This is a genomic window from Caulobacter sp. SSI4214, assembly GCF_012184455.1.
Taxonomy (GTDB): domain Bacteria; phylum Pseudomonadota; class Alphaproteobacteria; order Caulobacterales; family Caulobacteraceae; genus Caulobacter; species Caulobacter vibrioides_E.
Window position 1 is genome coordinate 1 of record NZ_SZWJ01000004.1, and the last position, 105908, is coordinate 105908.

General features: G+C 67.8%; 102 protein-coding genes and 2 pseudogenes. 44 read left to right on the forward strand and 60 right to left on the reverse strand.

Annotation, left to right across the window (positions count from 1 at the left end; translation table 11 throughout):
- Nucleotides 1–225 (forward strand): annotated as a pseudogene (locus FCU40_RS01935) (hypothetical protein); the annotation flags it as partial.
- Here the strand turns inward: FCU40_RS01935 and FCU40_RS01940 are convergent.
- A complete protein-coding gene (locus FCU40_RS01940) occupies nt 222–1202 on the reverse strand; it encodes a phosphotransferase (RefSeq protein WP_168072528.1) in 981 nt (326 codons plus the stop codon). The pseudogene FCU40_RS01935 and the gene FCU40_RS01940 sit on opposite strands and share 4 nt — an antisense overlap.
- A gap of 170 nt (nt 1203–1372) precedes the next feature.
- On the opposite strand from FCU40_RS01940, the gene FCU40_RS01945 reads away from it, so the two are divergent.
- Complete coding sequence (locus tag FCU40_RS01945) at nt 1373–2872, forward strand: Ppx/GppA phosphatase family protein (protein WP_168072530.1); 1500 nt, start codon at nt 1373–1375, stop codon at nt 2870–2872.
- A gap of 155 nt (nt 2873–3027) precedes the next feature.
- Nucleotides 3028–3306: a hypothetical protein gene (locus FCU40_RS01950; RefSeq protein ID WP_168072532.1), complete on the forward strand. Its 279-nt coding sequence runs from the start codon at nt 3028–3030 to the stop codon at nt 3304–3306.
- Between the two features lie 45 nt (nt 3307–3351).
- Here the strand turns inward: FCU40_RS01950 and FCU40_RS01955 are convergent, their stop codons facing one another.
- A complete protein-coding gene (locus FCU40_RS01955; protein WP_168072534.1) occupies nt 3352–3882 on the reverse strand; it encodes a chromate transporter in 531 nt (176 codons plus the stop codon).
- A complete protein-coding gene (locus FCU40_RS01960) occupies nt 3879–4448 on the reverse strand; it encodes a chromate transporter (RefSeq protein WP_241693529.1) in 570 nt (189 codons plus the stop codon). Before FCU40_RS01960 ends, FCU40_RS01955 begins: the two co-directional genes overlap by 4 nt.
- A gap of 5 nt (nt 4449–4453) precedes the next feature.
- Between FCU40_RS01960 and FCU40_RS01965 the strand changes: the two genes are divergently transcribed.
- The gene (locus tag FCU40_RS01965) at nt 4454–5458 is read left to right on the forward strand and encodes a LysR family transcriptional regulator (protein ID WP_241693530.1); all 1005 of its coding nucleotides are present in this window, start codon (nt 4454–4456) and stop codon (nt 5456–5458) included.
- Between the two features lie 12 nt (nt 5459–5470).
- Here FCU40_RS01965 and FCU40_RS01970 read toward each other — a convergent pair whose 3' ends face one another.
- From FCU40_RS01970 to rnd, 3 genes are all read right to left on the reverse strand, one after another.
- Nucleotides 5471–7231, reverse strand: a complete 1761-nt coding sequence (locus FCU40_RS01970; RefSeq protein ID WP_168072538.1) for an aspartyl protease family protein — start codon at nt 7229–7231, stop codon at nt 5471–5473.
- A 94-nt stretch (nt 7232–7325) separates the two neighbouring features.
- Nucleotides 7326–8993 (reverse strand): ATP-binding protein, encoded by a 1668-nt coding sequence (locus tag FCU40_RS01975; RefSeq protein WP_168072540.1) that lies wholly within the window; start codon nt 8991–8993, stop codon nt 7326–7328.
- A gap of 143 nt (nt 8994–9136) precedes the next feature.
- Nucleotides 9137–10306, reverse strand: a complete 1170-nt coding sequence (gene rnd, locus FCU40_RS01980) for a ribonuclease D (protein WP_004615126.1) — start codon at nt 10304–10306, stop codon at nt 9137–9139.
- 124 nt (nt 10307–10430) lie between these two features.
- On the opposite strand from rnd, the gene purM reads away from it, so the two are divergent.
- A complete protein-coding gene (gene purM / locus FCU40_RS01985) occupies nt 10431–11456 on the forward strand; it encodes a phosphoribosylformylglycinamidine cyclo-ligase (protein ID WP_168072542.1) in 1026 nt (341 codons plus the stop codon).
- Between the two features lie 137 nt (nt 11457–11593).
- Entirely contained in the window at nt 11594–12175 is a 582-nt protein-coding gene (purN, locus tag FCU40_RS01990) for a phosphoribosylglycinamide formyltransferase (RefSeq protein ID WP_168072544.1), read from the forward strand.
- A gap of 276 nt (nt 12176–12451) precedes the next feature.
- Here purN and FCU40_RS01995 read toward each other — a convergent pair whose 3' ends face one another.
- Together FCU40_RS01995 and FCU40_RS02000 are read right to left on the reverse strand one after the other, a co-directional pair.
- On the reverse strand, nt 12452–14026 hold the full coding sequence (locus tag FCU40_RS01995) for a hypothetical protein (RefSeq protein WP_168072546.1): 1575 nt from the start codon (nt 14024–14026) through the stop codon (nt 12452–12454).
- 79 nt (nt 14027–14105) lie between these two features.
- Nucleotides 14106–14696 (reverse strand): YoaK family protein, encoded by a 591-nt coding sequence (locus FCU40_RS02000; protein WP_342672526.1) that lies wholly within the window; start codon nt 14694–14696, stop codon nt 14106–14108.
- Between FCU40_RS02000 and FCU40_RS23200 the strand changes: the two are divergent.
- Nucleotides 14625–14812, forward strand: a pseudogene (locus FCU40_RS23200) (hypothetical protein). The gene FCU40_RS02000 and the pseudogene FCU40_RS23200 sit on opposite strands and share 72 nt — an antisense overlap.
- A gap of 15 nt (nt 14813–14827) precedes the next feature.
- On the opposite strand, the gene ndk reads toward FCU40_RS23200, so the two are convergent.
- On the reverse strand, nt 14828–15247 hold the full coding sequence (gene ndk / locus FCU40_RS02005) for a nucleoside-diphosphate kinase (protein WP_004615119.1): 420 nt from the start codon (nt 15245–15247) through the stop codon (nt 14828–14830).
- 96 nt (nt 15248–15343) lie between these two features.
- On the opposite strand from ndk, the gene FCU40_RS02010 reads away from it, so the two are divergent.
- Both FCU40_RS02010 and FCU40_RS02015 read left to right on the forward strand, forming a co-directional pair.
- Nucleotides 15344–17209, forward strand: a complete 1866-nt coding sequence (locus FCU40_RS02010) for an ABC-F family ATP-binding cassette domain-containing protein (protein WP_168072548.1) — start codon at nt 15344–15346, stop codon at nt 17207–17209.
- 82 nt (nt 17210–17291) lie between these two features.
- Nucleotides 17292–17696, forward strand: coding sequence for a hypothetical protein (locus FCU40_RS02015; RefSeq protein WP_004615117.1), 405 nt, complete (start codon nt 17292–17294; stop codon nt 17694–17696).
- Nucleotides 17697–17773: 77 nt separating this feature from the next.
- Here the strand turns inward: FCU40_RS02015 and FCU40_RS02020 are convergent, their stop codons facing one another.
- Genes FCU40_RS02020 through FCU40_RS02030 form a run of 3 tightly spaced genes read right to left on the reverse strand, consistent with a single transcriptional unit; the run spans nt 17774 to nt 20069 of the window.
- Nucleotides 17774–18127, reverse strand: coding sequence for a peptidase inhibitor I78 (locus tag FCU40_RS02020; protein ID WP_168072549.1), 354 nt, complete (start codon nt 18125–18127; stop codon nt 17774–17776).
- Nucleotides 18124–18585 (reverse strand): DNA polymerase III subunit chi, encoded by a 462-nt coding sequence (locus tag FCU40_RS02025; protein WP_004615115.1) that lies wholly within the window; start codon nt 18583–18585, stop codon nt 18124–18126. The genes FCU40_RS02020 and FCU40_RS02025 overlap by 4 nt, the downstream gene beginning before the upstream one ends.
- A gap of 2 nt (nt 18586–18587) precedes the next feature.
- Nucleotides 18588–20069 (reverse strand): leucyl aminopeptidase, encoded by a 1482-nt coding sequence (locus FCU40_RS02030; RefSeq protein WP_168072551.1) that lies wholly within the window; start codon nt 20067–20069, stop codon nt 18588–18590.
- Between the two features lie 257 nt (nt 20070–20326).
- On the opposite strand from FCU40_RS02030, the gene lptF reads away from it, so the two are divergent.
- From lptF to FCU40_RS02070, 8 genes are all read left to right on the forward strand, one after another.
- Nucleotides 20327–21466: an LPS export ABC transporter permease LptF gene (lptF, locus tag FCU40_RS02035; protein ID WP_168072553.1), complete on the forward strand. Its 1140-nt coding sequence runs from the start codon at nt 20327–20329 to the stop codon at nt 21464–21466.
- Nucleotides 21466–22566 (forward strand): LPS export ABC transporter permease LptG, encoded by a 1101-nt coding sequence (lptG, locus tag FCU40_RS02040; protein ID WP_004615112.1) that lies wholly within the window; start codon nt 21466–21468, stop codon nt 22564–22566. Before lptF ends, lptG begins: the two co-directional genes overlap by 1 nt.
- Nucleotides 22559–24997: an LPS-assembly protein LptD gene (locus FCU40_RS02045; protein ID WP_168072555.1), complete on the forward strand. Its 2439-nt coding sequence runs from the start codon at nt 22559–22561 to the stop codon at nt 24995–24997. The genes lptG and FCU40_RS02045 overlap by 8 nt, the downstream gene beginning before the upstream one ends.
- Nucleotides 24998–25156: 159 nt before the next feature.
- On the forward strand, nt 25157–26536 hold the full coding sequence (locus FCU40_RS02050) for a peptidylprolyl isomerase (protein WP_168072556.1): 1380 nt from the start codon (nt 25157–25159) through the stop codon (nt 26534–26536).
- A gap of 5 nt (nt 26537–26541) precedes the next feature.
- Nucleotides 26542–27543 (forward strand): 4-hydroxythreonine-4-phosphate dehydrogenase PdxA, encoded by a 1002-nt coding sequence (pdxA, locus tag FCU40_RS02055; protein ID WP_168072558.1) that lies wholly within the window; start codon nt 26542–26544, stop codon nt 27541–27543.
- 11 nt (nt 27544–27554) lie between these two features.
- The gene (rsmA, locus tag FCU40_RS02060; RefSeq protein WP_168072560.1) at nt 27555–28373 is read left to right on the forward strand and encodes a 16S rRNA (adenine(1518)-N(6)/adenine(1519)-N(6))-dimethyltransferase RsmA; all 819 of its coding nucleotides are present in this window, start codon (nt 27555–27557) and stop codon (nt 28371–28373) included.
- A gap of 233 nt (nt 28374–28606) precedes the next feature.
- Complete coding sequence (locus tag FCU40_RS02065) at nt 28607–30205, forward strand: HWE histidine kinase domain-containing protein (protein WP_175582054.1); 1599 nt, start codon at nt 28607–28609, stop codon at nt 30203–30205.
- Nucleotides 30206–30493: 288 nt separating this feature from the next.
- Nucleotides 30494–30751, forward strand: a complete 258-nt coding sequence (locus tag FCU40_RS02070) for a GlsB/YeaQ/YmgE family stress response membrane protein (RefSeq protein WP_004615104.1) — start codon at nt 30494–30496, stop codon at nt 30749–30751.
- 47 nt (nt 30752–30798) lie between these two features.
- Here FCU40_RS02070 and gmk read toward each other — a convergent pair whose 3' ends face one another.
- From gmk to fabD, 7 genes are all read right to left on the reverse strand, one after another.
- On the reverse strand, nt 30799–31401 hold the full coding sequence (gene gmk / locus FCU40_RS02075) for a guanylate kinase (protein WP_004615103.1): 603 nt from the start codon (nt 31399–31401) through the stop codon (nt 30799–30801).
- 46 nt (nt 31402–31447) lie between these two features.
- Nucleotides 31448–32329, reverse strand: coding sequence for a YicC/YloC family endoribonuclease (locus FCU40_RS02080; protein ID WP_168072562.1), 882 nt, complete (start codon nt 32327–32329; stop codon nt 31448–31450).
- A 4-nt stretch (nt 32330–32333) separates the two neighbouring features.
- Entirely contained in the window at nt 32334–33446 is a 1113-nt protein-coding gene (mltG, locus tag FCU40_RS02085; protein ID WP_168072564.1) for an endolytic transglycosylase MltG, read from the reverse strand.
- Entirely contained in the window at nt 33443–34723 is a 1281-nt protein-coding gene (gene fabF, locus FCU40_RS02090) for a beta-ketoacyl-ACP synthase II (protein ID WP_168072566.1), read from the reverse strand. The genes mltG and fabF overlap by 4 nt, the downstream gene beginning before the upstream one ends.
- Before the next feature lie 165 nt (nt 34724–34888).
- Entirely contained in the window at nt 34889–35125 is a 237-nt protein-coding gene (locus FCU40_RS02095) for an acyl carrier protein (RefSeq protein ID WP_004615098.1), read from the reverse strand.
- A gap of 138 nt (nt 35126–35263) precedes the next feature.
- A complete protein-coding gene (gene fabG, locus FCU40_RS02100; RefSeq protein WP_168072568.1) occupies nt 35264–36004 on the reverse strand; it encodes a 3-oxoacyl-[acyl-carrier-protein] reductase in 741 nt (246 codons plus the stop codon).
- 131 nt (nt 36005–36135) lie between these two features.
- Nucleotides 36136–37080, reverse strand: a complete 945-nt coding sequence (gene fabD, locus FCU40_RS02105) for an ACP S-malonyltransferase (protein ID WP_168072570.1) — start codon at nt 37078–37080, stop codon at nt 36136–36138.
- A 166-nt stretch (nt 37081–37246) separates the two neighbouring features.
- On the opposite strand from fabD, the gene FCU40_RS02110 reads away from it, so the two are divergent.
- From FCU40_RS02110 to FCU40_RS02120, 3 genes are all read left to right on the forward strand, one after another.
- Nucleotides 37247–37786, forward strand: a complete 540-nt coding sequence (locus tag FCU40_RS02110) for a peroxiredoxin (RefSeq protein ID WP_168072571.1) — start codon at nt 37247–37249, stop codon at nt 37784–37786.
- A gap of 68 nt (nt 37787–37854) precedes the next feature.
- The gene (locus FCU40_RS02115; RefSeq protein WP_168072573.1) at nt 37855–38982 is read left to right on the forward strand and encodes an AraC family transcriptional regulator; all 1128 of its coding nucleotides are present in this window, start codon (nt 37855–37857) and stop codon (nt 38980–38982) included.
- Between the two features lie 72 nt (nt 38983–39054).
- Entirely contained in the window at nt 39055–39864 is an 810-nt protein-coding gene (locus FCU40_RS02120) for a sterol desaturase family protein (RefSeq protein ID WP_168072574.1), read from the forward strand.
- Here FCU40_RS02120 and FCU40_RS02125 read toward each other — a convergent pair.
- Both FCU40_RS02125 and FCU40_RS02130 read right to left on the reverse strand, forming a co-directional pair.
- Nucleotides 39839–40507, reverse strand: a complete 669-nt coding sequence (locus tag FCU40_RS02125) for a hypothetical protein (RefSeq protein ID WP_168072576.1) — start codon at nt 40505–40507, stop codon at nt 39839–39841. The two genes, FCU40_RS02120 and FCU40_RS02125, sit on opposite strands and share 26 nt — an antisense overlap.
- 47 nt (nt 40508–40554) lie before the next feature.
- Entirely contained in the window at nt 40555–41064 is a 510-nt protein-coding gene (locus FCU40_RS02130) for a DUF2059 domain-containing protein (RefSeq protein WP_168072578.1), read from the reverse strand.
- A 236-nt stretch (nt 41065–41300) separates the two neighbouring features.
- On the opposite strand from FCU40_RS02130, the gene rpsF reads away from it, so the two are divergent.
- The 14 genes from rpsF to FCU40_RS02200 all read left to right on the forward strand — a co-directional run bounded on the left by rpsF (nt 41301) and on the right by FCU40_RS02200 (nt 58274).
- Nucleotides 41301–41669, forward strand: coding sequence for a 30S ribosomal protein S6 (gene rpsF / locus FCU40_RS02135; protein WP_004615090.1), 369 nt, complete (start codon nt 41301–41303; stop codon nt 41667–41669).
- A gap of 14 nt (nt 41670–41683) precedes the next feature.
- Nucleotides 41684–41962, forward strand: a complete 279-nt coding sequence (gene rpsR, locus FCU40_RS02140) for a 30S ribosomal protein S18 (protein WP_004615089.1) — start codon at nt 41684–41686, stop codon at nt 41960–41962.
- A 13-nt stretch (nt 41963–41975) separates the two neighbouring features.
- Entirely contained in the window at nt 41976–42557 is a 582-nt protein-coding gene (rplI, locus tag FCU40_RS02145; protein WP_004615087.1) for a 50S ribosomal protein L9, read from the forward strand.
- 197 nt (nt 42558–42754) lie between these two features.
- Entirely contained in the window at nt 42755–45160 is a 2406-nt protein-coding gene (locus tag FCU40_RS02150) for a TonB-dependent receptor (protein ID WP_168072580.1), read from the forward strand.
- Nucleotides 45161–45371: 211 nt separating this feature from the next.
- On the forward strand, nt 45372–46889 hold the full coding sequence (locus FCU40_RS02155) for a replicative DNA helicase (RefSeq protein WP_168072581.1): 1518 nt from the start codon (nt 45372–45374) through the stop codon (nt 46887–46889).
- Nucleotides 46890–47103: 214 nt separating this feature from the next.
- Entirely contained in the window at nt 47104–47790 is a 687-nt protein-coding gene (locus FCU40_RS02160) for a MarC family protein (protein ID WP_168072583.1), read from the forward strand.
- A gap of 40 nt (nt 47791–47830) precedes the next feature.
- Nucleotides 47831–48928, forward strand: a complete 1098-nt coding sequence (gene alr, locus FCU40_RS02165; RefSeq protein WP_168072585.1) for an alanine racemase — start codon at nt 47831–47833, stop codon at nt 48926–48928.
- Between the two features lie 39 nt (nt 48929–48967).
- Complete coding sequence (locus FCU40_RS02170) at nt 48968–51142, forward strand: hypothetical protein (RefSeq protein WP_168072587.1); 2175 nt, start codon at nt 48968–48970, stop codon at nt 51140–51142.
- A 94-nt stretch (nt 51143–51236) separates the two neighbouring features.
- Nucleotides 51237–52619: a DNA repair protein RadA gene (gene radA, locus FCU40_RS02175; protein ID WP_004615080.1), complete on the forward strand. Its 1383-nt coding sequence runs from the start codon at nt 51237–51239 to the stop codon at nt 52617–52619.
- Entirely contained in the window at nt 52616–53236 is a 621-nt protein-coding gene (locus FCU40_RS02180) for a CvpA family protein (protein WP_004615079.1), read from the forward strand. Before radA ends, FCU40_RS02180 begins: the two co-directional genes overlap by 4 nt.
- Nucleotides 53233–54735, forward strand: a complete 1503-nt coding sequence (purF, locus tag FCU40_RS02185) for an amidophosphoribosyltransferase (RefSeq protein ID WP_004615078.1) — start codon at nt 53233–53235, stop codon at nt 54733–54735. Before FCU40_RS02180 ends, purF begins: the two co-directional genes overlap by 4 nt.
- 45 nt (nt 54736–54780) lie before the next feature.
- Nucleotides 54781–55758 carry a bile acid:sodium symporter family protein gene (locus tag FCU40_RS02190; RefSeq protein ID WP_168072589.1) on the forward strand — a complete coding sequence of 326 codons (978 nt, stop codon included), beginning with the start codon at nt 54781–54783 and terminating at the stop codon, nt 55756–55758.
- Between the two features lie 50 nt (nt 55759–55808).
- Nucleotides 55809–56564 carry an SDR family NAD(P)-dependent oxidoreductase gene (locus FCU40_RS02195; protein ID WP_168072591.1) on the forward strand — a complete coding sequence of 252 codons (756 nt, stop codon included), beginning with the start codon at nt 55809–55811 and terminating at the stop codon, nt 56562–56564.
- Between the two features lie 189 nt (nt 56565–56753).
- Nucleotides 56754–58274 (forward strand): PAS domain-containing methyl-accepting chemotaxis protein, encoded by a 1521-nt coding sequence (locus FCU40_RS02200; protein ID WP_168072593.1) that lies wholly within the window; start codon nt 56754–56756, stop codon nt 58272–58274.
- A 106-nt stretch (nt 58275–58380) separates the two neighbouring features.
- Here the strand turns inward: FCU40_RS02200 and FCU40_RS02205 are convergent, their stop codons facing one another.
- The 23 genes from FCU40_RS02205 to FCU40_RS02315 form a co-directional block, all read right to left on the reverse strand.
- Nucleotides 58381–59526 (reverse strand): serine hydrolase domain-containing protein, encoded by a 1146-nt coding sequence (locus tag FCU40_RS02205; protein ID WP_168072595.1) that lies wholly within the window; start codon nt 59524–59526, stop codon nt 58381–58383.
- Between the two features lie 62 nt (nt 59527–59588).
- Nucleotides 59589–61358: a ribosome biogenesis GTPase Der gene (gene der / locus FCU40_RS02210; protein ID WP_168072597.1), complete on the reverse strand. Its 1770-nt coding sequence runs from the start codon at nt 61356–61358 to the stop codon at nt 59589–59591.
- Nucleotides 61359–61490: 132 nt separating this feature from the next.
- Nucleotides 61491–62921, reverse strand: a complete 1431-nt coding sequence (locus FCU40_RS02215; RefSeq protein WP_035016772.1) for a PQQ-like beta-propeller repeat protein — start codon at nt 62919–62921, stop codon at nt 61491–61493.
- Nucleotides 62918–63682 (reverse strand): tetratricopeptide repeat protein, encoded by a 765-nt coding sequence (locus tag FCU40_RS02220; protein ID WP_168072599.1) that lies wholly within the window; start codon nt 63680–63682, stop codon nt 62918–62920. Before FCU40_RS02220 ends, FCU40_RS02215 begins: the two co-directional genes overlap by 4 nt.
- 162 nt (nt 63683–63844) lie before the next feature.
- Nucleotides 63845–64672, reverse strand: a complete 828-nt coding sequence (panB, locus tag FCU40_RS02225) for a 3-methyl-2-oxobutanoate hydroxymethyltransferase (RefSeq protein ID WP_168072658.1) — start codon at nt 64670–64672, stop codon at nt 63845–63847.
- Nucleotides 64673–64747: 75 nt separating this feature from the next.
- Complete coding sequence (locus tag FCU40_RS02230; protein WP_004615068.1) at nt 64748–65128, reverse strand: hypothetical protein; 381 nt, start codon at nt 65126–65128, stop codon at nt 64748–64750.
- Entirely contained in the window at nt 65121–65705 is a 585-nt protein-coding gene (locus tag FCU40_RS02235; protein ID WP_168072601.1) for an RNA polymerase sigma factor, read from the reverse strand. The genes FCU40_RS02230 and FCU40_RS02235 overlap by 8 nt, the downstream gene beginning before the upstream one ends.
- A gap of 24 nt (nt 65706–65729) precedes the next feature.
- The gene (locus FCU40_RS02240; protein ID WP_168072602.1) at nt 65730–66116 is read right to left on the reverse strand and encodes a DUF6249 domain-containing protein; all 387 of its coding nucleotides are present in this window, start codon (nt 66114–66116) and stop codon (nt 65730–65732) included.
- Between the two features lie 116 nt (nt 66117–66232).
- The gene (locus tag FCU40_RS02245) at nt 66233–66535 is read right to left on the reverse strand and encodes a hypothetical protein (RefSeq protein ID WP_168072604.1); all 303 of its coding nucleotides are present in this window, start codon (nt 66533–66535) and stop codon (nt 66233–66235) included.
- Nucleotides 66532–67047, reverse strand: a complete 516-nt coding sequence (locus tag FCU40_RS02250) for an RNA polymerase sigma factor (RefSeq protein WP_168072606.1) — start codon at nt 67045–67047, stop codon at nt 66532–66534. The genes FCU40_RS02245 and FCU40_RS02250 overlap by 4 nt, the downstream gene beginning before the upstream one ends.
- Nucleotides 67047–67460, reverse strand: a complete 414-nt coding sequence (locus FCU40_RS02255; RefSeq protein WP_004615061.1) for a hypothetical protein — start codon at nt 67458–67460, stop codon at nt 67047–67049. Before FCU40_RS02255 ends, FCU40_RS02250 begins: the two co-directional genes overlap by 1 nt.
- Nucleotides 67461–67474: 14 nt before the next feature.
- Complete coding sequence (locus tag FCU40_RS02260; RefSeq protein WP_004615060.1) at nt 67475–67660, reverse strand: hypothetical protein; 186 nt, start codon at nt 67658–67660, stop codon at nt 67475–67477.
- Nucleotides 67661–67668: 8 nt separating this feature from the next.
- Nucleotides 67669–67848, reverse strand: a complete 180-nt coding sequence (locus tag FCU40_RS02265; protein ID WP_004615059.1) for a hypothetical protein — start codon at nt 67846–67848, stop codon at nt 67669–67671.
- A gap of 47 nt (nt 67849–67895) precedes the next feature.
- Nucleotides 67896–68534: an HAD family hydrolase gene (locus FCU40_RS02270; RefSeq protein WP_168072659.1), complete on the reverse strand. Its 639-nt coding sequence runs from the start codon at nt 68532–68534 to the stop codon at nt 67896–67898.
- Between the two features lie 153 nt (nt 68535–68687).
- Complete coding sequence (locus FCU40_RS02275) at nt 68688–69035, reverse strand: ArsC family reductase (RefSeq protein WP_168072608.1); 348 nt, start codon at nt 69033–69035, stop codon at nt 68688–68690.
- Between the two features lie 30 nt (nt 69036–69065).
- Nucleotides 69066–69647: a 2'-5' RNA ligase family protein gene (locus FCU40_RS02280; RefSeq protein WP_168072609.1), complete on the reverse strand. Its 582-nt coding sequence runs from the start codon at nt 69645–69647 to the stop codon at nt 69066–69068.
- Between the two features lie 99 nt (nt 69648–69746).
- Nucleotides 69747–70208: a DUF2147 domain-containing protein gene (locus FCU40_RS02285; protein WP_168072611.1), complete on the reverse strand. Its 462-nt coding sequence runs from the start codon at nt 70206–70208 to the stop codon at nt 69747–69749.
- A 229-nt stretch (nt 70209–70437) separates the two neighbouring features.
- The gene (pstB, locus tag FCU40_RS02290; protein ID WP_342672527.1) at nt 70438–71229 is read right to left on the reverse strand and encodes a phosphate ABC transporter ATP-binding protein PstB; all 792 of its coding nucleotides are present in this window, start codon (nt 71227–71229) and stop codon (nt 70438–70440) included.
- Nucleotides 71230–71234: 5 nt separating this feature from the next.
- A complete protein-coding gene (pstA, locus tag FCU40_RS02295; protein WP_004615050.1) occupies nt 71235–72080 on the reverse strand; it encodes a phosphate ABC transporter permease PstA in 846 nt (281 codons plus the stop codon).
- Between the two features lie 7 nt (nt 72081–72087).
- Nucleotides 72088–73020, reverse strand: coding sequence for a phosphate ABC transporter permease subunit PstC (pstC, locus tag FCU40_RS02300; protein ID WP_206677289.1), 933 nt, complete (start codon nt 73018–73020; stop codon nt 72088–72090).
- Between the two features lie 68 nt (nt 73021–73088).
- Complete coding sequence (gene pstS, locus FCU40_RS02305; protein ID WP_004615048.1) at nt 73089–74126, reverse strand: phosphate ABC transporter substrate-binding protein PstS; 1038 nt, start codon at nt 74124–74126, stop codon at nt 73089–73091.
- Between the two features lie 82 nt (nt 74127–74208).
- Nucleotides 74209–75105 carry a LysR family transcriptional regulator gene (locus FCU40_RS02310; RefSeq protein ID WP_168072615.1) on the reverse strand — a complete coding sequence of 299 codons (897 nt, stop codon included), beginning with the start codon at nt 75103–75105 and terminating at the stop codon, nt 74209–74211.
- A 49-nt stretch (nt 75106–75154) separates the two neighbouring features.
- On the reverse strand, nt 75155–76141 hold the full coding sequence (locus tag FCU40_RS02315; protein WP_168072616.1) for a DUF4118 domain-containing protein: 987 nt from the start codon (nt 76139–76141) through the stop codon (nt 75155–75157).
- Nucleotides 76142–76664: 523 nt separating this feature from the next.
- On the opposite strand from FCU40_RS02315, the gene FCU40_RS02320 reads away from it, so the two are divergent.
- Nucleotides 76665–78011, forward strand: a complete 1347-nt coding sequence (locus FCU40_RS02320; protein WP_004615045.1) for a porin — start codon at nt 76665–76667, stop codon at nt 78009–78011.
- A gap of 157 nt (nt 78012–78168) precedes the next feature.
- Here FCU40_RS02320 and FCU40_RS02325 read toward each other — a convergent pair whose 3' ends face one another.
- A complete protein-coding gene (locus FCU40_RS02325; protein WP_168072618.1) occupies nt 78169–80112 on the reverse strand; it encodes a M1 family metallopeptidase in 1944 nt (647 codons plus the stop codon).
- Nucleotides 80113–80270: 158 nt separating this feature from the next.
- Complete coding sequence (locus tag FCU40_RS02330) at nt 80271–82265, reverse strand: TonB-dependent receptor (protein ID WP_168072619.1); 1995 nt, start codon at nt 82263–82265, stop codon at nt 80271–80273.
- Between the two features lie 232 nt (nt 82266–82497).
- Here FCU40_RS02330 and FCU40_RS02335 point away from each other — a divergent pair, with 232 nt between their 5' ends.
- A complete protein-coding gene (locus FCU40_RS02335; RefSeq protein WP_168072621.1) occupies nt 82498–83706 on the forward strand; it encodes an acetyl-CoA C-acyltransferase in 1209 nt (402 codons plus the stop codon).
- Here FCU40_RS02335 and FCU40_RS02340 read toward each other — a convergent pair.
- A complete protein-coding gene (locus tag FCU40_RS02340) occupies nt 83703–84149 on the reverse strand; it encodes a limonene-1,2-epoxide hydrolase family protein (protein ID WP_175582055.1) in 447 nt (148 codons plus the stop codon). The two genes, FCU40_RS02335 and FCU40_RS02340, sit on opposite strands and share 4 nt — an antisense overlap.
- A gap of 72 nt (nt 84150–84221) precedes the next feature.
- Here FCU40_RS02340 and FCU40_RS02345 point away from each other — a divergent pair, with 72 nt between their 5' ends.
- Together FCU40_RS02345 and FCU40_RS02350 are read left to right on the forward strand one after the other, a co-directional pair.
- Complete coding sequence (locus FCU40_RS02345) at nt 84222–85040, forward strand: SDR family oxidoreductase (RefSeq protein ID WP_168072623.1); 819 nt, start codon at nt 84222–84224, stop codon at nt 85038–85040.
- 9 nt (nt 85041–85049) lie between these two features.
- Nucleotides 85050–85436 carry a nuclear transport factor 2 family protein gene (locus tag FCU40_RS02350; RefSeq protein WP_004615037.1) on the forward strand — a complete coding sequence of 129 codons (387 nt, stop codon included), beginning with the start codon at nt 85050–85052 and terminating at the stop codon, nt 85434–85436.
- 72 nt (nt 85437–85508) lie between these two features.
- On the opposite strand, the gene FCU40_RS02355 is transcribed toward FCU40_RS02350, so the two are convergent.
- Nucleotides 85509–85919, reverse strand: coding sequence for a limonene-1,2-epoxide hydrolase family protein (locus tag FCU40_RS02355; protein WP_004615036.1), 411 nt, complete (start codon nt 85917–85919; stop codon nt 85509–85511).
- A 440-nt stretch (nt 85920–86359) separates the two neighbouring features.
- Between FCU40_RS02355 and FCU40_RS02360 the strand changes: the two genes are divergently transcribed.
- The 3 genes from FCU40_RS02360 to FCU40_RS02370 all read left to right on the forward strand — a co-directional run bounded on the left by FCU40_RS02360 (nt 86360) and on the right by FCU40_RS02370 (nt 89671).
- Nucleotides 86360–88666: a TonB-dependent receptor gene (locus FCU40_RS02360; RefSeq protein ID WP_168072625.1), complete on the forward strand. Its 2307-nt coding sequence runs from the start codon at nt 86360–86362 to the stop codon at nt 88664–88666.
- Between the two features lie 67 nt (nt 88667–88733).
- Complete coding sequence (locus FCU40_RS02365) at nt 88734–89165, forward strand: limonene-1,2-epoxide hydrolase family protein (protein ID WP_168072627.1); 432 nt, start codon at nt 88734–88736, stop codon at nt 89163–89165.
- On the forward strand, nt 89162–89671 hold the full coding sequence (locus tag FCU40_RS02370; RefSeq protein WP_168072629.1) for a limonene-1,2-epoxide hydrolase family protein: 510 nt from the start codon (nt 89162–89164) through the stop codon (nt 89669–89671). The genes FCU40_RS02365 and FCU40_RS02370 overlap by 4 nt, the downstream gene beginning before the upstream one ends.
- Here FCU40_RS02370 and FCU40_RS02375 read toward each other — a convergent pair.
- From FCU40_RS02375 to FCU40_RS02415, 9 genes are all read right to left on the reverse strand, one after another.
- Complete coding sequence (locus tag FCU40_RS02375) at nt 89668–90639, reverse strand: helix-turn-helix domain-containing protein (RefSeq protein ID WP_168072630.1); 972 nt, start codon at nt 90637–90639, stop codon at nt 89668–89670. The genes FCU40_RS02370 and FCU40_RS02375 overlap by 4 nt on opposite strands.
- Nucleotides 90640–90733: 94 nt before the next feature.
- Nucleotides 90734–91651, reverse strand: a complete 918-nt coding sequence (locus FCU40_RS02380; protein ID WP_168072632.1) for a nitronate monooxygenase — start codon at nt 91649–91651, stop codon at nt 90734–90736.
- A 3-nt stretch (nt 91652–91654) separates the two neighbouring features.
- Nucleotides 91655–92464 carry a DUF1295 domain-containing protein gene (locus FCU40_RS02385; RefSeq protein ID WP_004615029.1) on the reverse strand — a complete coding sequence of 270 codons (810 nt, stop codon included), beginning with the start codon at nt 92462–92464 and terminating at the stop codon, nt 91655–91657.
- Nucleotides 92465–92548: 84 nt separating this feature from the next.
- Nucleotides 92549–94339, reverse strand: a complete 1791-nt coding sequence (locus tag FCU40_RS02390) for an AMP-binding protein (RefSeq protein WP_168072634.1) — start codon at nt 94337–94339, stop codon at nt 92549–92551.
- A gap of 2 nt (nt 94340–94341) precedes the next feature.
- Nucleotides 94342–95562 carry an acetyl-CoA acetyltransferase gene (locus FCU40_RS02395; protein ID WP_004615027.1) on the reverse strand — a complete coding sequence of 407 codons (1221 nt, stop codon included), beginning with the start codon at nt 95560–95562 and terminating at the stop codon, nt 94342–94344.
- Nucleotides 95563–95606: 44 nt separating this feature from the next.
- Nucleotides 95607–96512 (reverse strand): SDR family NAD(P)-dependent oxidoreductase, encoded by a 906-nt coding sequence (locus tag FCU40_RS02400; protein ID WP_168072635.1) that lies wholly within the window; start codon nt 96510–96512, stop codon nt 95607–95609.
- A complete protein-coding gene (locus FCU40_RS02405) occupies nt 96509–97579 on the reverse strand; it encodes a hypothetical protein (protein WP_168072637.1) in 1071 nt (356 codons plus the stop codon). Before FCU40_RS02405 ends, FCU40_RS02400 begins: the two co-directional genes overlap by 4 nt.
- Nucleotides 97580–97662: 83 nt before the next feature.
- Nucleotides 97663–98607 carry a helix-turn-helix domain-containing protein gene (locus FCU40_RS02410; RefSeq protein WP_168072639.1) on the reverse strand — a complete coding sequence of 315 codons (945 nt, stop codon included), beginning with the start codon at nt 98605–98607 and terminating at the stop codon, nt 97663–97665.
- 85 nt (nt 98608–98692) lie between these two features.
- Entirely contained in the window at nt 98693–100378 is a 1686-nt protein-coding gene (locus tag FCU40_RS02415) for a class I adenylate-forming enzyme family protein (protein ID WP_168072641.1), read from the reverse strand.
- Between the two features lie 285 nt (nt 100379–100663).
- Here FCU40_RS02415 and FCU40_RS02420 point away from each other — a divergent pair, with 285 nt between their 5' ends.
- The 3 genes from FCU40_RS02420 to FCU40_RS02430 are packed head-to-tail and all read left to right on the forward strand — an operon-like array spanning nt 100664 to nt 103844.
- A complete protein-coding gene (locus FCU40_RS02420; protein WP_168072642.1) occupies nt 100664–101359 on the forward strand; it encodes a TetR/AcrR family transcriptional regulator in 696 nt (231 codons plus the stop codon).
- A gap of 48 nt (nt 101360–101407) precedes the next feature.
- On the forward strand, nt 101408–102682 hold the full coding sequence (locus tag FCU40_RS02425) for a D-arabinono-1,4-lactone oxidase (RefSeq protein WP_168072644.1): 1275 nt from the start codon (nt 101408–101410) through the stop codon (nt 102680–102682).
- Between the two features lie 10 nt (nt 102683–102692).
- Nucleotides 102693–103844: a DSD1 family PLP-dependent enzyme gene (locus FCU40_RS02430; RefSeq protein ID WP_168072646.1), complete on the forward strand. Its 1152-nt coding sequence runs from the start codon at nt 102693–102695 to the stop codon at nt 103842–103844.
- A 125-nt stretch (nt 103845–103969) separates the two neighbouring features.
- Here FCU40_RS02430 and FCU40_RS02435 read toward each other — a convergent pair whose 3' ends face one another.
- From FCU40_RS02435 to FCU40_RS02445, 3 genes are all read right to left on the reverse strand, one after another.
- A complete protein-coding gene (locus tag FCU40_RS02435; RefSeq protein WP_168072647.1) occupies nt 103970–104158 on the reverse strand; it encodes a hypothetical protein in 189 nt (62 codons plus the stop codon).
- A complete protein-coding gene (locus FCU40_RS02440) occupies nt 104155–105717 on the reverse strand; it encodes a carboxylesterase family protein (protein WP_168072649.1) in 1563 nt (520 codons plus the stop codon). Before FCU40_RS02440 ends, FCU40_RS02435 begins: the two co-directional genes overlap by 4 nt.
- A gap of 13 nt (nt 105718–105730) precedes the next feature.
- Nucleotides 105731–105908 (reverse strand): fibronectin type III-like domain-contianing protein (locus FCU40_RS02445; RefSeq protein ID WP_168072651.1); only part of this gene is annotated, 178 nt, incomplete at its 5' end.

The window sequence follows — 105908 nt, forward strand, 5'->3', positions numbered from 1 at the left end:
GGCGAGGTCTACGGCCCCGGCGTGTTCGGCGGCCACAAAATCCGCTGGTGGGGCCTGTGCGGGCGCAAGGCGGACACCACCGACATGCTGCTGATCGGCCCCGCGCCCTGGGCCTTGACCAAGGGCGGCGCGCGGGCGCACGGCCGGCAGGTCAGCTACGGAACCTGCTATCATCGCGACGACGGCGACGGCTGGAAGACCGTCGCGTGCAGGATCAATCCCTAGATCGCGACCGCCGCGGCCCGCGTAAAGGCCGGCGATGCCAGGTTGGCGGTCACGGTTCGCAGCCGCGCCAGTCCGTAGGCCAAACGCCCTTCCGGCGTCTCCAGCAGCGGCTCACCCAGCGCCAGCCCCTGGTGCAGAACGTCGAGGTCCGGTCCGCCCAGGTCCTCCGCCCTCGCCTGCCCGGCGACGCCGGCCACGAACACCGCCGCGTGAAAAACGTGATTGACCTGTCGGAACAGCCACAGCCGCGCCTGCTCGGCTCTTGAAGCCTCGCGGCCGAAATAGGTGCGCAGCAGCGTGGCCTCGTCCTCCGGATCGACGGCATAGGTGTTGGCGATGGCGGCAAGATCGACATAGCGGTCAGCCCGAAACGCCGCCTCCCAGTCGATCAGCCAAATCCGCCGGCCGTCATAGAGGATGTTGCGCGGATTGAGATCGTTGTGACTGGACACCGGCTCGGGCCGCAGTCGCCGGCACGCTTCGTACAGCCGGGCCCAGCCGTCGAAGGCCCCGATCGGAACCACGCCACCGCGCCCTGCCTGATCGACGATCATCGCCAGGCCGTCGAGATAGTCGACCAGTGGCGGAAAGCCCTCGATCCCATGCAGCGCCCGCACCGCCTGGGCCAGCTCGACCACGAGGTGGGCCCGCTTCCCCACATAATCCAAAGTCAGTGATCGGGGCTCGATATAGTCCATGATCGCCACGCCATCGTCCGGATCGGCGTAGAGGACGCGCGGCGCGAGACAGGCGCGCGCAGCGAGACCCATACAGGCATAGCTCCGGCGCGGATCGCGCAGCGCGTCAAAGCGGGCCTCGATCCGCAGAAGATAGGCGACGCCACCCACGCGGACGCGCCAGGTCTCGGCGCCCGACAGCCCGCCGGACAACGCCGCACAGCCATCCAGCGCCTCGGTTCCGAACGCGGCGCGAAGGGCTTTTCGGACGACGGGACGCTGGTCGGGTGGAACGGACATCGACGGAACCTCCTGAGCGGAGCCGCCTTATTTACCCGGATGAAATATAAGTCAATATAACCCGGGTAATATTTTAGCCCCTTTACGAGCAAGCCTTCCTTCGCGGTCGTCCCCATGAAAAAGGGGCCGCCCCCGCTTCCCCTGTTCCTCGAATAGGCTAAACCAGCCCCATGCCCTCCCCGGCGCCGCGCGACGCGGCCGTGATCGATATCGGCTCAAACTCGGTGCGCCTGGTGGTGTACCGGCTGGAAGGCCGCGCCATCTGGACCGTCTTCAACGAGAAGGTGCTGGCCGGCCTTGGCCGCGACCTGGGCGCCAGCGGGCGCCTGTCGTCCGAGGGCGTCGCCCAGACCCTGCAAGCCCTCAAGCGGTTTCGCGCCGTGCTGGAGGCGGTCAATCCGGCCGAGACGTTCGTCGTCGCCACCGCTGCCGCCCGCGAGGCCAAGGACGGCCCCGACTTCGTCCGCCGCGTGCGCGAGGAGGCCGGCTTCACGGTGCGTGTCCTCAGCGGCGAGGAGGAAGCCCACTACGCCGCCGTCGGCGTGCTGGCCGGCGCGCCGGACGCCACCGGCGTGGTCGGCGACCTGGGCGGCGCCAGCCTGGAGCTGATCCGCCTGAACGCCACCGGCGCCGGCCAGGGCGTGACCCTGCCGCTGGGCCCGTTCAGCCTGGCGGGCCCCGCCGGGACGGCGAACGGCTTCGACGCCGAGCGCGTCCGCCGCCTGGCCCGCGAACGCATCGCCCCCGTCGCCGCCGATTACAGCACCGACACCTTCCATGCCGTGGGCGGCGCCTGGCGCAACCTCGCCCTGCTGCACATGCGGCTGTCGGGCTATCCGCTGCACGTCGTCCACCAGTACGAGATCCCCGCCGCCGAGGCCCTGGAGGCCGCGCGTCTGGTGGCCCATCAGTCCAGGAGCTCGCTGGAACGCATCGAGGGCATGAGCAAGAAGCGCTCGGAGACCCTGCCCTACGCCGCCGTGGTTCTGGAAATCCTGATCGAGCAGCTCGGCGTCAAGCGTGTCGAGATCTCGGCCTATGGCGTGCGCGAGGGCCTGCTGTTCGAGGCCATGCCGCCGCGCGTGCGGGGCCTGGACCCGTTGATCGAGGGCTGCGCGGCCCTGGGCGCCCGCCAGGGCGTCGGCGACGAACTGGGCCCGGCGCTGGAGGGCTGGATCGCTCCGGCCTTCCGCGCCCTGCCCGCGCTGTTCGGCGAACGCGATCCGATCCTCGTCGCCGCCGCTTGCCGGCTGGCCGACATGGGCGTGCGCCTGCACCCCGACCACCGCGCCGACCTCGTCTATGAGCAGGTGCTGCGCGCGCCGATCGCCGGCCAGGGCCACGCCGAGCGCTGCTTCCTGGCCGTGGCCGCCCACGCCCGCCACGCCACCACCTTCAATCCGCCCGAGATCGCCACGCTGGAGCGCCTGATGAGCCCCGCCCAGCTGAAGCGGGCCCGCGCCCTGGGCGCCACGATCCGTCTGGCCTGCGACCTCTCCGGCCGCAGCCCCAGCCTCCTGGCCCACTCGCGCCTCACCCTGGACAAGAACCACCTGGTGCTGGCCGCCGAGCCCGGCTTCGCCGACCTGCTGCTCGGCGAACAGACCAGCAAGCGCGCCGGCACGGCCGCCCAACATCTTGGCCTGAAGCCCAAGATCATCACCGCATGATCCAGGCATAGACCCGACGGGGATCTATGCTTAATAGGAAAATAATCCCCCCAATACGGGGTTAAAGCCTCTTCAAACCCGCAAAACGCGGTCTCCGCGAGTATAGTTTGTTATCCTTGCCGGCCTAGCGTGACCTCGAACACATAGGGAGGTCAGTGATGTTACAGCGTAAGGTCGACTATCTGGACGCCATCGCCCCAGCTCCTTCCAAGACCGCCAGCCCGCGGCCCCAACTCCACGTGGCCAACGATCACGACGCGCCGGCCGTCAGCCCCGCGCGCACCCTGCAATCCGAAATCGGCCGGATCTTCGCCCAGGAGAGCAAATGGTCGGTCCGCCGCACCGTGGCGCTGGGCGCGGCCTTCCACCTGGGCGTCTTCTGCGCCCTGGGCCTGGCCGCCGGCGGCGCGCTGGCCCAGTTCCCGCATCACTGAGCTTGGCGTGAGGCGGGGCGGCGGATCAGAGCCTCCGCCCCGCCCTCATACCACTCCCAAGCCGCAGAGCCCCAGCAACGCGCCTCCGACGAGTGCGATCAGGGGATGAAGCTTGGTTCGAGTTGTCACCGCGGCGACGGCCAGCGTGATCGCCGCCAAGCCCCAGGTCGTATCCGAAGCCCGAGCCATGGTGATAGCGCTGGCCGCGATCAACCCGACCGTCACCGGCGCGAGGCCGGCTTGAACGATCCGCCGCCAGGGTCGGTCGCGAAAGCGTTCCCAAGCGCGCAAAGCGAAGGCGGCGAGCAGCGATGACGGTCCAAACGTGGCGATCGATGTGACCGCCACGCCCAGAAATCCGGCGACGCGCCAGCCGACGAGCGGCGCCACCATCATATTTGGTCCCGGCGCGGCCTGCGCCAGCGCGAACAGCGCGCCGAACTGTTCGGCCGTCATCCAGCGCCGCGCATCGACCACCTGCCTCTGCATTTCCGGCAGGATGGCGTTCCCGCCCCCAAACGCCAGCAGCGACAACTCGCCGAAGATCAGGGCCAGGGCAAACAGCGTCGATGTCATGGCCGCGCCGCCTTCCAGGTCATCGCGATGCTGATCGGCGCCAACGCCAACATCGTGGGCGGCAACGGCAGCCGCAACCCGGCGACCGCCAAGACGCACGCGGCCGCGATGATGCAGTTGATCGGACTCACGCGAAGCGGCCAGGCGACCTTGGCGGCCATCGAGAGCAGCAATCCCGCCGCCGCCGCCGCGAGCCCGGCGAAGACGTGGCGGACCTTGGGATCGTCCTGGAAGCGATCGAACAGCGCTCCCAGCGCGATCACGACGACGGTCGGGGCCGCGATCAGGCCAAGGATCGCGGCCAGAGCGCCCGTCGCGCCTCGAAACTTCAGTCCGACGGCGACCGACATGTTGATGATGTTACCGCCGGGCATGAATTGGCAAAGGCCCAGCAGATCGGTGAATTCATCGGCGTCGAGCCAGCGCCGTTTCTCGACCATCATCCGTCGCGCTAGCGGCAGCACGCCCCCGAAGCCGGTCAGCCCCAGAATAAGGAAGCCGTGAAAGAGCTCGACGACGCTGGGCGGGTCGCGCCCGGGACTGGCGGGGAGAGGAGAGATTGGCATGGACATTGAGCGCCTTGGACTTTGAGGCCCAAGAGCTACTCGCCACCCTTACATACTTCAAATATATCTCAGATGCATTTTACATACTTTGGACATATGGAATGATTGAGCTGCGCCATCTTCGATATGCCGTCGCCGTGGCGGACGAAGGCCATATCACCCGCGCCGCTGAACGGCTGGGCCTCCAACAACCCCCGCTCAGTCAGCAGATCCGCGCGCTTGAGGAACGGCTGGGCGTCGCGCTGTTCCGACGCCTGCCGCGCGGCGTCGCGCCAACCGCCGCCGGCGAGGTGTTCATAGAGCGGGCGCGAGCCATCCTGGGCGATGTCGACTTGGCGATCGAGGCCGCGCGGCGGACGGGGCGCGGACAGGCCGGAAGACTGGCGGTAGGCTTTACTGGCTCAGCCGCCTTCCATCCACTGGTCGCGAGCGTTATCCGCGCCATGCGTGACAACTCGCCAGACCTCGGCCTGACCCTACAGGAAGCCAACAGCGACACGCTGATCGCCGCCGTGCGAACCGGTCGGCTCGATGCGGCCTTCGTTCGCGCGCCGCCCGAGGAAGACGCCGGCGTGACCATGCGACAGCTGCTGGACGAGGAAATGGTCGCGATCCTTCCGAATGATCACCCCTTGCTCGCCCAATATGAAGAAGGCCAGGCGATGCCGCTCGAAGCCTTGAGCGCGGCGTGCTTCGTCCTCTATCACCGGCCAGGCGGTCCAGGGCTCTACGACGGCATTATCGCGGCATGTCGCAAGGCGGGCTTCAGCCCGCGCGTCGTCCAGGAGGCGTCGCAGATGACCTCGACACTCAGTCTGGTCGCGGCGGGGCTTGGCGTCTCCCTCGTTCCCGGGTCCATGGGAGGGCTAGGCATGACGGGCTTTTCCCAAAGACGTCTGCGCCCCGGAGACGCGCCGGTCGCGCCGCTCATCCTCACCTGGCGCACCGGAGAGGAAAGCGGTCCGCTCGCTCGTCTCATCGAGGACGTTCGGCGCGCGCTCGCCGTGTAAGGGCAAGCCCCCTCACCCCTCCAGCCCGTATCGCTTGGCCCGCTCCGCCACGCGAGGATTGAGCGACAAAGCCTTGGCCTTGTCGGCGTCGGCCTCGGGGATCTTGCCCAGGCGGCGCTGAACGACGCCGCGGGCGTACAGCGACCAGGCTTCGCGAGGCGAGCTCGCGACGGCGGCGTCGTAGTCGGCCAGGGCCTTGTCCAATTCGCCTCGGCGCAGGCGGACCAGCGCGCGGCTGTCGAGATAGGCCGCGTCGCCCGGACGCAGGCGCAGCGCCGCGTCGCAGTCGCCAAGCGCCTTGTCCAGCTCGCGATTCAGTAGAGCGCGCGCCCAGCAGCGACCGTTGAAGGCCTGGGCGCGGGCGACGTCCTCGGGATGGCTCTTGAGCCAGAGGTCGAAGCTGTTCAGGGCCAGGTCCGGCGCGTCAGCCGACGAATAGAGGCTCCCCAGCCGGATGCGGGCGCCCGAGGACGGCGCCAGGGCCTCGTCGGCGATCTTCAGGTCGGCCAGGGCGCCGGCGGGATCGCGCGCCCCCAGCCGCAGCTGCGCCCGCGTCAGGCGCGCTTCGGCGTTCTTCGGATCCAGGACGATGGATTTGTCGAGATCGGCCACGCCCAGCAGCAGCTGCCGATTGGCCAGGTGCGCCCGGGCGCGCTGCAGCAGGTATTCGGCGTCGTTCGGCGCCATGGCCACGGCCTTGTCGAAGTCGGCGATGGCTTCGTCGTACTTGCCGCGCGAGGCCAGCACCGCGCCGCGCCGGCCATAGCCGGCCGCGTCCGTGGGCTCGGCTGCGGCGTCGGTCAGGTCCAGGGCCTTGCCGGTCTCGTCCACCGCGCCCTTGGGGTTGATGCCAAACAGCGGTCCGCCCTCGTAGGTGAAGAACATCCGGTGGTTCTGGTTGTCGACGAACACCCGATGGGTCTGAAAGAAGTCGATGCCGATCAGCATGTCGGCGTCGTCGAGCGACTGGTCGACGATCGGCAGCATGGGCCCCTTGATCGCCTCGCCGCCGATGTCGATCTTGTCGAAGCGCGCCCGCCAGATGCGCACCCGCTTCTGACCCACGCCGGAGGTGTAGCCCTCGACCGGCGCGCCGGACTTGTCGGGCCGAACGCCCAGCTTGGCGGCCGCCGACAGCGACATCGACGTGAATTGCGCCCCGGTGTCGAACATGGCCTTCAGCTTGACGCCGTTGACCTCGACCGTCGCGATGGTGTGGCGGTCGCCGTTCTCCATCGGCTGGACGCGCAGCAGGACGAAGGGCTTGTCGCCCGCCCAATAGGCCAGGCCCGTATCGCCGCAGTTCTGGGTCTTCATCAGACGCACGGCGCCATGGCCGAGATCGTATTCCGCGCCGGCCAGCCCCAGGAAGTTCTGGCCCAGCAGGCCGGAATAGTGCGTATCGCTGCCGCCGACGGCGAACTGGATGCGCGACAGTTTCTGCCCCGCGATCACGAACTCCTGGGCGGTGGCCACGCCCAGGGACGTCTCGCCGCCCACGCCCTTCAGACGCACGTTGGGACCAAGGTCGCTGACCGGCAGGCCGAACTCCTTGGCGTCGCCCTCCGAGATCGTGCTGTAGAACGCGCCGCTGTCGAGGATGAAGCGCGCCTGGCGTCCGTTGATCTGGGCGGTCACGATCGGCGATCGGCCCTCCATGGTCACGGGCAGCTCGGCGAGCTTGAAGACCTGACACTTCGACGCCGCCAGGGCCGGCGTGGCCAATAAGGCGGCCCCCAGGGCGACACACGACACCCGCGATACGGACAACATCCCCAACGCCTCACCTCTAGGCGGCGCCAATGCCGCCCTACGCGCATGGCGATCCTCCTACGCGGCCTTGCGGGGAGCAAGGCCTCGCCGGCGTTCAGCTGAACAAAGCGGCGTAGAGGTCGCGGGCCTTCACCGGCTTTTCGACCCAGCCGGTCATGCCGGCCTCGCGGCAGGCGGCGATCTCCTCCGGAGAGACGGCTCCGGTGACGGCGATGACCGGCGTGGCGCGGTTGGCGGGGGTGGCGCGCAGACGGCGAGTGGCCTCCAGCCCGTCCAAGCCCGGCATCCGCACGTCCATCAGGATGGCGTCGAACACGTGACGCTCGGCCAGGGCCAGGGCCGACAGCGCGTCCTCGGCCGTCTCGACCCGCGCGCCAAAGGCTTCCAGCAGCTGCCGCAGGGCGCGGCGATTGATGTCGTGGTCGTCGACCACCAGCACCAGCGGCGCGTCGTCGCGCACCGCCAGGGCCTCGTCGCGCGCCTCGGGCGCCGGCGCCCTTCCCTCTGGCGCGGGCAGGCGGAGGGTAAAGCGCGCGCCGCCGCCCTCGGCGTTGGCGGCGCACAAGTCCCCGCCCATCAACCGGGCCAGGTCGCGGCTGATCGCCAGGCCAAGGCCCGTGCCGCCGAACGCCCGCGCCGTCTCGACGCCGGCCTGCTCGTAGGGACTGAACAGCCGCTCGATCTGGTCGTCGGCCAGACCCGGTCCGGTATCGCGCACCTCGATCGACACCACGCGAGGATCGCGCGACTCCACTTGAACCCCGACCGCCACCTCGCCCTCGGCGGTGAACTTGATGGCGTTGGAGAGCAGGTTGTTCAGCACCTGCCGCACTCGCATCGGATCGCCCTTCACCCACTGGGGCATGACCTCGTCGCCCTTCAGCACCAGGCGAACGCCCTTGGCCTCGGCGGCCTTTCGCCAGAAGTCGACCGCGTCGGCGACCACGGCCCGCAAGTCGTGATCGACGACCTCGACGCTCATGCGGCCCGCCTCGATCTTGGAAAGGTCCAGGAGATCGTTCAGCAGGCCGCGCATCATCAGGCCGGCGTCGGCGATCAGGGCCGCGTCTGGGCGATCGCGCTCAAGGGACTCCGCCCCGGTCAGGATGGCGTTGATCGGCGTGCGCAGCTCGTGGCTGACCATGGCGATGAAGGCGGACTTGGCGGCCGTCTGGGCCTCTGCCGCCCGCCGGGCGGCGCGTTCGGCCGCCAGGGTTCTGCGCGACCACAGGAAGACCAGGCCCAGCGTCAGGGAGAGCAGGCCCGCGCCGACCAGGAAGAACGGCATGACCGGGTCTTGGCGATCGCCCGCCGCGAAGGGCGCGATAACCAGATAGGCCACATAGGCGCCGCCCGAAGCAATGAAGGCGGCCACGCAGCCCTCCGCTCCCATCAGCACCGTGATAATGGCCCCCGAGAGCAGCAGCACCGCGGAGGCCGCGCCGAGAGGCGTCCCCGCCGCCCACACCGGCACCGACAGCCAGCCGAACACCGCCGCCAGCGCGCAGTCGGCGACCAGGCTCAAGGAGACATCGAGTCCGGACGGCTCGGCCTTGCGCAGGAAGCGGTTCAGCGCCGCCCACTCGGCGATCTGGACCACCAGATAGACGGCCGCCCAGGGAAAGATGAAGCCCGCCCCGGGCCGGATCATGGCCATCGCGGCCAGCACAAGCACGACGAACAGCCGCAGGGCGATCTGCTTGCGCCGCGAAACCGCGGCCGGCCTGTAGGCGATAGCCAGATCCTGCCAGAACGAACTCAAGACGACCCCCTACGCGACTCCGCCCTCCATAGAGGACAAAAGTGACGGCGAGGTACGCGAGCAAACCTTTGCATGACGTTTACCAAAACGCAGGCAAAGGTAAAAAATTGCGCGGATAGCTTGTCCGTCGTCCGCGCTTTGGATCAATCGGCCTTGGGCCCGCGACGCACCTCGACGACGCGGACCTTGGCGCCGTCCAGCACCAGGGCCAGCTCGCCGCGCTTGATCTTCAGGGCGTCGGTCCCAAAGGCGTCGCGACGCCAGCCGACCAGGGCCGGGGTGGCGGCGTTGTCGTCGGCGGCGATCTTCTCGAGATCCGACACCGTGGCGATCAGCTTGGAGGCGACGCCCGCCTCCTCGGCGCGCGCCTTCAGCAGGACCTTCAGCAGCTCGACGACCGCGCCGGCGTTGGCGGGCGGCGGCGGGCCGGGCTTGTCCATCACCGGAGCATAGCCTTCCGGATCGGCCAGGGCCGCCTTGATCGCGGCCAGCAGGTCGGGACCGAACTTGCTGCCGCCAAAGCCTTTGGGCACGCCGCGCAGGTTGTTCAGGGCGTCCAGGCTGGTCGGGGCCTGGGTGGCCAGCTCGTCGATGGCCTCGTCCTTCAGGATCCGGCCGCGCGGCTGGTCGCGGTTCTGGGCGGTGCGCTCGCGCCAGGCGGCGACGGCCTTGAAGACGGCCAGGTATTTCGGCGCGGTCTTGCGCGGGCGCAGGCGCCGCCAGGCCTTCTCCGGATCGACATCATAGGCGGCCGGGTCGGAGATGGCCTTCATCTCCTCCTCGACCCAGGCCAGGCGCCCCGAGGTCTCCAGGCGCTCGCGCAGGATCGGGAACAGCTTGGCCAGGTGGGTGACATCGGCCAGCGCGTAGCTCAGCTGGGCCTCGGTCAGCGGCCGTCGCGCCCAGTCGGTGAAGCGGCTGGACTTGTCGATCTCGATCCGCAGCATCTGACGAACCAGGGCGTCATAGGCGATCTGCTCGCCGAAGCCCGCCGCCATGCCCGCCACCTGAGTGTCGAAAAGCGGCCTCGGCATGGCCTTCAAGTTGTTGAAGATCTCGACGTCCTGACGGGCGGCGTGGAACACCTTCAAGATGCGTTCGTCGCGCATCACGGCCAGCAGGGGCTCGAGGTCGATGTCGTCGGCCAATGGGTCGATCACCGCCTCGTGCGTCGGCGACGCGACCTGGATCAGGCACAGCTTGGGCCAGTAGGTCGTCTCGCGCATGAACTCGGTGTCCACGGCGACGAAAGGCTCGCCCGTAAGCGCATTACAAAACGCCGCCAGCTCGGCGGTGGTGGTGATCGGCTTCATCCGCTGCTAATAGCCTCGCGCACCCCCGAGTCTGCAAGCGTCAAGACGCGCTCAGCGTACCGGGAAAGCGAATTTTCCGCGTGTTCGGAGGTCGTTGCGGCCTTCGGTAGACGAGAGCGAGCTCATGAGCGACCAGCCCAACGGCCTTACCTACGCCCAGGCGGGCGTCGATATCGACGCGGGCAACGCGCTCGTCGACGCGATCAAGCCGCTGGCCAAGGCCACCCGCCGCCCCGGCGCGGAAGCCAGCCTGGGCGGCTTCGGCGCCCTCTTCGACCTGAAGGCGGCCGGTTATGACGACCCGCTGCTGGTCACGACCACCGACGGCGTCGGCACCAAGCTTCGCATCGCCATCGACACCGGAATGCACGCCACGGTCGGGATCGACCTTGTGGCCATGTGCGTCAACGACCTGCTGGCCCAGGGCGCCGAGCCGCTGATGTTCCTCGACTATTTCGCCACCGGCAAGCTGGACGTCGAGACCGCCAAGAGCGTCGTCGCCGGCATCGCCGACGGCTGCAAGCTGGCCGGCGCGGCCCTGGTCGGCGGCGAGACCGCCGAGATGCCGGGCATGTATGGCGACGGCGAGTACGATCTGGCCGGCTTCTCGGTCGGCGCCGTCGACCGCGACGACGTCCTGCCCAAGCTGGACAAGCAGCGCGCCGGCGACATCATCATCGGCCTGGGTTCGTCGGGGCCGCACTCCAACGGCTATTCGCTGGTGCGCCGCGTGGTCGAGCGCTCGGGCCTGGCCTGGGACGCCCCCTGCCCCTTTGAGGACCGCAAGACCCTGGCCGAGGCCCTGATGGCCCCGACCCGCATCTATGTGAAGTCGCTGCTGCCCCTGCTGCAGTCGGGTCGCGTCAAGGGCGGCGCGCACATCACCGGCGGCGGCCTGATCGAAAACCCGCCCCGCGCCATCGCCGAGGGTCTGGCGGCCGAGTTCGACTGGAACGCCTGGCCCCTGCCGCCGGTGTTCGACTGGCTGGCCAAGACCGGCGGCGTCTCCGAGCACGAGATGCGCCGGACGTTCAACTGCGGCGTCGGCTTCATCATCATCGTCGCCCAGGCCGACGCCGAACCGGTGCTGGCCGCCCTGCTGAACGCTGGCGAGGACGCCTTCATCTGCGGGCAGCTGGTCAAGGCCTAGCGCCCCCTCCGTCACGGCGCTTCGCGCCGCGCCACCTCCCCCGTTTCACGGGTGAGGAGGAAAATCACAATCCAGCTCCCCCGCTTGTGGGGGAGCTGTCGACGGGCGAGACGCCCGTCGACCGAGGGCGCAAATTGATGACCCAACGCACCAAGGTCGCCGTCCTGATCTCCGGCCGAGGCTCCAACATGGAAGCCCTTGTCCGCGCCGCCGAAGCCGCCGACTGCCCGTTCGAGATCGCCCTCGTGCTGGCCAACAAGCCGGACGCCAAGGGCCTGGAGATCGCCGCCCAGGCGGGCGTCGAGGCGCTCTGCATCGACCAGAAGCCCTTCGGCAAGGACCGCGAGGCCCACGAACGGGCCATCGACGCGGCCCTGCGCGAACGCGGGATCGAGGTGATCGCGCTTGCGGGCTACATGCGGATCCTCACCCCCTTCCTGGTCGACGCCTGGGAAGGCCGGATGCTGAACATCCACCCGTCCCTGCTGCCCAAGTACCCGGGCCTGGACACCCACGCCCGCGCGATCGCCGCCGGCGAGGCCGAGGCCGGCTGCACGGTCCACCTGGTCACCGCCGGCGTCGACGAAGGCCCGATCCTCGGCCAGGCCCGCGTGCCGATCCTGCCCGGCGACGACGACCACGCGCTGGCGGTCCGCGTGCTGGAACAGGAACATAAGCTCTACGCGGCGACGCTGGCGACGTTCGTGCGGGGACTTTAGGCGGGTCGAGGGGCTTGGAGGCCGGCGCCGATTTCGGCCCATGTGCACGCGCTCGAACCTCCCCGCCACGCCTTTTTTTGCTCCGCCATTTCCCGGTCCACACTTCCACAAGACCGATTTCCCCGGCGAATGCCGGGGCCCAGATTCATCCGCCGCGATTGGGGATGACGCGACATAGCGCCCCGCTGAACAGATGGATTTCAGCGGGTTCGATCTGGATCCCGGCATTCGCCGGGAAGGTCGGATTTCTGGATAGGGCTAGAGACTCGAGCCCCTCTAAGGCCTCCCCGCCCGCGCCATCAGGTCCAGCAGCTTCTTGGCCTGCTGGGCCTCGGCGCCGCCGTAGGGGTCGGCCGAGACGGGTTTGAGCAGCTGATAGGCCGTGTCGGCGTCGTCGCCCAGCAGGAAGGCGACGGCGGCGACGAGGCGGATCTTGGCGACCTCGGGGGCCAGGCTCACCGCGCGGCGCAGGAGGGCCAGGCGCTGCGGCGACGGCGCATCGTCCGTGGTCATGGTCTGGGCCAGCAGGAACAGGGTCTGGTAGTCGTTGGGCTCCGCCGCGTCGGCCTTCATCAGATAGTCGCGCGCCTGCGCCAAAAGCGCCGGCCTGTCGGCTTTGTTGGCGGCGGCGGCGCGGTAGAGCTTGCTGGTTCCCATCAGGCGCAGGGCCTCGAGGTTGCCCGAGTCTTCCTTCAGCAGCCCCTCCAGCAGCGCCTCGCCCTTGTCGCGGTCGCCCCCGCCCGGCCCGGCCAGCGTGATCTCGGCCCGCGCCAGGGCCTGGCGCGTGTAGCGATCGTCCGGCCGGCGGGCGGCGGCGCGCTGGAAATGCCGCAGAAGGCCCGGCCGATCGGCGACGAAGCCCGTCTTCAGTTGCTGGACTTCCAGGATCAGGTCATCGGCGCCCTTGGGCATCCGTCGGATCTTGATCGTCGGCGGCCGCGAGGCTCGCGGAAGCGTCACGGTCGACGGGCCGCCGGCGGCCTGCTGGGCGGCCAGGAAGGCCTTGATCGCGTCGGGCAGCGCCTCGATCGGCTGGCCGAACACCTCGCCCCAGGTGGCCATCAGATCGCGCTCGCCGCCCTGGATGCGGTCGAGATAGATCGCCAGCCGGGCCTTGCGGTCGGGGTCCGCCCAGAGGTAGCGCACCAGCAGCGCCGACTGGGCGTCGTAGCGCTGGCGTTCGGCATAGCTCCAGTCGTCGCCCGTCTCGGCGATGATGCTGGTGATCTTCTTCAGGTCGCGCAGGCCCTGGGCGTCATCGAACATGGCCGGCGTCTTGCCGACCACCACCCGATCGAGGCCGATGTCGGCGCCGCTGTAATAGATGCCCGCGCCCTTAGTCAGCCAACGCGGCTGGCGGAACGGGAAGTTCTCGCCGAAGAAATGCAGGGCATAGGCGCCCAGCACGCCGTCGTCGCCGGCGGTTCTGTCGACGACGTTGAAGAAGTCGAAATCGTCGCGCACCACGACGGCGAAGATGTCGTCGACCTCGGCCACGTCCATCGACAGGGCGGTGACCGCCGCGCCCGGCATGAAGCGCTGATACTGGGCGTTGACGGTCTCGCCGCGCGCCACGGGGCGGACCAGATAGATCGGAAACTTGCGCGGGGCCGGCGCGTCCGACTTGCCGTAGAGCGCGCGCAGGGCGCCATCCAACGCCTCCAGATCGGCGACGGTCTTGCGGAGCACATCGGCTTTCTCGTCGGAATAGACGATCACGTGCTCGCTCTCGGCCCGCAGCCAATGGCCGCTGGACTGGGGCGAGACCACGACGTCCTCGACCGACTGGGCCCGCGCCGCCGCTGGACTCAGCGCCAGCCAGACCGCCGCGATGAAGCCTCCGAACCGCAAACCCGCGTTCCCCCGTTTTTTCCGCGTCGGAAGATAGGCGCCTCCCCCCGGGATTCGGATGTCAGCGGCGCAAACTTGCTCAGACCGAGCGCCAGCGACGCTCGGCCCAGATCGCGCCGCCCAGCACGACCGCTACGGCCACCCACAGCGCCGTCGCGCCGATCGTCAGATAGGTCAGGGCTCCCATCGCGCCGCCGCAGGCCAGACCCGCCCACAGGAGCACATAGCGCAGCCAGTCGGACGGCTCTCCGCCCACCAGGGCGCCGGCGATCCGCTGCCCGGCCTTGACCAGGGCGCCGGTCATGTAGGTCAGGCCGACCGCGACGTCGCCGTTTCGCTGGAAGACGGCGTTCTCGGCCCCCATCGCCATGGCCACCGCCGTCACGCCCGGCGTGTGGAAGCCCAGGGCCATCAAGATCGCGCCGCTCGCCAGCAGCCCCGCCTCGAGGACCAGCACCGGCGAGCGCCGGGTCTCGCCGAAGCCCCTGGCGGTCAGCGCGCCTAGCACCACGCCGGCCACGAACGAGCTCACCAGGGTCAGGACGGTGGCGACGGCGGTCCAGTTCAGGGTGGCCAAGCCCACGCCCAAGCGCGTGGAATTGCCGCTCATGAACGAGACGAAGAAACCGCCCAGCTTCAAAAAGCCGATCGCGTCGACATAGCCGGCCACGCCCGACAGCGTGACCGCCAGGATCACCTCGCCCCGTTCGTAGTGCTTCACCGCCCCCGACTCCGAAAAAAGAAACGGCCGGATCGTCACCGATCCGGCCGCTTCGCGTCACCTGAAAAGTCGCGCTGAAATCAGCCGACGATCTGGTCTTCGGTGAAGAACTGCTCGATCTCGATCTTGGCGTTCTCCAGGCTGTCCGAGCCGTGGACCGAGTTTTCGCCGATCGACAGGGCGAACTGCTTGCGGATCGTGCCTTCGTCGGCGTTGGCCGGGTTGGTGGCGCCCATGACTTCGCGATACTTGGCCACGGCGTTTTCGCCTTCCAGGACCTGGACGACGACCGGCTCGGCGGTCATCTGGGCGACGAGTTCGCCGTAGAACGGACGCTCGGCGTGGACTTCGTAGAACTTCTTGGCCTGAGCTTCGGTCAGGTGAACCCGGCGCTGGGCGACGATGCGCAGGCCCGCGGCCTCGATCACCGCGTTGATGGCGCCGGTCAGGTTACGACGGGTGGCGTCCGGCTTGATGATCGAGAAGGTGCGTTCGGTCACGGTAGTGATCTCACAGAAAAGTTGTGAATTGGGAGGTTGCGGGCTTATAGCCGTGCGCCTCCTCCCCGCCAACCCCGCCGCGTAACCTTCACAAAAATGCTTCAGATCAACGACCTGACCTTCGACGCCTGGGGTCGACGGTTCTTCGACCATGCCAGCGTCAGCTTGCCGCCGGGCGCGAAGGTCGGACTGATCGGGCGCAACGGCGTGGGCAAGTCGACGCTGTTCAAGCTGATCCTGGGCCATCTGCCGGTCAGCGACGACGAGATCAGCCTGCCCAAGACCGCGCGGATCGGCTCGGTCGATCAGGAGCACCCGGCCACGCCGGTCACCCTGCTGGAAACGGTGCTGGAGGCCGACGAGGAGCGCCACCGCCTGCTGACCCGGCTGGAGATCGCCGATCCCGAGGAGATGGGCGAGATCTGGGGGCGACTGATCGAGATCGACTCCGACGCGGCCCCCTCGCGGGCCTCGGAAATCCTGGTGGGCCTGGGCTTCACCCAGGACGACCTGGCGCGGCCGATGAGCGAGTTTTCGGGCGGCTGGCGGATGCGCGTGGCCCTGGCGGCGGCGCTGTTCGCCGAGCCCGATATGCTGCTGCTGGACGAACCGACCAACTATCTCGACCTGGAAGGCGCGCTGTGGCTGGAGGCGAGGCTGCAGAAATATCCGCACACCGCTTTGATCGTCAGCCACGACCGCGAGCTGTTGAACAACAGCTGCACCCACATGCTGCACCTGGCCAACGGCAAGCTGGAGCTCTATGTCGGCGGCTACGACGACTTCGAGAAGCGCCGCGCCGAGAAGGCCCGGCTGCAGCTATCGGCGAAGGCCAAGCAGGACGCCGAGCGCGCCCACCTGCAGGCCTTTGTCGACCGCTTCAAGGCCAAGGCCTCGAAGGCCGCCCAGGCCCAGTCGCGCATGAAGCGGCTGGCCAAGATGGAGCCGGTCGCCACCACGATCGAGGAGCGCGTCGCGCCCTTCACCCTGCCCTCGCCGCCCAAGCCCCTGCCCCCGCCGCTGATCCGGCTGGAAAAGGCGTCCGTCGGCTACGAGGAAGACCGGGCGATCCTCAAGAACCTGAACCTACGCATGGACCTGGACGACCGCATCGGCCTTCTGGGCGTCAACGGCGCGGGCAAGTCGACCTTCGCCAAGATGATCGCCGGCGCGCTGGGCGTGCAGAAGGGCGAGTTCCACCGCGACAAGAAGATGAAGGTCGGCTGGTTCCACCAGCACCAGATCGAGGCGATGGATCCCAACGACACGCCGCTGGAGATCATCCGCCGGGCCATGCCGGAGGCGTCCGAGAGCTCGCGCCGCTCGAAGCTGGCCCAGTTCGGCCTGGGCTTCGAGAAGCAGGAGACCCGGGTCGACGCCCTGTCCGGCGGCGAGCGCGCGCGCCTGCTGCTGAACCTGGTGGCGATGGACGCGCCGCACATGCTCATTCTCGACGAGCCGACCAACCACCTGGACATCGACTCGCGCCGCGCCCTGCTGGACGCCCTGAACGACTATATGGGCGCGGTGATCCTGATCACTCACGATCGCTCGCTGATGGAGCTGGTGGCCGACCGCCTGTGGCTGGCGGCGGACGGGACGGTCAAGCCGTTCGACGGCGACATGGACGACTACGCCCGGTTCGTGCTGGAGCGCGCCAAGCTGGCCGTCAAGCCGACCCAGGTCGCCCGCGAGCCGGTCGCGCCCGCCGCGCCGGCGCCGAGGAAGACCGCTGTCGAGCCCCTGCGCCGCAAGGTCGAGGCCGCCGAGCAGGTGATGAACCGGCGCACCCGCGACCTGGCCGAGCTGGACGCCCAGCTCGAGGACCCCGATCTCTATGTGAAGAACCCGGCCAAGGTCGCCGAACTGACCAAGCGCCGCGACAACGCTAAGTCCAAGCTGGACGAGGCCGAGGAGGCCTGGATGGCGCTGGCCGAGGAGCTGGCGGAAGCCGAGGCGTGACCATCGCCGAGGTTTAGGGTGAACGCCCGCTAAACCATGTCGCTTAGCGCTTCCGCGACACCTGGTCGCGCATGGTGGCGGCATGAGTAAGCCCGCCCATCCTCGCAACCACGTCGTGGCCAACCCCGAAGGCCTCTCCGCGCACACCGTGCTGGAGGCGTTCGCGGCGTGGGTGAACGCGCGCATCGGCGAGGCCGTGCGGATCGAGATGGACCTGGCCTTCCGCGACCGGCCCTTCGACGTCGAGATCGACCGCCAGCCGGCCCTGGTCGGCTGGGAGCACAGGTTCATCCAGCCCGGCGCGCCGGCGCCCAAGGGCAAGATGTGGACCGTCTATCGCCTGCACGACCAGACCGGCCGTCCGGCCCATCTGCCGCGGTCCGACGATCTGGTCGAGGATCTGACACCGCTGCTGGGCGAGCTGGGCTATCTGGGCGTGTTCGAGGACGGCGTGGCGATGTTCCCCGGCCTTGGCCAGCGGTCCTGACGCGCAAGCGCGGCAGGTCTAAGCGTGAGCGGCTGAGCCGCTCGAACGCGCTCCAAATGTTTGAATCTAGAGTCCGGTCAGCCGCACTTGACCTGCTGCACGACGCCGGTATCGGCGTTGAACAGGATGTTCAGGCGGTCGGGCCGATAGTCCAGCGTCACCGGACAGGTCGTGCACGCCACGCGCCAGCGCGACGGATCGACCGGCGCGGGCAAGCTGGTGCGCGGCTTGCCGACATAGACCAGGGCTTCCTTTAAGCCGCACTGATCCTTCGGCTCCACGGAAGACGGGCTGGTCGGCGGGGTCGGCGGGAGAGCGACAGCGGCGGGCGCGGTGGGCGTCGTGGGCGGCGGCGGCGGAGCCGGCTCGGGCGCGCTGGAACAAGACGCCAGGACAACGCCCAGCACCAGAGCCGACGCGACGCGCTTCATGCCTGCTTCTCCCAACCGCGTTCGGCGCCCTGGCGCCAATACGACACCGGATGCCCCGCCTTCTTGAACACCGACCAGCGACCGCGGGCCAGCGACAGGGCCTGCTCGTCCCTGCCGTCGAACAGCAGGATGCAGCGCGAAACCCCTGAAAGATCTCCAGGTTCGGCCCCGTCGATGAGAAACAGCGCGTCGCCGGCGTTCGGGTTCCCATCCTCGGCGCTGAGCAGCACCGGCTGGCGCTCGGCCATCGGCTCGTTGGCCAGGCCGTGCGGCAGGAAACTGTCCTCGCGATAGGTCCAGAGGTGCTGGTCCAGCGCCTCCAGCCGTCGCGGATCGCCGCCGCGCACCAGCGCCTTCCAGCCCCGGCCGAGCGTCTTTTCCAGAAGCTCGGGCAGCACCTGTTCCAGCGACGAGCGCTCCAGGTGATAGAACCAGACCTCGCAGGGCGCGGCGGACACGATCAGCCTTCGTAGGCGTCGGCGACCAGGCGGTTCAGCAGACGCACGCCAAAGCCCGCCGCGCCGTCCGGCACGGTCGGATCGGTCGAGGGCTTCTTCCAGGCCACCGAGGCGATGTCGAGGTGAGCCCACGGCACGCCGTTGACGAACTTCTGCAGGAACAGACCCGCGGTGATCGAGCCGGCCGGGCGGCCGCCGATGTTTTTCATGTCGGCGATCGGGCTTTCGATCTGCTTCTCGTAGGCGGCCGGCAGGGGCAGGCGCCACAAGGTCTCGCGCTCGGCCTGGCCAGCCGCGAGAAGTTTCTCCGACAAGCCATCGTTATTACTGAACAAACCGGCGTAGTCATGACCCAGAGAAATGATGATCGCGCCGGTCAGGGTGGCAAGGTCGATCATGAACTGGGGCTTGAAGCGCTGCTGGCAGTACCAGAGGGCGTCGGCCAGCACGAGGCGGCCTTCGGCGTCGGTGTTGATGACCTCGATCGTCTGGCCCGACATCGAGGTGACCACGTCGCCGGGGCGCTGGGCGTTGCCGTCGGGCATGTTCTCGACGAGGCCCAGGATGCCGATGGCGTTGACCTTGGCCTTGCGGCCGGCCAGGGCGTGCATGACGCCGGCCACGGCGGCCGCGCCGCCCATGTCCCACTTCATGTCCTCCATGCCGTCGGCCGGCTTGATCGAGATGCCGCCGGTGTCGAAGCAGACGCCCTTGCCCACGAAGGCGATCGGCTGGGCGTTCTTGTCCGCCGCGCCGGTCCACTTCATGATGACCAGCTGGCTCTCGCGGACACTGCCCTGCCCCACGCCCAGCAGGCTGCCCATGCCGAGTTCGGCCATGGCCTTTTCCCCCAGGACCTCGACCTCGAGGCCCAGGCTCTCCAGCGCCTTGGCGCGGGCGGCGAACTCCTCCGGATGCAGGATATTGGCCGGCTCGGAGACCAGATCGCGGCTGAAGACGATGGCGTCGGCCAGGGCCGACAGAGGCTCGTAGGCCTTCTGGGCCTTGACCGGATCGGCGGCGGCGACCTTGACCGCCGTCACCGAGGGCTTCTTCTCGGCCTTTTCGGTGGTGCGGTACTTGTCGAAGCGATAGGCGGCCAGGCGCGCGCCGAAGGCCGCGCGGGCGGCGCTCTCGGCGTCGGCCCCCAGCTTCAGAACCAGCTCGGAAACGCCCGTGGCCTTGACGGCCTGGTAGGCGGCGGCGGCGGCCACCTCGACGGCCTCCGGCTCGACGGCGCCCGATCCGTCGACGCCGATCAGCACGACGCGGGCGGCTTCCAGGCCGCTCGGCGCGACGAGGTCCAGGGTCTGCCCCTTGGCGCCGGTGAAGCGACCGCCGGCGATGGCGCGCGCCAGGGCGCCGCCGGTGGCCTCGTTCGCCGCCTTGGCCTCCGGAGACAAGGCCGCGCCCTCGTGCGCCAAAACGGCCAGCGCGGCCGTGGCGCCGGCCTGGGTGTCGACGGGGACGAACTCGATACGCATGTCGCGCTCCTGCAATGACCTTGCCGGACCCCGCCGATCCGGCGGTCCAGCGACTTGGCGCGGGCGCTCATCCAGCGCGCGTCCGCTCCCTCATAGCCTCGCGGCATAGTCCAATGCCGCGCCTTAGAAAAGGCTCCGTTCACCCCCAGTTCGAACGGCCAAGTCAGGTCCCCGGTTGTGCCGATGCGAACGCCCCGTGTAGAACGACGCATCTTCGGGGGTCGTCCCACGAATCCATCCGCCCCGAACCGTCCTTCATGCGCCTGATCGAACGCTATCTTTTCCGCCAGTTGCTGGGTCCGACGCTTCTGGCGACGCTGGCCTTGGTGGCGCTCGCCCTCTTGGCGCGAAGTCTCGCGGAATTCGACATCCTGGTCGAACAGCGCCAAAGCGCGCTGGTCTTCCTGAAGATGATCGCCCTGGCCCTGCCGATGCTGCTGAGCATCATGATGCCGTTGGCCCTGTTCGTGGCCGCCCTGGTGGCGATGAACCGCCTGCACACCGAACAGGAAATCGTCGTCTGCTTCGCCGGCGGCATGAGCCGCTGGAGCGTGATCTCGCCGGCGATGCGCCTGGCGGCGATGGCCGCCCTGATCTCGCTGGTCATGGGCCTATGGCTGCAGCCCTGGGCCGCCCGGCAGATCCGCGAGACGGCGTTCGACATCAAGACCGACGTGACCTCGACCCTGGTACAGCCGGGCCAGTTCACCGAGCCGGGTCCAGGCCTGACCGTCTACGCCCAGTCGATCGACCGCTCGAACAAGATCCACAACCTGTTCATTCACCAGGAAACGCCGGGCGGCGGCGCCTCCACCTACTCGTCGCGCGAGGCCGAGATCGCCACGCGCAAGGGCCAGCCCGTGCTGATCATGCGCTACGGCTCGAACCAGCACTTCTCCCGCGAAGGCGTGCTGCAGTACACATCGTTCGACGAATACACCTACGACCTATCCAGCCTGTCCCACACCGACGAGCTGCTGCACTACAAGATCTCGGACCGCTATCCGCACGAGCTGTTCTTCCCGGACCTGACCCAGGACTGGGAACAGCACAACAAGAAGAAGCTGCTGGCCGAGGGGCACTCGCGCTTCGCCGCGCCGCTCTACAATATCGCCCTGATGGCGATGGCCCTGGCCGCGGTGATCGGCGGACCTTTCAGCCGTTTGGGCTATGGCAAGCGCATCGCCGCCGTCGGCGCGGCAGCCGCCGTGATCCGAATTCTGGGCTTCGGCGTCCAGGCCGCGTGCGAGGACGCGCCGTCTTTGAACGCGCTGCAGTACCTGGTGCCCCTGGCCGCGACCTGGTGGGGCATGTCGCAGATCTTCCGCCAGAAGCTGTCGCGCCGCGTCCGCCGGCGCCTGGCCAAGACCGCGCCCGTCTGGACGGGAGCGGCCTGATGACCATGGGAATGCTGGAACGCTACGTTCTGCGGCGCACCATGGGCGCGCTGGTCGGCGCCCTGTCGGTGCTGAGCGCGATGGTGATGCTGATCGCCTTCGTCGACATCGCCCGCAATGTCGGCACGCGCGCCGACGCCAGCTTCATCCAGCTTCTGTATCTCACCGTTCTGCAGGCGCCCGCCACGATCCTGGTGCTGGCGCCGTTCGTCTTCCTGTTCGGCACCATGTGGGCGTTTGTCGAGCTGAACCGGCGCAGCGAGTTGATCGCCATGCGCGCGGCCGGCGTCTCGGCCTGGCGCTTCATCATGCCCGCGGCCTCGGCCTCTTTCGTGATCGGCATCCTGAGCATCACCCTGCTCAATCCGCTGACCACGGCCATGACCGCCAAGTTCGAGACCGAGCGCGACGCGCTGATGAACGGCTATCTGAAGACCGCGCCCAAGGGCATCTGGCTGCGCCAAGGCGACGACAAGTCCCAGATCGTCATCCGCGCCGGCGCCCGCGACCTGGTCGACGGCTCGGTGCGGTTGAAGAGCGTCTCGCTGTTCATCTACGCCCTGAACAGCAAGGGCGTGATGGACTTCACCCGGCGCATCGAGGCCAACGAGGCGCGACTGGAACCGGGGTTCTGGCGCCTGACCGGCGTGCGCGAGGCCACGCCCGGCGCCGGCGCGATCCGCTCCGACAGCCTGTCGATCCCGTCCAACCTCGACGACCGCACCGCGTCCGAACGCTTCAACACGCCCCAGGCCGTGGCGCTCTGGCGCCTGCCGGCCACGATCAAGCGGACCGAGGACGCCGGCTTCTCGGCCGCGCCGTTCAAGCTGCGCCTGCAGCAAGACCTGGCCACGCCGCTGCTTTTCGCGGCCATGTCGGTGCTGGCCGCCGCGTTTTCGCTGCGTCTGATGCGCCTTGGCGGGCTGGCCGCGCTCGCCGGGTCTGGCGTCGCGCTGGGTTTCGGGTTCTTTTTCTTCAACGAGCTGTGCAGCACGCTGGGCAAGGCGGACGTTCTGACCCCCATGGTCGCCGCCTGGACGCCGCCGATCGTGGCGATTTTGGCGGGCTTCACTTTGCTTTGCTATACCGAGGATGGGTGAGTCATTGCTTCCAAGGTCGTTCATGACTGAACAGGGTCCCGTCCGGTCCGCCTGTCGCGTCGTCCTCATGGGCGGGGCGGCCTTGATGGCGCTCGCCTCGGCGGGCGCCGCCAGCGCCCAGCAGTCCCTGGCCAGCATCCCGCCGGTCCCGGTGGTCAGCGCGCCCCCGTCCGACGGCCTGGGCCAGGACGGCTATTACCTTGAGTCCGACCTGCTGATCCGGGACGACAAGAACCAGGTGATGACCGCGCGCGGCTCCGTGGAGGCCCGCTATCAGGGCCGCACCCTGCGCGCCGACGAAGTCGTCTATGACAGCAAGACCGGCCAGGTCACGGCCAATGGTCACGTGGCGCTGATCAACGAGGACGGCACGGCCCAATTCGCTGACCACATGGAGGTCGACAAGGACCTGAAGGCCGGCTTCGCGCGCAACTTCTCGGCCCGCCTGGGCAAGGGCGTGAAGATCGCGGCCGGCACGGCGGTGAAGCGCAACGCGACTATCTCGGAGCTGAACCAGGCGATCTACACCCCCTGCGAGGTCTGCGCCGAAAAGCCGACCCCGACCTGGTCGGTCACCTCCGACAAGATGGTGCAGGATAAGCAGCGCCAGCTGATCTACTACAAGCACGCCGTCATCCACCTGTGGGGCGCGCCGATCCTCTATCTGCCGCTGTTCTGGCACCCCGACCCCCAGGCCGACCACAGCTCGGGCTTTCTGACGCCGACGATCGGCTACTCCAAGGGCCGGGGCATCTCGTACCAGCAGCCCTATCTGCAGATTCTGTCGCCGTCGTCGGACGTGGTGCTCACGCCGCAGATCAACACGAACGTTAACCCGTTCCTGAACGTGGACTATCGCAAGCGCTTCTACTCCGGTTACCTGGAAGCGCGCGGGGGCCTGACCTACGATAAGCAGTTCGACGTCCGCGGCGACCGCTTCGGCGAGTCGACCTTCCGCAGCTTCATCCTGGCCACCGGCAAGTTCGACATCGACGACAAGTGGAAGTGGGGCTTCTCGGCCGAGCGCACCTCCGACCCGCTGATCTTCGACAAGTACCACATCAAGCAGGTCTACGAGCAGCGCGGCCTGTTCACGAGCGAAGACCACCGGTTGACGTCGCAGATTTATGCGACGCGCCAGGACCAGCGATCCTGGTTCTCGATCGCGGCGGTCTCGGTGCAGGGTCTGCGGGTCGTCGGGATCAACACCGCCACGGGCGTGGCCAACGCCTTCGAGAACACGGCCGCCTTCCCCCTGATCGGGCCGCTGGTCGAGGGGCGCTGGGAGCCGGACAGCGCGATCCTGGGCGGCCGCCTGCGCCTGCAGGGTTCGGGCGTGATGCTCAATCGCTCGGAGTCGCAGTACGGCGAAGCGCCCTACGCCCTGGCCGCCTATAAGAGCCAGAGCGGCGTCGACTCCGCACGCGGCACGGTGCAGGCCGACTGGCGCACCAGCGCGATCGTCGGCCCTGGCCTGAAGATCTCGCCGTTCGTGCAAGCGCGCGGCGACGCCTATTCGATCAGCACCTATCTGACCCCGGAAGCCAAGGCGGCCGGCGACAGCGCCAAGGAAACCTACACCCGCGCGCTGGGCGTGGGCGGCGTCGATCTGAGCCTGCCCTTCTACAAGGCGCTGAAGAACGGCGGCAGCGTGGTGCTGGAACCGCTGGCCCAGGTGGCCACGGGCTCGGACAGCTCGCGCGTGCCGGTGATCGTCGCCCGCAACGGCGCGACGACCTATCTCTACAACGAAGACAGCGCGACGCTCGAGTTCGACGAGACCAATCTGTTCCAGGCCAACAAGTCGCCGGGTTTCGATCTCTATGAAGGCGGCACGCGACTGAACGTCGGCGGCCGGGCAACCCTCGACCTGGCGCGCGGACGCGGCGCCAGCATCCTGGTCGGCCGCAGCTTCCGCACGGAGTTCGATCCGCTGATGCCGGCCCGCACGGGCCTGCAATCGAAGTCATCCGACTGGATCGTCGCCGCCACCGTGACCCCGGTGGCGGGCGTCACGGCCTTCGTCCGCACCCGCCTCGACTCCGACACCCACGATATCCAGCGGATCGAAACCGGCATCGACGCCTATACCTCGCGAGTCACCGGCTCTTTGCGCTATCTGAAGGACGAGTTGGACGCCAACGGCAATCGCCAGGAAAACTTCGAAGCGCGCGGCCAGTTCAACATCACCAAGAAGTGGGCGCTGACGGCCTTCGGCCAGCGCGACATGGTGCAGAACGTCTGGCGTCGTCGCGACCTGGGCGTGGCCTATATCGACGAATGCATCCGCATCGACGTGATCTACCAACAGGAAGATCGCTACGCTTCGACGGCGACGGGCCTGCGGCTGCAGCCCGACCGAACCGTCGCCGTGAGCCTAACCCTCGCCACATTAGGCAATAGAAGATACGGGGTTGGGGGAAGAAACTAACCGCGCCTGGGGGGCGCGCGGTGATGGCCGCGCGTCCAGCGAGCGTGTCATGGGGCGACAGCCGAGCGGAAAAGCCGGTTTAAGCGATCGTCGCTTCCGAAAACGTGATAATCGACCGCGCGCCCCTCTGGGGCCCGGCCTAGAGGAACGACACTATCCATGCGGTCTGCGCGTAGCGTGACGACTTTCGCGGCCGGCGCCGCCTCCATCCTGGCCCTGACGGTGGCGAGCCTGGGCTTGCCCGCGATCGCGCGCCAGGCCGCTCCCGCCGCGCAACCGCAAGGCGCTTCCCCGGCCCCGGCGGCGGCTCCGCAACCGGCGACGCCGCAGGCTCAGGCCAACCCGCTGGCCGAGAGCGTGGCCGCCGTCGTCAACGACGACATCATCTCCAGCTATGACGTGGTGCAGCGGATGCGCCTGCTGATGGCGACCTCCGGGATGCAGCCCACCCAGGAGAACCTGCCCCAGATCGAGCAGGAGGCCCTGCGCTCGCTGATCGACGAACGCCTGGAGATGCAGGAGCTGAAGCGGGTCGAGAAGCAGCAGAAGATCACGATCATCTCGACCGACAAGGAAGTCGACGAGCAGATCGCCGACATCGCCCAATCCAACAAGATGACCGCCGACCAGCTCAAGCAGAGCCTGACGGCCCAGGGCATCGGCCTGGACACCTGGCGGGCCCAGCTGCGCGCCGATTCGTCGTGGCAGTCGTGGATCCAGGGCCGTTACGGCTCGCGCCTGCGGATCGGCGAGGACCAGATCAAGGCCTACCAGCGCCGCCTCGCGGAATCGGCGGCCAAGCCGCAGTACCAGGTCAGCGAGGTCTTCATCGACGCCACTCGGGTCGGCGGCATGGAGACCGCCGCCAACGGCGCCAGCCAGTTGATCACCCAGATGCAGCAAGGCGCGCCGTTCGCGGCCGTGGCCCGACAGTTCTCGGCCTCCGCCACGGCGGCCAATGGCGGCGACGTGGGCTGGATCAGCCCCGGCGAAATGCCACCTGAAGTCGACGCCGCGCTGGAGCAGCTGCGTCCCGGCCAGCTGTCCAAGCCGATCCCGGTCAAGGACGGCGTCTACATCATCTATCTGCGCGACAAGCGCGCCGGCTCCAAGAGCACGATCGTCGATCTCAAGCAGGTCGCCGCGCCCCTGGCCGCCAACGCCACGCCCGAGCAGGTCGCCGCCGCCACAAAGCTGCTGGTCGACCTCAAGCCCAAGATCGCCAACTGCGCCGCGCTGGAAGCCACGGCCGGCAAGGTCGAGGGTCTGGTCGCCGGCGATCTGGGCGAAGCCGAGATCACCGACCTAGCCCCCGCCTTCCAGGAAGCGGCCAGCAAGCTGGATGTCGGCCAGATCTCGGACCCGATCCGGACCGACGCCGGGATGCACCTGATCGCCGTCTGCGGCAAACGCCAGGGCGGCGCGAACGCGCCCAGCCATGACCAGATCGAGAACCGCCTGAAGGGCCAGCAGCTGGCGCTGATCTCCAAGCGCTACCTGCGCGACCTGCGCAATCAGGCCACCATCGAGACGCGTTGAGGCCGGTGAAGGCGCGCCCCCTCGCCCTCAGCGCCGGCGACCCCGCCGGCATCGGCGCGGAGATCATCGCCAAGGCCTGGCAGGCCCTGCGCGAGCGCGGCCCGTCCTTCGTCGTGATCGGCGACGCCCAGCTGCTGGCCTCGGCCGGCGCCGGGGTGAAGGTTCGCGTGGTCACGGGCCCGGACGCCGCGCCGGAGGTCTTCGGCGAGGCCCTTCCGGTCATCGACATTCCCCTGCTCTCGCCCGTGGTCGCCGGACGCCCCTCGCCCACCTACGCGCCGCAGGTGATCCGCTGGATCGAAACGGGCGTGGGCCTGGCGCTGTCAGGCGCGGTCAGCGGCCTGATAACCGCCCCGATCGCCAAGGCCCCGCTCTATGAAGCCGGCTTCAAGTTCCCCGGCCACACCGAGTTCTTGGCCGAACTGACCGCCGCCGAACGGTTCGAGGGCGCGCGCGGGCCGGTGATGATGCTGGCCGCCGGCGACCTGCGCGCCACGCTGGTGACCATCCACACCAGCCTGGCCAAGGTCCCGGGGGCGCTGACCATCGAGGGCGTCGTCAACAGCGGGCTGGTCACCGCCCAGGCCTTGCGCAAGGATTTCGGCGTCGAGCGACCACGCCTGGCCGTCGCGGCCCTGAATCCGCACGCCGGCGAAGGCGGCGCGCTGGGACGCGAGGAGATCGAGATCATCACGCCGGCCGTCCGCGCGCTGCGCGATCTGGGCGTCGACGCGGTCGGCCCGGCCCCGGCCGACACGCTGTTTCATGCCGAGGCCCGCGAACGTTATGACGGCGTGCTCTGCATGTACCACGACCAGGCCCTGATCCCGGTCAAGATGCTGGACTTCTGGGGCGGGGTGAACGTCACCCTGGGCTTGCCGATCGTGCGCGCGTCGCCCGACCACGGCACCGGCTTCGACATCGCTGGACGCGGGATCGCGCGTCCCGATAGCCTGATCGCCGCCATCAAGCTGGCGGACGAGATCGCCGCCCGTCGCGGCGCTTGAGAGATTTGGACATGAGCCTGGCCGACCTGCCGCCGCTGCGCGAGGCCCTGGAGCGCCACGACCTCATGGCGCGCAAGAGCTTCGGCCAGCACTTCCTGCTGGACCTGAACGTCACCCGCAAAATCGCTCGCCTGGCTCAGGTCGGCGAGGGCGACACGGTGATCGAGGTCGGCCCAGGCCCCGGCGGCCTGACCCGCGCTTTGCTGGAAACCGGCGCCCGCGTCGTGGCGATCGAGAAGGACAGCCGCTTCCTGCCCTTGCTGGCCGAGGTCGCCGAGGTCGCCGAAGGCCGCCTGGAACTGGTCGAGGGCGACGCCCTCAAGGTCGATGGCGCCAAGGCCGCCGGCGGTCCGGCCCATGTGGTCTCGAACCTGCCCTACAATGTCGGCACCCAGTTGTTGATCAACTGGCTGACCGGCCCGTTCCGGCCGCTGTCCATGACCTTGATGTTCCAGAAGGAAGTCGCCGACCGGATCGTCGCCCAGGCCGGCGACGACGCCTACGGACGCCTGGCGGTGATCTCCCAAGTGCTGTGCGAGGCGCGCGTGGTCATGGACCTGCCGGCCAAGGCCTTCACCCCGCCGCCCAAGGTCGCCTCGGCGGTCGCGCGCCTGGTCCCCAAGGCCGATCCCCCGCCCGCCGAGGTCATCGGCGCGCTGGAAAGGGTCACCGCCGCGGCCTTTGGCCAGCGCCGTAAGATGCTGCGCTCCAGCCTCAAGGCGCTGGGCGGCGCGACGCTGTGCGAACGGGCCGGCGTCAATCCCGACGCGCGGGCCGAGGTCATCGACCTGGCCGGATTCCTGTCCCTGGCCAGGGTGAGCCTAGTCTAGCCTCCAGCGCCGAGATCGCAACACCGGAAGTATACCATAAGTATATCGTTAAACAGCTACTTTACCCTGTTCAGTGGTTTCACCCGAATAGGAAAAGCTCTAGCCCTCCGACGCCCCAGGGTTTATTGACGCCGGGCCCCGCGGTCTTCAGCCTGACCGAGGGGACAAGTGGGGCGAATGTGAGGAACCGTGCGGCGAAGGCGCCATCGACGGTCGCGCGGCGACTGTTGTTCATGGCCCTGACCTTGGCGGCGCCGGCCATCCTGTTGATGGCCGCGCTGGTCGCCATGCAGTATTCGGAAGGCGAGCAGCGTTTCGCGACGCAGCTGACCGCCATGACCCGCGCCCTATCCCTGGCCACGGACCGCCAGATCGGCCAGGGCCAGAGCATCCTGCAGGGCCTGTCGGTCTCGCCCGCCCTGGCCCAAGGCGACCTCGTCACCTTCGAGAAGCAGGCCCAGGAAGCCGTGAAGGGCCGTGACGCCTGGATCGTGCTGATGAGTCAGGACCGCCAGTGGATCAACACGCGAATGCCCCCCGGCGCGACGCCGCCGGCGATGCGCCTGCCGGACCGTGATTGGGCCGACATGACCAGCGGCCGCACCACGGTGTCCGACCTGATCGAACGCCCCGCGCCCCTAAGCCCGATCGTCGCCTTCGACCGTCCGGTCCTGGTCCGGGGAAAGCTTCACGTGCTGGGATATATTCAGTCGCCGAGCGCCTTCCACGCCCTGATGACCGCCCAGGGCTTTCCGGACACGTGGACGGCCAGCATCGTCGATCGCAACGGCGTCGTGGTGGCGCGCTCGCGCGACCAGGAGAAGATGCTGGGCCGTCACGCCAGCCACGACCTTCGACAGGCCATGGCGCGCACGAACGAGGGCGTTCTTCACAGCCAGACCCTCGACGGCATCCCCACCTTGACCGGGTTCACCCGCTCACAGCAGTCGCATTGGACGTTCATCATCGGCGTGCCGAGGACCGAGCTGAACCGCACCGTGCTGTACTCTCTGGGGCCAGCCATGGTCGGCGCGGCCTTGATGATCGCCTTGGGCGTCATGGCGGCTCTGGCCTTCGCCCGTCCGATCTCGGACGACGTGCGCGGTCTTGTTCGCGAGGCCGAGGCCCTGGCGGCGGGCGCGCCCCTGGACCCCGCGCCATCCTATCTGCAGGAAATCGCCGAGGTGCGCGGGTCGCTGATGGCGGCGGACGAGGAGCTGCGCGCGCGGGAGAACGAGGCGCGCGAGGCCGCCGAACGCCAGCAGCTGATGATCAACGAACTGAACCACCGGGTGAAGAACACGCTGGCCATCGTCCAGTCCCTGGCGCGCCACAGCCTGCGCGAAGGCGGCGAGACAGGTCTGACCCAGTTCAATGACCGCATCCATGCCCTGGCCAGCGCTCACGATCTGCTGACCCGCCGCAACTGGGAGGGCGCCGATCTCGGCGATCTTCTGAAAGGGGCGCTGCGTCCCTACGAAAGCCAGGTCGACCTTGAAGGGCCGGATGCGCCCCTGGCGCCGAACGCCGCCGTGGCGCTGGCGATGATCTTCCACGAGTTGGCCACCAACGCCTCGAAATATGGCGCTCTATCGGCCGAGACCGGTCGGGTCGGCGTCTCGTGGAGGCTTGAGGGCCGCACCCGCCTTGTCGTCACATGGCGCGAACGGGGCGGCCCGCCGGCAAGCACTCCCACGCGCGGCGGCTTCGGCACGCGCTTGATCGCCGCCAGCCTGCGGGGTGATCTCGCCGGAACGGCCGATTTCGACTACGCGCCCGAAGGCCTGACCTGCGTGCTGACCCTGCTGGCCCCGCCGCGCGGCGCCGCCTGAGCAAGCAGGCCCGGACCGATCGTCGCAGCGCCCCGTTGTCGCCTTGGCTTGGCCACGGAGCGCCTGCAATAGCTGCCCCTCCACAAGGGGATCACCGCGATGACCATGACCTTCCTGATCGGCGCCGCGCTGGGCTCGGGCCTCTTCATCGCGTTCGGCCGCGCCCCGGCGGAGAAGCTGATCGCCTTCGTCCAGAACCAGATCAAGCGCTGATCAGGGAACTAACGGCGCCGTCCAGACCTTGATGCAGCGGGTCGCGCAGGGCGACCGCTCACGGAGGTCTCAACGATGTCCATTCTCGCCTGGCTTCTTCTGGGCCTGATCGCCGGCTTCATCGCCAGCAAGCTCGTCAATCGCACCGGCAGCGGCGTGCTGCTCGATATCGTGCTCGGTATCGTCGGCGCGTTCGTCGGCGGCTGGCTGTTCAACCAGTTCGGCAGCAGCGGCGTATCCGGCCTGAACCTCTACAGCCTGGCCGTGGCGACGGTCGGCGCCGTCGTCATCCTGGCCCTGTATCATCTGATCTTCGGCCGCCGCGCGCTGTAGCGCGGCCCGGGCGACTTGGCCCGAGCCTTGTCGGCGGGGCGAGCGACTCAGATTTCTTCCTTGAGGAGCTCGCCCACCAGCTCGCCGATCCAGGGATTGCGAGCCCGCTTCAGACGCTCGGCGTGATAGATGTGGGCTAGGTCGGCATAGGCGCGGTCGAAGTCGTCATTGAGGATGACGTAGTCGAACCGCTCCCAATCGGCGACCTCGTCCTTGGCGCGCGAGAGACGGCGATGAATCACCTCTTCGCTGTCCTGGCTGCGCGCGTGCAGGCGGCGGCTCATCTCGGCCAGCGACGGCGGCAGGATATAGACCAGCACACTGTCTTCCTTGGCCTGGGCGTGCACCTTCATCGCGCCCTGGAAGTCGATGTCGAACAGCGCGCTCTCGCCCCGCTCCAGCGCGGCCATGATCGGCGGCTTGGGGCTGCCGTAGAAGTTTCCATAGACCTCGGCCCACTCCAGGAAGGCGTCTGCCTCGATCATCGCCTTGAACTTGTCCTGGGTGACGAAGTGATAGTCGCGCCCGTCGTGCTCACCCGGGCGCGGGTCGCGCGTCGTGGCGCTGATCGACAGGTGCAGGTCGTTATGATCGGCCACCAGACGCCGGGTCAGCGACGTCTTGCCGACGCCCGAGGGCGCGACCACCATCAGCAACAGGCCCCGGTGCGCGCCGTGAGAAGGAGTATGGTGGGGCTTATTCAACGTTCTGGACCTGCTCGCGGAACTGCTCGATCACGGCCTTCAGCTCCAGACCGATCCCGGTCAGGCCGGCGAGGGCCGATTTCGAGCAGAGAGTATTGGATTCGCGCATGAATTCCTGGGAGAGGAAGTCGAGCCGGCGGCCCGACGCCCCCTCGCCCGACAACAGGGCTCGCGCCCCGGCCACGTGGCTGGCCAGGCGATCCAGCTCCTCGCGGACATCGGCCTTCACGGCCTGGGCGGCGGCTTCCTGGACGATGCGGTCCTCGCTGGCCGCCTCGCCGATCAACTCGGCCATCCGGCGCGCGAAACGCTCCTTCAGGACGGCGGGCTGGCCGGCGGCCTCGCCCTCGGCGGCCTGGGTCAGGGTCTCGATGCGATCGACCAGGCCGTTCAGCACCGGATCGAGGGCCGCGCCCTCCTCCTGCCGGGCGATCTTCAGCGCGTCCAGAGCTTGGGCGATCGAGGCGGCCATGGCGGCCTCCACGGCGGCGCGCGTCTCGGCGTCGTCCTCGTCCTCGCGCGCCTCGATCACGCCCTTCAGGGCCAACAGGCCGTCGAGCGTGGGCTTGGCGACCATGCCGGTGGCGACATAGGGACCACCCGCGCTCAGATAGCGCTCGAGCACCGCCACATTGACTTGAGCCTCGCCAGCGGCCTCGGCCCGCTTGGCCTGGACATTGACCGTCAACTGGCCGCGCTGAAAGCGAGCCTGGGCGCCGTCCCGCGCGGCGCGCTCCAAGGCGTCGAAGCCGGGAGGTCCACGAAAGCGGGTTTCCAGGTTACGGCCATTGACGCTGCGCGCCTCGACCGCCCAGCTCCAGGCGCCGTGCGCGCCCTCGACGCGGGAGAAGCCGGTCATCCCCGAGATCGGCATGAGTCTATTTCCCCGCCGGCGGGGCCGGTACGACCGGGACACCTTCGCCCGCCCGCTGGCGCTCGATCTGCCGCCACTTGGCGACATTGGCGTTATGCTGCTCCAGGGTCGAGGCGAACACGTGACCGCCCGTGCCGTCGGCGACGAAATAGAGGTCGTTGGTCTTGGCCGGGTTCAGGGCCGCCGCCAGGGCCGCGCGGCCTGGATTGGCGATCGGGGTCGGCGGCAGACCGTCGATCCGGTAAGTGTTGTACGGCGTCGGCGTATCCAGCTCGGACCGGCGCAGGCCACGCCCCAGCGGACGTCCGCGCGAGATACCATAGATCACGGTCGGGTCGGTATCCAGGCGCATCCCGGTGCGCAGCCGGTTGATGAACACCGCCGCCACCTGCGGGCGCTCGCTGGCCTTGCCGGTTTCCTTCTCGACGATCGAGGCCATGGTCACGGCCTCTTCCTTGCTGCGATACGGCAGGCCTTCCTGGCGGTGGGCCCAGAGCTGGTTCAGCAGCTTGTCGCGATCGTCCATCATCCGCTGCAGAACCGCGGCCCGATCCTCGCCGCGCTGAACCTCGTAGGTCTCGGGCAGGATCGCGCCCTCGGGCGGAGTCGCCGCGTCGCCGGTCAGCACGTCGGACTTGTTGAGGATATCCATAACCATGTCCGAGGTCAGGCCCTCGGGGATGGTGATCCAGTGGCGGACGATGCGGCCGTGGCGGATAGCGTCCAGAATCGTTGCCATGGAGGCTCGGCTCGCGAACTCGTACTCGCCCGCCTTGAGCCCGCGCGCCGCGCCGGTGGCCTTGGCCGCCGTCATGAAGATCGAGGACGAGCGGATGACCCCGCCGCGCTCCAGGCTGGAGGCGATCTCGGGCAGGCTGGCGCCCTTGCGCAGGATCACCGTGGTCTTGTCGCCCGCCTTCGCCGCGGGGCCCGGGCCGCTATAGATCCAGGCCGCGCCCAGGAGGATGACGACGCCCACCACCAGCAGGGTGGCGAGGGCGCCGAAGAGGCCGCGCCCCAACCGGCGTCCCAGCGACGCGGTTTCAGGCCGCGAGGCCTTGGCGCGCGGCGCGCGGCCCTTCGAGGGACGCTTGGGGGGCTGCGGCTTCTGGCTCACGGGACCTTCTTGAACACGACCGAGGCGTTGGTGCCGCCGAAGCCGAAGCTGTTGGACACGGCCACGTCGATCTTGTGCGGCACGGCCTTGTTCGGCGCCAGGTTCATGGCGACGTGGACGTCGGGATTGTCGAGATTGATGGTCGGCGGGGCGATCTGGTCGCGGATCGCCAGGATCGAGAAGATCCCCTCGATGGCGCCGGCCGCGCCCAGAAGGTGCCCCGTCATCGACTTGGTCGAGGACATCACGACGTTCTTGGCGTGGTCGCCCAGGAAGCGCTCGACCGCGCCGGCTTCCAGGCCGTCGGCCATGGTCGAGGTGCCGTGGGCGTTGACGTAGTCGATGTCCGAGGGCTGGAGGCCCGCGTCCTTGACCGCCGCCTGCAGGGCGCGGAAACCGCCCTCGCCGTCTTCCGACGGCGCGGTGATGTGGTGGGCGTCGCCCGACAGGCCGTAGCCGACCACCTCGGCGTAGATCTTGGCCCCGCGCGCCTTGGCGTGCTCGTACTCTTCCAGCACCAGGACGCCCGCGCCCTCGCCCATCACGAAGCCGTCGCGATCCTTGTCATAGGGGCGCGAGGCCTTTTCGGGCGTGTCATTGAAGGCCGTGGCCACGGCGCGGCAGGCGATGAAGCCGGCGATGCCCAGCTTGCAGACCGCCGCCTCGGCCCCGCCGGCGACCATCACGTCGGCGTCGCCGTACTTGATCAGGCGCGCGGCGTCGCCGATGGCGTGAGCGCCGGTGGCGCAGGCCGTCACCACCGCGTGGTTGGGTCCCTTGAAGCCGTATTTGATCGAGACCTGACCCGAGATCAGGTTGATCAGGGCCGAGGAAATGAAGAAGGGGCTGACCCGGCGAGGCCCCTTGGCGTCCAGCTCCAGCGCGGTGTCGGCGATGGTCGAGAGACCGCCGATGCCCGAGCCCAGGATGACGCCGGTGCGCCAGCGCTGCTCATCGGTCTCGGGAACCCAGCCCGAATCCTTGATCGCCTCGTCGGCGGCGGCGATGCCGTAGAGGATGAAGTCGTCCACCCGCTTCTGGTCGCGCGGGCTCATGGTCTGGTCGGGATTGAACGAGCCCTCCACGTCCGGCCCGCCGCCGCCGCGTCCGTCGACGCGCGGCACCTCGCAGGCGACCTGACAGGCATAGTCGGTCGGGTCGAAGGCGGTGATGCGGTTCGCGCCCGACTTGCCGGCCAGGATGTTCTTCCAGGTCACATCAACGCCCTGGCCCAGAGGGGTCAGCAGGCCCAGCCCGGTGACGACGACTCTACGCATGGATCACTCCCAAACCTTCGATGCGGACGCCGCATCTGGGGACGCGGCCCCAGCAACGCCAGCCGCGAATCTCGGCCTCAAACGAAAACCGCCGCGCGCACGATGGCAAGAGCCCGTGCGACGCGGCGGAATATGGTCAGGTTCGCCAGGCGAACGAGACGCCTCTTAGGCGGTCTTTTCCGTGATGAACTTCACGGCGTCGCCCACGGTCTGGATGTGCTCGGCGGCGTCGTCCGGGATTTCGATGTCGAACTCTTCTTCGAACGCCATCACCAGCTCAACGTTGTCGAGGCTGTCGGCGCCCAGGTCGTCGATGAAGGAAGCCTTCTCGGTGACCTTCTCGGGATCGGCATCCAGGTGTTCGATGACGATCTTACGCACGCGCTCGAGAATGTCGGACATTCTGTTCAGTCCCTCGTTATGAAATTTCGGCCCATGAACAGCGAGGCGGAAACCGCGCTATTCGCAGGGATTGTCGGGCACCGCCTATCACGTTCCTTTTCGGCTTGCTAGCGGCAGACCGAAAGAGGAACAGCGGTTTTAGATCATGGCCATGCCGCCGTTCACGTGCAAGGTCTGGCCGGTGACATAGCCGGCTTGGTCGCTGGCCAGATAAACGCACGCGGCGGCGATGTCGCTCCCCTCGCCCAGCTTGCCGGCGGGAATGGTCGAAAGGATGCCGGCCTTCTGCTGCTCGTTCAGGGCGTCGGTCATCGGGCTGGCGATGAAGCCCGGGGCGACACAGTTGACGGTCACGCCCCGGCTGGCCAGTTCCTGGGCCAAGGCCTTGGAAAAGCCGATCATTCCGGCCTTCGAGGCCGCGTAGTTGGTCTGGCCGGGATTGCCGGTGACGCCCACCACGGAGGTGATGCCGATGATGCGGCCGGCGCGACGCTTCATCATGCCCTTGGCGGCGGCGCGGGCGAGACGGAAATAGCCCTCCAGGTTGACCTTGATCACGGTCTCCCAGTCCTCGTCCTTCATGCGGACGATGAGGCCGTCGCGCGTGACGCCGGCGTTGGCGATCACGATGTCCAGCGGCGCGCCGGCGGCTTCCTCGGCCTTGGCGACCAGGCCGTCGACCTGCTGGGCGTCGGCGAGGTTGGCCACGACGGTCGAGGCGCGCTCGCCCAGCTCCGCCTTCAGCTCGGCCAGGGCCGATTCGCGCGTTCCGGAGAGCACGACGTGAGCGCCCTGGGCGTGCAGGGCGCGAGCGATGGCCCCGCCAATGCCGCCAGTGGCGCCGGTGACGAGGGCGGTCTTGCCGGTAAGGTCGAACATGGCGGCTTTCCTAGGCTTCTAGAGCATTTTCCGATAAGTGTGAAACGGTTATCGGATCGAAAATGCTCTAAACTTTTGATTTAGAGCCCTTTTTATCCGATCTGATTGGATCAATCAGATCGGAAAGGGCTCTAGAGCGACTTGGCGAACGCTTCGAGGTCCGCCGGGGTGTTCAGGGGAGTCGCCTCGGCGTCCGGGGCGATGCGCTTGGCCATGCCCGACAGCACCTTGCCGGCGCCGGCCTCGGCGAAGCGGGTGACGCCGCCCGGGCCGGCCAGCCACGTCATGCTCTCGCGCCAGCGGACGCGGCCAGTGACCTGTTCGATCAGCAGCTTGCGAATGACGTCCGGGTCATGGACCGGCGCGGCGGTGACGTTGGCGACCAGCGGAGCGCGGGGGGCGATGATCGTGGTCTTGGCCAGGGCTTCCGCCATCTCGTCGGCCGCCGGCTGCATCAGCGGGCAATGGAACGGCGCCGACACGTTCAGCGGAATCGCCCGCGCGCCCAGTTCCTTGGCCTTCTCGATGGCCTTGTCCACGGCGGCCTTGGCCCCGGAGATCACGACGTTGCCTTGGTTGTTGTCGTTGGCCACGACGCAGACGCCGACCTCAGAACCAGCCTTGGCGGCTTCCTCGGCCAGGGCCAGGTCCGTCTTGGGGCCGATCAGCGAGGCCATGGCGCCCTCGCCCACCGGCACGGCGCGTTGCATGGCCTGGCCGCGCAGCTTCAGCAGGCGCGCGGTGTCGGCCAGGCTGATGGCGCCGGCGGCGGCCAGGGCCGAGTACTCACCCAGGCTGTGGCCCGCGACGAAGGCGGCCTTGTCGATCCCAACGCCGAATTCCTTTTCCAGGGTCCGGGTCACGGCCAGGCTGACAGCCATCAGGGCCGGCTGGGCGTTCTCGGTCAGGGTCAGGTCGGTGTCGGGGCCGTCCTTCATCAGCGCGAACAGCTTCTGGCCCAGGGCGTCGTCGACCTCCTGGAACACCTCGCGAGCGCTGGCGAACGCCTCGGAAAGATCGACGCCCATGCCGACCGACTGGCTGCCCTGGCCCGGAAAAATGAAGGCGATGCTCATCGAAGCCCGCTCCGTCTTTTAAGATTCAAGGCCGCGAGGGTTAGGGGAAAGCCCGTTTCCCGGCAAGTGCGCGCGGTTCGGCGACCAAGGCTTGCAATCAGCGTCGCCGCGTCCAAAGTGCTGCCTTCCTCGTATCGGGGCCATTCATTCCTTTCGGAGTCGCGCCATGAAAACCGTTCTCGCCGGCGTCGCCGCGGCCGCCCTCGCCGTATCCTCTCCCGCCCTGGCCGCCCTGAAGGTCGGCGACAAGGCCCCCGATTTCAGCGCCAAGGCCGCCCTGGCCGGCAAGGACTTCGACTTCAGCCTCGCCAAGGCGCTGAAGAAGGGCCCGGTCGTGCTGTACTTCTTCCCGGCCGCCTACACCTCGGGCTGCACCGCCGAGGCTCACGAGTTCGCGGAAGCCACGCCCGAGTTCGAAAAGCTGGGCGCCACGGTGATCGGCGTCACGGCCGGCAATGTCGACCGCATCAAGGACTTCTCCAAGGAGCACTGCCGCGACAAGTTCGCGGTGGCCGCCGCCGACAAGGCCCTGGTCAGCAGCTACGACGTAGCCTTGGCCATCAAGCCCGACTGGACGAACCGCACCTCCTACGTGATCGCGCCGGACGGCAAGATCCTGCTCAGCTACACCGACGGCAACTTCCAGGGTCACGTCACCAAGACCATGGACGCGGTGAAGGCCTACAAGACCGCCAAGACGAAGTAGCCAGGCTTTTTGGCTTTCGGCCAGCCGCGCGGGTTGAGGCTCGCGCGGCGCGAGGCCCATGATCGGCCATGACCGATCTCGCCCACATCGACATCCCCGCGCTCGAACTGGGCCTGAGAGGCGTCGCCGTCGGCGCCTTCGCCGCGACAGGCGTTTCCCTGGCCGCCAGCCGCAAGATGACCCCCACGCGCTGGGTCGGCGTGATCTTGATGGTCTGCGCCGTCGCCCACGTCTTCGAGAGCCACTATTTCTACACCCAGCACCGGCATTTCAGCGCCCTGACCTGGTTGCTGAGCTCGATGGCCGCCGCCGTCTTCTGGCTCTTTTGCTCGGTGCTGTTCGAGGACGAGCCAAAGATCCCGCCCTGGCGCTTCGCGGTTCCCGCTTTTGTCCTGGCGCAGTGGATCCCGGGCGCGTTGCTGCCGCCGGGCGAAACCCGCGCCGTGGCTTGGTGGCTGTTCGCCGCCGTCTCGCTCGCGATCCACGTCCATATTCTCTTGATGGCCTGGCGAGGCTGGCGAACCGACCTGATCGAACGCCGGCGGCATCTGCGCGGCCCGATCGCGGTCGCCGCGACCGCCTATATGCTGATCCAGACCCTTTGCGACTTCGGGCTGGGCAAGGGCCCGGTGCTGTCCAGCATGGTTCAGACCGTGGCGCTGGTCCTGCTGGGGATCGGCTCCGCCCTGGCCCTGCTGCGCGCCGAGCCGGCGTTGGTCCAGGCCTCGCCCGCGCCGGGCGAAGCGCCCGCTCCAAAGCCCGCCGAGCCCCTCGACCTCACCCCCGCCGACCGGCTGGTCCTGGCGCGCCTGGACAAGGCGATGAACCAGAACGAGGTCTGGCGCGGCGAGGACCTGTCGATCGGAACCCTGGCCGCCCTGGTCGGCGCGCCCGAGCATCGGCTGCGCAAGCTGATCAACGGCACGCTGGGCCACCGCAATTTCGCCGACTACGTCAACGGCCGAAGAATCGAGGCGGCCAAGATCGCGCTCGCCGATCCCGAACAGGCGCTGAAATCGGTCTCGACCATCGCCTATGAGCTGGGCTTCGCGTCCCTGGGTCCTTTCAATCGCGCCTTCCGCGCCGCCACCGGCGTCACCCCGACCGCCTGGCGCCAGGAGGCGACGCCCGCCCTGCCCCGCCTGCGCCTGATCGAATCCGACGAGAGCCCGCCAAAAACCGACAAACGCGCCTGATTTCGCGATCGGCGCGACGACCAGGAGCAGGGTCGCTTTCTTGGCGAGGTCCTTTTTCCTCGGGAGCCCTCGATGCTCGACACCCTCCTCGCGTTCGGTCGGCACTGGCTGACAGGCATGCAAATCGACGTCACCCGCTATATCGTCTTCTCGGTCGGCGTCTGGTTCACGTTGTGGATCGTGCTGGCCGCGCCGCTGGCCGGCCGCAAGATCCGCGAGACCCGCCCCGAGGCGCGCCAGCTGCTCATCGAGTTCGGAACCTCGATCCGCTCGATCGCCATCTTCTCGACGATCGGCCTCCTGACCTTCGGTCTGTTCCGCGTCGGCTGGATGCCTGGGCCGCTGATCGCCAAGAGCTGGGGGCCGGTCTGGTTCTGGACCAGCCTCGTCCTGATGATCGTCGCTCACGACGCCTGGTTCTACTGGACGCACCGGCTGATCCACGATCGGCGACTGTTTCGCCGCTTCCACCGGCGGCACCACCGGTCGAACAACCCCTCGCCGTTCACCGCCTACAGCTTCGATCTCGGCGAGGCGGCCATCAACGGGATCTTCGTGCCGCTGTGGATGATCCTGATCCCGACCCAGTGGCCGGTGGTCGGCCTTTTCATGCTGCACCAGATCGTGCGCAACACGATCGGCCATTCGGGCTACGAGCTCTTCCCCGCCCGCAAGGACGGTCGGCCGCTCCTGCCTTGGATCACCACCGTGACCCACCATGACCTGCACCATGCGCAGGCGGGCTGGAACTACGGCCTGTACTTCACCTTCTGGGACAAGGTGATGGGCACCGAGCACCCGGAGTATCTGAAGCGCTTCGCCGAAGTGACGGCCCGCAAGGACCGCAAGCTGGAGGCTACCAGCTCGCCTTCACCAGCTTGACCATCAGGCGGCTGTCCTGCAGCCGCCATTGCTGCTCCCGAGGATTCACCGCGCCGCGCAGGCTGACCGTGAACTCGGCGGGAATGTCGAACGGTCGGGTCAGGCTGAGATCCACGCCCTCGTCCCCGGTCGAGCCGCCCCCCACGGCGATCGAGCCGATCGGCTTGCCGTCCAGGGTCAGGGACGAGCGGAGGTTGGCACGGGCCACGGGGACCTTGCCAGGCACGGCGATCGCCTGGCTGGCGTCCATGTCCATCGACACGCGCACATAGTTGGCGCGCGGCAGGATGCCGAAGCCGAACATCTTTGACACCGACGAGCGCACCCGGGCCTCGCGATCGTTCCAGGACGCGCCGACACCCATCGAGCGCTGGCCGACGCGATCGTCGTCCGGCTTCTGAACCAGGTTCAGGTCGAGCGCGTAGGTCGGGTTCTCCAGCGTGCCGACGGACTTGGCCGTGAGCGTCACCTTCTCGGTGTCGGTCGACAAGTCGAGAGGCACGGCGGCCGAGTAGCCGGTAAAGCGGCCATCCTTGGCCGAAACGGACATGTCGGGCTTCTGGACGATGACCTGGGCGTGCGCGCCACCGGCCGCCAACGCGGCGGCGAGGATCGCGCCGATTGAAACTGCAAGCCCCTTCATCGGACCTTCCCTAGCACAACCTGCCCCAGCGGCAAGTCGCGAGGCGGCTAGTTCCCCGCCGCCTTGATGGCTTCCATCCGCTTGCTCATCTTGGCGACCATCTCAGCCTGAATCTTGGGAAGAAGCTCGGCCACGCTCTTGGATGCAATGCTCCCCAGTTGCGGCATCTTTCGCAGGATCGACTGCCCGACAGGGCTTTCGTAGAAGTCGACCATGGCCTGGAGCTCTTCCTCCGAATAGACCTCGGCATAGGCCGGCGTCAGCCTGTCCATCAGCTGCTGCATGAAGCCGCCGTCGAACACGTCCTCCATGCTGTCGCGAACAGCCTCGCGCAGCATGACCTTCTGCTTGTCGTTGAGACCCTTCTGACTGGCGGCGATCGCGTCGGCCTGCTGTGACATCATGTTGCGCAGCATGGGGACCATGGTTTCCTGCATGTGCATGGCCGCCACCATCCGTCGGGTCAGCGCCAAGGCCTTGGCCGAGGGCTCGGCCGAAGCGGCTGCGGGCGCGGCGAGCGCGCAGGTCAGGACCAGCAGGGTCAGGAACTTCCGCATCTCGCGCTCTCCGACTAGGACGGGTCGACAGCTAGGCAAGCTCAACCAAGAGCCGCAAGCCCAAAGCTTCCTTGCCTTTCCGCCCCATCTCCTGTAGTAGCGCGCGTTCTCACGGAAGGCGGTCTTGCGCGCACCCATCCGGGACCGGGGTTTCCCCGCTCGGCGCGCCGGATCCATCGTGGTCGACGGACTTCCGTCGTCGTCCGCGCCGCCTTCCATAACGGAAGAAGGAAAACATGGCGTTCTACGAACACGTGGTCATCGCGCGGCAGGACATCTCGCCGCAACAGGCCGAAGCTCTGAACGAGCAACTCAAAGCCCTGATCGAAGAGAATGGCGGTCACATCGCCAAGATCGAGTACTGGGGCCTGCGTAACCTCACCTACCGCATCAAGAAGAACCGCAAGGGCCACTACTCCCTGCTCGCGATCGACGCCCCGGCGCCGGCCGTGAAGGAAATGGAGCGCCAGCTGCTCATCAACGAAGATGTGCTGCGCTTCATGACCATCCGCGTGGAAGAGCTGGACCTCGAGCTGTCGCCCGTGCTGGCCCGTCGCGATCGCGGCGACCGCCCGGAGCGTCCGCGCGAAGAGTTCGCGGCGTAAGGGAGAAATAGATCATGACCGATACGACCGCTCCCGAAGCCGGCGCTCCGGCCGCCGCCGCTGGCGGCGCCCGCCGCCCGTTCTTCCGTCGCCGCAAGGTGTGCCCGTTCTCGGGCGCCAACGCGCCGAAGATCGACTACAAGGACGTGAAGCTGCTGCAGCGCTACGTCTCCGAACGCGGCAAGATCGTGCCGTCGCGCATCACCGCGGTGTCGGCCAAGAAGCAACGCGAACTGGCCAAGGCCATCAAGCGCGCCCGCTTCCTGGCTCTGCTCCCCTACGTCGTGAAGTAAGGGAGACGCCACGATGAAAGTCATTCTGCTCGAACGCGTTGAAGGCACCGGCGTCCTCGGCGACGAAGTCACCGTCAAGGACGGCTTCGCCCGGAACTACCTGCTGCCCCGCGGCAAGGCCCTGCGCGCCACCAAGGCGAACCTGGCCCACTTCGAAGCGCAACGCGCCGAGATTGAAGCCCGCAACGTCAAGAACCGCGAATCGGCCGCCAAGAACGGCGAAGCGCTGGACGGCACGCAGTACATCCTGATCCGTCAGGCCGGCGAAAGCGGCCAACTGTACGGTTCGGTCGCTGGCCGCGACGTCGCCGACGCCATCAAGGCCGAAGGCGGCAAGGTCGACCGCTCGATGGTCGTGCTGGACAAGCCGATCAAGACGCTGGGCGTCCACGAAGTGAAGGTGAAGCTGCACGCCGAAGTGACCATCACGGTCACTTTGAACATCGCGCGCAGCCAGGACGAAGCCGAGCGCCAAGCGCGCGGCGAGAACGTCATCGCCTCGCAATTCGAGGAAGAACGCGCCGCCGAAGCCGAAGCCGCCCAGGACCTCCTGGAAGGCGGCGCCGGCTCGCAAGAAGGCGACTACGAAGCCTAAGTCCTTACGGATCAAAAGCTTTTCCAATGAGACGGCGCGGAGTGATCCGCGCCGTTTTTTTCTGCGCCGCAGCATAGAAATGTTCGACTTGTAGCTTTCGTGACAAGCTCCCATGTTCTCGATTGGGGGCGATCAAGACCCCCGCCTCGGGGCGAGAAGACGCGTGTCTCCGTCCCGGCCACGAGAGGGGATTTCTCATGCGTTACAGAGCTTTGCTGCTGGCGGCCGCCTCGCTGACCGCTTTTTCCGCCACCGCACACGCCCAGACCGCCGCGCCCGCCGCGGATGAGGCCACGGTCGAACAGATCGTCGTCACCGGCACCCGGGTCGCCCGGTCGCGTCTCGACACCGTCTCGCCTGTCGACATCGTCGACAACAAGGCGCTGACCCGTCAGGGCACGCCGGAGCTGGCCCAGGCCTTGGCCAATCTGGCGCCGTCGATCGACTTCCCCCGTCCCGCCGTGACCGACGGCACCGACTCGGTGCGCCCGGCCACCCTGCGCGGCCTGTCGCCGGACCAGACCCTGGTGCTGTTGAACGGCCACCGCGCCCACACCTCGGCCTTGGTCAACATCAACGGCTCGATCGGTCGCGGCTCGGCCCCTTTCGACCTGAACACCATCCCCACCGCCGCCCTGCAGAGCGTCGAAATCCTGCGTGAAGGCGCCGCGGCCCAGTACGGCTCGGACGCCATCGCCGGCGTCATCAACCTGCGCCTGCGCGAGGCGCGCTCCGGCGGCGGCGCGACCGCCACCTATGGGGTCTACAACACCAATATCGAGACCACGCGCAACACCTCGGGTCGCCACGCCAACGACGGCCCGACCTACAGCGCGTCGCTCTGGCAAGGCTTCGCCCTGCCCAACGACGGCTTCCTGACGTTGACGGGCGAGTATTCCTACCGCAACCCGACCAACCGCTCGGACCTCGACCCGCGCGTCACGCCGAACAAGGTCACCGGCATCTATGGCGACCCGCAGGTCGAGACCAAGACGGTCTACGCCAATTTCGGCCTGCCGGTGAACGACAGCTGGAAGCTCTATGGCCTGGCCGGCTACCAGAACCGCAAGGGTCAGAGCGCGGCCTTCCCGCGCCTGGCCGACAACGCCAACAACTATGTGTCGGTCTATCCGAACGGCTACATCCCGAAGATCACCACCGATATCGACGACTACAACGCCGAGTTCGGCGCCAAGGGCGACATCGCCGGCTTCACCGTCGACGCCTCGGTGAACTACGGCAGCAACAAGGTTAAGTACGGCACGATCAACTCGATCAACGCCTCGCTGGGCCCGTCCTCGCCGACCTCGTTCAAGGACGGCTCGATGCAGTACGGTCAGACGGTCGCCGCCATCGACGTCAACCGTCCGCTGGAGCTCTTCCACTTCGCCAAGCCCAGCACCCTGGCCTTCGGCGTCGAGTACCGGGACGAGACCTACAAGATCAAGGCGGGCGAGACGGCCTCTTGGGTCAATGGCGGCAACGGTAAGGGCGCCGGCGCGCAAGGCTTCCCGGGCTTCCGTCCGACCAACGCCGTCGACGTCAGCCGCCACTCGACCAGCCTCTATGCCGACCTCGATAACCAGGTCACCGACAAGTTCGACGTGGACCTGGCCGTCCGCTACGAGGACTATTCGGATTTCGGCTCGACCACGATCGGCAAGATCGCCGCGCGCTATGACCTGACCGACAGCTTCGCGATCCGCGGCGCCTATTCGTCGGGCTTCCGCGCCCCTGCCCTGCAACAGCAGTACTTCACCACCACGTCGATCAACATCATCGGCGGCGCGGCGGTGGACGTCGGCACCTTCCCGGCCACCAGCGCCACGGCCGCCGCGCTCGGCGCCAAGCCGCTGGAACCGGAAAAGTCCAAGAACTATTCGCTCGGCGCCGTCTACCACAAAGGCCCGTTCGAGCTAACGGTCGACGCCTACCAGATCGACATCAACAACCGGATCGTGCTGTCGGAGAACATCCAGGGCTCGGCGACCGGCACCCCGACCCAGCAGGCGATCTACAGCCTGCTGCAGCCGTTCGGCGTCACCACGGCCCGCTTCTTCATCAACGGCGTCGAGACCAAGACCAAGGGCGTCGACATCGTCGGCCGCTATCGCCTGGACGCCGACGAGGCCGGCCGCTTCGACCTGACCCTGGCGGCCAACTTCAACGACACCAAGGTCGACAAGGTGCCCACCACCTCGACCCTGTCGTCCCTGCCCGTACCGCCCTCGCTGTTCGCCCGCGTCAACGTGGCGACCTACGAGCAAGGCACGCCGGACAAGAAGTTCGTCGCCAGCGGCGACTGGTCGAACGGCCCCTGGGGCGCGACCCTGAAGGGCGCCTTCTACGGCTCGGTGCTGATCCCCAACTCCAACCAGGCCCTCGACTACCGTTCGGGAGACCATACGGTGTGGGACTTGGAAGCCCGCTACACCTTCCTGAAGAAGGTCACCTGGGCGGTCGGGGCCAACAACCTGTTCGACGAGTATCCGAACCGGGCCCCGGCGGCGGTCAACACGACCGGCGTCGTCGGCTTCCCCGGCTTCTCGCCGTTCGGCTTCAATGGCCGCTTCCTCTACACCCGCCTCAGCTACAGCTGGTAAGCGGACGGCCTTTCAAGGCCGCGAAGGCTTGGGCCCGGAGAGCGATCTCCGGGCCCTTTTCCTTAGCCGCACGTCAGAAGCGGACGCCCGTTCCAGCCGTCCCCTTGCCGGTTCCGAAGAACCAAAACATACACAGAACATCCCCGTTCATCTGAACCGGCGCGACCATCCGACCCGAGCGCCGGAGCCCCAGTCGCGTTAATTTCTTCCGATGTCTCTCGTACCCGCGCTCGATCTCGTTCTCCCCGGTCTTCCCGAGCCCACGATCAACGTGACGCCGCACAACATGGAAGCCGAGCAAGCGCTGCTGGGCATCCTGCTGTACGACAACGCCGCCTACGAGCGTCTCAGCGACAACCTGCAAGCCCGTTGCTTCTACGAGCCGTTTCACCAGCGGCTGTTCCAGGCCATCGAGACCCACGTTCGCAAGGGTCAGCTGGCCGAGCCGATCCTGCTGGCCGACGAGTTCAAGAACGATCCGGCGTTCCAGGAGCTGGGCGGCCTGCGTTATCTGGCCGACCTCGTCGATCGCGCCCCTCCGGCCGCCAATGTCGGCGACTACGCCCGCGTGATCTTCGACCTGTCGCTGCGCCGGGAGCTGATCCGGATCGGCGGCGACATCGCCACGGCGGCTCAAGGCGGCGGCGAGGAAAAGCGATCGGCCCGCGACCAGATCGAGGCCGCCGAACAGAGCCTCTACAGCCTGGCCGAAAGCGGCGCGGCCTCCTCGGGCTTCGTCTCGTTCGGTGACGCCCTGCGCGGCGCGGTGGAGATGACCGCCGAGGCCTACAGCCGCGATGGCGGCATGTCGGGCATCGCCACCGACCTGATCGACCTCGACCAGAAGATCGGCGGCCTGCACCCGTCGGACCTCGTGGTCCTGGCCGGCCGGCCGTCGATGGGCAAGACCGCGCTGGCGACCAATATCGCCTTCAACATCGCCAAGAAATACGCCTACGAGATCCAGCCCGACGGCACGAAGAAGACCGTGCAGGGCGGCGTCGTGGCCTTCTATTCATTGGAAATGAGCGCCGAGCAGCTGGCGCTGCGTATGCTGGCCGACGCCTCGGGCGTGTCGGGCGACCGCCTCCGCAAGGGCGAGATCGACGCCTCGGAGTTCGGACGAGTCCGCGACGCGGCGATGGAGCTCCAAAACGCGCCGCTCTACATTGACGCCACCGGCGGCATCTCGATCGCCAAGCTGACCGCGCGCGCCCGTCGCCTGAAGCGCCAGGTGGGCCTGGACTTGATCGTCGTCGACTACCTGCAGCTGGTCACCGGATCGGACCTCGGGGCCAACGCCAACCGGGTGCAGGAAGTCTCGCAGATCACCATGGGCCTGAAGGCCCTCGCGAAAGAGCTGGCCTGTCCGGTCATCGCCCTGTCGCAGCTGTCGCGTCAGGTGGAAGCCCGCGACGACAAGCGGCCCCAGCTGTCCGACCTGCGGGAATCGGGCTCGATCGAGCAGGACGCCGACATGGTCTGGTTCGTCTATCGCGAGGCCTACTATGTGGGCCGCGCCGAGCCACGCGAAGGTACGCCCGAGCACCTGACCTGGCAGGAAGAGATGGATCGCCTGCAAGGCCTGGCCGAGGTCATCATCGCCAAACAGCGTCACGGCCCCATCGGCACCGTGCGCCTGTCGTTCAACAGCGACACCACCCGCTTCGGCAACCTGGCCAAGGACCACTACTTCGCCCAGGCGCGGAACATTCCGTCGGACGAGTAGAACACCAACACGCCGATCTCCCCGGCGAATGCCGGGGTCCAGATGGAAGAGCGCTGAAGTGGGTTACATGGGCTCCGTGTTCTTCCAATCATCCCCAGCGCCATGAGATCTGGACCCCGGCATTCGCCGGGGAGTTCGGGTTTTGGATGTGGTTTGACTAAGACCCATCGCCCAAGCCACGGTCGCCATCCCGCCTTCCACCCCGACGAGTCTCATGGATTTCAGCCCCCTGCCCACCTCCAGCCTGGTCGGCGCCTTCCTGCTGGCGTTTCCGGCGCTGTTCTCGATCGTCAATCCGGTCGGAGCCTCGCTGATCTTCGACCAGGCCATGGGCGGCCGGCCCCGGCCGGAACGGCTGAAGCTGGCCCGCCAGATCGGGCTCTACGCCTTCCTGGTGCTGCTGGGCTCGCTGCTGCTGGGCGGCTACATCCTGAACTTCTTCGGCGTCAGCCTGGGCGCCCTGCGGGTGGCCGGCGGCTTGGTCGTCGCCATCCGGGCCTGGGGCCTCTTAATGGACCCGCAGGAGAACGAGGAGCGCAAGACCAGCCAGACCGAGCCGGCCCAGAGGCACGAGGACGTGGCGTTCTTTCCGCTGACCATGCCCTTCACCACGGGTCCAGGTTCGATCTCGGTGGCCATCGCGCTGTCGTCGCAGCGCCCGACCGAAGGCAGCGCCGTCGCGCCCTTCTTCATTGGCGCCGGCCTGGCGGCGGCGCTGGTGGCGATCATGGTCTGGCTGCTCTACAGCGCGTCCGAGCGGGTCATGCGCCTGCTGGGCCCCGGCGGCGCCCGGGTGCTGTCGCGCCTCGTGGCCTTCCTTCTGCTGTGCATCGGCGTCCAGATCATCGCCTCGGGCGCGGAGAGCCTGGTGGCCAAGTTCATGGCCGCTCACCACGGCTAAACCGTTGAACCCGGGGTCCGCCTCGGCTACGCCCTCGCCCGTGACCGACCTCCACGACGCCCGCCTGACCATCGACCTCGACGCGGTCGCCGCCAACTTCGCGGCCCTGAAGGCGCGCGCCGGCGATCAGGAGCTGGCGCCGGCGGTCAAGGCCGACGCCTACGGCCTGGGCGTGGCGCGCGTCGCCGACCGGCTTTGGGCCGAGGGCGCGCGGTCCTTCTACGTCGCGCGGTTGGCCGAGGGCGTGGCCCTGCGCGCGGCGCTCGGCGACCGCGCGGCGGCGATCTATGTCCTGGACGGCGCCACGCCCGGCGCCGGCGACGCCCTGGAAGGCGCGGATCTGATCCCCGTGCTCAACAGCCTGCCGCAGATCGAGGCCTGGAACGCCCAGGCGCGCTCGGGTCGTCTGAAGGCCGCCCTGCATCTCGACACCGGCATGAACCGCCTGGGCCTGCGCCCGGAGGAATTGAAGGTCCTGCTCGGCGCCACCGATCGGCTGAAGCGGCTGGACCTTGATCTAGTCATCAGCCACCTGGCCTGCGCCGATGTTCCGGACCATCCGATGAACGCCCGCCAGCGAGAGCGCTTCGCCGAGGCGGTCGCCCTGCTTCCAGACGCCCGCAAGAGCTTCGCCAACTCCGCCGGCCTGTTCCTGGGCGAGGCCTATCGCTTCGATCAGGCCCGGCCGGGGATCAGCCTCTATGGCGGCGGACCGGAAGGACGGCCCCATCCCGCGATCCGCGCGGTCGCGACCGTGGAAGCCCCGATCCTGCAGGTCCGGGTCGTACCGCGCGGCGAAACCGTCGGCTACGGCGCGACCTGGACGGCGCCCGAGACGACGCGCATCGCCATTGTCGGCGCGGGCTACGCCGACGGCGTGCCGCGCGCCAGCCCGCCGAAGGGCGAGGTCTGGTTCGACGGCGCGCGCCGACCGATGCGCGGGCGCATCTCGATGGACCTCATGGCCATCGACGTCACCGACTGCGACGCGGCGCGCCCGGGCGCGATGGTCGAAATGCTGGGTCCGAACCTGCCGGTCGACGACGCCGCGGCGGCGGCCAACGCCACGGCCTATGAGCTGTTGACGCGATTGACGCTGCGCGCGACGCGCCGCTATGTGGGGCTGAAGGGCGACTAGGTCTCAGCCTGCGATAGAAATTCCGCCCGGGGGCTTTCGATGTCGGATCTTTACGAGAAGGCCAGGCGCGCGGCGCTGACCGTCGCTCGCTTGGAAGCCGGCTGGCGCTGGGTCGCGCTGGCCATGGTTGTCGTCGGGATCGCCCTCTTCAACCACCTGATCGGCCTGAAGCTGGTCAGCGCCCACGCCGGGTTCTGGCGCGCGCCGCACAACGACATGGCCGCCATGCTGGCGGGCCAGGAAGCGGTATTCCGCAGCGCCTGGCGCTTCCCGCTGGTCGCTACCGACCGCCTGCTGGCCCCAACGGTGCTGTCGACCGTCTACACCGACAGCATCCCATGGCTGACGATCGTCCTGAAGGTCACGGGCCTGTGGAAGGCCTTGAACGGCCTGGGACTTTTCTTCCTGATCGCCTACGCGATGCAGCCTCTGGCCATGATCGTGCTGCTGCGCGCCTTGGGCGTGCGGCAGGTCGTGCTGCAGGCGACCGGCGCGCTGCTGGCCCTGCTGCTGCCGGCCTTTCTGATGCGCCACGGCCACGTGGCCCTGACCGGCCACTTCCTGATCATCCTAGGCCTGGCCGCCTCGGTCGACAGCATCCGCAATGGGCTCACCCCGCGCCGCAGCCTGGCTTTCGCGGCCCTGGCCGTCGCGGCCATTGGAACCCACGCCTACCACCTGCCGCCGATCGGCCTGTGCTTCGCGGCCGCCATGGCCTCCGAGATCGCCCAGAAGCGTCAGGACGCCTGGATCAATTCCGCCAAGGCTTCGGCCCTGGTGATCGTCGGCATGGCCCTGGCGGCCGTGGCGCTCGGCTACGGCATCGGCCAAGGGGAAGGCGGCGGCAGGAGCCCGATCGGCTACTACTCGATGAATATCCTCGGCCCGCTGATCCCCCAGGGCTCGTCGCTGTTCGGCCAGACCTTCGAAGGCGGCTGGTTCAAGCAGACCCTGGACCCCAACGGCGGCCAATGGTTCGAGGGCTACAACTATCTTGGCGCGGGCGTCCTGCTGACCATCCTGTCGGGGATCCTGCTGTCGGTGCGCCACGGCTGGCTGCCGACCGCGGCGCGCGAGTGGACCCGCCGCTGGCTGCCGCTGGTCCTGGCCATGGTCGTCCTGACCGTCTGGGCGATCGGTCCCAATCCGTACCTGGCCCTGCGCCTCCTGTTCACCGGCCCCAAGCTGGCCGGCGTGTTCGAGTGGCTGAGCCTTTTCCGCGCCCACGGCCGCTTCTTCTGGAGCGTAGCCTATCTGCTGATCGCCGTGTCGCTGGTCCAGATCGGCCGCTACGCCCGGCCGCTGACCCTGCTGGCCATCGCCGCCGCCGCTGTCGGCCTGCAAATCGCCGACAGCCACGAAATGCGCGCGGGCGTGCGCCACACCTTCAGCGAATCCGCACCCTCGTTCCACCCGGTCGACCTCGAACGGTCGGCGGCGCTGCACAATCGCCCCTGGGTGTTCGCGCCGATCTTCTTCTGCGCCAATAACACGATCGACCAGATGGAAATCGCCCAGCTGACCCTGGCGGCGGTGCGCACCGGCGGCTCTTCCAACGGCGCGTCGACCGCCCGCAGCCAGGGCACGGCCTGCAAGACGCCCGAGGACGCCTTCGCCGTCGCCGGTCCCCATGATCCGCGCATCACCGTGGTGATGGAGGAGAGCGCCGGGGCCGATTATGGCCGCTTCACCCAGCGCAGCGATTGCCGCCGCTTCCTGCGCGGCCTGATCTGCGGTCGCGACCTGGACAAGGTTCCGGGCCTGATGGCCATCGCGCCTTACGTGCCCAGCGGCGGCCGGGTGCTGGCCCGGGCCAATTTCGATCAGGGCGTCAATCCGCCCGAACTGTCCTCGGGCTGGTCGCCGGCCGATCCGAAGGGCGTATGGTCAAACGGCCCCACCGCGGTGATCACGCTGAAGGTTCCTGGCGCAACGGCCGGCGCGCCGCTGATCGTCGAGCTTCACGCGCTGAGCTTCGTCGTCGCCCCAGACGTCAGCCAGGTCATCGGCGTGTCGGTGAAGGGCCGGAAACTGGCGACCTGGAACGTCGAGAAGGCCAACTGGCGTCCCTATCGCGTCAGCGTGCCGGCCGATCTCGTCAAGCCGGGCGAACCGCTGACGCTGGCTTTCTCGATCTCCAAGCCCAAGCCGGCCAGCGCCGAGGATCCCCGCAGCATCGGCCTGGGCGTGCAGAAGCTGATCGTCAGCCAGTAGGCGTCGGGGAGGCTCCCCGCGCCGACTGCGTCCGGCTTTGGCGCACGCCGCCGCCAGCCTGTAGTCTCCACCCATCCGAGAATCAGGAGACCCCATGGCCCGCGACGGCGCCGTCTACGCTTGCCAGTCCTGTGGCGCGGTTCAGACCAAGTGGTCCGGCCAATGCCCCGCCTGCCAGAGCTGGAACACCCTGGTCGAGGAGGTCGGCGCCAAGCCGCCGGGGGCGCTGTCGACAACCAAGGCGACGCGCGTGCGCGGCCTGCAATTCACCGGTCTTGAGAGCGAGACCGCCCCGCCGCCCCGACTGATGACCGGCGTCGACGAGTTCGACCGCGTCTGCGGCGGCGGCGTCGTGCCCGGCTCGGCGATCCTGATCGGCGGCGACCCGGGCGTGGGCAAGTCCACCCTGCTGCTGCAGGTCTGCGCCAGCGCCGCCCAGCGCGGCGTCGCCTGCGCCTATATCTCGGGCGAGGAGGCGGTCGAGCAGATCCGGGGCCGCGCCGATCGGATGGGCTTGGCCAAGGCCAATGTCAGCCTGGCCGCCGAGACCTCGCTACGCGACATTCTGGACGGTCTCAAGCGCGACAGCTTCGACCTGGTGGTCATCGACTCGATCCAGACCCTGTGGAGCGACGCCCACGAGGCTGGCCCCGGCACGGTCACCCAGGTCCGCGCCTGCGCCACCGAACTGGTGCGGCTGGCCAAGAAGAAGGGCGTGGCGATCCTGCTGGTCGGCCACGTCACCAAGGACGGCCAGATCGCCGGCCCGCGCGTGGTCGAGCACTTGGTCGACGCGGTCCTGGCCTTCGAGGGCGAGCGGGGCTATCCGTTCCGCATCCTGCGCGGCGCCAAGAACCGCTTCGGGGCCACCGACGAGATCGGGGTCTTCGAGATGGGCGATGTCGGCCTGCGCGAGGTCAAGAACCCCTCGGCCCTGTTCCTGAACGAAGGCGGCGAGCGCGCGGCCGGCGCGGCGGTGTTCGCCGGCATCGAGGGGTCGCGCCCGGTGCTGGTCGAGTTTCAAGCTCTGGTGGCGCCGTCCGCCTATGGGACGCCGCGCCGAGCGGTCGTCGGTTGGGACTCCGGACGCCTGGCCATGGTGCTCGCCGTCCTGGAGGCCCGATGCGGCCTTGGTTTTGGCGACAAGGACGTCTATCTGAACGTCGCCGGCGGCCTGCGCATCACCGAACCGGCGGCGGATCTCGCGGCGGCGGCGGCCCTGGCCTCCTCGGCCCTGGACGTCGCCCTGCCCCAGGATTGCGTCGTGTTCGGCGAACTGAGCCTGTCGGGCGAGGTCCGCGCCGTCAGTCGGATGGAGACGCGTTTGAAGGAAGCCGCGAAACTGGGATTTGGCCGGGCCCTGGGTCCCTTGGCCGGCCTCCCCGAAGGCGGCGGCTCCCTGCCCGTGGCGGGCGTCGCGCGCCTGACCGACGCCGTCCGCCGCATCGGCGACGAGATCTGGAGCAGCCTGACGTGACGCCGTTCGACATCATCGCCGGACTTCTGCTGCTGGTCTCGGCCGTGATGGGCTGGCTGCGCGGCGCCTCGCGCGAGCTGACCTCGGCCTTGTCCTTCATGCTGGCGGCGGCGATCGCCCTGTTCGGCCTGCGGATCAGCGGTCCGATCTTCCGCAAGCTCATGGACCCCGACTGGGCCGCCACGGGCGCGGCCGTGGTGGTGGTGTTCGTCGTCTTCTACCTAATCTTCCGCCTGGTCGGCGCCAACCTGACCCGGCGCCTGCAGGAAAGCTCGGCCGGCGGCGCGCTGGACCGGGGTGTGGGCGCGACCTTCGGCCTGGTCCGCGCCTGCGTGGTGCTGGGCGTCTTCAACCTGCTGCTGCACCTGGCCACCCCGCCGGATCGGATGCCGCATTGGGTCGAGGATTCCGTGTTCTACCCCGTCTCCGAAGTCAGCGGAAAAGTGCTCAAGGTCTTCGCCCCCAAGGGCAAGGCCCTGGCCGGAAAGCTGGCGCCGGCGATCGAGGACGCCGTCCACGATGGCGGCGACAATCCGTCCGGCGAGACCTCGTCCGGAAAAGGCTATGATCAGAACCAGCGTCGGAAGCTCGACGACCTGGTGGAGAAATCGCGATGACCTTCCTGGGCCAATCGACCGACCGCTATTCCTCGGCGCCCTGGCGCGACCCGGAAGACGACACGCTGCGTCTGGAATGCGGCGTCTTCGGCGTGTTCGGCGCGCGCGAGGCGGCCGCCATCGCGGCGCTGGGCCTGCACGCCCTGCAGCATCGCGGCCAGGAAGCCTGCGGCATCGCCGCCTTCGACGGCAACCGCTTCCACACCGAGCGCCATATGGGCCACGTCGGCGACGCCTTCACCGGTTCGGACCTGGTGCAGCGCCTGCCCGGCAACATGGCCATCGGCCACACCCGCTACTCCACGGCCGGCGGCAGCTTCATCCGCAACGTCCAGCCGATGTTCGCCGACCTAGAGACCGGCGGCGTCGCCCTGGCCCACAACGGCAACCTGACCAACTTCCTGACCCTGCGCGAGCGCCTGGTGCAGGAAGGCGCGATCTTCCAGTCGACCTCGGACTCGGAGGTGATCCTTCATCTGATCGCCCGCTCGCGAAAGGCCAAGATCGTCGACCGTTTCGTCGACGCCATCAGCCAGATCGAAGGCGGCTACGCCCTGGTGGCCATCACCAACAAGAAGATGATCGGCGTGCGCGATCCCCTGGGCATCCGGCCTCTGGTGCTGGGCGACCTGGACGGCCAGCCGGTGCTGGCCTCCGAGACCTGCGCCCTCGACATGATCGGCGCGCGCTTCGTCCGCGACATCGAGCACGGCGAAATGGTGGTGATCGAGGAGACCGGCGTCACCTCGTCCAAGCCGTTTCAGACCCTGCCGGCTCGTCCGTGCGTGTTCGAATATGTCTATTTCGCCCGTCCCGACAGCGTCGTGAACGGCCGTTCGGTCTATGGCGTGCGCAAGCGCATGGGCCAGACCCTCGCCAAGGAAACCGGCGTCGAGGCCGATGTCGTGGTGCCGGTTCCCGATAGCGGCGTGCCGGCGGCGCTGGGCTATGCCCAGGAAAGCGGCCTTCCGTTCGAGATGGGCATCATCCGCAACCACTATGTGGGCCGCACCTTCATCCAGCCCACCCAAGGCGTTCGCGAGCTGGGCGTGCGCATGAAGCACAGCCCCAACCGCGCCATCCTGGCCGGCAAGCGCGTGGTGCTGATCGACGACTCGATCGTGCGCGGCACGACGTCGCTGAAGATCGTCCGCATGGTCCGCGAGGCCGGCGCGACGGAGGTTCACCTCCGCTCGGCCAGCCCGCCGATCAAGTGGCCCGACTTCTACGGCATCGACATGCCCGAGCGCGAGCAGCTGCTGGCGGCCAACAAGTCGCTGGAAGAGATGGCCAAGTTCCTGGAAGTGGACTCGCTGGGCTTCCTGTCGGTCGACGGCCTGTACGAGGCTCTGGAGGCCGGTCCTCGAGATCCGGCCACCCCGCAGTTCACCGACCACTATTTCACCGGCGACTACCCTACCCGCCTGACCGACCGCGAGATCGCGGAAGGGCGCAACGAAACCAATGACAAGCAGCTTTCGCTGCTGGTCAGCGCGTGACATACCCCTCGTCCCGCCGGAACTCGGCGGGACGGGGAATTGGTCATGGGTTTCAAAAGCCTGCTCGATAAGCTGAAGCTCGAGCCCTACGTCATCGCGCTTTTCGGCATGGTGGTGCTGGCCTCGATCCTGCCGGTGCGCGGCGCGGCGGCGCACGAGCTGGCGCTGATCGTCAAGCTGGCCATCGCCCTGCTGTTCTTCCTGCACGGGGCCAAGCTGTCGCGCGAGAACGTGGTGGCCGGCGCCACCCACTGGCGTCTGCACCTAACGATTCTCGGCTTCACCTTCGTGCTGTTCCCGCTGCTGGGGCTGGCGATCAGCAAGGTCGGCGTCCTGCCGCCGACGCTCGCCGCGGGCGTGCTCTTCCTCTCCTGCCTGCCGTCGACCGTGCAGTCCTCGATCGCCTTCACCTCGATCGCGCGCGGCAATGTCGCCGCGGCGGTCGTGGCGGCCAGCGCCTCGAACCTCTTTGGCATCTTCATCACCCCGCTATTGGTGGGTCTGCTGATGCACACCCAAGGCGACGCATCGGGCGGCTGGAAGTCAGTCCAGGACATCATCGTCCAACTCTTGCTGCCGTTCATCGCCGGTCAGCTGGCCCGACCGCTGGTTGGTCCGTGGATCGACAATCACAAGAAGCTGATCGGCTACGTCGACCGGGGATCGATCCTGCTGGTGGTCTATTCGGCGTTCAGCGAGGCCGTGGTCGGCGGCATCTGGCACAAGATCTCGCCGCTGACCCTCCTTATACTGCTGGCGGTCAACGGAACGCTGCTGGCCATCGTCCTGGCCGCCACGACCTTCGGCGCGCGGGCCATGGGCTTCGATCCGGCCGACGAGAAAGCCATCACCTTCTGCGGCTCCAAGAAGAGCCTGGCCACCGGCGTGCCGATGGCCGGCATCCTGTTCCCGGGCCCGGCCGCCGGCGTCATCGTGCTGCCGCTGATGATCTTCCACCAAATTCAGCTGATGGCCTGTTCGGTGATCGCCCAGCACTACGCCAAGAAGGCCCAGGAAGCTTAAGGGACTTCCGATGGTTCCCGTCCGCCCTTCCCTGCTCTAGAACCCGCGCCATGACCTCTAACTCCCCCAAGCCGCTGGCCGGCCGCCTCGCCCTCGTGACCGGCGCCACGCGCGGCATAGGCTGGGCGGTGGCCAAGGGCTTGGCCGAGGCCGGCGCCCATGTGATCGCCGTCGGCCGCACCCAGGGCGCGTTGGAAGCGCTCGACGACGAGATCGTGGCCGCGACCGGCGAGCACGCCACCCTGGTCCCCATGGACCTGCGCGAGGCCGATGGCTTGGACCACCTGGGCGCGGCGATCCACGAGCGTTGGGGCAAGCTGGACATCGTGATCGGCGCGGCCGGCCTGTTGGGCCCCCTGACGCCGGTGAGCCACCTGGAGCCAAAGGGTTGGGACATGATCCTGTCCACCAACCTGACCGCCAACTGGTGCCTGATCCGCGCCATGGATCCGCTGTTGCGCGCGTCCGACGCCGGCCGGGCCGTGTTCTTCTCCAGCAGCGTCGCCAAGAGCCGCCCGGCCTTCTGGGGCGCCTACGCGGCGACCAAGGCGGCGCTTGAGGCCCTGGTCGACGTCTATGCCGACGAGACCGAGAACACCCCGATCCGCGCCCTCTGCGTCGATCCTGGCGCCATGCGCACCCGGATGCGGGCCGGAGCGTTTCCAGGCGAGGCGCCCGAGACCGTGCCCGCGCCCGAAACCATCGTCCCGTTCATCGTGGACCTGGTCCGCCCCGACCGCCAGCCGCCCAAGGGCGTCGCCCGCTTCAAGGATCGCGGCCAGGAATCGCCCAGCATCGACGCGTGAGTCGGGTCCGTTGGATAGGCAACGGAATTGGACGGAAAAGTTGTTTAAATCCGAGCGACGCCACTTCGAATAAGTAAAATCGAACGCTGATCTGTCATGATGGATATCAGTGTTGCGCCTTTAGCGACTCGTTAACCGTGCTGACCGAGAGATTGAGTCCAATTTTCACTCAGCTCTCGGGTATCCTCCATGGCGCTCTTTTCTTTCAGCCGTGAAAACGGCGACGCCCTGGGCAAGATCGCGGACCTCGAAGGCATAGTGGCGGCCATCCAACGGTCGCAGGCTGTCATCGAGTTCGATCTCGACGGCGTGGTCATCACCGCTAACGACAACTTCCTGCGAGCGATGGGCTACAGCCTGTCGGAGATCCAGGGTCGCAAGCATTCTCTGTTCGTGACGCCCGGCGAGGCGGATAGCGCCGCCTACCGCGACTTCTGGCGCACGCTGGCGTCCGGCCAGTTTGTCGCCGAGAAGTTCAAGCGTATCGGCAAGGGCGGACGCGAGGTCTGGCTTCAGGCTTCATACAACCCCGTGCTGGACAAGAACGGCCGTCCGTTCAAGGTCATCAAGTTCGCGACCGACATTACCGCTGTCGAACTCGCGCTTCAGCAGGCCGAAGAGGAGCGTCAGGTCGTCCAGGCCGAGCAGGAGCGTGTCGTCTCGACCCTGGCCCAGAGCCTGGACCGTCTGGCGCGCGGCGACCTGACCGCCAGCATCGATATGGTGTTCGAAGGACGCTACGCCCAGCTCAAGACCGACTTCAACGCCGCCGTCGTCAGCCTGAGAGACGCCATGCGCGCGATCGCCGAGGCGGCCGGCGGCATGGAAAACGGCTCGAACGAAATCGCCAGCGCCTCCAGCGATCTTTCAAGACGCACCGAGCAGCAGGCCGCGAGCCTGGAGGAAACGGCGGCGGCGCTCGACGAGATCACCGCCACGGTCCGTCGCAGCGCCGACGGCGCCAAGCAAGCCGCCTCGGCCGCTTCGGCCGCCACCCAGGACGCCAGCCGCTCGGGCGAAGTCGTTCAGCAGGCCGTCGCGGCCATGGGTGAAATCGAGAAGTCCTCGGGCCAGATCACCCAGATCATCGGCGTGATCGACGAGATCGCTTTCCAGACCAACCTGCTGGCCCTGAACGCCGGCGTCGAGGCCGCCCGCGCCGGCGAGGCTGGTCGCGGTTTCGCGGTCGTCGCTCAGGAAGTCCGCGCCCTGGCACAGCGCTCGGCCGACGCGGCCAAGGAGATCAAGACCCTGATCGCCAACTCGACCGCCCAGGTCGAGCGCGGCGTGAGACTGGTCGGCGACACGGGCCAGGCCTTGACCGGCATCGCCGGCAAGGTCGGCGAGATCGATGTCCTGATCCGCGAGATCGCCGAAAGCTCGCAGGAGCAGGCCACCGGGCTGAACCAGGTCAACGCGGCGGTGAACCAGATGGATCAGGTCACCCAACAGAACGCCGCCATGGTCGAGCAGGCCACCGCGGCCGCCTCGGCCTTGTTGGGCGAGGCCCGGGATCTGGCGCGTCAGCTCGCGCGCTTTCAGGTAGGCGAGACGAGTTCCGCCGTCCGCCGGCCCGAGCCCGCGCAGGCGGGACGCCATGCCCCGGCCCGCAATCCCGTCGCCGAGCAACGTGCGCGTATCGAGCGCATGGCCCGCCCCGGAGCGACCGCCGCTGCAGCCGCGCCGCACCAGGACTGGGAAGAATTCTAGAGCGCGTTAGGTTTAAGTGTGAGCGGTTAAACCGCTCGAACGCGCTCTAAATATCTGAATTTATAGCCTGTCCGCTTCAAATGATTCCATTTGAAGCGGACAGGCTCTAAGGCTTCCCGGCGGGAGGGCGGACCTGCTGGAGCAAAAGGTTCGCCGTCGCCGCGGCCGATCCGTCCCCGGTCAGGGCCGCCGCCACGATCGCGCCGTCATCGACCGAATAGGCCACGATCGCCTGCGCGCCCGGCGTGCCGCCCAGATGTCCCAGCCAAAGGCTCTTGGCGCCGTCGGGACGCGGGACCTCGACGGCCATGACGCCCAGGCCATACCAGCTGCCGGCGTCGAACATCGGATAGAGCCGCTCGAACATCGCGCGCACGGTGTCCCGCGTCAGCAGCTTGCCGCCGAGCAGCGCCGTCCAGACCCGGGCCATGTCGTCGGCCGACCCGACCATGGGCCCAGCCGCGCCGGCCCAGGCGGGCTCGATCGGGGCTTCCCTGGTCGAGACCAGCCTGGCCACGTCCTCGGCCTTGTCGCCCTCGGCCAGCACCCTTGAATGGGTCAGCCCCAAAGGCTTGAGAATCCGCGCCTCGATCGCCAAGCGCCAGGGCTGGCCGTCCACGGTTTCGATGACCCGGCCCAGCAGGTCGTAGCCGGTATTGGAATAGCGCCACCGCTCGCCAGGACAGGCCATGGCCCCGTGGCGAGCGATGATCCTCAGATCCTCGTCCAGGGTGTGGGCTCGGTGCTCGGCGTGGGCCTTCAGGTCCTCGTTGGCGCTGAACAGTCCGCCCGTGTGGGCCAGGAGATCGCGGAGGGTGACGACGTCGCCGTTCGGAACGCCGGCGACATAACGGCCGATCGGATCGTCCAGGCGAAGCTTGCCGGCCTCGACCAGTTGCAGGACGACGACCGCCGTCAGGGTCTTGCCGGCGCTGGCCCAGAACAACATCGGCGGTTGGTCGCCGCTTTCGGTGCGCGCCCAGGCGCCTCGGCCGGGAACCAGCACAGCGGCGGTCATGGCGGGCGCCTTGGTCGCCGACTTGGCCTTATCGAAGGCGGCGTCGAGGCGGGCGACCGTCTCCGGATCCAACGCCGACCTGGGAACCTCGGTCAGCAACGGCGGCGCGACGGGCGCGCGCAAGGGCGGACCGGCATAGGCGACCGCGCGCTCGCAGACGACGGGCTTGTAGTCGTCGGCCAGCGCCGTCGCCGGCAAGGCCGTCAAAAGCGCCGCCATCACCATTCCGCGCATCGCCGCCTCCGCATTCAACCTAGAAGACTGAACGCGTGTGGCGAAGTTTGGACCAGCCGGCGTCAGCGCGCCTTCGGCTTACCGGGACCGGTATTGCCCCGAACCGTGCGCGAGCCGGCCACCGGACGACGCGGCGCGGCGGCCTTACCCCCGGCCGACTTGGCGCCGACCTTGTAGCTGGGCGTCGTCGAGACCTTCTTCTGGACCTTGGGGCCCAGCTTCTTGACCGACTTGACGGCGGCCTTGCCGGGTTCGGCGGCGGCCTCGGCGGTCGGCGGCGCGGCCTTGGCGGCGGCCGGGCCCTTCTTGCGGATCGGCTTGACCGCGCCCTTACCCGGATCGACCGGCAGGCCGGCGGCTTCGGCGGCCTTGGCGGCGGCTTCCTCGGCCAGGCGCTTGGACTTCTTGACCGTGTTGCGCGAGGCGCGGATGCGCTCCTCCTCGCGCTCGCGGCGCTCGAACTCGCGTTTGCCCCGGCCGCTGTGGCCCTTGGCCTCGCCGTCGGCATAGGGGTTGGCGCCGGACTTGATGGTGATGCGCAGCGGCACGCCCGGCAGGTCGAAGCTTTCCCGCAGGGAATTGATCAGATAGCGCCGATAGTGGTCGGGCATCTGATCGGCGCGGCTGGAGAACAGCACGAAGGTCGGCGGACGGGCCTTGGTCTGGGCCATGTACTTGGGCTTCACCCGACGGCCGCTGACGGCGGGCGGCGGATGGCGCTGCATGGCCATCTGCAGCCAGTCGTTCAGGTCTCGCGTCTTGACCTTGGTCGACCAGTCCTTGTGGGTTTTGATCACGGCCGGCATCAGGTGGCCGACGCCCTTGCCGGTCTCGCCCGACAGCGCCACGACCGGGGCGCCGCGTAGCTGGGGCAGCATCCGTTCGGCGTGCTCGCGGAAGGCGGTCAGGTGCGCGGCCTGGTCCTCGATCAGGTCCCACTTGGCCAGGACGAACACCACGGCCCGCCCTTCCCGCTCGGCCAGGTCGGCGATCTGCAGATCCTGGATCTCGAACGGATGGGTGGCGTCCATGACCAGCAACACCACCTCGGCGAAGGTGATGGCGCGGATGGTGTCGGCGGTCGACAGCTTTTCCAGCTTGTCCTGGACCTTGGCCTTGCGGCGCAGGCCGGCGGTGTCGACAAGCCGGATCTTGCGGCCGTCCCACTCCCAGTCGACCGAGATGGAGTCGCGCGTGATGCCGGCCTCCGGCCCCGTCAGCAGGCGATCCTCGCCTAGCAGACGGTTGACCAGGGTCGACTTGCCGGCGTTCGGACGGCCGATAATGGCGATCCGGATCGGCTTGCTATCGTCGTCCTCGCCTTCGATCTCGGACGCCTCGGGTTCGAAGGCCAGCAGGGCGGCGTAGAGCTCGGCCATGCCCTCGCCGTGCTCGCCCGAGATCGGGATCGGCTCGCCCAGGCCCAGGCGGAACGCCTCGCCGGCGCCGGCCTCGCCCGCCTTGCCCTCGGCCTTGTTGGCCGCGACGATCACCGGCTTGTCGCGCTTGCGTAGGATGGCGGCGAACACCTCGTCCAGCGGGGTTACCCCCTCGCGGCTGTCGAACACGAACAGCGAGACGTCGGCCTCCTCGATGGCGGCCTCGGTCTGGGCGCGCATCCGGGCTTCCAGGCTCGAGTCATCGACGTCCTCGAAGCCGGCGGTGTCGATCAGCTCCAGCTCGAGATCGCCGATATGGCCCGAGGCGTAGCGGCGGTCGCGCGTGACCCCCGGCTGGTCGTCGACGATGGCCAGCTTCTTGCCGGCCAGACGATTGAACAGCGTGGACTTGCCCACATTGGGCCGGCCGACGATGGCGAGTTTCAAAGGCATAGGCGTCCAGTAGTCGATTTTCGCCCCGATCGCAAAAGGGGGGCCGAAAAGGCAACGGCCCGGGACGGCGTTCGCCGGCCCGGGCCCGAAGGCGTCTTGATGTGTTTCCGGCCTCGGAAGAGGCCGACAAATCTAGCGGATGGCCACCAGATCCGCGTCGTCGGTGACGACATAGATCATGTTGCCGACCGCGATCGGGTTGATCAGAACGGGAGAGCCGATCTTCAGCGTCTTTTCCTTGGCCCCGGTCTTGGCGTTCAAGGCCACGGCCTCGCCATCGCTGGACACCGTGATCAGGCGGCCATTGGCCAGGATCGGCGACGACCACAGGCGCGGGTGCTTGGCGCGCTTCTTCTTCTGCTTCTTGGTCAGGGCCTCGGTGTTGTTGAGGTCCTGGATCCAGTAGACCGATCCGTTCTCGCGCGAGGCGCAGATCACCTGCCCGGCCTTGTCGACGACATAGACCACGTCGCCCGAGGGCCAGGGCGTGGTGATGGCCGTCACCGGCAGGCTCCAGCGCGACTGGCCCGTGCGCAGGTCGGTCGCCGAGAAGACGCCCGAGTGGCTGACGGCGAACACGTCGCCCTTGTAGATCACCGGGCGGCCCGGGATATCGCGGATTTCCGACAGAGCGTTGGTGCGGCTGGCGCGGCTGAGGGCCTCGCTCCACAGGTCGTTGCCGTTCGCCGCGCGAAGGGCGACGAGCTCGCCCGAGGCGAAGCCGGCCACGACGGTGTCGCCGCTGATCGCGGGGCTGGAGGCGGCCAGAATCCGCGCCGGCTCGATCAGGGCCTGATAGGTCCAGCCCGGCGCGCCGCTGTCGGCGGCGTAGGTCAGCAGCTCGTTGTCGGTCGAGACCACGAACACGCGGCCGTCGGCGACGGTCGGCGCGCCGTGGACCGGCGTGGACGTCTGCTGGGTCCAGCCCAGATTACCGTTGGTCGCGTCGAGCTGGGCGACGAAGCGGAAGCCCGACGACACATAGAGCTTGTTGTCCGGGCCCAGGGCCAGACCGCCGCCGAAGCCGCGGCGGTCTTCCTTCCGGGGGATCAGATGCAGGAAGCCGCCCTTCTTGCTGGGGCCGGCGGCCGGACGCAGATCCTTGTGCCAGATCATCGCGCCGGTCTTGGCGTCCAGCGCCGCGACGTCGGCTTCGCCGTCCATCACATAGACACGGCCGTCGGCCGACACCGGCGGCGCCGTGACGTGGAAGATCTTGCCGCTTTTCTTGCCGAAACCCTTCTTCCAGGCGACGACGAAGTCCTTGCCGGCGTCGACATGTTCGATCGACTGCTCGGCGTTGCCGCCCGGCAGGCGCCACTCGGTCTGGACGACCGGATCGGGCAGGTAGAAGTCGGCGCCCTTCAGCGATTCCGCCGCCTCGACCTTCTGGTCGAAGGCGATGATCGAGATGCGCTGGCCTTGGCTCGCCGTGGACTTGTTCTTTTCCTTCCCGTGGAAGGGATTGATCTTCGACACTGTCGAACAGCCCGTCACGGCCACGGACGCCGACATCAGCGCGACCAGCGCGATGGAACGCTTGGGGGTCATCAGGCGGCTCATTGGGCGTTGGAGGCGGCGGGTTGTTGCGGCATGGCCGGAGCCAGCTGGCTCAGCGGCGGCGGCGGCGGCAAAGCAGCGGCGGCCTTCACCGCCGCGCCCAGCTCCTTGGCCGAGCCGGAGTCGATCATCTGCATGGCCGCCTGGGCCCGCTGACGCACGGCCTCGGAGGTGGTGGTGTCGAGCGAATTGGCCAGGATCACGAAATCAGCCCGCGCGCCCGCCACGTCGCCGGCCTGCAGCTTGGCGAAGGCCATCGCCTCGCGGGCATAGACGCGATACGGACTCTTTTCCCCCGCCAACGGCGTCAACCTCGACTCGATGTCCTTGTACGAGGCGGTGTCCATCAGGGCGAAGGCGGATTTGAGGCGGGCCAGATCTCCGAGCACCGGCGACGGCGAGGCCTTGGCGGCCGCGTCGAAATAGCCGACGGCCTCCTTGGTCTTGTTCTGGTCCAGGCGAATGTCGCCCATCTGCAGCAGGGCCAGAGCCTTATAGCCGTTGGCGCCGCCGTCGGCGACGGCCTTGAACTGACCGAAGGCCTTGTCCGGCCCTTGCTTCTGGGCGGTTTCCAGCGCGGTCTGGTAGCTTTCAGAGGCCTTGTTGGCTTGGTCGGTCTGATAGGACGTCCAGCCCCAATAGCCGCCGACGCCGATCACGGCGACCGCGGCGAGCGCGCCCAGCCAGGGCAGCGACTTCATCGCCAGCGACTGATAGCGCTCGGAGCGAAGCTGCTCTTCGACCTCGTCAAAAACATCGACCACGAAAGAAAGCTCCGAAACAGGCGCTAGCCCGAATAGGTCCCGCCAGAACCGGCGCGGACATCCCCGGGTTTAAGACAGATTGTGGCGGGCGAAGGGCCGTCCGCCGAGGCGGCGAACCTATAGCGTGCCGCGCCCAGCCGCAACGCCCGGCGAAACGGCGCCTCAAGCCTTCTTGGCGTAGTAGGTCTCGGCCGGTCCCGGAAAGCTGCGATCCCGGACGTCGCGGGCGTATTGGGCGGCGGCGCGCTGGATCTCGCCCTTCAGGTCGGCATAGCGGCGGACGAACTTGGGCGTCCAGTCGAACAGGCCCAGCATGTCGTCGACCACCAGCACCTGGCCGTCACAGCCGGCCGAGGCCCCGATCCCGATGGTCGGGACCGCGACCGCCTCGGTGACCTCGCGCGCCAGGCTCTCGGCGACGCCCTCGACCACGATGGCGAAGGCGCCGGCCTCGGCGGTCAGGCGAGCCTCCTCCAGCACCTTGGCGCGCTCCGCCTCGTCGCGGCCCTTGGCCTTGAAACCGCCTTCCATCAGCACCGCCTGAGGCCGCAGGCCGACGTGACCCATGACCGGCACGCCGCGCTGGGTCAGATAGGCGATGGTCTCGGGCACGGTCGGGCCGCTCTCGACCTTCACGGCCTGGGCGCCGGTTTCCTTCATGATCCGCACGGCGTTGGCGTAGGCCTGCTCGTGCGAGGCCTCGTAGGCGCCGAACGGCATGTCGACCACGACCATCGCCTTCCTGGACCCGCGCATGACCGCTTGGCCGTGCAGGATCATCATCTCCATCGTCACGCCGACGGTGTTGGGCAGGCCATGGACCACCATGCCCACCGAATCCCCGACCAGCAGCAGATCGCAGGCCTCGTCCAGGGCGGCCGCGACCGGCGCGGTATAGGCGGTCAGGCAGACGATCGGCGCGCCGCCCTTCCGCGCGGCGATGTCGGGGGCGGCCAGACGGCGAACCGTCTCTTCACGATGAGCGGACAGGATCCAGGCTCCTTGAGGCGCGTTTCGGGGCGCTCTTGTGGGCCGGATCGCGCCGCGCCGCAATATGATCGCGCCTTACAGCTCCTCGACGGCCCGCGTCACCGCGAAGGCCAGGGCGACGAGCGCCAGACCCGCCGCCAGCCAGACAGCCTCGACGCTGCCGGGCGAGGTGAACACCGACGCCACCTTGGCGTAGCCGGCGTTGATCTCGTTCTCGATGCCGTGGCTGCCGTCGCGCGAGATCTGGGCGATTTCGCTGGAAAAGCGGGTCGACAGGATTTGGAACGCCGCGATCAGCCCCGCGGCGACGCCGGCCGCGCCGATGAAAAGACGCCGCATGGCCCAACCGCGATCCAGCTTGGCGGAGACCTCGGCGTTGAATAGGGCCGCGTCCGGGAAGGACGGCGCTTCGGCGAACAGGCGAGTCAGTCGCGCTTCGAAATCGGGCTCAGCCATGAGCTTCCCTCCTGGCCCCATCTTCTGGCCGGGCCAGTCGCGCCCGGAGTTTATCCAAACCACGTTTGACATGGGATTTGACCGTGCCGATCGGAATATTCAAGGCCTCCGCCGCCTCGGCGTGCGACCAGTCGGCGCCGTAGCAGAGGGACACGCAGAGCCGCTCCCCCCGCGACAGGGCCTTCAGCGCCTCGTCCAGATCGATCCGGCTGGCCGCGTCCCCCGACGCGTCCGTCCGCCCGATGGCCTCGACCGGCTCGACGGCGTCCGAGAAGATCAGCCGCGCCTCGCGCTTGACCTTCTTCAGATAAAGCCGCGCGGCGATCTTCTTGATCCAGGCGCCGAACGTCCCCTCGCCGCGAAACTCGGCGCATTGCTCGAAGCCGGTCAAGAAGGCGTCCTGGGCCAGGTCGTCGGCGGCGGCGCTGTCCGCCCCCAGCCGGCGCAGCAGTCCCCGGACAGCCGAGCCGTGCCGCCGCACCAGCTCTCCGTAGGCCTGGCGATCGCCGCCCGCCGCGCGCGCGGCGAGTTCGATATCGTGGCCGGTTGGCGGGCGCTCCATGCCCATTGACGTCAAGCCTCCCCCGGCTCGCGCGCGCCCTTAGACCCGCGGTTCCTTGTTCGGATTGAAGAAGCTCAGCACGATGAAGGCCAAGCCGATCACGGCCGGGATGCAGGCGATGCCCATAAGTGGATGTAGAGCGTCGCTCTCGCGATAAGACAGCACCGCTCCGAAGGCGGCGATGCCAGCGCCAACCGCCAGCCAAATAATGCCAGTGCGCAGGTCGCGAAGGCGCGTCGGCGGGGTTCTCACACTCTTGGTGAGAGCCTCGATCATCTCGGGCGGCAAAGGATGACCCTTTTCGATGGCGGCACGCAAAGTCCGCTGCATCTCTCGCCGTCCACGACCGATAAAATAGAATGGTAAGGCGACACAGGCGACAATCATCATGCAGCCGGCCACGGGAACGACGATTTCCGGACCCATATCAAATCCTCCAGAGCGTGAGCGACGACGCCCCCGGCGCCGCCTTTGCAGATAAGAGGCTCCGGCGGCGCGGTTTGGAGGCGCCGGACGGCATGAAACTTTCGTAAGACCGCGTTTCAGCCGATCGACAGGCGACGCCAGACCTGCGGCCCGCCCGTCATGATGATCGCCGCCACAAAGACCAGACCGCCGCAAACCGGCGCCAGGCTGGGCGCGATCGCGCGCACCATCAGGTTCAGCGCCGGCGAGACCGCCCATAGCACGAGCGCCAGCACCACGGCCCCGGCGGCCATGGCGGCCAGTCGATCGAGAAACACCCGACGCTCGACCGCCTTCATGACCTCGGCGGTGAAGACCTCGGCGCGGCTTTGCTGGGGTTCCTCGCCCAGGAAGGCCGACAGTTGATCGTCCAGGGTCATGAAGCGCCTCCTAGAACTGCAAGCAGCCGCTCACGGCCACGGGTAACATGCGACTTGACCGTGCCCAAAGGAAGGCCAAGCGCGTCGGAAACCTCCGCGTGCGACCAGCCTTGACCCAAGCACAGGGTGACGCAGGCGCGCTGGTCTTCCGGCAGGGTCGCCAGCGCCGTCTCCAGCGCCATGCGATCCTCGGCCCCGACCTCCTTGGCGACCTCCAGTTCCTGCTCCCCCCGCCAAGCCTCGTCCCGGGCGGCGGCGCGCTGGGCGCCGCGGCGCTGGGACAGGGCTTTCTTCCAGGCCACGCCGAAGAGCCAGGCTCGAAAGCCCTGATCGTCGCGCAGCTTGGGCAGCCCGGCCCAAGCCGCCACGAAGGCCTCCTGGGCGATATCGTCGGCGTCGATCCACCCGCTTTTACGCAGGAAGCCTCGAAGCGGCTTCTCGTGGATCGCCACCAGCCGGGCGAAGGCGGCCTGGGACCCCGCGCGCGCCTGTCTGACGAGCGCGGCGTCCATCAGATGGTCGGTCCGGACCGATCGAAAAGCACCTGCACCAGCGTCGCCGCGCAGAGGGCGCCCAGAACGAAGGCCACGATCGTGAACGCCTCGCCCGCGCCGTAGATGTTGGTGAAGGCGGCGAAGGCGAAGCCGGCGCTCAGCATCCCGTACAGGACCACCTGGTACCAGGTGCGCTCGCGACGGCGGCGATAGCGCGGACGCTCGTCCTCATCGCGCTCGCCGCGCCAGCGCTTGTTTAGCTTGGCCAGCAGCTCTGGCGGCGGTTCGCGGCCCGAGGCGGCGTAGGTCTTGATCAGGTCCAGCGTCTCGCGATGGGCGCGGTACGACAGCCAGCTTTCGAACCCGCCGAAGATGAACCAGCTGATCGGGAAGATCAGCCACCAGAACTGACGGAAAATGTCCTCGGACATGGGCGATTTTCTCCTCAGCCGACTTGCAGCTTGGCGACCAGCTCGGCCGGGGGGCGGCGGCCGGCGCGGGTCAAGGCGTTCAGCGCCTCGATCGCGTCGCGGCGGGCCGCGTCCTTCAGCCAGACCTGGACATTGACGAAGACGAACCAGCTGATCGGCATCAGCATCCAGGCGTCTTGACGAAAAAGGTCGAGGGTCATGGCCCGCCTCAGCGCTCCAGCTGACCAACCAGCGCGGCCGGCGCCTCGCGGCCCTTTTCCGCCAAGTCGCGCAGCGCCCGCACCACCTCGCGCTGGGTGCGATACCTCAGATACGCGCGGAAGGTTCCCATGGCCATGAAGCCCATCGGGAACACCAGCCACCAGTAGTCGCGGAACAGGTCGATCATCGGACGATCCTTCGAATGTCGGGCGCGATCTCTCGCGCTTTCGAAGATTAGTCGCCGCCGACCGCCGGGTTGGATGCGCCGACATACGAAATAATTTCCGACATCGAGCTGAACGACACCGTGGGCCGATGCTCGGCCAGAATCGACGGCTTGGCGTAGCCCCAGCCGACCGCGCCGCAATCCAGACCCACGGCCTTCGCGGCCTCGATGTCGCGGGTCTCGTCGCCGATGCAGATGATCTTGTCGCGCGGCACGCCGCGCCGCGTGACCTGCTTGAACTTGCGCGCCTTGCCGAACAGCGACGCGCCGCAGGCATAGAGGCTGATCAGGTCGCCCAACTCCTGCCCGAGCACCCGGCGGATCACCTGTTCGCTGTTGGAGCTGACGACCGCGATCTTGACGCCGGCGGCGTGCAGCGCGCGCAGCATCTTGGCGGTCTCGGGGAACAGCGGGATCGTGTGGGCGTCGGCGGCCATCAGCTTCTTGCCCGCCCGCGCGATCAGCGGCAGCTTCCACGGCGAAACGCCCAGATAGCGGATGACCTCGCGGGTGCTGCGGCCGCGCAGCATCTCGATCTCCTCGTCGGTGACGGCCTTGAAGCCGTACCGGCGCGCCATCGGATTGACGGCCCGCATCATCCACGCCGCGCTGTCGGCCAGCGTGCCGTCGAAGTCGAAGATGACCATTTCGTACCGCGAGACGGCGTACTCCCCCACGCGCGCAAGACCTCTTGAGTCCGTCCAAAGCGGACGCCGTGTCCAGTGATAGACCGAACCTCCGAAGCTTGTCGTCCTAAACTTCGCTCGGCGCGCGGCGGAAGGCGTGGATAAGCGAAAGGCTCAGCCGAACGCAGCCGCGTACAGATCGGGCTTGAAGCCGACCAGGCGCCGGTGGCCCAGGTCCAGGACCGGGCGTTTGATCATCGACGGCTGGGCCAGCATCAGGTCGACGGCCTTGGCGGCGTCGAGATCCCGCTTGTCGGCCTCGTCCAGCTTGCGGAACGTCGTCCCGGCGCGGTTCAGCAGCACCTCCCACCCCAGTTCCTCGACCCAGCCCTCGAGGCGCGCGCGGTCGATCCCGGCGGTCTTGTAGTCGTGAAAGTCGTAGGCCTGGCCCTGATCCTCCAGCCACTTGCGGGCCTTGGCGACGGTGTCGCAGTTCTTGATGCCGTACATGGTGGCGGTCATGGCCGATTCCTCGCGAGATTGCCGACGAACTTAGCCGTTCAGGTTCCAGCGCCGAAGCACGACATGCTGGGTCCGGCCAAGTTTGCTCCGCACAAGGACGAAGTGATCGACGGTCCAGCGGATGGGCGCGATCGCCTGGGCCGAAGCGACCTGGCCGTCATAAAGCAGGGTGATATGCGGGGTGAAGCTCTTGTCCGGCTTCAGCCGGACCGCCAGCATTCTGTCGGCCAGCGCCTTCTGGAAGGCGATCAGAGCCTCCACGCCCTCGCCGCCTTGCAAGGTGAAAGGATTGGAGCCTCCGCGATTGGCGAAGCTGGCGGCTTGATCGAACACGACGTCGAATGGCGCGTGGGTCATCGCCTCGCCCGCGCGCTCGCCCTTGGCGACGATGTCGTTGGGCACGCCGACATAGTCGCCCAGATGATGCAGCGTGACATGGAAGCGATCCGCCGCGAGCGGTTGGCCGCGCAGGCCGAGCGCTTCCTTCAGCCGGCGCGCCTCGCGAGCGATCGCCTCGGCCGTCGCCGGATCGGGATACAGCAGGAACATCAGCCGGTCGGTCGGGGTCGGCGGGTCGAAGCCCGGCAATCCCATCTGCGAAGTCTCGGCCATCGGCGTCTCCCCTGGTCGCCGGCACGGTTAGACCGCTTCGCCCGAGGCTCCAACGGGCTGAGGAGGTCGCGATCCGCCCTCTCTAGCCCCCTCCCCCGATCAGGAGGCGCGGCCCTCGGCCGTCGCGCTCTCGACACGGGTCCAGATCTGCGACTTGCACAGGAAGTTGGGCAACAGGCAGCCCTTGGCCTTCAGCGACGTGCGATCCAGCAACCGGACCTGACCCGAGAAGGTCATGTTCAGGTCGGGCACGAACACCTTGCCCTTCCACTCGTCGGCGGCGGTGGCGGAGAAGTCACGCAACAGCTGCATCCCGACCAGGTTCTGGTTGCTGCCCTTCTTGACGTCGGCCTGCGCGCCGGCGCTGGCCCAGACCACCACGCCGCAGGTCCGGGCCTCGCAGGGGCGGATTTCGATGTGCACGCTGCCCTTCGGATTGCGCCAGACGCCATAGAGCTCGCCCAATCGCGAGGGGACCGGGTCGGCCAAGGCGGCGCTGGCGCTCGCGCAGACCGCCGCGATCACCGCCGCCTTCAATCCAAGCCACTTGTTTCGGCTCATCGGGCCGTCCTTCCCGCTTCCGCGACGCAAACAGGATGCGAAGCTAGAGCATCGCGCGGAAAAATGGATGCCGGTTTTCCGCGGAAACGATGCGAAAACAAAAATCCAGAGGAAGCCACGCGGTTCCTAGACCGCGCGGCCTCCTCTGGACGCTTGAGCAAACGAAATGAAGCCGTCGAAATGAAGGCGAACCGCGGATCGCCTCCATTCCCTCCAAGACGGCGCGTGATCAGCCGAAGCGACCGCAGACATAGTCCTGTGTGCGGCCGACCTTGGGGCGCATGAAGATCTCGTCGGTCGGGCCGAACTCGATCATTTTGCCCAGGTACATGAAGCCGGTGTAGTCCGAGATCCGGGCCGCCTGCGACAGGTTGTGGGTCACGATGACGATCGTGTAGTCGGACTTCAGCTCGCCGATGGTCTCTTCCAGCTTGGCGGTCGAGATCGGGTCGAGGGCCGAGGCCGGCTCGTCCAGCAGCAGGATTTCGGGCTCCACGGCGATGCCGCGAGCGACGCAAAGGCGCTGCTGCTGGCCGCCCGAGAGCGACAGGCCCGAAGCCTTCAGCTTGTCCTTCACTTCTTCCCACAGCGCGGCCTTGCGCAGCGCGCCTTCGACGATGCCGTCCATCTCGGACTTCGACTTGCTCTCATAGAGACGCACGCCGAAGGCGACGTTGTCGTAGATCGACATCGGGAAGGGCGTGGGCTTCTGGAACACCATGCCGACGCGCGAGCGCAGCTTGGCGACGTCCTTCATGGTCAGCAGGTTCTCGCCGTCCAGCAGCACCTCGCCCACCGCCTTTTGACCGGCATAGAGGTCGTACATGCGGTTGAAGGTGCGCAGCAGGGTCGACTTGCCGCAGCCCGACGGCCCGATCAGGGCGGTCACGGCGTTGCGAGCTACCGGCAGATTGACCGAGTGCAGGGTCTGATGCTTGCCGTAGAAGAAGTCGAGGTTGCGGGCGCGCAGTGTCACCTGGCTGTCGGCCAGATCGGCGACGAAGGATTCCGGAGCGGTCATGGCGTTCATGGACGATGGTTCCCGCGGGCGGCGACAACGCGGCCGAGAATGTTGATGGTCAGGACGGTAAGGGCGATCAGAAGCGCCCCGGCCCAGGCCAGGCGACGCCAATCATCATAGGCGCTGAGCGCGTACTGGAAAATGACCGCCGGCAGGCTGGCCATGGGCTTGGTCAGGTCGAGGTTCTGGAACTGATTGCTCAGCGCCGTGAACAGCAGCGGCGCGGTCTCGCCGCTGATCCGAGCGAAGGCCAGCAGGCCGCCCGTCAGCAGACCGCCGCCGGCGCCGCGCCAGATGATTTCCTTGATCGTGGTCCAGCGGGGCGTGCCCAGCGCCGCGCCCGCTTCGCGCAGGGCGTCGGGCTGCAGGCGCAGGATGTCCTCGGTGGTGCGGGTCACGACCGGCACCGCCAGAAGCGCCAGGGCCACGGCCCCGGCGAAGCCCGAGAAGCCATGCAGCGGCCGGACGACCAGCTCGTAGACGAACAGGCCGACCAGGATGGACGGCGCGGCCAGCAGCACGTCGTTCAGGAAGCGGATGACGTGGCCGTAGGGGTGCGCGCCGCCATATTCGGCCAGCCAGGTGCCGGCCAGGATGCCGACGCCGACGGCCATGGCCATGGCCATGGCGCACATCATCAGCGAGCCCTCGATGGCGTTGCGCAGACCGCCGACCGAGCCCGGCGCGGGCGTGTCCTTGGTGAAGATGTTGAGATCCAGGCCCCCGAAACCTTGCTTGAACAGCGAGTAGAGGATGAAGCCCAGGGCGGTCAGGGCCAGCACGGTCGCCACGCCGCAGGCGGTGACGAAGGTAGTGTTGGCGATGGCGCGAAGCGCGGGACGGGACAGCATGTTCGCCTCAGTCGTAACGCTGACGCAGGAGCAGCAGGCGCGCGATGGCCAGCACCCCGAACGTAATGACGAAGAGCACCAGGCCGAGCGCGGTCAGGGCGGCGGTGTGCATCTCGCCGGTGGCTTCGGTGAACTCGTTGGCGATGGTCGAGGCCAGGGTCGAGCCGCTGTCGAACAGCGACTTGGGCAGACCGTGCGCGTTGCCGATGATGAAGGTCACCGCCATCGTCTCGCCCAGGGCGCGGCCCAGGCCCAGCATGACGACGCCGATGGCGCCGCCGCGGACATAGGGCAGCACGACCGAGGTGATGACCTCGAGCGGCGTGCAGCCGATGCCGTAGGCGCTCTCGCGCACCTGGGGCGGCACCGTCAGGAACAGTTCGCGGAAGACCGCCGCCATGTACGGCAGGATCATGATCGCCAGGATCAGCGAGGCGGTGAAGATGTTGGCGCCGTTGGGCACGCCGTAGAACAGGGACTCCCAGATGGAGCCCGCCGGGGCGTTCATCATCAGCGGCAGCTGAATGTGCTCGGCGAAGAACGGGGCCAGCACGAAGAGACCCCACATGCCGTAGACGATCGAGGGGATGCCGGCCAGCAGTTCGACGGCCACGGCGATCGGGCGCGAAAGCTGCTTGGGGCAGAACTCGACCAGGAAGATCGACACGCCCAGAGCCACCGGCAGGGCGATCAAGAGCGCGAGGGCCGAGGTGACCAAGGTGCCCACGATCGGTCCGGCGGCGCCGTAGACCTCGGTCACCGGGTTCCAGGTGGTCGACGTGAAGAAACTCAGGCCGAAATGGCTCAGCGCCGGCCATCCGCCGATCGTCAGCGAAACGACAACGCCGGCCAAGGCGACCAGCAGGAGGGTCGCCGCGCCGAAGCACAGCCCCTCGAAAATCGGATCGAACCAAGCCCCTTTGGAAGCTGGTCGGGTCATTACGGCATCGGTCACAGGCGCCCCCAAGTGGACTGGGCGGGGGCCGAAACCCCCGCCCAACTTTACGCTTACTTCGAGACGTAGACCGGCTTGCCGCCGGACTTGATGTTGGCGGCCCACTGCTTGCGGATCAGGGTCTTCACCTGAGCCGGCAGCGGCACGTAGTCCAGGGCGCCGGCGGCGGCGTCGCCGTTCTTGTAGGCCCAGTCGAAGAACTTCAGAACGCCTTGGCCAGCGGCGGCGTTGCTCTGTTCCTTGTAGACCAGGATGAAGGTCGCGCCCGTGATCGGCCACGACTTCGCGCCCGGTTGGTCGAGCAGCAGCAGGTAGTTGCCCGGAGCCTTCGTCCAGTCGGCGCCAGCGGCGGCGGCGGCGAAGTCAGCGGCGGTCGGGGCCGGGAACTGGCCGGCCTTGTTCTGCACCAGGGCGTAGGTTTCGCGGTTTTGCTTGGCGTAGGCGTATTCGACGTAGCCGATCGAACCCACGGTTTGCTTCACGAAAGCCGAGACGCCGTCGTTACCCTTGCCGCCCAGGCCCGTCGGCCATTGGACGGAGTCGCTGGCGCCGACCTTCGACTGCCATTCCGGGTTCTTCATCGCGAGGTACGAGGTGAACAGGAACGAGGTGCCCGAACCGTCCGAGCGGTGCACGACCGTGATCGGCAGGTTCGGCAGCTTCACGCCCTTGTTCAGGTTGACGATGCGCGCGTCATTCCACTTGGCGACCTTGCCCAGATAGATGTCGCCCAGCAGTTCGCCGGTCAGACGGATCTGGCCCGGCTGGATGCCCGGGACGTTCATGATCGGCACGACGCCGCCGATGACGGTCGGGAATTGATAGAGACCAGCTTGGTTCAGCTGTTCCGGCTTCAGCGGCTTGTCCGAAGCGCCGAAGTCGACGGTCTTGGCGGTGATTTGCTTGATGCCGCCGCCCGAGCCGATGGCCTGATAGTTCAGACCGACGCCCGTCTGGGCCTTATAGGTTTCGGCCCACTTGGCGTAGACCGGCGCCGGGAACGTAGCGCCAGCGCCCGACAGGTCCGCGGCTTGGACAGCGCCGCCCGCCAGAACCGCCGCGCCGAGCGCGACCGCGATCGTCTTGAACATCCGTGATCTCCCAGGGCGCGGTGTTAAAGAGCGCCCGACGGAAGCTGATTAGGTGCTAAATATAACAGCCGGATGACACGCATTAAGTTTGGCTTACATTCCGCGTTGAGTCAGCCGGGGCTTGGAGGCGCGCGCTCCCGCGACGGATCTCTAATTTCAGCCAACTGACGAATCTGTCGCTCGCGCCGCCGGCTCGAAAACCCTCCGCGCGAACCGCCAGAGCGCGGCCGCTCGGCGCTTCGAAAGGCAGCGCCATCAGCTGCCCGGACTCGATATAGCGCTCGGCCGCGAAGAGGTTGGCGAGCGTCACCCCCGAACCGTGGGTCGCGGCGTCGAGCGCCAGGCCGGCGTCGTCGAAGGCGTGGGCGCGGGGCGCTCGCCGCCCCGGCAGGAAATGACCGGCCCAGGCGGTCCAGTCCGCGTCGGGACCGGCGATCAGCGGCGCCCGGACGACATCCTGCGCCGACTGGATGGCCAGGGTGCGGACAAGGTCCGGATGGCACACCGGCACATGGCTGAGCTCGTAGACCGCGTCGGGATCGGAAGCCGGGACCCAGGCCAAGCGGACCCCCGCGGCGGGGTCGTCGAGGCGCGTGCGCACCTCGATCTCGATGTCAGGCAGAGCCAGACCCAGAGCCCTGAGCTTGAACGAAAACCATTGCCGGGCCAGGGCCTCGGGCATGGCCACGACCAGCGCTTCCAGCCCCTCCGGATCGGCGATCTCGCGAATGGCGCGGTTCAACGCCTCCTGGGCCTGAGAATAGGTTTCGGCCAGGCGCAGCGCGGCGGTCGAGGGCTCCATCGCGCCGCCTCTCCGCTCGAACAGGGTGGCCCCGAGATCGGTCTCAAGCCGGCGGATGGACTGACTGACCGCGCTGTGGGTGATCTGCAACTCGCGCGCGGCGCCCGTGAAGCTGCGGTGGCGGCTGGCGGCCTCGACGGCGCGAAGAGCGGTGAAGGGTGGCGATCGGTCGGACATGAAAGCGAAGCTGGCCAGGAAACCTATGGATGCGATGACGTGACGGGTCTCAGTGCAAGGTCGGCGCGGCAAGCCCTTGCCCGCCATGCCCGTATTCAAGCGGGAAGGTCAGCTCAGACACCCTGCCCTCGGCGGCGCTGCGCGAGCTGAACCGTCCGCGCAGCTGCTCGACCATGGCGTCGATCAGGGACGGACCGGTCGGCGCGATCGGATCCAGCGCCTTCTCGATCTCGGTGATCCGCAACCTGCCCATGCCGCGATCGGCGCGCAGGCCGATGCGCATCAAGCCCGGATCGTCAGACGACAAACGGGCGTTCAGACATTCCAGCAGCACGATGGCCACCGAGGTCGCCTGTTCGGAGGACAGCCACAGTCCGCCCTGCTCGAACTCGACCCGCACCGGCGGATGCGACCGGGCCGACAGGGTGGCGTCCAACAGCTGACGGGCGAAAGCGCCGAAATCCAGCAGTTCTCCCCCTTCCCCGGCGATCACCCGGTGGGTCTTGGAGATCAGCATGGTGCGGGCCGAGGCCTCGCCCAGCGCCTTTCTCGCGGCGGCGTCGGGCTCGTCGCGAGCCTGCAGCTGCAGCAGCGCGGCGACCAGTTGCAGGTGGTTCGTCACCCGTTCGTTCAGCTCACGGAACAGCGCCGCGTGCGCCTGGGCCAGGCGCTCGGCCTGGGCCTGAGCGACCTTGGTCTCGGCGACGGCGCGCGACATGCCGCCCATCAAATAGATGGTGCTGGACGAGGTCAGGGCGAAGATGCCCAGCAGGGTCAGGTTGTCGGCGTCGAACTTCAGCGCATAGATGGGGGTGGCGAAGAACCAGTATCCCAGCGCGCCGCTGATGACTGCGACCACGCAGGCGGGCCCTACCCCGAACGCGTAGGCGGCGATCAGCACGACAGGATAGAAGATCGTATAGGCGTGGTTCGCGCCGAACACCGGCTGAAGTCCGCATCGCGCGCCGAAGCCGACCGCCACCAGGACCAAGGCCGCCCCATATTGCGCCCAGCGCTGCCTGCCTTGCTCGCTCACCATGCGCCCCCAAAAAGAGAGGCTTTTTACGACACCCCGGCGACAGATGCATGACACCGCGGCGCAACGGATCGGCCACTCTTAGACAGAATGACTTCGATTGTAAGTTGGACTTGACGCGCTTCGCCCCGTCGGCGCTAGAGCGCGTTAGGTTTAAGCGTTAGCGGTTAAGCCGCTCGAACGCGCTCTAAATATCTGAATCTAGGGCCTGTCCAACTTGGCGCTGGTTTTCCTTCGCAGGTGACGCCGCTACGTCCCGATGACGATGCGATCGAGGAAAACATCGCGATCGCGGCGCTGCGCCGTATCGGGCGTAAGCACGCGCCCCATCGGCCTTAATTTTCCGCCGGTCGCCGCGCGCCGTTCAGGAAATTCTCCGCGCACGCACCGATGCGCCGAAGCAACAGGCGGCGCCCGACGTTCGGACCGCTCACGCCTGTTAGGTCAAGTTACACAAGCTTGTCACACAACCTGACTAGCACCCCTTGCAACCCGATCGAACGGGTGCACCAAGGGGACTCCAATGAAATCCAAGCTTTCTCTGTGCGCTGGCGCCGCCCTGGGCGTGATGCTGGCCGTCGGCGTCGCCGCGCCGAGCCAGGCCGCCACGACCCATCACAAGGGTAAGAAGGCTAAGCCGGCCGCCGCCTCGACCCAGGCCGCCGAGATCCGCGAACTGCGCGCCCAGGTCGAAGCCCTGACCGCCCGCATCAACGCCCAGGAAGCCGCTCAGCAGCAGACCCAAGCCACCGCGCAGCAGGCCCAGGCTCAGGCCCAAGCCGCCACGGCCCAGGTCCAGACCGTGCAGGCCGCCGCCGACAGCGAGATCAAGACGATCCCGACCCAGGTGAAGACGGCCGTCGCGGCCAATACGCCGAAGCCGAAGACGAGCTGGGCTGACAACACCTCGGTCAGCGGCCGCATGTACTATGACGTGTCGAACATCACCAACAAGGTCGACGGCGTCCGCAAGACCCCGACCGGCACCGGCTTCGACATCAAGCGCCTCTACATCGGCATCGACCATAAGTTCAACGACACCTTCTCGGCCAACGTCACGACCGACTTCCAATATTCGTCGACCCTGGGCGCGACCGAACTCTATCTGAAGAAGGCCTACCTGCAGGCCAAACTGTCGGACGCCATGGTTATCCGCGTCGGCGCGAACGATCTGCCCTGGGTGCCCTTCGTCGAAGACGTCTACGGCTACCGTTACCTGGAAAACACCCTGATCGACCGCACCAAGTTCGGCACCTCGGCCGACTGGGGCGTGCACGCTTCGGGTAAGCTGGGCGGCATCTTCAGCTACGCCGTCTCGGCCGTGAACGGCAACGGCTACAAGAACCCGTCGCGCGGTAAGACCGTGGACCTGGAAGGCCGCCTGAGCGCCCAACTCGACAACGTCACCCTGGCCGTCGGCGGCTATACCGGCAAGCTGGGCAAGGACACCCAAGGCGCCGTGACCTACCACACCGCCAGCCGCTTCGACGCCCTGGCCGCCTACACGACCAAGACCTACCGCGTCGGCGTCGAATACTTCTCGAGCACCGACTGGAACAACGTCGCCACCACCACGGCCGACAAGGCCGACGGTTACTCGGTGTTCGGCTCCTACGCCTTCAACAACCAGTTCAGCGCCTTCGGTCGCTATGACTATGTGAAGCCGAACAAGGACACGGCCAACAACCGCAAGGACGGCTACTATAACTTCGGCGTGACCTACAGCCCGACGAAGATCGTCGACTTCTCGCTGGCCTATAAGCACGACAAGGTCGAGAATGGCACGCTCAACACCTCGAACGGCGTGATCGGCGGCGTCACCAGCGGCACCTACGACGAAATCGGCCTGTTCGGCCAAGTGCGTTACTAAGAGAAAACCTGGCGGCGGCGGAACCCTGGGTTCCGCCGCCGCTTCATGTCGCGAACTGGACCGCGGTCGCCCCCTGGCGGCCGCGGTTCTTCGTTTCAGAGTAAGCCGCGCGATATAGGAGTCGCGCGACTTGCCATGGATCTTTGTTTGGCCTCGCTCAGGAAGCCGGCTTGAGGCTGTCGTTCGTCCGGTCGCGGTCCGGGAGGCGATGGTCCGGGTCCACCACCGCCTCGGTGACCCGCTCGTGCGTGTCCAGCGTGAAGACGCGCGAACCGCTCTGCATCCAGGCCTCGACCGGGACGCGAAGCTCGGCCTTGCCGCCGCTCGCCAGAGTCACCCGCAAGGTCGCGGGCAAGACCAGCTGGCCGTGGTTCTCGACCGTGACCTTCGCGCCCTTCGCCGGATCGCCATCGACGTAGGCGACGTCGGTGACGGCCAGGTCCAGCGTCCAGTTGTTCGCGTACCAGCCGCGCCAGAACCAGCCGAGATCCTCGCCCCCCGCGCTCTCCATCGCCCGGAAGAAGTCGCTGGGCTTGGGGTGCTTGAACGCCCAGTCGGCGATGAACTTGCGGAACGCCGGGTCGAATCGCTCGGGGCCCAGGATGTCCTCGCGCAGCAGGGTCAGGCCGAACGCCGATTTGAAATAGGTAATCGGGTGGCGGTACTTCTCGCGGATCGTGTCGGCGCGCGACAGAATGGGCGGCGCGTCCAGGTCCTTGAGCAACTCGGCGATCTGCTCGGCCGGCGTCCCCTTGCCTGGCGCGTATTCGCCGTCGCGCTTGGGGCCATAGACGCCGTTCTGGAAGTCATCGGACTCGTAGACGTCGATGAAGGTGTTGAACCCCTCGTCCATCCAGGCGTCGCGGCGTTCGTCGAAACCGACCACCATCGGGAACCAGGTGTGGCCGATCTCGTGGGCGCTGATCCAGAACAGGGTCTTGCCCTTGTCGTCGATCCCGTCGAACACGATGCCCGGATACTCCATGCCGGTGGCCGGACCGGCGACATTGATCGCGTTCGGATAGGGATACGGGAACCAGCGCTTCGAGAACTGCTCGACGGCGTGCTTCATGTATTCGGTCGAGCGGCTCCAGCCCCCCTCGCCCACGCTCTCGGGCGGATAGACCGACTGGGCCAGGGCGGTCTTGCCGTTCGGCAAGTTGATCCGCGCCGCGTCCCAGACGAAACCGCGCGACGCGGTGAAAGCCACGTCGCGGGTGTCGCTCATGTGGAAACGCCAAGTCTTGGTCCCGCTCGCGGCCGGCGTCGCGGCGACCTCCTCGGGCGTGCGGATCATCACGGTCTTATCGCTGCCGGCGGCCTCGGCCAAACGCGCCTGCTGCTGGGCGGTGAGCACGTCCTTGGGATTGGTCAGCGCGCCAGAACCGGCGACGATCATGTCGGCGGGAACGGTCACGGCGTAATCGATGTCGCCGTATTCCAGATAAAACTCGTTGGCCAGGTAGGGCAGCGTGTCCCAGCCCCGCACGTCATCATAGACCGCCATGCGCGGGTACCACTGGGCGATGTCGTAGATCTCGCCGCCGCCCGAGGTTCCCCAGGCCGTTCGCCCGCCGAACAGGCCCGGCACGGTGTAGTGGTAGCGGATCTTGAGCTTCACCTGGCCGCCGGACTTCAGCGGCTTGGCCAGGGTGACCCGCATCCGGGTGTCGTCGACCAGATGCGGCGCGGGCCCGACGCCCTCGATCTCGACCGCCTCGATCACATAGCCCTCCGTGAAGGCCTTGCGCGGTCGGCCAGCCTCGGCGGCGGCGCGGGAGTCCTTGCGGTAGACGTTCTGATCCAGCTGCAGCCACAACATGTCCAGCGTATCGGGGCTGTGGTTGACGTAGGTGATCGTCTCCTCGGCGCTCAACGTCTTGCTGGCCGGATCCAGCCGGGCGTCGATGCGGTAGTCGGCGCGGTTCTGCCAGTAGGCCGCCCCCGGCGCGCCCGAGGCCGAACGCTGGGGACTGGGCGGCGACGGCATCGTGAACGGCGCGAAGGTCTTCAGCGGCGCATAGGCCTCGTCCGCCAGGGCGGCGCCCGCCGCGCCGACGGCCAGGCAAAACAGGCTCACGCCCACGAACAGGTCGCGCATTTTCTCTATCTCCCTTCGACGGCCGCCCCGCCGAGTCGCGGCGAAAGAAGAGACCCTTCCGCCGCCTCCAATCAAGAAACGCCGGCCGGAAAAGCAAATGGGACGCCGGGTTTGCCGCCCGACGTCCCACCTTCCATCCAGACGGGGCCGCGTCCGGTCTAGAACTTGGCGCTCAGCACCACGCGCACGTCACGGCCCGGCATCACCACGGAGTCCTTGTTCAGGGCCGTGGCGTTGCGGATCGTCTCGTCGGCGAGGTTGTGGCCGACCAGCATGAGCTCGATGCCCGGCTTGGCCTTGAACGGCTTCCAGCGGACCTGGGCGTCGACCGAGGTGTACCCGTCGGTCGGCGTGTCGGCGACGCCCACATGGTCCTGCTTGGAGACGGCCATCACCAGGAAGCTGGCGTCGATGGAGTCGTTGGCCCAGTCCAGGCCGCCGCCGATGCGTCCCGGCTGGATGCGCGGCACGTCGCCCGCGCCGGCGGTGAACTTAGCGCGGACATAGTCGCCCAGCACCTGACCCGACAGCTTGCCGTCGCCCAGATCGCTCAGCGGGAAGAAGGCCTTGGCCTCCAGGCCCCAGAAGCGGGCGTCGCGCTGACCGTAGTTCAGCTCCTTCAGGTCGCCCGAACCATTTAGCGCGCAGGTTCCGTCGTCGTCGCACATCCGGCCGGTCAAGCCGCCATAGATGTAATTGCTGAAGTGCGCGGCCCAGGCCGAGGCCTCGATGCGGCCAGCGCCGCCCAGCTTGTAGCGGGCGGTGGCTTCCAGCGAGTTGGCGCGTTCGATCTTCAGGTCGGGATTGCCGGTTTCGAACGTGCCGGGACCGTCGTGCGGCCCTCGGGCAAAGAGTTCGGTCTGGGCCGGGGCGCGCGCGGCCGAGGCGGCCGTCAGGCCCAGGCGCAGGGCGTCGGACGCCTGGTAGCTGAAGCCGGCCGAGACGCTGACCGGGGTATAGCTACGGCGCGTCGGAACGCCGGTGCCTGGCGTGCCGTCGATGCGAACGTGTTCGACGCGGGCCGCGCCTTGGAAATCCAGCGGCCCGACCGGCGCCTCGACGAAGGCGAAGCCGGCGGCGCTGCGGGTGTGAGTGGGCAACAGGTAGTTGGCGCCCTCGCCCAAGGCGCTGAACTTGCGATCCTGGATCTGGACGCCCAGGGCCGAGGCCGACAGCGGCCCCAGCGGGCCGAACAGGGCTTCGGCGCGGCCATCCCACTCCTTGTTGTTGAAGGTCGACTGGACCTCCATCGTGCTGGGGTCGATCTCGCTATGCGTATAGTTCGCGTAGCCGGCGTCGACATTGATCCGCTTCAGGACGCCGTCGCCCACCTTGACCGAGGCGCCGAACGCGCCCTTGTCCTGCTTCATGCTGATGAAGGTGGTGTCCGACGGGATGCCGTAGCGGGCCTCGTAGTGCGTACCGCTGGCGCCGACGCGGCTGTCGTCCCCGAAGAAGTAGGACGCGCCGCCCGAATAGCCGTTGCCGTGGAACCAGGAATTGGGCTGGACGCCGTCCGGGGTGTCATAATTGCTCGCGCGACGGCCGAAGCCATCCAGGTGCACGGCGAACGGACCCTGGCCCGCGTCGATCATGACCGTGCCCTCGCCCGTGCTGGAGGCCGAGCCATAAGCGCTCGTGACCTCGCCCTCGATGCCGTCGATCGGCTTGCGCGGTATGCGGTTGTTGATGACGTTGACCACGCCGCCGATCGCCTGGCTGCCATAGCGCAGGGTGGCCGCGCCGCGCACGACCTCGATGTCCTGGGCGGCCAGAGGATCGATCGGCACGCCGTGGTCGGGACCGACGTCCGAGACGTCCGAACTGGAGAGGCCGTTTTCGGCCAGCTTCACGCGTTGGGCGTCCATGCCGCGGATCACCGGACGGCTGGCGCCGGCCGCGAAGCCCGTGCCCGCCACGCCGGGCAGATTACGCAGCGCGTCGGCCAGACTGGCGCCGCCATTGCTCAGCACCTGATCACGGTTGACCTGTTCGACGATGGTGGCGAAGCGATCGGGATCCCCGGCCAGGGGCGAGGCGGTGATCACCACCTCCGACACGGAATGGCCAAGATCCTGCGCTCGGACTCCGCCCGCGTAGGCCAGCAGAATCCCGGCGCTGGACGCCGTCAACAACATCGAACGCAGCCGCATATGGCTTCTCCTAAAAACAAGCCACGCCTTATTATGTTATACCGTAACATTGGCAAGCGCGCGTTTGCGGGAATGTGCGAGCCCGGAGCTTGTGATGCTTTTCGGTCACGCCGCGCCCTCCGCGCGGGCAAATAGCGGCGATCGGCACGACGCGATCGGCATTGCCTGATTAATCTCGTTATGCAAGCTACCGGCGAGGGCAAGACACGCCCAGACTCGCCAAGGCCATTCCATGGATGTGTTCATCTTCGACGCCGTCCGCGCCCCGCGCGGCAAGGGACGCCCTGACGGTTCGCTGGCCGGCCTGAAGCCCGCGGGTCTGATCGCCCAGTTGGTCGAGGCCCTGAAGGCGCGAAACGGGGACGAGGCCTTGGACACGATCGACCATTTCACTCTCGGCTGCGTGACCCAGAGCGGACCGCAAGGCGGGCACCTGGCCCTGGCGGCGCGGATCCTGGCAGGCCTCCCCGACACGGTCTCCTGCCTGACCATCAACAACTTCTGCGTCTCGGGCCTCAGCGCGATCGCGGACGCCGCCCGGCGGGTGGCGACGGGCCAAGCCCAGCTGGCCCTGGCCGGCGGCGTCGAGAGCATGTCCCAATCGCCGTTTCTCTCCGACAAGGCCGACTTCTACAGCGACATGGATCTGGCCAGGCGGATGGGATGGGTTCCCGTCGGTCTGGCGGCCGACCTGCTGGCGACCCGCGAGGGCCTGTCCCGCGAAAGCCTCGACGCGGCCGTGCTGCGCTCGCACCGCCGCGCCGCAGCGGCCTGGAGCACCGGCCGATACGCCGGACGCGTCATCGCCATGCGCGGCGCCGATGGCGAGACGGTCCTGGATCGAGACGAGAATATCCGCGACTACGGCGACGGCTCGACCCTGGCCCGGCTGCCGCCGGTGTTCCAGGCGGTCGGCGCCCAGGGCTATGACGACATTCTGCTGGGCGCCCTCCCCGATCTCGACGAGGTCCGGCACCTGCATTCCATCGCGCATTGCCCGCCGATCTCCGATGGCGCGGCCCTGACCCTGGTCGGCTCGGCGGAGGCCGGACGGCGGCTGGGCCTGACGCCCCTGGCGCGGATCCGCGCGCTCGGCGAAGCGGCCGGCGACCACGTGCTGCAGCTGACGGCTGGTCCGACGGCGATGGACAAGGCGCTCGGCGCCGCCGGCCTTCGCTTGGATCAGGTCGGCGTGGCCGAGGTGATGGAAGCCTTCGCCGCCGTGCCGGTACTGTTCGAGCGCGACCGCGACTACGACCCCGACCGCCTCAATCCCAATGGCGGCCATCTGGCCATGGGCCATCCGATGGGCGCGACCGGCGCGATCCTGACGACGACCCTGCTGGACGACATGGCCCAGTTCGACGCCGAGACCGGCCTCGTCGTGGCGACCGGCGGCGTCGGCGTCGGGGCGGCGATGGTGCTGGAGCGGGCGGGTTAAGGCTCGCCCTTCAGCGCCTTCTCCAGGCTGGCCCGATCATAATACTCGCGCCATTCCTTGACCTTGCCGCCGCGAATGTCGAGGACGCCCACGACCGGCACGGCGCCTGGATGGCCGTTGTAGGTGAAGCGGTCGGTGCGCTCCATGAACACCAGGCCGTCGATCACGCCGATATGGGCGACGTCCAGCGTCACCCCGTCCGGCGCGCCCTTTCCCAGGGCGGCGATGCGCGCGTAGATCGCCTCGCGGCCGTTGACCGGCGGCAGCATCATCGACTTCAACGACCCGTCCTCGGCGAACAGATCGGCGACCTTGCGCCAATCGGCCACCTTCCAGGCGTGGATCATCTCTCGCGCCGTGGCCAGGCGGCTGGCGTCGGTATCTTGCGCGTGGGCCGAGCCCGCCATCAAGGCCAAGACCAAAAGCGCTCCCGCGATCTTCATGCGTCCTCCCGAATTATTCGCCGTTCTGACGTGACGGCATCACTTGCATAACAAGACCATGATGCTAGGGTCATGACAAGACGCCAGCCAAGACGCCCGAGCCGACGACGGCGCAGGGAGGAAACAGGAAGCATGGATATCAAGGACAGCGTCGCCCTGATCACGGGCGGCAATCGCGGGATCGGCGAGGCGTTCGTCCGCGCCTTCCTCACGGCCGGCGCGGCCAAGGTCTATGTCGGCGCGCGCGATCCGGCTAACGCCGCGCACCTGGTCGCCGAGGGCCAGGGCAAGGTCGTGGCGGTCAAGCTGGACGTCAGCGACGCCAGCACGATCGAGGCCGCCGCGGCTCAGTGCCAGGACGTCACGATCGTGGTCAATAACGCCGGCCAGTTCTCGATGCAGACGCTGATGAAGGCGCCGGACCTGAGCGCGGCGCGCGGCGAGATGGAGGTCAACTATTTTGGCCCCCTGACCATGGCCCGCGCCTTCGCGCCGATCCTGGCCAAGGCCGGCAAGAGCGCGATCGTCAACGTGCTGTCGGCCGGCGGCATCGTCGCGGTGCCGGGCATGGGCGGCTACAGCCCGTCCAAGTTCGCGGCGCGCGCCATGAGCACCTGCCTGCGCGCCGAGCTCCTGCCCCAGGGCACCAATGTCGTGGCCTTGATCGTCGGCTCGGTCGACACGCGCATGGCCAGCCACGTCGAGGGCTTCAAGGAAACCCCGGCCACGATCGCCGAGGCGGGCCTGAAGGCGATCAAGCGCGAGGCGGACGAGGTCGACACCGACTTCATGGCCATCGACGTCCGCGCCAATCTGGCTCGCGACCCCAAGGGCCTCGAAGTCTCCATGCGCCGCTCGCTGCTGGGCGAGCGCGTCACCACCGGCCGCTGAGGAGCCGATATGTCAAAGCCCGACTATGTGGATTTCGCCAAGCGTTTCGTGGCCGCCATCCAGGATGGCGACGGCGAGGCCGTGCGCGCCTTCTACGCTCCCGACGCCAAGCTCTGGCACAATACCGACAATATCGAGCAGACCGTCGACCAGAACCTGAAGGTGCTGGCGTGGTTCGTGAAGACCCTGCCCGATCGCTTCTACCGCGTGCTGCGCGTCGAGGCCCTGCCCGACGGCTTCGTGCAGCAGCACATCCTCGAGGCCACCCTGCCAAACGGCGAGAAGTGGGCGATGGACGCCTGCGTCGTGGTCAAGATCGAGAACGGGCTGATCACTCGCCTGGACGAATATCTCGACTCCGCCAAGTCGGCCCAGCTGCGGCCCTTCGGCCGCTAATTCCACTCCGCTTCTCTACTCTGCCTCGCGACCTGGGCGGACACTTGCGTGTCCGCCCTTTTTCGTAGCGGTTCAGTGGCGCGAAGATTGATCAAAGTCGGTGGTCAGACCCATCGCCTTCAGCAGGTGGGCGCGGTCGTAATACTCGCGCCAGACCTTGATCAGGTCGCCATCGAACTCCAACACCCCGACCACGGGCGTGGAGCCGTACTTGCCTCGAATGGTGAAGGTGTCGGTGCGCTCGACGAACAGGACCTCGCCGACGACGCCAATGTTGTGGATCTTCAGCTCGATCGACTCCAGCCCGTCGGACAGCGCGTGGACGCGCTTGTAGATCGCCTCCCGCCCGACCACGGGCTCGACCATCATCGAATGCAGTACGCCGTCAGGCGTGAACATGTCGGCGATCTTGCGCCAGTTCTGGGTGTTCCAGGCCTCGACCATTTCGAGCCCCAGGGCGACCTTGCGATCGGTGTTTGGCATTTTCCTCTCCATTGGTTCGCGGCGCGCCCTCGGCGCTCATAAGCTTGCATATCGATACTTATTGCGACGGGGGACTCTCTGTCGATGGGAGAACGCGCATTTCCGGCGCCACATCGACGCTCCGGTACGCGCCCGCAAATAGCGACTTGCGTTACGAGACTAAACGGGCAATTCTCCTATTCAGAGGCCAAATTAGAACAACAACGGTACAGGGAGGAGCGTCCGGCTGGGTTTCACGGCGCGCGGCAGAGCGTTCCTTTCTCGCCGCCCCATCGAGCAAGCGTCTCGGCTTATGCAAGCTTCTGATCCAGGCCTTGATCAGAACCGCTCGACCCCAACCGTCGCCCCGAAATTCGAGAACAACTCGCCGCGCGGCGAGCATCGACATCAGGCGGGCCCGAAGACCGAACGACGGCGCGGCCCAACGACGGGGAGGTCATATGAAACTGTCTCAATCCGCATCCGTGCTGGCCCTGCTGGCGGGGGCCAGCCTGGCCGTCCCAGCCTTCGCCGCGACCCCGCCTTCTCCGGAAAAGGGCCAAAACACCCTGGAAGAACTGGTGGTCACCGCCCAGAAGCGCGAGGTGAACCTGCAGCAGGCGCCGCTGTCGATCTCGGCCGTCGCGGGCGAAGCCCTGGCGCGCAACAAGATCATGAATTCCGAGGATCTGGGCCACGCCACCGTTGGCCTGTCCTTCACCCAGAACTCGCCGCAGGCCCTGGAGCTGAACATCCGCGGCGTGGTCAACACCCGCCTTTCCGCCCCCACCGCGGACCAGTCGGTCTCGACCTTCGTCGACGACGTCTATGTCAGCCGCTCGGGCAATCTGAACACCTCGTTCTACGACACCGACCGCATCGAGCTGATCCGGGGACCGCAGGGCGTGGTGCTGGGCAAGAACGTCGCCGGCGGCGCCATCAGCGTCATCTCGGCCGCCCCGCAATTCGATTATGGCGGCCATGTCGCCGTCACCCTGGGCAACTACAATCTGCAGCAGACCACGGGTCACGTGACCGGCCCGATCACCGACAGCCTGGCCGGCCGCCTGTCGTTCCAGACGATCAACCACTCCGGCTACGCCAAGGACATCCTGCACGATGTCGATCTGGAGAACCTCGACTCCAAGCAGATCCGCGGCCAGTTGCTCTACAAGCCGGAAGGCAGCGACCTGCGCGTTCGCTTCATCGCCGACTACAACTGGGACACCAGCAATGGTCCCAACCGCGTCGGCATGGGCGAGACCACCTGCACCACCGCCGCGCAGTGCTTCGCGCCCTGGTACAAGGCGCGGCTGGCCATCGCCGCCTTGCGGGGAGGCCTGTCGATCCGCGAGAGCCTGCCGACCTGGCCGCAGTATCAGGGCGACGCCGCGCCGACCCGCCAGCGCGTTCAGCACGAGTCCGCCAGCTTCATCCTGAAGGTCGACAAGGACATCACGCCCGATATCGGCTTCACCTCGGTGACCGGTTATCGCGGCGGCCAGGCCTTCACGATGTACGACCAGTCGGGCGTCGGCCCGACCAACGGCTACGGCGTCATCACGCCCCTGCTGTTCGCCGAACCGGTCAGTTTCGTCGAGGACATCGCCCAGTTCACCCAGGAATTCCGCCTGACCTCGCACTATAAGGACAGCCGTTTCGACTGGATCCTCGGGGCCTTCTACCTGCACAACAAGGTGCATCAGCTGAACCACTTCTGGGGCGAGAGCACGGTGCTGGCGGCTCTGTCCGGCGAGAGCCTTTGGGACGACCATGGCCTGAACCGCGACCTCGCTGCCTTCGCCCAGCTTGGCTACAAGTTCACCGACACCCTGAAGCTGGAAGCCGGCGTCCGCTACACCACCGACAAGAAGAGCGGGACCCAGCTGGGCAAGGCCATCGCGCTGGGCGATCGGTTCAAGCCGAACGACACCACGCCCCTAACGCCTCTGACCGACGCGGCCGGCTTCTCGACGCCGTATGGCGAGAAGTGGTCGAAGGTCACGCCGCAGGCCACCCTGACCTGGACCCCGACGGCGGACCTGATGACCTATCTAACCGTTTCGGTCGGCTTCAAGGGCGGCGGCTTCCAGAACGACGCGCCCAACGCCTTCGCCGCCCGCCAGGCCTATCGGCCGGAGTCGGTCACCAACTACGAGGCCGGCTACAAGTGGGAGTTCCTGAACCGCCGCGCGCGGTGGAACACCTCGGTGTTCTTCATGGACTATACGGACCTGCAGGTGCAGCGCACCGACGGCACCTGCCTCTGCAACGTCATCGCCAACGCCGGCGCGGCGGAGATCAAGGGCGTCGAGAGCGAGTTCCAGATCGCCCCAGCCCACGGCGTGCGCCTATGGCTGGGCGGTTCGGTGCTGAACGCCAAGTACACCGACTATGTCGATCCGGTGACGAAGATCTCGTACAATAACCTCTTCATGCAGCGGACACCCAAGTACCAGGTTTCGGCCGGCGTCGAATACACGACCAGCGTCCTGGGCCTGGAAGACGCCCTGCAGTTCCGACTGGCCTACAAGAAGCAAGGCAAGCTCTACTGGGCCCCCGACAACGTCCAGACCGAAAAGCCCTACGGCCTGCTCGACGGGCGCATCACCTTGGCGCCGCCGGACAAACCCTGGTCGGCGTCGATCTGGGCGCGGAACCTCGGCGACAAGGTCTATCGCACCAATATCATCGACATCCTGGGCGACGCGGTGTCCTCGTTCGGCCCGCCCCGCACCTTCGGCGTCGAACTCGCCACCAAGTTCTAGACGTCCCGTCCCGAGCGCCGGTCGCCTCGTCGCGCCCGGCGCCCCCTTCCTTCCCGAGCGGAGTGACATGGCTCGATTGTTTTCCATCCTCTCCGAGGTGATCGCCGCTTGGCAGGCCAAGGATGTCGAGGCGGTGCTGGCCCACATGGCCGACGACATCGTCTGGCACTACGCCGCGCCGGGCATGCCGCCGGTGCGGGGCAAGGCTGGGGCCGAGAAGCTGCTTCGGCGCTTCCAGGCCGACATGCACGACATCCAGTGGCGGATCTTCAACCACGCTGAGGCCGGGAACCTTCTGTTCCTGGAGGGCGTCGACGACTACCGCACGACCGACGGCAAGCGCATGGCCGTGCCCTATGCCGGCGTGCTGGAGTTCCAAGGCGACCTGATCATCGGCTGGCGCGACTATGTCGACCTGGGCGTCATCGCCGCCCAGAAGGCCGGTGAGCCCTTCACCGCGCAGGTTGAGACCCTGCTCGCGCGGAAGGCCGACCGATGACACCGCACCGCCGCGCCTTCGTCGCCGGCGCCCTGGGCCTGGCCACTGTCCCCACCCTGGCGAAAGCAACCGTTCCCATGACCAAGTTCCAAGTGCTCGAAGCCGTCATCGCCGCCTGGAAGAAGCAGGACGTCGAGGGTGTTCTGGCCCACGTCACCGACGACATCGTCTGGCGCAACTCAGGCGGTTTCGCGCCGGCGATCCGAGGCAAGGCGGCGATGCGCCAGGCGCTGACCGCCATGGCCGCCAAGATCAAGACCAACGCCTGGCGGATCTTCGACTACGCCGAGAACGACCACCGCCTGTTCATGGAAGGGGTGGATGAGTTCTGGTTCCACACCGGCGAGCACATCGCCATCCCCTACGCCGGCAGCCTGGAGTTCCGGGGCGAGCTGATCCGCGAGTGGCGCGAGTATTTCGACGGCCGCCTGAGCATCGCCATGAAGAACGGCGAGCCGCTCTCCGACGAGGTCAAGGAGATGATCGGGCGCCCCGTGGCCCGCTAAACCCCGTCGGCGGCAGGCGCGCGCACCGTATCGAGATTGGCCGGCTCGCCGCACTGGTCGCAGACGATCTGGGGGTCCAGCGGGTGTCCGCAGGCAAGATGGCGCAGGATCAGCGGCGCGCCTTCCGGCTTGGCCAGCCAGCGGTCGCCCCAGCGGTTCAGCTCGATGATCAGCGGGTGCAGCCCCCTGCCCTCCTCGGTCAGCCGGTATTCCCAGCGGTCCGGGCGCGTCTGGTAGAGGTCGCGCCGCAGCACGCCCAGTTCAACCAGTCGCGCCAGCCGATCGGCCAGGATGTTCGGCGCGATGCCCATCGCCTCCTGGAATTCGTTGAACCGCCGACGCCCCAGGAAGGCCGAGGCGATCACATGACTGGTCCAGCGGTCGCCAAGCACCTGAAAGGCCCGGTCCAGCATCGGATTGCCCCGATTCAGCCCCTCGGACGGCACGATCGAGCGGCGCTGGACGCGAGGCGGCGGCGAGGGTTCGTAGCCCGCGCCCGGCCCGGGCTCGCCGACCACATCGCGCGGTCCGACCGGCTGGCGACAGCAACCGCAACGCAGTTGGGGCGTGAACTCGGCCCCACAGCTATGGCGCAGTCGGTGGATCGGGTTGCACGGATCGAAGAACCAGCGTCGCTCCCAGCCGATCAGCGCCAGGGCCACGCTGTAGAGGTCCCGCCCCATCTCGGTCAGGCGGTATTCGTGCCAGGTGGGGCGCTCGGCATACGGTCTCTTGACCAGAACGCCCGCGGCCTGAAGGCGCTTGAGGCGGTCCGTCAACAGGCTGCGCGCCAGACCGATCCGTCCCTGGAAATCGTCGAACCGCCGCACGCCCGAGAACGCCAGGTACAGGATCATCAGGGTCCAGCGGTCGCCGAGGATGTTCAGCGCGCGCGTCGCGGAGTTGGCCTGCACGAGTTGGTTCAGGGCGCGGGGCGCTTGGCTGTCCCCGCTGCTATCTTCCGCCATGGCGACCCAGGTTCGGCGGGGCGCGTCGTTCGCCCCGGTTGACCGTCTGTACGCAGAACCCGGCGCGGGCGCAAACGGTCGCGCCGGCGCCGCCTCATCGCGCCCGCGCCTGGGCGTAGTCCTTGGCCAGGTCGTCGACGATATCGGCGATCGGCTCGATGCCCCGCACCGCGCCGACGCCGTGGCCCGCCGACCAGACGTCCTTCCAGCGCTTGGCCGTCTCCTCGGGCCGCCCCAGCTTGATCTCCGCCTTGCCGGTCAGCATCGCCGGGTCGAAGCCGGCGGCGGCCAAGCTCTGGCGCAGCCAGTTGGCCGGGATGCCGGTCAGGGCGGCCGAGGTGACGATGTCCTCGATCTCGGCCTCGACCAGCATCCGCTTATAGGCCGGGTCGGCGATGCTCTCGGCGCAGGCGATCAGCCGGGTGCCCAGATAGGCCAGATCCGCGCCCAGCAGCTCGGCCGCGCGGATCGCCCGTCCCTGCCCGATGCCGCCGCCCAGCACGATGACGCCGTCGAAGATCTCGCGCACCGCCGGGGCGAAGGCGAAGGCGGCCAGCGGGCCGGTGTGGCCGCCGGCGCCGGAAGCCACCAGCACGAGCCCGTCGACGCCCGCCGCCGCGGCCTTGCGGGCGTGGGTCAGAGAATTGACGTCGGCGAACACCAGCCCGCCATAGCCCTTCACGGCGTCCACCACGCCGCTGGGCGCGCCCAGAGCCGTGATGACGATCGGCGGCCGATGCTTGAGGATCAGCGCCATTTCCTCGTCGCGGCGCGCATAGGAGCCGTGGACCATCACATTGACGGCCCAAGGCGTCCCAGGCTCCAGCGCGCCGCCGATCTGGGCCAGCCAGGCGTCGAAGTCCTCCAGCGTGCGGGCGTTGTTGGCCGGGAACGAACCGATGATTCCCGCGCGGCAGGCGCCCAGCACCATGTCGACGCCCGAAACCAGGAACATCGGGGCGGCGATGGCGGGGATGCGCAGCCGGTCGGCGATGGCTTGAGGCAGGGCCATCGCTCAGACGCTCTCCGGACGCTTGGGCGGCCAGGGGAAAAAGCCCGAGGTGCGGCGCATATAGTCCTCATAGCCGGGCTTCTTGCGCTTCATGCGGCCTTCGACGGTCGGCACGCCGCTCCAACGGGTCAGGGTGAAGACCAGCCACGCCGGACCGATCACCGACAGCGCGCCGATCGGCGTCGTCGCGGCCATCACCCACAGCCCGAACCAGACACAGGCGTCGCCAAAATAGTTCGGGTGACGCGTATAGCGCCACAGACCCTTGTCCATCACCTGGCCGGCGTTGGCGGGGGTCTTGCGGAACCGCACCAGCTGCCAGTCGGCGACGCTCTCGAAGATCAGGCCGAAGATCGCCAGGCCGGCGCCGGCCAGGCCCTGCGGTCCCAAGGTCGCGGGCGCGCCGGACAGCTGGCCCAGCTGCACCGGAAGGCAGACCAGCCATAGCAGCGGCATCTGCAGCGCGAACACCAGGCGGAAGGCGGCGTAGCCATAGCCCCAGCCACGCTCGGCCTTGGCCTTGTCCAGCATCCGGACATAGCGGCCGTCGGGCCCATGATCGCGCCAACGCCACAGCATGTAGCCGCCCAGGCGCAGCGCCCACGCCACGCAGATCGCGGTCATCGCCATACGATGCGGCGTGCCGCCGCCGGTCTGGACATAGGTCGAAATCGCCACCGCCCCCATGCCCAGCCCCCACAGGCTGTCGACGGGCGTGCAGTCGCGTTGGGCCACGCAGATCGCCCAGGCCGCGACGAACAGGGCCAGGATCACCCCGGCGTTGACGATCGGTATCAGCAGGTAGTCCGGCATGAAATCTCCCCCGACGCCGCGCTCTCGCCGACGTCATGTTCTTCGTTCAAGCTTATGATCGATCGCGTGAAATTCGAGACGATCTCAGGAAAGGTCGATCACCCCGGCGTCGGGGCTTTCGGCGAACAGGCGCTCGACCTCGCCGACGCGCCGGTCGATGACCGCGCGTCGATTGATCGTGCCCTTGTCCGAGATCTCGTGGGCGTTGGCGTCTGGCGGCGTGGTCAGGACCAGGGCTCGGCGCACCCGCGCGGCGCCGCCTGTTTGGCCGGCGTTGAAGGCCCGCAGCCGCTCGGCGATATCCGCTGGATCAACCTCGCCCTTGGTCCACAGCATCACGCCCAGATAGGGCCGGCCGTCGTCGCACAGCACCAGGTCCGTGACGTGCGGCGACAGGGCGCGCAGCAGCCCCTCCCGCAGCGCGCCGCCATATACCCAGGTTCCGCTGGACAGCTTGAACTCCTCGGCCGCGCGGCCGGCGAAGGCCAGGCCCTGGGTCGGATCGTTCGGGTCGTGGAACACCGCAAGGTCGCCGGTGCGGTAATAACCCTCGTCGTCGAACGCCGCCGCGGTCTTTTCCGGTTCGTCCAGATACCCGGCCGTGACCTGCGGGCCCTTCACCCGAACCTCGTACCGGTCGCCGACAGGCCATAGCTTGACGATCGCGCCCGGGGCCGGAAGGCCGATGCCGACCTTGTCGCTCTCGAAGTGAATGACCATGAAAGCCGAGACGGTCTCGGTCATGCCGTAGCCGCTGGTCATCATGATCCGGTGGCCGGTCTCGGCCACGGCCATGGCCTGCAGGCGGTCATGGACGCTCTGCGACAGGCCCGCGCCGCCATACAGCATCAGCCGCATGTCCTTGAAGAAGGCGGTCCGCAGCACCGGATCACGCTCCAGGGCGTCGACCAGCATGGCGTAGCCCAGCGGCACATTGTTGAAATAGCGGACCGAGATCTCACGCAGATTGGCGATCGAGGTCTCGAATAGACCGGGCGCGGGCTTGCCGTCGTCGATGTAGAGCACACCGCCCTCCAGCAGGGTCGCCCGCAACACGAAGGCGCCGGCGGCGTGGTGCCAGGGTAGCCAATCCAGCATGACGCTATCCCAGCCGGCCGCCTTGCCGATGGTCTGGATGCACTGGGTCGTGTTGGCGGCCAGGTTGGCGAAGGTGATCGGCACCACCTTGGGCAGGCCGGTCGAGCCCGAGGTCAGCATCAGCAGCGCGCGATCCTCGGGGCGCAAGCTGGCGATGAGGGCGTCGACCTCGGCGGTCACGGGCGTTTCCAGGATGGCGTCATAAGCGATGGCCGGCTTGTCCAGGCCTTCCGGGTCGCCGGTGACGATCACCGCCCCGCCAAGGTTGAGCGCCGACAAGGCGGCCGCGCAAGCCTTTGTATTCTCGGCGAAGATAACGCCCGGCTTCACCTTATCGATGACATGGGCCAGGCGGCCGTAGTCGCCGCCCAGGGCGGCGTAGGTCGTGCTGACCGGGCAGGCGCTCCGGCCGGAAGCCAGGGCCGCGAAGCTGATCACCGCGAACGCGCGGGTATTGCCGGCCAGGATCAGCACCGGCCCCTTTTCCGGACGGTCGATCAACCACTGGGTCGCCGCGTCCATGTCGCGCTTCAGATCGGCGAAGCGGGTGTAGGACCACTGGCCGTCCGCGCCGCGATGGGCCAGGGCCGGCCGGTCGCCGCTCTTGGCCGCCCGCTCGGCGAAGGCGCGCGGCAGGTTGGGATCGTGCGGCGCCAAGGGCACGCGGGAGCGGATCAGGATCGCGCCGTCGGCGCGGCGCTCGACGTCAAGGTCGACCGGCATCAGGTCGGTCGGCCGGAACGGCGCCAGGCGCGGCTTTTCCAGGATGTCGACCATGGTCAGACCCCCACGACCAGGCTGACCGTCGTGGTGGTCGATCCGCCGATGTTCAGGGTCTGGCAGGTCTTGGCGCCTTCGACCTGATAGTCGCCGGCCTGGCCGGTGACCTGCTTGAAGGCGTCCAGGGCCATGCGAACGCCGGTTGCGCCGACGGGATGGCCCAGGCCGATCAGCCCGCCGGACGGGTTGATCGGCAACTTGCCGCCGATCTCGATATCGCCCGCCTCGATCGCCTTCCAGGACTCGCCCGGCGCGGTCAGGCCCAGATGATCGATGGCCATGTATTCGGTGGCGGTGAAGCAGTCGTGGGTCTCGACCACGTCGATCTGGCCAAGGTCGGTCACGCCCGCCCTCGCCCGCGCGTCCTCGATCGCCCGACGCACCTGCGGGAAGACATAGGGGTTGTCGGCGCTCGCCCGCACCTTGGTCCCGTATGAGATCGGCGCCGAGCGATGGCCCCAACCCTTGATGCGCGGCAAACTCTCCAGCGAAACGCCGCGCTTGGCGGCGTATTCGGCGGCGCGCGTCTCGGACGCCAGGAAGATCACGGCCGCGCCATCGGTCACCTGGCCGCAATCCTGCTTGCGCGTGCGCCCCTCGACCACCGGATTGAACTCGTCGTTGGCGGTGAAGCTCTTGTCGTTGAACGCCCACTGCCGCGTCTGGGCGTTGGGATTGCGCTTGCCGTTGGCGAAATTGATCTCGGCGATGCGCATCAGATGCTCGTACTTCAGGCCATAGCGGCGGTCGTACTCGTCGGCGAGATCGGAGAAGGCCCTGGGCCAGAGGTAGGTGGCGTCCTGGAACTCGTGGCCGGTCCAGGCGGCCGCGCCCAGATATTCGGCCGCGCGCTGGCCGGGCACGTTGCGCATCTGCTCCAGGCCGACCACGCAGGCCAGGTCGTAGCGGCCGGCCTCGATCTCGGCGCTGGCGGCCAGGATGGCGACCGAGCCCGAGGCGCAGGCCGCCTCGTGCCGCGCGGTCGGCAGGCCGTCGAAGTCGGGATGCACCTGCCCGAAGAAGCCGCCCAGCAGGCCCTGGTTGGCGAACAGCTCGGCGACGAAATTGCCGACGTGCCCGCTCTCGACGTCCTTGGCGTCCAGGCCCACGGCCTCGAGGCCGTTCTCGACCGCCTCGGCGAAGCCGTCGACCACCTCCATGCCCTCGCGCGCCCAGTTGCGGGAGAAGTCGCTCTGCCAGCCGCCCAGAATGTAGACCATGATCGTTTCCTCACCCTGCGCGCGGCGTCCGCCGCGTCGTTGTTTCAATCCCGAAGTTCCGGCCTGGCGCGCAACGCCGGCCGGCCGTCCATGAAGGCGGCGAAGGCCTGATGCGCGTCCTCGTAGGTCTCGCGCGGCCCGTCCGCGAGCGCGAGGCGAACCGCCGCGCCAGTATCGTCGGTCAGCAGCACCGGCGGTCCCTCGACCGCCCAGGCCGCGCGCAGGCGCCCGCCGCCCGAGATCAGAGTCTGTCCGCTGATGTCGCAGGCTTCGCTGACCAGCCAGGAGACCAGCGGCGCGACGTCGGCCGGATCCATCCGCTCGGCCAGCGGCGCCGACAGGTGGGGCGTGGTCATCGCCGTCGCCGCGTAGGGGGCGATGGCGTTGATCATCAGGCCGCGCTGCCGCCCCTCGACGGCCAGGCCTCGCACGAGGCCGATCAGCGCGGCCTTGGACGAGGCGTAGGCCGCCATGCCGTCGCCGCCGTGCAGTCCCGCCGAGGAGGCGCTGAGCACGATGCGTCCGGCCGGCGCGGCGCACAGCGCGCTCCAGGCGGCGTGGACCAGATAGAAGGCCCCCTGGAAATTGATGTCGAAGACGCGCTGGAAGTCTTCGGCCGTCTGGCGATGCAGGCGCGCGGTCTGGGGCACGCCGGCGTTGGAGACCACCGCATCCAGCCGACCAAATGTCGAGAGCGCCAGGTCCACCAAGGCCCGACCGGTCTCGGCCAGCTCGGCCTCGCCATGATCGGCGATAGCCTGGCCGCCCAGAGCGCGGATCTCGGCGACCACCGCCTCGGCGGAGGACGGCTGGGCCCTATCCGTCCATCGGTTGTTGACGACCACCCGCGCGCCCCGCCGCGCCAGGTCCAGAGCGTAGGCCCGCCCCAGGCCCTTGCCGGCCCCGGTGACGATGACGACCCGCCCCTCAAGATCCGCGCCGCCGGTCATGCCAGCGCCCTCCGGTCTGGGTTCAACCGGAACGGCGTGGCCAGCGGCCGGGTCACCGGACCGGGCTCGGCGGCGCAAACCACGGGAATGGCGTTGATGACGCTGCCCGCCACCGCCCACTGCTCGGCCGTGGTCGGCGTCCTGTCCTCGGGATGCTTATCGAGATCGACAGCGATGCGCACGCCCGGCCGCCCCTGGATCTTGAGCCGCCATAGCGGCGGATCGGCCTCGTCCAGATGGGCCGGCTCCATGAACCAGTGGATCGACATGATCAGCCGCCGATCGCCCTCGGCGTGGCCGATCCACCGCCAGTTCACATGCGCCACGCGCCCTTGCGCAATCGTACCCGCCGCGACCTCAAGCGCTTCGGTCGCGCCAAACACCCGGTGCTCGGTAACGATGCGCGAAAGGGACAGGCCCATCGACTTGGCCATCGCCGACAGGGTTTCGGCGTACATGCCGTTCAGCGATGAGGCGGGTCCCCAGGCGGGATCGTTCGGATCGACCTTGGCCGGATCCGAGCCAAAGCCCAGGACGTCGAAAACATATTCGGGGCTGCGCACCGCGCGGCAGTCGACGCTCTCGACCACCTCGATGGCGTCGATGTCGGCGCAGATCCCGCTGGCGACGACCGCCAACTGCTCGGCCGCGAAACCGGGGTTGAGGCCCGCGCCCATCAGGCTGGCTCCGCCCTTGCGACAGGCCGCTTCCAACGCCGCCAACCGCTCGCCCCGCCAGGCGAGGGGATCGCTATAACCGTTGATACTGATGACGTTCTTGCCACTTTCCAGCAGGCGCAGGATTTCGGCGTCGTGCGAGCCGTAAGGCGGCGCCAGGCGCGCGCAGTGGATCACGACGTCCGCGTCCAGGGCTAGGATCGTTTCGACGTCTGTGGTCGCCAGGACGCCGGTCGCCGGGCGCTTGGCGATATCGCCCGCGTCCCGCCCCGCCTTGGCCGCGCCATACACATAGAGACCCACGAGCGTCATGTCGGGATGGTCCAGAACCGCCCGCAGACAGGTCTTGCCCATGGCGCCCGTGGCCCACTGGATGACGCGAAACGTCATGCCTCCTCCCTTGTTGGAGAAAGCTTAGACCGGATAGTCTTGTTATGAAAGTATGTTCGGCGGGATTTTTCCCTCGCCGTCCGTCAGGCCGCGTTTTCCGGCGTCTTGGCCGGTGCCTCGAGGATCTCGAAGGTCACGTCGTGCGGCTCGACCGGCTGGCCGCAGCACGAACAGGTCACGGCCGGATCCAGCGCGTGAGCGTTGGACTTGTGGCGTAGGATCAGCGGCGGCCCCTCGGGCGAGACATAGTACCGGTCGCCCCAGCGCAGCAGCATCAAAAGCACCGGATAGTAGTCGAGGCCCTTTTCGGTCAGGCGATATTCGAAGCGCTTGCCGGTCAGTTCGTGCTGGCGGATCACCCCGATGCCGATCAGCCAAGACAGCCGTTCGGAGAGGATATTGGTGGCCATGGCGGTGTCGCGATGGATCTCGTCGAAGCGGCGCAGCCCCGTGAAGATCGAGCGCAGCACCAGACCCGCCCATCGGTCGCCAGTGATCTGGGCCACGTCGACCATCAGGCTGGACTCGGCCTCGCCGCTATTGCGCTGCTGGCGGCGGCGGCTGTAGAGCGGCGCCATCCAACCCACGCCCGGGCCTTCGGCCCAGTCGACATCGCGCGGATCGATCTCGTCGCCGCAGGTCAGGCAGGTCGGGACCGGCTCGAACACCTGACCGCAGAGACGGTGGCGCAGCTTGAGCCTGAGGCCGCCCGGACGCTGGGACCAGCGGCGCTCCCAGCGCAGCATCATCAGCGCCGGCCAGTAGAGATCCAGCCCCTTGCGGGTCATGCGGTACTCGTAACGCGGCGGCGCGTCGACATAGCGGACCTTCTCAAGCACGCCCGCGGCGACCAGGCGCTTGAGACGATCACTGAGCTTGGACTGCAACAGCCCTGTGCGTTCCCGCAGGTCGTCGAAGCGCCGCGCCCCGATCCAGTTGGCCTCGAGGATCAGCAGAACGGCCGTGTCGCCGACCACTTCCAGCGCCCGCCAGATCGAGCAGGTACGGATGAATTTCGAAGACTGCATCTTTCGGGTGTCCGACCGCTCGCTCGCGTGGTCCCCATAAAATCGCCCGAACGCGTGCGCCTATGCAAGTCAGTATAATCACTGTTCAGCTAGCGGCGACTCCCGCCAGATCGCGCCGCAGGACCTTGCCCAGGGCGTTGCGCGGCAAGGCCGGCACGATCCGCAGCTTTTCGGGCAGCTTGAACGTGGCGATGTTCTGGGCGCGGAGGTGGGCGTTGACCTCCTCCAGCGACAGATCGGCCTCGCCCGCCTTTAGAGCGACGATCGCGCAGACCCGCTCGCCCAGCCGCTCGTCGGGATAGGCGGCGCAGCAGGCCTCGCGCACCTTGGCGTGGCTCTCGATGAGGCCGTCCAGCTCGGCCGGCGAGATATTGACGCCGCCCCGGATGATGATTTCCTTGCTGCGTCCGACGAAGCGATAGAAGCGCCGGTCCCCGTCGGGCGCGATCTCGAAGAGGTCGCCGCTGCGAAACCAGCCGTCCTCGTCGAACGCGGCCCGGGTCAGGTCCGGAGCCTTCCAGTAGCCATCGAAGGTCATCGCGCCGGCGATGCGCAATTCGCCTTGTCGTCCGGGCTCGCCAACCTCCTCGCCCGTGGCCGGGTCGACCAGGCGCGTGCGGATCTTCCGGGCGAAGGCGTTCGGCCATTCGAGCCCCTCCGCCCCGAACCTCGGGAAATAGCGCGCCCGCTGCTCCGGATCGGGAATGGCGGCTCCCGTCGAAAACAGCGAGCATCCCTCGTTCGAGCCGAAAACGTTCATGATCGTGACGCCGAACGCCTCCTGCCAGCGCCGCACCATCCAAGGCGACAGGGGCGCCGAGCCCGAGCCCATGCAGCGCAGCGCCGACAGATCCCGTCCGGCCAGCAGGTCCTCGTTGCGCAACAGCATGGTCAGCACGGCGGGCGGCGCGACGGAATAGACGACGCGCTCGGTCTCCATCTGCTCCAGGAAGACGGGAAGATCGAACGGATGGTGCTGAACCAGCCGGCCCTGGCAGAGGATCCAGGGCATCACCATCCCGCCGATGGCGGCGATGTTGATCAGGGGGAACGGGTTCAGGATCGTATCCCCCTCCCCCAGCTCCGCGGCCTCGACGAGCGCCTCGCCATTGACGACCCAATGATCGTGATGTCGGGGCACGCCCTTGGGCATGGCCTCGGTGCCCGAGGTCCAGCAGATTGTCAGCGCCTCGGCGGCGTCCAGATCGGACGGGGCGTCGAAGCCGCCGGCGGCGGCCATCAGACCCGGCAGCGACAAAGCGCCCGGAGGCGCCTCGGCGTCCAAGGTGAAGACCTTGGCGCGCGTGACGCCGGCGCCGACCAACCGGACGAACATCGTCGCGTGGTCGCACCCGTGGAAGTCGCCCACCGTGATCAGCGCCTTGGCGTCTAGGCTGGGCAGGATCTGGCCCAGCTCGTGCTCGCGATAGGTCATGGCGATCGGACTGAGGATCGCGCCCATGCGCGCGCACGCCAGGAAGGCGACGACGCCCTCCGCCAGATTGGGCAGCTGGGTCGCGACCACGTCGCCCCGGCCAACGCCGTGCCCGGCCAGCACCGCGCAGAGGGCGTCGACCTCGGCGTCGACTTGCGAAAAGCTCAGGCGACGCGGCGGCGAGCCCACCAGCGCCGCGCGGTTGGGCGCATCGACCAAAGCTTCCGCGTCGCCCCGCGCGGCGACGGCGCGGCGAAAGAGATCATCCACCGTGACCCCACGCCACCAACCCCGTTCGCGATAGGCGGCGACCCGCTCGTCTGGACTCGGACGCAAGACGATCCTCCCTGGCGGCTTTGTTCTTACCCATCCGCGCCAGCCGCGCGCCGAATGGTAAGTATCGTTATGAAAGCATGTCGCCAACCGCGCAATTCAAATCGGCCATCGCCCCACGCCTCCGACGGGACGAACCGCTGGACGAAGCCTCGCCCGCAACGATAGTTATAACTACGGCTTGGAAGCCGTCGCGAAAGGGCGCCTCCGAGACTTACCATCCCGCGCCGCCATGTCGCCGGGCCGCGCTGGCGCTCCCTGTCCAGGCGGACTTCGAGGAGAAACGCCATGCCGAAGGCGATGGCCAGACCGACCGCCGCCCCCGACATCGCCCTGGACGCCAAGTTGCGGCCGACCCAGGCCCGAGGTCAGGACACCTATGAGGTGGTTCTGGCGACCGCGGGCGAGATGCTGCGCGAGATGGGCTTCGAACAGCTGACGACCAACGCGGTCTGCAAGCGCGCCGGCCTGACCCCGCCGGCGCTCTATCGCTACTTCCCCAACAAGCACGCCATCCTGAAGGAGTTGGGCGATCGCCTGATGAAGGCTCAGGACGACATGGTCTTCGCCTGGCTCGACGCCGGGGGCATGAACGGCGCGACCGCCGCCGAGCGGATCGAGAAGAACGCCGCCATGCTGGTCGAGATGATCGAGATGACCCGCCGTTTCCCGGGCGGCGCGTCGATCGGCCGAGCCCTGCGCGCGGTGCCCATGTTGCAGGCGCTTCGCGTCGCTTCGCGCGACAGCGTCGCCAGTCGGTTCGCCGAGGTTCTCAAGCAACGTTATCCGCGCGCGCCGGACGCCCGCGTCCGCCTGGCGATGAAGATGATGGTCGAGCTCATCTATTCAGCGGCGGAAATGGCCGTCGAGGAACCCGACCAGGACGCGCGCGCCCTGAGCCGCGAGGTCTGCCTGCTGTTCGAGCGCTATTTCGACACGTTCGACGATCTCTCCCTGAGCCCTTGGAGCGACGACTTGCCATAATAGTAGTTATAACTATCATACCTGCCAAACATGTACGGGGAAACGAGGATGACGGGGTGGAGCAACTGGTCGGGCAGCGTCACGGCCTCGCCGCGCCAGCTGGCCAAGCCGCGCACGGCCGCGGAACTGGCGGCCCTGGTGACCCAGGCGCGCAAGGTCAGGGTGGTCGGCGCGGGTCACTCGTTCATGCCGCTCTGCGAGACCGGCGACCTGCTGCTGAACCTCTCCGACTATGAAGGCGCCGTCGAGATCGCGCCCGATCGCAAGACCGTGTGGGCGCCGGCCGGATGGAGCCTGAAGCGGCTCACGGCGGCCCTCTGGGCCGAGGGCCTGTCGCTGATCAATCAGGGCGACGTCAATCCGCAGTCCCTGGCCGGGGCCGTCTCGACCGGCACCCACGGCACCGGCGCGGCGCTGGGCAGCCTGTCGACCCAGGTCCTCGGCTTTCGCCTGATGACCGCCGACGGGCGGCTCGTCGAATGCGACCCGGACCTGAATCCGGACCTCCACGAGGCCCAAAGGCTGTCGCTGGGCCTGCTGGGGGTGGCCGTCGCCATCCGGATCCAGGTCGCCCCCGCCTATCACCTGGAAGAACGCATCGAACGCCGACCGCTGGCGGAGGTGGCCGAGCGCCTGGACGAGCTGAGCGCGGCCACGCGACACATGGAGTTCTTCATCTTTCCCTATTCGGACGACGTGATCCTGAAGTCCTTGCACCCGATCGCGCCGACCGAAACGGGCCGCGCGGCCAAGGAGATCGGCGACGAGTCCGAAGGCGCCTTCCGCGCGATCTGCGACCTCTGCGCCGCCCTGCCGGCGCTGACCCCGGCGCTGCAAAGACTGGTCATGCGCACCATGGGCAAGGCCACTCGTCGTGTCGGCCCGGCCTACGAGATCTTCCCGGCCGAGCGGAACATCCGTTTCGAGGAGATGGAATACGAACTGCCCCGCGCCTCGGGCCTCCCGACCCTGAAGGCGGCTATCGCCCATATCCGCCAGCGCCGCTTGCCGATCACCTTTCCGCTGGAGTTCCGACTGGTCGCGGGCGACGATATCTGGATGAGCCCCTTCAACGCGGGTCCCGGCGCCTCGGTCTCGCTGCACCAGTACGCCAAGATGCCTTGGCGGCCGGCGTTCGCGGAGATCGAGGCGGTGATGCGCGACGGCGGCGGCCGTCCGCATTGGGCCAAGCGCCACACCCTGACCGCCGACGACGTCCATCGCCTCTATCCGCGCGTCGGCGACTTCCTGCGGGTCCGCCAGGCCTGGGATCCGACGGCCAAGTTCGCCAATACTCACCTGACCCAGCTCTTCGGGCTTTAGAGGAAGCGTGATGACCGACCAAGACCTCCACGCCGGGCTGATCGGCGTTCCCGGCTCGCGCGACGCGCTCAACACGCCCGTGCTGGTGGTCGATCGCGCCGCCCTGGAGCGCAATATCGCGCGCATGGCCGCCTTCGCCGCCGAGAAGGGGATCAAGCTTCGCCCCCATGCCAAGACCCACAAAAGCGTGGACATCGCCAAGCTGCAGCGGGCCGCCGGCGCCGTGGGCTTCTGCTGCGCCAAGCTCGGCGAGGCCGAGGCCCTCGCGGAGGGCGGGATCACGAGCGGCCTCCTGATCACCTCGCCGGTGGTGTCGCCCCCCGCCATCGCCCGACTGGTCGCGCTGAACGCGGCGACCACCGACCTGATGGTCGTCGTCGACCATCCCGCCAATGTCGCGGCCCTAGGCGAAGCGGCCAGCGGCGGCGGCAAATCGCTGAAGGTGGTCATCGACCTCGATCCCGGTATCCATCGCACGGGCGTCAGCTCTCCGGACGCCGCCATCGACCTGCTGAAGGCGATCCAGTCCCAGCCGAGCCTGCTCTATGCCGGCTTGCAGTGCTATTGCGGGATGCAGCAGCACATCGAAGGCTTCGCCGACCGCAAGGGCGCGGTGGAGGAGCGCGGCGCCTATATCCGCTCGGTGGTCGAGGCCTTGACCGCGGCCGGCGCCCCGCCGCCGATCGTCACCGGCTCGGGCACCGGATCCCACCGCATCGACGCCGAGCTAGGCCTCTTCACCGAGTTCCAGGTCGGCTCCTACGTGTTCATGGACGACCAGTACCTGGTCTGCGACATCGCCGGCGCGGGGGCCGACCAGAGCCCCTACGAGCCGTCGTTGTTCGTCGAGGCCCGGGTCGTCAGCGCCAATACGCCGGCTCTGGCCACGGTGGACGCCGGCTACAAGGCCCTGTCGACCGACGCCGACCCGCCCAAGGTGGTCGGCGGCGCGCCGGAGGGCTCGCGTTACTTCTTCATGGGCGACGAGCATGGGGCGATCCTGCCGCCCCCGGGCCAGACGCCTCCCGCGCTCGGCGAGCGCGTCACCTTGCGCGCGCCGCACTGCGACCCGACGGTGAACCTCTACGACACCTACCACGTCGTCGAGGGCGACACCCTGGTGGCGCTGTGGCCGGTGTCCGCGCGCGGACGTTCGCGTTGAAGCCGGCTGCGGCCGAGCGCGCGTTCGGTTTAAGCGTGAGCGGTTAAGCCGCTCGAACGCGCTCTAAACATTTGAATCTAGGGCCTGTTATCCGCTCAAATCAGTCCATTCGAGCGGATAAGGCTCTAGGTCATGGCGGCGGAGCGGCGCATCAACCGATCGTAGGTCGAGCGCCGGATCGGACGCTTGTCCCGCAGACGCACCCAGGTGGTCTCGCTGATGCCCAGCGTGCCTTGCAGATGCGCCTTGGTGATCGCCGGCAGCAAGCTTCGCAGGCGACGGACCTGGTCGGAGTCGACGATGATCATCGTCATGGGGTCGTGGCCTCGACGAGGTCCAGACGGGCCTTCAGCGGATCGGCGACGACCTTGGGTCCCTGCCAGGAGAAGTCCATGATCCTGTCCGAGGCGGCCTCATATCGCGGCCAGGCCGGGCCGCCGGACATGGCCGGAACGCCCGTCTTGGCGAAGCCGATCCAGTAGGCGTGCGCCGCCTTGGCGGCCGCCGCGTCGGCGGGGGTTAGGGCCGCGCCGTAGCGCGCGTCGACCGTGTCGAACACGAACGGGATCTCGGTGGCGTGCGGCGCCCCCCACCACTGCCCGCGCAGGCTCTCGGCCACATACGAGAAGCGGAACTGATAGACTGGCGCGCCCTGGGCCGACAGGGTCTTGGCCACGGCGCGGGCGGGTTCGATGAACATGCGGTCGCCCGCCGCCGCCCAACCATAGACCTTGATGTCGCCGCCGCCCTTGGGGTCGTACAGAGCCTCGGCCTCGGCGCGGCGCGCGCCGAACGGGGCGAAGACCTGGTCGCGGCTGCCGCCGAAGAAGAAGCCGTCGGCGCTGGTCGCGCCGACCATGACCGGCATCTTGCTCCAGGCGCCGGCCTTGTAGGCCTCCAGCGTCTCGCGGGTCAGCATCTTGCCGTCCAGCATCGGGCCGCCGCCCCAGGTGGGCGTGCCCGAGGTGGCCATGTTGAGGCCGTCCACCACCGTGTCGGCCGGCAGGGCGCGCAAGGCGTCCAGCGCCGCCGCGTCGGTGCCGGATACGCCAGCCTTGGCCGCGAAGGCCAGGCCAGCCGCCTCGGCCGAGCGCGCGCCGGGCGGCGCGGTCAGCGGCAGGGCCGGCAAGAGCCGCGGACGACCGCCGCCCGACTCGATGATCGCCTTGTTGAACAGTCCCTTGGCCTGGGGCGCCGTCAGCAGAGCGTGAACGGACATGCCGCCCGCCGATTCCCCGAAGACCGTCACGTTGTTCGGATCGCCCCCGAAGGCCGCGATGTTGTCGCGCACCCATTTCAGCGCCGCGATCTGGTCCATCAGGCCATAGTTGCCCAGCAGTCCGCCGTCCGCCTTGGCCGCCGTCAGAGCCGGATGGGCGAAGAAGCCGAAGCGGCCGACGCGATAGTTGAAGCTGACCAGCACCACGCCGTCGCGGGCGAAGCGATCGCCGCTATAGACGGCGGGGGAGCTGCCGCCGTTGACGAAGCCGCCACCATAGATCCAGATCATGACCGGCCGCTTGACCTTGTCCTTCAAGGCCGCTTCCGGCGTCCAGACATTGGCGTAGAGGCAGTCCTCGGCCGGCTTGACGCCCAGGGGGGCGGCGTCGCCGGGGAACGGGTTCTGCATACAGTCGGGGCCATAGGCCTTGGCGTCGCGCGGCGCGGTCCAGGCTTTCGGCGGCTGGGGCGCGCGCCAGCGGAGCGCGCCGATCGGCGGAGCGGCAAAGGGCACGCCCTTGAAGGCGGCCACCCCCTCGGCGGCGGCGCCCACCACGGGGCCAAAGGTGGTCGGGACGGTCGGATCGGCCGCCAGAACCGGGGTGGCGCCCAGGCTCGTGACAGCCGCCAGGGCGGCGATGCGAAGGGTCATGACGTTCCTTCCGTTATGGCTTCAGCGCGCGCGGCGCGACCTTGGCGGCGCCTTTCAGGGTCAGGTCGGCCGAGGACGCGCCGACAGCGACCTGATATTGGCCGCCCGTCAAGTTCCACCGCTTGGCCTTGGGGTCGAAGCTGGCCAGCAGGCGAGGATCGGCGGTCAGGGTGACGCGGCGGGTCTCGCCA

Excerpts from the sequence above, each read along its gene's own strand:
- FCU40_RS02045 (WP_168072555.1), top strand. The coding sequence starts at position 22,559 with ATGGGTGAGTCATTGCTTCCAAGGTCGTTCATGACTGAACAGGGTCCC.
- rplI (WP_004615087.1), top strand. The coding sequence starts at position 41,976 with ATGAAAGTCATTCTGCTCGAACGCGTTGAAGGCACCGGCGTCCTCGGC.
- FCU40_RS01970 (WP_168072538.1), bottom strand. The coding sequence starts at position 7,231 with ATGTTGTCCGTATCGCGGGTGTCGTGTGTCGCCCTGGGGGCCGCCTTA.
- FCU40_RS02160 (WP_168072583.1), top strand. The coding sequence starts at position 47,104 with ATGGATTTCAGCCCCCTGCCCACCTCCAGCCTGGTCGGCGCCTTCCTG.
- FCU40_RS02215 (WP_035016772.1), bottom strand. The coding sequence starts at position 62,921 with ATGAGCCGCCTGATGACCCCCAAGCGTTCCATCGCGCTGGTCGCGCTG.
- FCU40_RS02015 (WP_004615117.1), top strand. The coding sequence starts at position 17,292 with ATGAGTAAGCCCGCCCATCCTCGCAACCACGTCGTGGCCAACCCCGAA.
- FCU40_RS02275 (WP_168072608.1), bottom strand. The coding sequence starts at position 69,035 with ATGACCGCCACCATGTACGGCATCAAGAACTGCGACACCGTCGCCAAG.
- FCU40_RS02320 (WP_004615045.1), top strand. The coding sequence starts at position 76,665 with ATGAAATCCAAGCTTTCTCTGTGCGCTGGCGCCGCCCTGGGCGTGATG.
- fabF (WP_168072566.1), bottom strand. The coding sequence starts at position 34,723 with ATGCGTAGAGTCGTCGTCACCGGGCTGGGCCTGCTGACCCCTCTGGGC.
- pstC (WP_206677289.1), bottom strand. The coding sequence starts at position 73,020 with ATGACCCGACCAGCTTCCAAAGGGGCTTGGTTCGATCCGATTTTCGAG.
- rpsF (WP_004615090.1), top strand. The coding sequence starts at position 41,301 with ATGGCGTTCTACGAACACGTGGTCATCGCGCGGCAGGACATCTCGCCG.
- FCU40_RS02070 (WP_004615104.1), top strand. The coding sequence starts at position 30,494 with ATGTCCATTCTCGCCTGGCTTCTTCTGGGCCTGATCGCCGGCTTCATC.
- FCU40_RS02375 (WP_168072630.1), bottom strand. The coding sequence starts at position 90,639 with ATGGCGGAAGATAGCAGCGGGGACAGCCAAGCGCCCCGCGCCCTGAAC.
- FCU40_RS02380 (WP_168072632.1), bottom strand. The coding sequence starts at position 91,651 with ATGGCCCTGCCTCAAGCCATCGCCGACCGGCTGCGCATCCCCGCCATC.
- FCU40_RS02030 (WP_168072551.1), bottom strand. The coding sequence starts at position 20,069 with ATGCGTATCGAGTTCGTCCCCGTCGACACCCAGGCCGGCGCCACGGCC.
- purM (WP_168072542.1), top strand. The coding sequence starts at position 10,431 with ATGAGCGACCAGCCCAACGGCCTTACCTACGCCCAGGCGGGCGTCGAT.
- FCU40_RS02385 (WP_004615029.1), bottom strand. The coding sequence starts at position 92,464 with ATGCCGGACTACCTGCTGATACCGATCGTCAACGCCGGGGTGATCCTG.
- FCU40_RS02195 (WP_168072591.1), top strand. The coding sequence starts at position 55,809 with ATGACCTCTAACTCCCCCAAGCCGCTGGCCGGCCGCCTCGCCCTCGTG.
- FCU40_RS02260 (WP_004615060.1), bottom strand. The coding sequence starts at position 67,660 with ATGACCCTCGACCTTTTTCGTCAAGACGCCTGGATGCTGATGCCGATC.
- FCU40_RS02255 (WP_004615061.1), bottom strand. The coding sequence starts at position 67,460 with ATGTCCGAGGACATTTTCCGTCAGTTCTGGTGGCTGATCTTCCCGATC.
- rnd (WP_004615126.1), bottom strand. The coding sequence starts at position 10,306 with ATGAAGCCGATCACCACCACCGCCGAGCTGGCGGCGTTTTGTAATGCG.
- gmk (WP_004615103.1), bottom strand. The coding sequence starts at position 31,401 with ATGGTGGTCGCGCCCTCGGGCGTCGGCAAGACGTCGCTGACCCGGCGT.
- fabG (WP_168072568.1), bottom strand. The coding sequence starts at position 36,004 with ATGTTCGACCTTACCGGCAAGACCGCCCTCGTCACCGGCGCCACTGGC.
- FCU40_RS02205 (WP_168072595.1), bottom strand. The coding sequence starts at position 59,526 with ATGCGCGGAATGGTGATGGCGGCGCTTTTGACGGCCTTGCCGGCGACG.
- radA (WP_004615080.1), top strand. The coding sequence starts at position 51,237 with ATGGCCCGCGACGGCGCCGTCTACGCTTGCCAGTCCTGTGGCGCGGTT.
- rsmA (WP_168072560.1), top strand. The coding sequence starts at position 27,555 with ATGAGCCTGGCCGACCTGCCGCCGCTGCGCGAGGCCCTGGAGCGCCAC.
- FCU40_RS02325 (WP_168072618.1), bottom strand. The coding sequence starts at position 80,112 with ATGCGCGACCTGTTCGTGGGCGTGAGCCTGTTTTGCCTGGCCGTCGGC.
- FCU40_RS02285 (WP_168072611.1), bottom strand. The coding sequence starts at position 70,208 with ATGAGCCGAAACAAGTGGCTTGGATTGAAGGCGGCGGTGATCGCGGCG.
- der (WP_168072597.1), bottom strand. The coding sequence starts at position 61,358 with ATGCCTTTGAAACTCGCCATCGTCGGCCGGCCCAATGTGGGCAAGTCC.
- FCU40_RS02120 (WP_168072574.1), top strand. The coding sequence starts at position 39,055 with ATGCTCGACACCCTCCTCGCGTTCGGTCGGCACTGGCTGACAGGCATG.
- FCU40_RS02355 (WP_004615036.1), bottom strand. The coding sequence starts at position 85,919 with ATGCCAAACACCGATCGCAAGGTCGCCCTGGGGCTCGAAATGGTCGAG.
- FCU40_RS02270 (WP_168072659.1), bottom strand. The coding sequence starts at position 68,534 with ATGGTCATCTTCGACTTCGACGGCACGCTGGCCGACAGCGCGGCGTGG.
- lptG (WP_004615112.1), top strand. The coding sequence starts at position 21,466 with ATGACCATGGGAATGCTGGAACGCTACGTTCTGCGGCGCACCATGGGC.
- FCU40_RS02350 (WP_004615037.1), top strand. The coding sequence starts at position 85,050 with ATGTCAAAGCCCGACTATGTGGATTTCGCCAAGCGTTTCGTGGCCGCC.
- FCU40_RS01945 (WP_168072530.1), top strand. The coding sequence starts at position 1,373 with ATGCCCTCCCCGGCGCCGCGCGACGCGGCCGTGATCGATATCGGCTCA.
- FCU40_RS02335 (WP_168072621.1), top strand. The coding sequence starts at position 82,498 with ATGGATGTGTTCATCTTCGACGCCGTCCGCGCCCCGCGCGGCAAGGGA.
- FCU40_RS02170 (WP_168072587.1), top strand. The coding sequence starts at position 48,968 with ATGTCGGATCTTTACGAGAAGGCCAGGCGCGCGGCGCTGACCGTCGCT.
- FCU40_RS02245 (WP_168072604.1), bottom strand. The coding sequence starts at position 66,535 with ATGACCCTGGACGATCAACTGTCGGCCTTCCTGGGCGAGGAACCCCAG.
- FCU40_RS02395 (WP_004615027.1), bottom strand. The coding sequence starts at position 95,562 with ATGGTCTACATTCTGGGCGGCTGGCAGAGCGACTTCTCCCGCAACTGG.
- rpsR (WP_004615089.1), top strand. The coding sequence starts at position 41,684 with ATGACCGATACGACCGCTCCCGAAGCCGGCGCTCCGGCCGCCGCCGCT.
- FCU40_RS02155 (WP_168072581.1), top strand. The coding sequence starts at position 45,372 with ATGTCTCTCGTACCCGCGCTCGATCTCGTTCTCCCCGGTCTTCCCGAG.
- FCU40_RS01940 (WP_168072528.1), bottom strand. The coding sequence starts at position 1,202 with ATGTCCGTTCCACCCGACCAGCGTCCCGTCGTCCGAAAAGCCCTTCGC.
- FCU40_RS02410 (WP_168072639.1), bottom strand. The coding sequence starts at position 98,607 with ATGCAGTCTTCGAAATTCATCCGTACCTGCTCGATCTGGCGGGCGCTG.
- FCU40_RS02310 (WP_168072615.1), bottom strand. The coding sequence starts at position 75,105 with ATGTCCGACCGATCGCCACCCTTCACCGCTCTTCGCGCCGTCGAGGCC.
- FCU40_RS02390 (WP_168072634.1), bottom strand. The coding sequence starts at position 94,339 with ATGGTCGACATCCTGGAAAAGCCGCGCCTGGCGCCGTTCCGGCCGACC.
- purN (WP_168072544.1), top strand. The coding sequence starts at position 11,594 with ATGACCCAACGCACCAAGGTCGCCGTCCTGATCTCCGGCCGAGGCTCC.
- FCU40_RS02430 (WP_168072646.1), top strand. The coding sequence starts at position 102,693 with ATGACCGACCAAGACCTCCACGCCGGGCTGATCGGCGTTCCCGGCTCG.
- FCU40_RS02420 (WP_168072642.1), top strand. The coding sequence starts at position 100,664 with ATGCCGAAGGCGATGGCCAGACCGACCGCCGCCCCCGACATCGCCCTG.
- purF (WP_004615078.1), top strand. The coding sequence starts at position 53,233 with ATGACCTTCCTGGGCCAATCGACCGACCGCTATTCCTCGGCGCCCTGG.
- FCU40_RS02425 (WP_168072644.1), top strand. The coding sequence starts at position 101,408 with ATGACGGGGTGGAGCAACTGGTCGGGCAGCGTCACGGCCTCGCCGCGC.
- FCU40_RS02240 (WP_168072602.1), bottom strand. The coding sequence starts at position 66,116 with ATGGGTCCGGAAATCGTCGTTCCCGTGGCCGGCTGCATGATGATTGTC.
- FCU40_RS01960 (WP_241693529.1), bottom strand. The coding sequence starts at position 4,448 with ATGCCAATCTCTCCTCTCCCCGCCAGTCCCGGGCGCGACCCGCCCAGC.
- FCU40_RS02200 (WP_168072593.1), top strand. The coding sequence starts at position 56,754 with ATGGCGCTCTTTTCTTTCAGCCGTGAAAACGGCGACGCCCTGGGCAAG.
- FCU40_RS02190 (WP_168072589.1), top strand. The coding sequence starts at position 54,781 with ATGGGTTTCAAAAGCCTGCTCGATAAGCTGAAGCTCGAGCCCTACGTC.
- FCU40_RS02080 (WP_168072562.1), bottom strand. The coding sequence starts at position 32,329 with ATGCCGATCTCGGGGATGACCGGCTTCTCCCGCGTCGAGGGCGCGCAC.
- FCU40_RS02365 (WP_168072627.1), top strand. The coding sequence starts at position 88,734 with ATGGCTCGATTGTTTTCCATCCTCTCCGAGGTGATCGCCGCTTGGCAG.
- FCU40_RS02265 (WP_004615059.1), bottom strand. The coding sequence starts at position 67,848 with ATGATCGACCTGTTCCGCGACTACTGGTGGCTGGTGTTCCCGATGGGC.
- FCU40_RS02065 (WP_175582054.1), top strand. The coding sequence starts at position 28,607 with ATGGCCCTGACCTTGGCGGCGCCGGCCATCCTGTTGATGGCCGCGCTG.
- pstS (WP_004615048.1), bottom strand. The coding sequence starts at position 74,126 with ATGTTCAAGACGATCGCGGTCGCGCTCGGCGCGGCGGTTCTGGCGGGC.
- FCU40_RS02230 (WP_004615068.1), bottom strand. The coding sequence starts at position 65,128 with ATGGCTGAGCCCGATTTCGAAGCGCGACTGACTCGCCTGTTCGCCGAA.
- fabD (WP_168072570.1), bottom strand. The coding sequence starts at position 37,080 with ATGAGCATCGCCTTCATTTTTCCGGGCCAGGGCAGCCAGTCGGTCGGC.
- FCU40_RS02250 (WP_168072606.1), bottom strand. The coding sequence starts at position 67,047 with ATGGACGCCGCGCTCGTCAGACAGGCGCGCGCGGGGTCCCAGGCCGCC.
- FCU40_RS02360 (WP_168072625.1), top strand. The coding sequence starts at position 86,360 with ATGAAACTGTCTCAATCCGCATCCGTGCTGGCCCTGCTGGCGGGGGCC.
- FCU40_RS02400 (WP_168072635.1), bottom strand. The coding sequence starts at position 96,512 with ATGACCGGCGGCGCGGATCTTGAGGGGCGGGTCGTCATCGTCACCGGG.
- FCU40_RS02010 (WP_168072548.1), top strand. The coding sequence starts at position 15,344 with ATGCTTCAGATCAACGACCTGACCTTCGACGCCTGGGGTCGACGGTTC.
- FCU40_RS02125 (WP_168072576.1), bottom strand. The coding sequence starts at position 40,507 with ATGAAGGGGCTTGCAGTTTCAATCGGCGCGATCCTCGCCGCCGCGTTG.
- pstA (WP_004615050.1), bottom strand. The coding sequence starts at position 72,080 with ATGCTGTCCCGTCCCGCGCTTCGCGCCATCGCCAACACTACCTTCGTC.
- FCU40_RS02150 (WP_168072580.1), top strand. The coding sequence starts at position 42,755 with ATGCGTTACAGAGCTTTGCTGCTGGCGGCCGCCTCGCTGACCGCTTTT.
- pstB (WP_342672527.1), bottom strand. The coding sequence starts at position 71,229 with ATGACCGCTCCGGAATCCTTCGTCGCCGATCTGGCCGACAGCCAGGTG.
- FCU40_RS02050 (WP_168072556.1), top strand. The coding sequence starts at position 25,157 with ATGCGGTCTGCGCGTAGCGTGACGACTTTCGCGGCCGGCGCCGCCTCC.
- FCU40_RS02405 (WP_168072637.1), bottom strand. The coding sequence starts at position 97,579 with ATGACGTTTCGCGTCATCCAGTGGGCCACGGGCGCCATGGGCAAGACC.
- FCU40_RS01955 (WP_168072534.1), bottom strand. The coding sequence starts at position 3,882 with ATGACATCGACGCTGTTTGCCCTGGCCCTGATCTTCGGCGAGTTGTCG.
- FCU40_RS02330 (WP_168072619.1), bottom strand. The coding sequence starts at position 82,265 with ATGCGGCTGCGTTCGATGTTGTTGACGGCGTCCAGCGCCGGGATTCTG.
- FCU40_RS02340 (WP_175582055.1), bottom strand. The coding sequence starts at position 84,149 with ATGAAGATCGCGGGAGCGCTTTTGGTCTTGGCCTTGATGGCGGGCTCG.
- FCU40_RS02370 (WP_168072629.1), top strand. The coding sequence starts at position 89,162 with ATGACACCGCACCGCCGCGCCTTCGTCGCCGGCGCCCTGGGCCTGGCC.
- FCU40_RS02095 (WP_004615098.1), bottom strand. The coding sequence starts at position 35,125 with ATGTCCGACATTCTCGAGCGCGTGCGTAAGATCGTCATCGAACACCTG.
- FCU40_RS02020 (WP_168072549.1), bottom strand. The coding sequence starts at position 18,127 with ATGAAGCGCGTCGCGTCGGCTCTGGTGCTGGGCGTTGTCCTGGCGTCT.
- FCU40_RS02130 (WP_168072578.1), bottom strand. The coding sequence starts at position 41,064 with ATGCGGAAGTTCCTGACCCTGCTGGTCCTGACCTGCGCGCTCGCCGCG.
- FCU40_RS02435 (WP_168072647.1), bottom strand. The coding sequence starts at position 104,158 with ATGACGATGATCATCGTCGACTCCGACCAGGTCCGTCGCCTGCGAAGC.
- FCU40_RS02115 (WP_168072573.1), top strand. The coding sequence starts at position 37,855 with ATGACCGATCTCGCCCACATCGACATCCCCGCGCTCGAACTGGGCCTG.
- FCU40_RS02110 (WP_168072571.1), top strand. The coding sequence starts at position 37,247 with ATGAAAACCGTTCTCGCCGGCGTCGCCGCGGCCGCCCTCGCCGTATCC.
- FCU40_RS02280 (WP_168072609.1), bottom strand. The coding sequence starts at position 69,647 with ATGGCCGAGACTTCGCAGATGGGATTGCCGGGCTTCGACCCGCCGACC.
- lptF (WP_168072553.1), top strand. The coding sequence starts at position 20,327 with ATGCGCCTGATCGAACGCTATCTTTTCCGCCAGTTGCTGGGTCCGACG.
- FCU40_RS02440 (WP_168072649.1), bottom strand. The coding sequence starts at position 105,717 with ATGACCCTTCGCATCGCCGCCCTGGCGGCTGTCACGAGCCTGGGCGCC.
- FCU40_RS02345 (WP_168072623.1), top strand. The coding sequence starts at position 84,222 with ATGACAAGACGCCAGCCAAGACGCCCGAGCCGACGACGGCGCAGGGAG.